The sequence below is a fragment of the Campylobacter magnus genome, from assembly GCF_028649595.1.
Lineage (GTDB): Bacteria > Campylobacterota > Campylobacteria > Campylobacterales > Campylobacteraceae > Campylobacter > Campylobacter magnus.
Genome location: NZ_JAQSLK010000001.1, coordinates 230,687 through 346,029 on the forward strand (window position 1 = coordinate 230,687; position 115,343 = coordinate 346,029).

Below are 115,343 nucleotides of genomic sequence, written 5' to 3' on the forward strand. Positions count from 1 at the left end.
GCACAAATCGGTATAGTTTTTGGCAGCCACTTTGGCAGAAACGAAACTGCTGGCGCAGCAAAATACGCAGCTGATTACATCGCTAGCAAAACTGGCGCTGATATCATCAACGCAACTGAGCTTACAGAAAACTTCATTGCTAGCCACGAAAAGCTAATCTTCGTAGCCAGCACACACAAAAAAGGCGAGCTTCAAGAAGATTTCCAAAACAAACTTGATGTAGTAAAAGCAGCTGATTTTAGCGGCAAAACATTAGCACTTGTTGGACTTGGCGGTACCGCAAATCACGCCGACACATTTTGCGATGGACTAGTGGAGTTTTTGCCACATATCCGTGGCGCAAAACTAGTTGGCGCATACGATGATGGCGGCTATGCTTACAAAAACAGCCTTGCTTTTATAAACGGTAAGTTCGTTGGACTTGTCCTAGATGTAAAAGCAGATGCTGACTGGAAAGCTCGCACTGATAAATGGCTAGAGAGCATTAGAGCTGATTTTGGCTTTACTTACTAAGCTTTTAGAGCTTTTTAAAAAGCACTAGAATTCCTAAGGGAATTCTAGAATTCTACTATTCTTTTTTATTATCAAAAATTCTCAAAAAACATAAGTTTAGGCTATAATTAGCTTCTTTAAAAAAGACTATTGCCAAGGTAAAAATATCAAAGTGATCATAGATTTTTATTCTTTTATCTACAAAATCTTTCAAATCACACTCAAAAGTAGTTTTTATATCTAATTCTAGAAGGAATTCTAGCTTAGGGAATTCCAGAATTCCTAGTGTAACTTTTCTAAAAAATCTAGAATTCCTAGGGAATTTGATATAAGAATTCTAGTTTAAAGAATTTTAGTTTTTTGGGAATTCTAGAATTTCAAGGAATTTTAGATAAGGAATTCTAGAATTCCTTGAAAACCAAAAACTTAACTTTGTGCTAAGAAATTATAATTTTGTTACTAAATAAAATATGAGCAAAAGTTCGTAAAATTCATCATATAAAAGGTAAAATGCTAGGTGTATTTTATATTTTGTATTGAAAACTATAATTTTCAAACTTTTATAAATATCCACTTTTGCCCCTGCTACTATATCATAGAAAGCTTATTATTTCATCTTTTACTTACTTTACCTTTTGAGCGATGAGACTTAACCGCAAAATAAAAAGTATAATTTAGCTAAAAATTTAACTCTTATTATATGTATTATTTTATGTTATATTTAACGCAGAATTATTTGTATGATTTTGGATATTTGACTTAAAAACAAAGAGATAAAAAATACCCCATAACCCCAAAAAAGTAAAATAAAAAATGTGAAATAAAAAGGCTAGGGAATTCTAGAATTCCTAGCTAAAAGAAAATAGGGAATTCTAGAATTCCCTAGCTAAAAGAAAAACCGCCCTATTCTTTTGGCGATTATTTGTAGATATTTTTAGCTCTCATCGCTTAGTTCGATGACCTGGGCGTCGTTACTTGGTTCATACTCTATGCCTACAAAGCGGCTGTAGTTTTTATCAAAGCGCATTTTTATAGACCCTGTAGGTCCATTGCGGTTTTTGCCGATGATTATTTCAGCGTCCTCTACGCTTTGTGCGCGAAAGCCAGCGTCTACTGCCTTGCCCTCGCTTGCACCTTTGGCTTCTTGTTCTTTGGCTTCTTGTTCTTTATAGTAGTCACTGCGGTAGACAAAAAGTATCATATCAGCATCTTGTTCGATTGCGCCTGATTCTCTTAGATCGCTTAGCTGCGGGCGTTTGTTTGCGCGGCTCTCCAAAGAGCGGTTTAGCTGTGAGAGCGCAATTATCGGTATTTCAAGCTCACGGGCAAGCAGTTTTAGCTGGCGTGAGATTTCAGCGATTTGAAGGTGGCGTTCGGCAAAATTGCTAGAGTTTGTCATAAGACCGATATAATCAATCACGCAAAGCCCTATATTTGGATTTTTCTCTTTTAGCTTGCGTAGTTCTGTGCGGACTTTGTGGACGGTCACATCGCCACTATCATAGATGTAAAAATCATAGCTTCCTATCTTTTCACAAGTGTCTTGAATACCCTCTATATCCTCATCGCTTAGACTCACGCCTTTTAGAATTTTGCCAAACTCCACGCTTGTTAGCGAGCTAAACATCCTAAACATTAGCTGTTCGCTAGGCATCTCAAGGCTGAAAAACACAGCGCCTATGCCATTATCAAGCACTTTTTCTACTATATTTAAAGCAAAAGTCGTCTTTCCCATACCAGGGCGAGCGGCAATGATGACAAAATCGCCATTTTTTAGCCCATTTGTGTAGCGGTCTAGCTCGCCAAAACCAGTGCTGATGCCAAGCAGTCCAGTGCCCTCATCCTTCCTGCGTAAAATCTCAGCTGCTGCTAAAGTGGCTGCTTCTAGGGCTGTTTTGCAGCTAGTGTTTTTCTCCCCACCGCTAATTGCATATAGTTTTGCGCTAAGCTCGTCTAGTGCGTCATTTAGCGGCTTTTCGCTGATGATTTGTGGCACGCTTTGAGCCACTGCTAGCAGTCTGCGCTTGGCGGCTAGTTCTTTTAGATGCCTTGCGTATTTGATGACATCGATCACACCAGAGCTTGAAAGAGCGTCATTTAGAGCATTTTGCGCCACGCCAGCGCCTAGCTCTTTTGTGATAAACTTATCATCGATCGGCTCGCCTTTGCTAGCCAAATCGCTCATCGCCTTAAAGATTTGTGAATTATCTCTTGAGTAAAAATCATCCTTGTTAATAATCTCAGCCACATCAGAAAGCACTAAAGGATTAAACAAAATCGCACCCAAAACTGATGATTCAAAATCTAGTGAATATAAAGTCTCGTTCATTTTCTGCCCTTTAAAAACTTAAAAAAATCTAGAATTCCTATGTTTTTTTAGGAATTCTAGATTTAGGAATTCTAGATTTGTAGAGATTTTCTAGGAATTCTAGATCAGGAATTCTAGATTTAGCGCTCAAAAGCTCGCCCTACTCGCCACTTATCGCTTTTAGCTCGGCTAAAAAGCGTGGCACAAGCTCAGCTTCTTTTAGCCTAGCGATGACCTCTCCTTGCTTAATTATCATACCATTTCCCTTACCAAAGGCGATTGCTAAATCAGCCCCTTTTGCCTCGCCAAGAGCATTTACAATGCAACCCATAACGCTTATATTTAGAGGCTTTGTGATACCTGCGCAGGCTGCTTCAACCTGCTTTATCGCTGCTACTAGATCGCTTTGAAGCCTGCCGCAAGTAGGACATGAGATGATATTTACACCACTTGGCTGCACGCCGCTGTCTTGCAAAATCGCCTTTGCTACCTTTATCTCTTCTTCTAGCTCACCAGTAATGCTCACTCTCATCGTATCGCCGATGCCCTCAAGCAGTAGTCCGCCAAGTGCCATTGCGCTTTTTATACTAGCATGAAAGCTAGTGCCAGCCTCAGTCACACCTAGATGAAAAGGATACTCGCACAGCGGTCTAAGAGCCCTATATGCAGCCATCGTAGTAGGCACATCGCTAGCTTTTAGGCTAATTGCGATGTCTTTAAAGCCAAACTCTTCAAGCAAGCTGATATTATATAGCGCACTTTCAACCATAGCCTTTGGCGTGCGGCCGTGAGCTTTTTCAAACTGCGCTTCTAGACTGCCAGAGTTTACGCCTATGCGTATAGGCAGATTTCTTGCACCACAAGCATCCACCACGGCTTTTATATGGTCTTTTCCGCCGATATTTCCAGGATTTATTCGCACAGCATCTACAAACTTTGCCACCTCTACTGCGTAAGTGAAGTTAAAGTGAATATCAGCGACAATTGGCAGTGGGCTTTGCTTTTTTATCTGCCTTAGCCCTTCAATGTCTTCTTTGTTAAAAACAGCGCAGCGCACAAGATCAGCACCAGCAAAATACAGCCTGTTAATCTGCTCTAGCGTAGCTTCTATCTCTCTAGTTTTGCTAAAAGTCATGCTTTGGACGCTGATTTTAGCATCGCCTCCGATTTTTACGCCACCTACATTTATTTGTCTAGTTTTATAGCGATTTATTTTTGTCATTTTTGCTCTTTTTGGGAATTTTGATGGTAGATTTTAGCAAATTTTGGCTTAGAAAATTAAATGAATTCAAGCGATAATAAAACATAAAAAGCCTTATTTGAAATTAAGCTTTTTATGTTTTTTAGCGTGTTAGTTCGCTTGGCAGCTCAAAAATCGCCCCAAAGTCTTTTGTAAGTGCTGCGCGAAATCTAAGCCCCAAAATCTCAGTCTCATAAGAGTGTAAAAACACTCTTTTTGCCGTGCTTTTAGCGTATTTGCTATCTCCATATACGCCGTATCCTGCGTGGGCTAGGTGAACTCTTATTTGATGAGTTCTACCAGTTTCAATCTCGATTTTTGCTAGGGTTTTTTTGCCCTCGCATAGCAAGGGCGAGACGTGAGTGATGGCTGTTTTGCCGTTTTTTAGATCGATTTTACTAAACGCCCCACTCTTGGTTTTTATGGTAGAAAGCGGCAAATCAATATCTAAATCCTCAGCCAAAATTCCCACTAAAATAGCATAATAAGTCTTTTTGACCCTACATGCTTTAAACTGGGCAATTGCCTTAGCTCTAAACTCTTCATTTTTAGCTAGTAGTAGCACGCCGCTTGTCTCTTTATCAAGGCGGTTTAAAAGCGTGATATTTTTATCACTTTTTGCTAGATTTTCTGCAATTTTTTCGCTTACAGCGAATGCTGGTTTATTTAGAGCGATTATATTATTATCTTCATAAATTATCTTTGGTTTTTCAATGCGGATTAGCTTAAACTCAGTTTTCTCGCTCATCAAAGCTCTAGCGATGACGATTTTTTCGCCCTTTGCGCTTACTACGCCAGCATCGATTAAAGCCTTTGCTTCATTGTTTGAGATGCCTTCTTGCTTGGCTAAGATTTTATAGGCTTGTAGCATTTTTATCCTTTTATTTGTTCTAAAATATCATTAAAATCGCAGCTTTGCGTGATTTGCGAGCTAAACTTTTCATGCGCCAAAAGAGCTGCCGATTTAAAATCACTAGCAATTTTGATGCCCTTTACTGCGCTATAAAGCACTTTTTGGTTATGAAAAAACGCACCTGAGATTATACCACAATTAAAACTCGCTGGCTCAAAGGGATTGTGTCCACCGATACCTGCGCTAAATGAGCCTGCTAAAATCACAGTATCAGCGATAGCATAGATATTTATTAGCTCACCAAGAGAGTCCATCACCACAACTTGCGCCTTTAAATCAGCGTTTTTTGAAAAGCACTGGGAGCTATAATTATTTTTCTCTGCCCAGTCGCGCACCAGCTCACAAACTGCGCTAAATCTTTGCGGATGTCGTGGGGCGATGATGAGCTGCTCGCCTTTTTTTAGCCTTAGGAATTCTAGAATTCCTTTTTCTTCTCCCTCGTGTGAACTAGCTAAAACGATGATATGCTTGTAATTTGAGCTAAGTTTTTTGCTAGGACGAGGTAGTAAGGCTGATTTTACATTTCCTAGCACTTTTATATTTTTTGCGCCTAGAGTTTCTAGCCTTTTAGCATCGCTTTCGCTTTGGGCTAGCACCAAATCACAATAGCTAAAAAGCGTTTTATAGTACCTTAGAAATCTGCGGTATTTTGGCAACGAACTTTGGCTAAGTCTAGCATTTAGCAAAATTACTTTTGCGCCTTGTTTTTTGGCGCAAGCAAAGAGATTTAGCCACAGCTCTGCTTCAAAAACCACTAGCGTCTTACACTCTTTTAGCCAAAAAGGCAAAAAACACTCAAAAGGCAAAAACGCCACTTCATCGCAAAACTCTCTTGCTCTAGCGTATCCTGTCGCTGTGCAAACTGTGATTCGCACGCTTTTAGCTTCTTTTTGTAGTGCTTTTACAAAGGGCTTTACCGTAGATACCTCGCCAAGCGAACAAGCATGAAAATGAAAATTACAAGGCTTTAATGCAGGATTGTTTAACAAAAAAAATCTAGCTAAAATGCTGTTTTTTGGCTGATTTTTACTAGGAATTCTAGAATTCTCGCTAGAAATTCTAGAATTCCCTAGCTCATCACTAAGCAAAACTTTATATTTGCGCCCAAAACTAAGTGCTAGCAAAAAAGGGCTTGCAAGCACTAGCAAAAAGGCGCAAATAGCGTTATACACGCTCTACTCTTCTACGCTCTCATCAGCGGTTTTTTTAGTAGGTTTTTTAGCAGCTGTCTTTGTAGTGGTTTTTTTAGCAGCTGTCTTTTTGGCTACTACTGGTTCGGTTATTATTTCTTCACCATTTATCTCGCTATATAGTATGCGACCACAATGCGGACAAGTAGTTATGCTCTCGCTATGCACCACTTCGCTAAAGGTCTTGTCATTTACACGCATAAAACAACCATAGCAAGCTTGCTTTTTCATAGGCACCACAGCTGTGTTTTTTGCCCATTTGCGGATTTTTTCGTAGAACTCAAGCACTTTTTGATTTATTTTTGCTAGCAAGGCATCTTTTTGTTTATATAGCTCTTTTTTGCTATCTTCGATTTCTTTTAGGCTACTAGCAGTCTCATTTTCAAGCTCTTTTAGCTGGGCATTAGCTTCATTTATTTTCTCATCAAGCTCTTTAAGGTCGGATTTTTTTACCTCTACTGCTTTTTCATTGCGCTCGATGTCTTCATTTAGGCTCTCTAACTGCTCTTTGCCTAGAGTTTCTTCTGTTTGAGTAGCTTCTATTTCTTTTTCTTTTTTTAGCGAACTTGAGCGAGCTGAGATTTTTTTCATTTTCTCGCCTTGTTCTGCTATTTGGCGATTTGTGTCGCTTATTAGTGCTTCTAAGCGAGTAATCGAACTTTCAATCTCGTGTTTTTTTTCTACAAGTGCATTTATTGAGCCTTTTTTGGCTTCTAGTTTTGCGTTTATTGCTTCTATTTTTGGGTTGTAGCTGTCGATTTGCGTATCAAGTTTGCTAAGATTTACTAACTGCTCTAAGCTTGAGTTCATTTTTTGTCCTTTTACATATAGCTAAATGGGTTTAAAGAATTTGCGATTTTAGCAGAAATTCCGTATTTTTTCAAGGCTTTTTCTAAACTTTGTGCGAAATATTTCTCACTTGCGTAGTGTTCGATGTCTATTAGGCTAAGTTTATCGTGCCTTGCTTCAAAGGCGGTGTGATATTTCAAATCGCCTGTTAAAAAGCAATCAGCTTTAAACGAGCCGATGAGATCAGCCCCTGAGCCTGTACAAAAGGCTACTTTTTCTACATGCTCGCTAGATTTTACCACTCGCAAATGCTTTATTTCAAAGGCGTTTTTAACCTTTTTTGCTAGCTCATCAAAGCTGGAGTTCCAAATAAACTCACAAATAAAGCCATTTTTTTCATACTCTTTTATGCCTAGAACTTCACTTAGCACAAAGTCATTTAGAGCGTGTTTATCGTAGTTTGTATGCGTGGCTATTAGCGAGCAGTTCTTCTTTGCTAGTTCAAAAATCAGCGAGCTTGGAAACTTTGTGCTACTAAGTGCTTTTAAACCTTTAAAAATCAGCGGATGATGAGTGATAAAAAGCGTGTTATTCTCGCTAGATTCTAGAATTTTCTCGTCTAAATCAAGCGTGAGAGTGATACTCTCAAAGTCTTTATTATCTACTAGCACTCCGCAATTATCCCAACTCTCAGCATCGCTAAAAGGCGCAATCTCATCTAAAATAGTGTAAATTTCAGCTGTTTTCACAAGGCACTCTTTTTACTTTTTTTACTTCTCTTGGCTTTTTGCGTAGGCTAGCGCGCAGCCTTTGGCAAGTTCGCGGATTTGAAGTATGTAGTCTTGGCGCTGGGTCGCTGATATCGCACCACGAGCATCAAGGACATTAAAAGTATGCGCAGCAAGCATGCAATAATCATACGCAGGCAAAGCTAACTCATGCTCTAATATAGCCTTACACTCAGCCTTTGCGTTATTAAACTGAGCAAAAAGCATATCAGTATTTGCAATTTCAAAGTTATATTTGCTAAACTCATACTCGCCTTGCTTATGAACATCGCCGTAGGTTACGATTTTGCCATCTTTATCGTCCCAAATGATGTCATAGACATTGTCTTTATCTTGTAAATACATCGCAAGTCGCTCAGTGCCGTAGGTGATCTCTGCGCTGATTAAATCACAAGCTATACCGCCAACTTGCTGAAAGTAAGTAAACTGCGTAACTTCCATGCCATCTAGCCAAACCTCCCAGCCTAGCCCCCACGCACCAAGGGTCGGGCTCTCCCAGTTATCTTCTACAAAGCGAATATCGTGTTTAGCTAGATCTAGTCCCAAATGCTCCAAGCTCTTTAAATACAGCTCTTGGATATTATCAGGGCTTGGTTTCATTATCACTTGAAATTGATAATACGCACCTAGGCGGTTTGGATTTTCGCCGTATCTGCCATCAGTTGGTCGTCTGCTAGGTGCGACATAGGCGACATTCCACGGCTTTTTGCCAAGGCTGCGCAAAAAAGTAGCTTGATGATAAGTGCCAGCACCAGCTGGCATATCATATGGTTGGACGATTAGACAGCCTTGTTCGTGCCAGTATTCTTGTAGTTTTAGTATTAATTGCGAAAAAGTAATCATTTCTTTTGCCTTTATTTTAAAAAAAATCTTGCGATTATAGCTAAGCTTTGCTTGATTTTTACTGATTTTTTGGCTTTTATTTATATGTGTGATTTTAGGAATTCTAGAATTTATTTTACTTTTTAAATTCTAGAATTTAGAGAAAATTTCAGCTCTAAATTCTAGAATTCCTAGAAAATTTCACCTAGGAATTCTAGATTTTAACACTAGGAATTCTAGAATTCCCTAAATAAAATCTAAAATTCCTTAGAATTTCACACAGGAATTCTAGATTAAAAATACCCCCGCACCCCTAAAAAAGCCAAGAAATTCTAGAATTCCCTAGATAAATTCTAGAATTCCTAAGTAAGAATTCTAGATTTCCTTAGCAAATAAAATATTTTAGCTCTCTTTTAGCAGTTTGCTAGCTAGGATTTGGACTTTGTCGTTGTCGTTGCCTTTTTTCATTGAGCTAAAGATTTTATTCATATAGATTTCGAAAAACTCTTGCGCGTTTATCCTGCGCTCGCCAGGGGCTACTGGCGTGTACTCACCATCACTGCCAAGCTCAAAGGCTAGCTCGTTATCGCCTAGCTGCATGCGAAGTATCTCGCCAAGCTTGTTTTGTAGCGTGCTATCATATATCGGCGTCATTAGCTCTAAGCGGCGCTCAAGGTTTCTTGGCATCCAATCAGCCGAGCTTATATAAAATGCTGGCTTAGAGTGCTTGAAGTATAGTATGCGTGCGTGCTCTAAGTATTTACCGATGATTGAGCGGACACGGATATTTTCGCTTTTGCCTGGCACACCAGGGCGCAGACAGCAGATACCTCGCACGATAAGATCGATTTGAACGCCAGCAGAGCTAGCCTCGCAAAGCTCTTTTATCATATCCTCATCTACAAGGGCGTTCATTTTGGCAATTATCCTGCCGTTTTTGCCTTGTGCGGCCTCTGCTTTTATCATATCTATAATGCGCTCTTTGATTTGCATAGGCGACATTGAGAGATTATTTAGGCGGCGGTTTTTGTTAAATCCTGATAAAATGTGAAAAAATGTAGTCGTATCACGCTCAAAATCACTGCGACAAGTAAAGTAGCTAATATCAGTATAGATTTTTGCGCTGCTGCCGTTGTAGTTGCCAGTGCCAAGGTGCGTGTAGAACTTCAGCTTGCCGCCGTCTTGGCGGATAACCTGACTTAGCTTAGCATGAACCTTAAAGCCAGCAATCCCATACACCACATGCGCGCCAGCATTTTCTAGTGCTTTTGCCCAGTGAAGGTTGTTTTCTTCATCAAATCTAGCTTTTAGCTCGACCATTGCAGTTACTTGCTTGCCATCGTTTGCTGCATCTATTAGAGCTTGGACGATATTTGAGTTTTTCTCCACGCGGTAAAGAGTCATGCGAATCGATATGACCTTTGGGTCTTTGCTAGCTTCTTTGATGAGCTGAGCAACTGGATCAAAGCTCTCATAAGGATGAAATAATAACACATCTCCCTTGTCAATAGCCTCAAACATAGAAGTATTGCTATCAAAAGGCGGCAGGGTCTTTGGTGTATAAGGGCTAAATAGTAGGTGGGAAAACTCCTTATCACCGATGATCTGCCAAAGAGCCCCAAGGGTGAGCGGGATATCATACTCATAGATATCTTTTGGGAAAATATGCATGTGAGAGTTAAGAAAATCTAGCAAGGCTGGATCGCCGTTTTGCTCAATTTGCAAGCGAACAAGAGCTCCCTTGCGGCGAGTTTTAAGCCCCTGCTCTAAAATCAGCATAAAATCATCTGCTTCTTCTTCTTCGATTACCATATCAGCGTTGCGAGTTACACGAAATGCGCACGAGCTAACAGGCTTGTAGCCAACAAAAATGTCTTCCATATGATTTCTAACAATGCTCTCAATAGGCACATAAACGCCGTCCTTGCCGTCCCAAAAGCGAGGGAGAACTCGGCTAATTCGCACCATGCCAAATTTATTTATCTCAGGATGCTCGCTATCAGCTAGCTTAACAGCTATGCCAAAGCTAAGGTTATTTAGGTGCGGAAAAGGATGCGTGCTATCAACAGCAATCGGCACTATCACAGGCCAAATGTAGTTTTTAAAATACTCATCAGCCCTAGCCTTCTCAGCATCGCTAAGATCCTCGTAGTTTTTGATATGAAGTCCAGCGGCACCCAAGCCTTTTACTATGCTTTTGTAGGCATTTTCTAGGTTTTCTTGCTCTTTTTTAAGGTAGCTGCGGATCTCGCGGAGCTGTTCTAGCGGACTCATCGTCCCCTCTACGCTCACACCAGCTGCATATAGACTTTTTAGCCCTGCTACACGGATCATATAAAACTCATCAAGATTCGTGCAATAAATCGCAATAAACTTCAAACGCTCTAAAAGCGGAAGGTCTTTATTGGCCTGCGCTAGCACACGAGTATTAAACCTAAGCCAGCTAAGCTCTCTATTTAAAATTACATTATTTTCATCCATTTTTACCCCTTTTTTAAGCTTTTGATTTTGGCATTTTAGCGAAATTTTAGTTTTGAATTCCATTAAATTTAAGTAGCATATAAAACTTCTTTTTCTAAAATCTCTTTAATACGATTAAAATTTTTGCCACGAAAATTTACTTCATTTCTATTTGCATACAAATCAAATACACGAAATTTACAAAACATATCAAACCTTTTTTTGTTTTACTTTTAAAATACATCATCGTATGGTGCCATAAAAGCTTTGTCTTTTTGTTTTTGTGTAAAATTCGGCGAATTTTTCTCATCTATATCACAGCCCGAAAACATAAAGCCCATACTAGTTACATTACTGACATTCCAAGAATTTAATGGTTGATTAAAATTTTCACAATTGCTAAACATACAGCCCATATCGGTTACATTACGTACATTCCAAGAATTTAATGGTTGATTAAAATTTTTACAGCCACAAAACATATAATTCATATTGCTTACATTACCGACATTCCAAAGCTCTATGCCATCAAAATTTTCTCTTTCATTTATTATAACTTCAAAATGTTCATAACCTTTAAAAAAATCACTCATATCAGTAATCGCGCCAGTATCAATATCTCCCAAATAAATATCTTCATTATCTACAAGTGCTTGCAACTCATCTTTTGTTTGTGGATGATATTTAAACTCTCTTTTTTGATTTGCTGTAGTATCGCTAGAATCATTAAAAAACAAGCTAGAATTCCAACTTATATTTATAGAATTATTATTGAGAATTCTAGTTACTTTTTCGCATACTCTAGGATTTTGGCACACTATACCAGCTATCATAGCACTTGGCACCATATCTGGCACCAAAACTTCTGCCATCATCTTAAATTTCTTTTCATTTTTTACATTTTCGTTAGCATCATTCCAAGAAGTAGCAAAGACTTCATCCCAGTTAATAAAGTTAGGATTAAGCAAATCTTTTATTTCATCAGCAAAGAAAAAATTACTTGCTTTAACGCTTTTATTGGTAAAAATTACATTATTTAAAAGTAAAACATCTTTTTTAATCTCTAAAATAACTATATCATCGCCATAAGTTTTTTGTCTTGAATAAAGCAGTGAATTTCTTGGATTAAAATAAAAGCAAATATATTCATCTAAAGGCTTATTATTTATAAGCTGAGCAAACTGTGTTTGTAATTTCTTTGGTGTGCGAAATCCATGTTCTAAAATACTTTTTATATTATGAATACTACTTATGCAATACACATAGCCATTTTTTAGTGGTATTTGGTTTATTGTATTATCAACTTGATATATAGCCATAATGTCCCCTTATTTTTATTATCATAGCACTACACCGCCAAAATAAAACTCATCAGCACTGATATCAAGGCTGGAATTCCAGCTTAAAGCATAAACCTTTTGGCTCTATTTTTACTTGTTCAAAAGCCCTTTATATGAAACATTTTAATTCTTTTTTAGCAAATCTGCTAGGGCCTGCCTTACATCTTTGCCGTTTATGACCTGAGATATTTGATTGGCAATTGGCGTATAAATGCCATTTTTGGCTGAAATATTAACCACCGCATGCGCTGTTGGTACACCCTCAGCTACCTCACCCAAATGCTCTAAAATAGTAGCAAGATCAGCTCCTTTTGCTAGCATTTTGCCAACTCTAAAATTGCGCGAAAGCTCACTTGAAGCTGAAAGAAAAAGATCTCCTGCGCCACTAAGTCCCAAAAAGCTCTCAATTTTCGCCCCAAAAGCCTGCCCAAAGCGTGCCATCTCAACTAGCCCACGAGCCATCAAGCTTGCCCTAGCGTTATTGCCAAGCCCCATACCATCGCAGATTCCACCTGCTATTGCGATTACATTTTTATACGCACCGCAAATTTCAGTGCCTATGACATCGCTACTCTCATAAGACTTCATAAAAGGCGGAAAAAACTCCGCCCACTGCCTAGAAAGACTCTCATCAAAGGCTGAAACCACCACCGCACAAGGCAGATTTTTCTCCACCTCGCTAGCAAAGCTAGGTCCGCTTAAAAAGGCTAGATTTTTGCTATCAAAAAACTCACTAAAAATCTCGTGCAAAAAAGCACCAGTGCTAGTTTCTATGCCTTTTTGTGCTACTAGAATTTTTGCGTTTTTGCTTATTTTAGAGCTATTTTTTTTAAGGAATTCTCTTGTGTTTTGTGTAGCTATAGCAAAGACGATATATTCGCTTTTTAGCGCATCATCTAAGCTTATTAGCTCGCTATTTTTTCGCCCAGTAGCTGAGGCGTTTGCGCTAGTATTTTTCACGCCAAGAGCATAATTTAGCGCAGACCCCCACGCCCCAGCACCGATAACTGCGATATTTGCCATATTTTACCTTTAAATTCTAGTTTGCAGCCGGTTTTTTCTTCTCAGCATTTAGCATCCATAATCCAAAAAAAGTAAGCACGATAGTGATACCAACCACCATCCAAGCTGCCAAATCCATCATTTCCCCTTATCGCTATTGTATGACAAACACGAGAGCCATACTAAAGTTTAAAAGCGAGTTTAAAATCAGTTCTTACCACTTTCTCATTCTATCGCACCTGTGAAGCCTCCTGTGAAGCCCCTGTGAAGTCATAGGAATTCTAAAATTCCCAAAGAAATTCTAAAATTCCCAAAGGAATTCTAGAATTCCCAAAGAAATCCAAAATTCCCTACCCCAGCTTGCCTTTTAGCAGTTCATTTACTTTTGCTGGGTTGAAGGCGCCTTTGCCCTCTTTCATCACCTGCCCTACAAAAAATCCAAAGAGCTTATCTTTGCCACTTTTATACTCAGCCACTTTTTCAGCATTTGCGCTTAGGACAGCATCTATGATAGCGATTATTGCGCCATCGTCGCTTACTTGTTTGAGTCCAAGCTTATCTATCACAGCCTCTACTTGTGCGTTTTCATTAGCCACAAGCTCATCAAGCACCTTTTTAGCAGCATTTGCGCTTATTGTGCCCTCTTCTATCGCTTTTAAAAGCTCAGCCATTTTAGCACTATTTACTGGGCTAGTTTCTATTGTCACGCCGTTTTTTAAGCGTCCCAAAAGCTCCACGCACAGCCAAGTTACGCAGAGTTTTGGTGAAATATTAGCAGCGATTAGATTCTCAAAGTATCTTGCCATCTCATAGCTAGATACGATCACACCAGCATCATAAGGCTTTAAGCCAAGCTCATTTACATATCTAGCCTTTTTCTCATCAGGTAGTTCTGGCAGGTTGCGAGCAGCTGCCATCATCTCATCGCTTAGCACCGCAGGTAGCAAGTCTGGATCTGGAAAATATCTATACTCAGCGGCCTCTTCTTTGCTACGCATAGGCTTAGTTATTAGCTTATTTGTATCAAAAAGCCTTGTTTCTTGGACTACTTCGCTCTCATACTTGCCATCCTCCCACGCTACTTTTTGACGCTCTACTTCGTATTCTATTGCTTTTTGGATAAAGCGAAATGAGTTAAGATTTTTTATCTCCACGCGTGTATAGAGCTTAGGATCACCTGCAGGGCGTATGCTTACATTCACATCGCAGCGAAAACTTCCTTCTTGCATGTTCGCATCGCTTATATTTAAAAAGCGCAAAATGCTATGAAGCTTTTTTAAATACGCCACCGCCTCATCGCTGCTGCGCATATCAGGCTCGCTTACGATTTCTAGCAGTGGAGTGCCGCAGCGGTTTAGATCCACAGCGCTTGAGCTTGCTAGGTGATTGTTTTTTCCAGCGTCTTCTTCAAGGTGAGCCCTAGTTATGCCTATGCGCTTTTCGCCACTTTCAGTGGTGATAAAAAGCTCGCCATTTTCTACCACAGGTGTCGTCCACTGCGAGATTTGATAGGCTTTTGGCAAATCTGGGTAAAAATAATTTTTTCTATCAAAATTTGACTTTTGATTTACCTTAGCATTTACAGCAAAGCCAAAACTAGCCGCCTTTGCTAGGGCTTCTTTATTTAGCACAGGCAAGGCACCTGGCAGAGCTAGGCAAACCGGGCAAGTATTGGCATTTGGCTCATCGCCAAACTTTGTAGAACAGCTGCAAAATATCTTAGTTTTGGTATTTAGCTGGCAATGGACTTCAAGTCCTATTATAGTCTCAAACATTTTTCAAGCCTTTTGATTAAAAATTAAAATTTGGCGATTATAGCGCATTTTGGCTTGATTTTTCTTTATTTTTTATTTTTTGTTTGGCAATTTAGAATTCCAAAGAGAATTCCAAACCAGAATTCCAAAGAGAATTCCTAGTAAATTTTGCCTAGGAATTCTAGTTTTTCATCTCATTTTTCACACTTTTTGCGATAAAAGCACCGATTTTTTTATATCCATCGTGGCTTAGGTGTAGGTTATCACGGCTAACAAGCTTGTTTTTGCGCCAGCTCTTCCAGCCACCGCTACTTTCTACAAAAGCTCTAGTATCCACAAAAATCGCATTTTCATCTCTGGCTAGGCGTTTTAGAGCACTTATTACCAAAGGCATTTTCTTTATTTTTGGGCTAGGTGGTGGGGTGACAAGGACGAGTTTAGCGTTTTTTGAAGCACTTTTTAGCTTAGCAATTAAACTTTTCATTGAGTTATAAAAGCCACTTTCGCTAAAGTCTTTATCTAGCGCATCGTTTGTGCCATATGCTAAAATAAAAAGCTCATAGTCAAAGCCAGCAAAGTCCCTGCTCCACGCCTCATCGCTCCACTTTGCGCTTATGCTTGAGTAAGCTCCATTTGCGGCGCAAAAATCCACAAAATCACCCTTTTGATAGATTTTATATCCGCCAAGTTCTGCGCCATTTTTAAGAGCTTTTATTTCAAGCGGAAAGCTAAGCGCAAAGGTGCTATACTCCCAGATATCAGGGCTTTTTTGTGTGATTTTATACTCTTTGGCGTTAGCATCTTTTAGAGCAAAAATTTCGCCACTTTGGCTAAATTTATGTAAAATCTCCACCCCAAAAAGCCCTTTTAGCTTTTTTAGTTTTAAAGACATTGTAGCGTTCTCATCAGCTTTTGCCACCACGCCACAAAGTGCGTAGTCATCGTATTTATCACGCCTTGAATTCAAAATCTCAAAGCCGTTACTCTCAAAGCTTAGCTCAGAGTGGGCATGATACTTGCTTACAGCAGCTGGCACAAAGCCTGCTGAGCCCACGCTAGCAGCAAAATACTCATCTCTAAACGCTGCTACCATCGCCCCACTTGCCACATGCGAATCGCCAAAAAACTTCACTCCACGACCATTTTGGCTAATATTTAGCCTTTTTAGCTCTTTTTTAGCTAGCATTTCATCGCTACTCTTATTTTCAGCTATGATTTTTTGCGTACAAGCTACTAGCAAAAGCGCGGCAAAAAGCCCCAAAAACGTATAAAAACTAGCTAAAATCTTATTCAATTTCTATCCTTTTTAGTATTTCATCAGCTAGGATTTGCGAGCCTATTTTGCTTATGTGAATTCCATCATCTTGGCGGATTTTAGAGCGTTTGCCATTTATGTTTAAATGAGTAAGAAAATTATCATTTTGGCAAAGATGCTCGCTAGTATTTATGAAAAACTGCCCATTTTGTTCGCTTACACTTTTGTAAATTTCATTTAAAAGCTCTATTTTTTTCGCATAGTCAGTTTTTTGCATACAAGGCAGGCTTAGCCACAGCACCTTTACATTACTAGCTTTGGCGATTTTATAGATTTCATCCACACGCCTAGCATAAAACTCCCTCCACTCACTCGAGTTTAGCTCATAAAACTTACCATTTATACTGCGTCCCCACGGATCATTTGCGCCTATTAGCATCACAAGTAGCTTTATATCTTTATTTTGAGCTAGAGTATCTTTTATAACCTGCGCCCAGTTATGAGATTTTTTATATAGTAGCCCTGTGCTTTGCTTGCTTAGATCAAGCACTTTTAGCCCTAGTTTTGGGTAGTTTTGGCTAGCTATCATGCCGATGTATTGCATCATGCTATCGCCTGTGATTAGCACGCTATCACCTTGTTTAAGCACTATTTTATCATCTGGACTTTGCTCTATAGTAGCAGTATCTGCGCTAATATTTTCATCGCTTATTTGGGCGCTAGCTCTTATATTTATTGTTATATTATCATCAAAAGGTATTATATCGTTAGTGATATTTGCTTCGCCATCATTTTGTTTATTTGTCTCAAAGACAGCGGTATCAGCGCTTTGGCTATTATTTTCAAAAATAACATTTGCGCTAGTATCAACAAACACACCAAAAGCCCTAAAAATCTCTGCTCCCTTGCTAAATTCCGTGCCCTTTAAAAGCTCATCAAGCCCAAAAGAGCTATGAAATCTTTGTTCTATATAAAAAATCAGCGAGTTTTGTGTGAAAAAAACTAGCACCACAAGCATTAAAATATTTACTAAAACAAACCTAAACATAACTTAAAAACTCGCATAAATAAAACTTGGAATTCCACTAGGCATAATAGCAATTATCACGCTAAAAACAAGCCCTAGCACAAGAGCTTTAAGTAGGATTGGCATGCATGAGAGCATATGAACACAAAAGTCAAAAAATCCAGCGCATTTGTGATATAAGCAAACGCCCACAAGCAGCAAAACCACTAGTGCTGTCTGCTGGCCAAAATTCCCAGCTGCTAGCGCTGCAAAAAGCCCTTTTAGTATGACTAAGCTATTATCAAAGTCATTGGCAAAAAATATCCACGCAAAACTAACAAAAATATAGGTTAAAATCAAAGATACATAGTAGTTTAGCTGCGGCAGGGCTAAGGCTTTATAAGCGTTAAAAATCACCAGCCCCACGCCATGAAGCAGCCCCCAGATGAGAAAATTCCACTCTGCTCCATGCCAAATTCCAGAAAGCCCAAAGGCAATAAGCACATTTATTTGCGTGCGAGTAAAGCCCTTAGCCGACCCACCAAGCGGAATATAAATATAACGCGTAATAAAAGTAGTTAGCGTGATATGCCAACGCTGCCAAAACTCCCTAATATTTCTAGCTGCATACGGCATAGCAAAGTTCTGCGCTAGCTCAAAGCCAAGGGCTAAGGCAAGCGCGCGGCTCATATCTATAAATCCACTAAAGTTCGCATATAGCACCACGCCATAAAGCAAAATCGCAAGCAGTATCTCGCTAGCAGAAGATGATGATGAATAAACCGAGCTAAAAATATTATTTACATAAGGGCTAAGTAGCGAGCTAATCACCAGTAGTTTCACACAAGCAAAAAGGGCAAGCGTGAAAATCTCATCACCACAAGAGAAATTCTTTGGCTCGTTAAACTGCGGCAAAAGCGCCCTAAGACCCTTCTCATCGCTAGCACGGCTAATAGGTCCCATCACAATACTAGGAAAAAACGCTAAAAAGCAAGCTAGAGAGATAAAATCATCACACCTCTCACACTGCCCCCTGTACATAGCCAGCAAATATGTAATACTCATAAATGTATAGTATGACACGCCCAGCGGAAACGCCACACTCTCAAAAAGACTAAGCCCAAAAAACTCAAAAAATCCAGCAAATACTCCATAAAAGAAATCATAATATTTAAAAAAGCACAAAAACAGCACACAAAAGCCAATAATCACGCCCAAAGCTAGATTTGAAGTAGGTGCGAACTTATTTTTATATGAAATAATCTCAGCACTTTGCGAATTATTTTGTGTATTATTTTTTGTATTATTTGCCAAATCTTTGCTGAATTTTTGGCTTTGTTCTAATAAGCGCACAAGCTTGCCGTGTTCTTGCAGATACTTGCCACACACAAAAACAGCGCAAGTAAAGCCAAAAAGCACCAGCGCAAAATACAAGCTATTTGCGCAAATAAAGGCATAAGAAGCAAATAAAATCAGCAATTTTTGCATGCTAACAAAGTTTTTAGCCGCCCAGTATATCACAAAAAACAGCAAAAAAAGTAGCACAAACTCAGGTGAGAAAAAAGTCATAAACTAGCCTTGAAAAATAAAAAAGTAATTTTATCTTATTTTTTGTGAATTTTGGCAAAATTTCAGCATTTTTTTAGGGGGTTAGGGGGATATTTTTTAGCAATTCTAGAATTCCTAAACTAGAATTCCCAATCTAGAATTCCCAAAATAAAATCTAGAATTCTAGAATTCCCAATCTAGAATTCCCAAGCCTTATGTCATCCCCCGACTTGATCGGGGGATCTCATCACAAAGAATTCTAGAATTCCTAAAAAATACCTCCTAACCCCCAACCAGCGGATGCGAAGCAAAAAAAGCCTAGGAATTCTAGAATTCCCAAAATAAATTCTAGAATTCTAGAATTCCCAAAATAAATTCTAGAATTCTAGAATTACTAAACTAGAATTCCTAAAATAAATTCTAGAATTCCCTAAACCTCCAAGCCCTTTTTAAGTTTTCTAATCAAAAACCTTGCGCTGTGAAACTCGCTAAAAAGACTATGGCTAATGCACAGCGGACGATTTAAAAGCAAATCAAGCATTATCTCAGAGCCTAAAACAGCCGTGCTAAGTGCGTGCGCACCGTGTGCGGTATTTACAAAAATGCCCTTTTTGTAGCGTGGCGGCGGCAAAATCTGGACTTTGTTTTTTTGCCACAAAAGAGCCTTGTAATCCTCGCAAAAGCCTTGATAATCGTGCATCTGCGAAATCAGCGCAAACCTATCGCCACTATAAGCTCTAAGCCCAGCATTTGCGCCTAAAACTTTAACATTTTTGCCAAGATACTGCGCTACTTTTGCGATATTTTCATCATTTTCGCTCTCTCTAATCTCACAGTCTAGATCTAGCCTATCAAAGCTAGAGCCAATCACCTGAACGCTGCTAAAAGGCGCACAAATGTAGCCCTTATGACTAAGCGGGACGCCATTGTAGCAAGGCTTTATATGCGTAGCTTGCCCACGAACCGCACTTAGCAAAATGTTTTTATCATAGCTTTTTATAAGCTCATTTGAGTGCGCACCACCAGCGATAATAAGCGCATCAAAGCTGATTTTTTGCCCACTTTTAAGGCGCAAATCGCTATCAAAAATCTTTTCAACCTCACAGCCAAAGCGCACATCAAGCCTGCTAGCTAAAAACTGCCTTAAAGCTAGCGGAGCGATTTGCATAGCGTGTTTTACCAAAATCTCATCGCCGTTTTTAGCAAAAAACGCAGGGTAAGCCAAAAAAGCCTCTTTAAAACGCTGTTTTTCATCCTCATTTTTAGCGATGTATTTTGCGCCGCAAAATTTCACAAATGGCGCAAGCTCGCTGTGCTTTTTATAAAAGCTTATAGCTGCCAAAAAAGCCCTGATATGCGCCTTTGCTAGTAGCGAACTAGGTTTATGAATAAGTGGCAAGCAAAGCCCAGCAAGATTAGAACTAGCTCCATTTTTTAAGCTATGATTTTTTTCTAAAACCACGCTAGAAATGCCAAGTTCTTTTAGTCTATAAGCTGTGAGTAGCCCTGTGATACCTGCGCCGATTATTACTACATTTTGGGGCTTTTTTGTCAACGCAGAATTCCCTCTGGCAAACCATGGATTTAAAGTGTGCTTTTTTGCCATAGGCTTAGCACAAAGTGCGTGGATAAACTCACGCTTTTTGCCCTGCCCTGCTCTTTTTTCATATATAAAGGCATTTTTGCTTAAAGCGTCCTTAAACACCCTAGCGCAAGAATACGAGCGCAAAATAGCATCCTTAGCGCAATGCTCTCTTACAAGAGCTAAAAAATCAGTGCTAAAAAGCTCAGTATTTTTGCTAGGGCTAAAGCCGTCAATATAGAAAATATCAGCCCTAAAATCGCTGTTTTCAAGCCAAGCAAAAGCAGCTCCAAAATAAAAGTCCAAAATCCCAAAATCGCCAAAATATATGCGCAAAATCTCATCTTTTATAGGATAATAAAAGCTTATAAACTCACAAAAAAGCTCTCTAAACTCGCTAAAATCAGCATAAAAACACTGCAAATCAGCCACGCTAATAGGCTCTATTTCACAGGCTATATAATGAAGTTTTTTGCCCAAAGCCTGCGCTTTTTTAAGGCTAACAAAAAAGTTTAGCCCAAAGCCAAAACCGCTCTCAGCGATGATAATTTCATCTTTTTTTACTTCATCAATAGCACTTGCATACACGCTTTGCCTCTCAGCCTTTGGGTCATTTGCGTCAAAATACACATCGCCAAAACGCTCATTATACGGCACTCCGTCTTTTAACAGCATTTTTTGCCTTTATTTTTTTATAAGCTTAAAGCAAAATTTATAAAATATTCCTTAAATTTACTATAATTTAAGAAAAAAAAATATAAGATTACACATTTTTTTCACAATCAAAAACTTAGGGAGACAAAATGAAAAAATCACTTCTAATCAGTGGCTTGCTAGCTACTGCACTTTTTACAGGCTGTGCTACTGGTGGCAGCTCACAACCTAGTTATAGTGGCGGCGCAGCAGCTGGCAAAAACTCTACTGCTAAAGGCATTGAGCGTTGCGCTAAACCTATGGGAACTCTTGCTATACATGAGGATCAAAGAAGTGACTGGTTTGCGTATCTTACTCGCAACTACAAGCTAACCTCTACAGTCCCAGTTATCAAAACCATACTTCAGCAAACAAACTGCTTTGTTATCGTAGAGCGTGGCAAAATGATGAATAACATGATGCAAGAACGCGCTTTACAACAAAGTGGCGAGATGAGAAAAGTAAATACCAAAAAAAGCAAGAAAAATCGCAATTGGAAAAACCAAATGGTCGCAGCTGACTTTGCTATAAATCCTGAGATTTTCTTTAGCGATGCAAATACTGGTGGCGCAGGAGCAGCGGTAGGTGCTGTCGGTGGCGGTCTGCTTGGTATTTTAGCAGGTGGCTTTAGCAAAAAAGAAACTCAAGTTTCTCTAACCATGATCGATAACCGCTCAGGTGTCCAAATCGCAAGTGCTATAGGTCATGCTAGTGCTACTGATTTCTTAGGTCTTGGTGGACTTGGCGGTGGCGGTGGCGGTGGTGCGCTTGGTATGTACTCACGCACACCAGAGGGTAAAACCCTAGTAAATGCCTTTGTAGATGCAATAAATCAAATGGTAGTAGCACTTAACAATTATGAAGCTCAAAGTGTAGAAGGCGGTCTAGGTCAAGGCGGCACACTAGAAATCGCTGACTAGAAGAATTTTTCTTTATACCTTTGTTTTAGAATTCTAGAATTCCCTAAGGAATTCTAGAATTCCTATCTTCAAAAACGGAACTCTCATGAAAAAAATATATTTTGCTCTTTTATTTTCTGCTTTTTTAACAAATCTTAGTGCTAAGATTATCGCTAGCGAGCGTGTAATTGATGGGCTTTGTGAGCTTTATTATGAGCAAAGCAGAGTCGGCAGAGACTACGGATACTCAAGTGCTAGAGCGATGAATAAACGCATACAAGAGTATAGAGCCAGATTTGGCTTACAAGAATTTGACGAAAGAGAATGTGGCGACTTTAACTCTTTTGGCAGAGGCTTTGATGAAAGCAGAGCCTATAATAGAGGTTACGAAGATGGCTATTACGACAGCTACGATGATAGAAGATACTACCGACATCCGCAAAGAAGATCCGCTGATCCATGGAATGATAGACCAAGAGCAAATGATCCGTGGAACGACAGATCAAGAGCCGCTGATCCGTGGAATGATAGATCAAGGGGTGGCGCACACAATCCACAAAATCCCTGGAATGATTAAAATATATTTATTTTGCTAGGGAATTCTAGAATTCCTAAAATAAATTCTAGAATTCCTAAGATAAATTCTAGAATTCCTAAAATAAATTCTAGAATTCCTAAAATAAAATCCAGAATTCCTTAGAGCTCATTTATTAGCTCTTTTATTTGCGTGCTAGCAAAGGCGATTTGATCCCTAGTTATAACATATGGCGGCATGAAGTATAGGCTCGCACCAAGCGGACGAAGCAATAAACCACGATTTAAAGCCAGATTTCTAAACTCTCTACTTTTTGCCCCAGCAAGACGCGACACATCAAAGGCTAGCACCATACCACGCTGACGGAAGTTTCGCACCTTTTCATGCTCACTAGCCCACTTAAATTGCTCCAAAATAAACGCACTTAAAGCCTTGTTTTTCTCAATCACATTTTCGCTCTCAAAGATATCTAAAGTAGCGTTTGCTGCAGCTGCTGCTAGGGCGTTTCCTGTGTAGCTGTGAGAATGAAGAAAAGCCCTGTCAAAATCCCCCAAAAACTCATTATACACGCTATCACTCGTAACTACTACTGAAAAAGGCAGATTTCCACCGCTTAGCCCCTTGCTAAGGCAGACAAAATCAGGCACAAAGCCCACCTGCTCCATCGCCCACATAGACCCACTCCGCCCAAAGCCCACCGCAATTTCATCAAAAATCACATCTATTTCGTAGCTTCGCACTAGCTCGCAGGCTTTTTTGGTATAAGCAGGGCTTGGCATATTCATATTGCCAGAGCATTGAATTAGTGGCTCTATTATAAAGGCACTGATGCGGTGAGCGTGTGTTTTTAGCACTTTTTCAAGGTCGCTTAGAGCCTCATCTTCGCTTACAATCTCGCCGCCCCACGCAGAAAAATCACAAGGCACTTTTGCGCTAATACAATCAATCAAAATCCCACCATAACTAGCTTTGTAAAGCTCCACATCTCCCACGCTAAGTGCGCCGATGGTCTCTCCGTGATAGCTATTTTTAAGGTTTAGAAAAAGCGGTTTTTCCTTGCCCCTAAGCTTATTTTTGTGATAGCTCATTTTTAGGGCGACCTCCACAGCTGCTGAGCCATTATCAGCGTAAAAGCATTTGTTTAAGGGACTTGGCAGTAATTTACAAAGCCTAGCACTAAGTCGCACCAAAGGCTCGTGCGTAAAGCCAGCTAGTATCACTTGGCTAAGGCTCTTTGCTTGTTCGGCAATTTTAGCGGCTATATAAGCATTGCCGTGTCCAAAAATATTTACCCACCAGCTAGAAATACAATCAATATAAGCCTTTTCATCGTAGCCATACAGCACAGCGCCATCGCCACGCTTGATAGCTAGCACGCTATCATACTCACTCATCTGTGAACAAGGATGCCAAATGTGCTCTAAATCAAGTTTTGAGAGTTCTTGGGCTGTATTATTCATTTTGTGCCTTTAAAAAATATATATAGGAATTCTAGAATTCCTAGGGTAAAATCTAGAATTCCTAGAATAAATTCTAAAATTCCTAAGCTAAACTTCTAGGAATTCTAGAATTCCCTAGAATTCCTAGAGATTGCTTCGCTTCGCTCGCAATGACGAATTTTAGGGAATTCCAAAATTTCTAAGATAAAAAATACCCCCTAACCCCCAAAAAGCCTAGGAATTCCAAAATTCCTTAGCCTTGTGTCATCCCCCGACTTGATCGGGGGATCTCATCACAAATAAATTTAGAATTCTAAAATTCCCAGGGCAAATACCCCCGCACCCCCAAAAACTAGAATTCTAAAATTCCATATAGAGATCCTCGGGTCAAGCCCGAGGATGACATAGTAGGGAATTCTAAAATTCCTAAGCTAAACTTCAAGGAATTCTAGAATTCATAGTCTATAAATTTTTAGCAAAATACTCATCTACACCATCAGCTATGCCTTTTGCTAGGCGGTCTTGGTATTTTGAGTTTGCGATTTTTTGGCTCTCGTCTGGGTGAGAGATGTAGCCGATTTCTATCAGCACCGCAGGCATGAGAGCGCCCACTAACACCCAAAATGGTGCCTCTCTAACCCCACCATCGCTTACTTTGTAGCTGGCTCGCACGCTTTTTAAAAGGGCTGCTTGCATATCAATTGCAAGCTTATTGCTAGCGATGATTTTTTCGCGGTTTAAAAAGTTTAGAAAGCTTACTTTCGTAAAATAATTCATCTCATCAGTATCTGCTTTGTTTTCTAGATTTGCAGCGTTCATTGAACGCTCAGAGCGTGACGGACTTAGAAAAAAGGTCTCAATTCCGTTCATACTCTTAGCTTTTTCTTTATTTGGCGCAGCGTTTGCGTGAATAGAGATAAAAAGGTGCGCACCTTTATCATTTGCAAAGCTCGTGCGAGATCTAAGCTTGATAAAGCGGTCGTTGCTGCGAGTAAAAAGCACCTTGTACCCACGCTCTTTTAGCAAGCTGGCGGTTTTTTTGCTTACATTTAGCACTATGTCTTTTTCACGCAGCTTTTTATTTTGGCTAAGCGCGCCAACATCATCTCCGCCATGCCCTGGGTCAAGCACTATAATTTTACTAGCTTTTTGCTTTTTACTTAGTTTATTGCTAGCAGCTGTGGCGGTATCAGCTGCGATTTTCATAGCTTTTTGATTTATATGTTCTGGCTTTTTAGCTATTTTTTTATCATTTTTAGTGTTTTGGGTTTTTACGGTTTTTTCTGCCTTATTTTCGCTAGTTTTTTCTGCACTAGCTACTTTTTTTGCGGTTTTTTTGGTATTTTGTTCTGTTTTTTGTTCTGCTTTTTGCGTATTTTGTGCTAGCTTTTTGCTAAAAGTTATTTCTTTTTCATCTATTTGAGAGTAAATTTGGCTTTTTTTAGCATCTTCAAAGACTATTCGCACGGTGCTTGGATCTTTTTGGGCTATACGGATTTTGGCTGAAATGCCGTTTTGTGGGACAGGGAATTTGCTAGGTAAAATACCAGTTATATCATATACATTGCGCCAGCTATCCTTTGAGTTAAGAGTGAAGTTTTTTAGCTCGTCTTCATTTATATTGCGGTTTAGCTTGATTTTTAGAGAGTTTTTATCGCTTAGCACTTCAAGCACTCTTAGGCTTTTTGGCTCTGCTTTTGCTTCTTTTTTTGCTTCTACTTTTGTTTTTGCTTCTGTTTTTTGCGATTTTTGATCTTTGGTTTGTGTTATTGTGGATTTAGTGTTTGTTTTTTGTTCTGTGTTTTTAATTTCTTTTTTAGATACTTTTTTAGCTTCTTGGGCGCTATCTTTATTTTGGCTTTTTGGAGTAGATTTTTTAGTGTTATTTTCATCAGCGTTTTTAGCATTAGCCTGACTTAGACTAGCTAGTTCTTTTTTTAGGGTTTTTGAGTTTACGCCAAAGACAGCATTTGCCTTTATTAGACGCTCCAAACTAGCTTTTTTACACTCCAAATCATCGTTTATAACTGATTTTATATAGGCGTTTTTGATTTCATTGTGTAGGCGCTGGCGTTCTTTTGCGCCTACTTCTATAAAGTTTTTGTCAAACTCGCTAAAATCACAAGCACCAAAAACCACACTTATAAAAAGCGTGATTAAGGCTAAAAATCTACTTATTTTCCCCATGAATTAGTTTGCCAATTAGCTCTTTTACACTTATTATTTCTTTTAGGCGGTAGCCATTTGCACCGCTAAAAAATAGCCCTGTCTCAAGGCGTCCCATCACGCCATCATATAGTCTATCTGCTATACAATATCCTACTTTTTTTGCACCCTCTCCACGGTTGCATGGAGCTACGCAGTTACTGATGCAGTTTATTTTTGGAGCCTCGCCTTTTTGCATTAGTTTAAAAAGATTTGTTTTTATACCACGGGCTGGGTAGCCAACTGGGCTTTTTATTAGCTCGATGTCTTCTTTTTTTGCTGAGATTAAAGTTTGCTTAAACTCAAGGCTTGCATCGCACTCATGCGTGCCTATAAAGCGAGTTCCCATTTGAACGCCACTTGCGCCTAGACTCATAGCGTTTTTGATATCATCATGATCCCAGATACCGCCGGCTGCAATTACTGGTATAGGCGAGCCTTTTTGCTTAGCCCACTCGTTTGCCTCAGCTACTACTGGGGCAATTAGCTTTTCAAGCTGGTAGTTTGGATCCATGCACTGCTCGTAGCTAAAGCCTTGGTGACCGCCTGAGAGTGGGCCTTCTAGCACCACAGCATCAGGCAGCACGCCATAGCGAGAAAGCCAGCGTTTGCAAATGATTTTTAGAGCTTGGACTGAGCTTACTATTGGCACCAAGGCTACTTCTTTGAAGTCTTTTGTAAACTCAGGCAAGCTAGTAGGCAAGCCTGCGCCGCTTATTATTATGTTTATGCCATGCTCGCAGGCGTCTTTTACTATCCTGGCATAGTCATTACAAGCACACATGATATTTGCAGCTAGTGGAGCATCGCCGCAGATTTTTCTAGCATTATCTATTATAGCTTTAAAGCCCTCTCTTGAGTAAAAGTTTATGCTATCAAGAGGCTTGTCTTTTAGCGTTTTAGCGGCGTATTTTAGGTGGTCGTAGTATCCTGTGCCAACAGAGCTGATCACGCCAAGGGCACCATTTGCGCTTACAGTGCCAGCTAGCTTATCCCAGCTTATGCCTAGTCCCATGCCACCTTGGACTATGGGATATTTTATCTCGTATTTACCTATTTTTAAGCTTTTAAATTCCATTTTTTACCTTTAGTTTTGCATAAGCTTTTTTGCCCACTTGTAGCACATACTCTCCAGATTCTAAGTGTAGCTGCTCGTCATTTATTTTGCTTTTATTTATGCTTACTGAGTTTGCCTTTATCGCGCGTCTTGCATCAGAGCTTGAGTTTACTAGGCCGCACAGCTTTAGAGCCTCTACTATCCAAATTTTACCCTCGCTTTCATACTCTTTCATATCGCTTGGCAGTGCGCCCTTGCTGTGAACGCTCTCCCACTCAGCTCTAGCAGATTTTGCGTTAGCTTCGTCATAAAAGCGCTCTACAAGCTCGCAGCCAAGGGCCTTTTTTACTTCCATAGGATGAACACTGCCATCTTCTACGCTAGCTTTTAGAGTTTCTATCTCATCTACGCTTTTGTTTGATAGTAATAAATACCACTCCCACATAAGCTCATCGCTTATACTCATAACCTTAGCAAATATCGTATTTGCTGGCTCTGAAATACCTATATAATTGCCTAGGCTTTTACTCATTTTGTTTGTGCCATCAAGCCCTACTAACAAAGGCATCATTAGCACTGCTTGTTCTTTGCCAACCTCATAAGTACGCTGCAAGGTGCGACCCATAAGCAAATTAAACTTTTGATCCGTGCCACCTAGTTCTATATCGCATTTCATCGCAACACTATCATAACCTTGTAGCAATGGATATAAAAACTCGCTAATTGCTATGCTTTGTTGTGCGTTATAACGCTTTGTAAAATCATCACGCTCAAGCATTCTAGTAACGCTAAAAGTGCCAGCTAGCGCAATTAGCCCACCAGCTCCTAGTTCATTTAGCCACTCTGAGTTAAACATAATCTGCGTTTTGGCAGGATCAAGGACTTTGAAAACTTGTTCTTTGTAGGTCTCAGCGTTTTTTTCTACTTCTTTTTGGCTAAGAACCTTTCTAGTTACGCTCTTGCCAGTAGGATCGCCTATGCGGGCTGTGAAATCACCGATCAAAAACTGCACCTTTGCGCCGTGTTTTTGTAAAAAAGCAAGCTTGTTTAAAATCACCGTATGCCCTAGGTGCAAATCAGCCGCAGTAGGATCCATACCGATTTTTACCAAAAACTCCTTGCCATTTTCATAATAATCTTTTATAAGCTTTTCAATGCGCTCAAAATCTATTATCTCAGCAGTGCCTTTTTTTAGTTCTTTTATGATTTCATTTATATTCAAAGTCTTTCCTTTTTTGCTTAGGAATTCTAGAATTCCTACTATTTAGATTCTACCAAGCTTAAACTCAAATCTAGAATTCCTAGCTAGAATAAGCATCAGCTAGCGAGCTAAACTCCACGATTTTATACTTATTTTTTAGGCTTTCCATTACCTTTTGGCTATCTACATTTTCTACTATTTGAACAACAAGCTCAAAGTACTCAGCACTATCTTCCTCGCCGCCATCAGCTAGATTTATGGTAACTAAGTCTATTTTTAGCTTAGCAAGGTCTGTTAAAAACTCAGCCAAAGACCCACGCTTATTCTCCAAGCTTAGTATGATTTTGTAGCGATCAGGTGCGACCTTTGTCCATTTTACAAAAATCATCTCTTCGCCACTTTCTACTAGCTTAGATGCGCGCTCGCAAAGCTTGTGGTGAACCACAGCTCTGTGTCCGTGGCGAAAGCCCATTATATCATCGCCACGCTTAGGGTTACAACAATAATCAAACTCGGCTGATGTTATTTTATAATTGCTATAAATAACAATATTATCGCATTTTTGTTTTTTGATTTCGTATTTTTTGCCAAGACCACCGATGCCAAGAATTTTATCTTTGCCGTATTTTTTAAGCGCATTTACCACATCTTGTAAAAACGCAGAATCAGTAGAAACCTTAAAGATTTTTTTGCTTAGATTTTCGCTTAATATCCAGCTTTCAATCACATCTACTGGGCGAGAGAAAATCGCTGAGATGATCTTTCTAGCGACTTTTTCGTTGATTTCACGCAGTTTTTGACGGCAGTAGTTGCGTATGGTTACCCTTGCTTTGCCAGTTTTTACGCTATTAAGCCAGCTGCAGCGCAACTTTGGCTCATCGCCAGTTATGATTCGCACGATATCGCCGTTTTTCAGCTCGGTTAGCAAAGGCACCTTGATTTTGTTTATATACGCTTCGCTTGCGTGAAGTCCTACCTCAGAGTGTATCTCATAAGCGTAGTCCAAAGCAGTAGCTCCCCTAGGCAGCGTAAAAATTCGCCCAGTTGGCGAGTAAACAGCGATATCTTCTACATACAAGCTATCTTTAGCAAACTCGTAGAGATCTTCTGGGGTTTTTTCATGCTCGTCGATTTGGCTGATGTCTTTTAGCCAGTCGGTTTTTACAGCTGCTGCACCGCTATGCTTATATTTCCAGTGAGCTGCTAGGCCGTATTCGGCGGTTTTATGCATATTAAAGGTACGGATTTGCGCCTCTATTATGCTTTGATCATCAAAAAGCGTAGTGTGCAAGGTGCGATATCCATTTTGCTTTGGCAGTGCGATATAGTCTTTAAACCTAGCGATAAGTGGATTAAAGTTCGTGTGTAAAATACCAAGCACCAAGTAGCAATCAAGCTCATCAGGCACGATGATACGCACAGCTAGCAAGTCTAAAATCTCCTCTAAGCTAATGCCTTTGCGCTGCATTTTTAGATAGATTGAGTAGTAGTGCTTGATGCGTTTTTGTATCTCAAAACTATCTTCGCTAAAGCCATTTGCTAGCAGCTGCTCGCTTACTTTTTGGCTAAACTCATTGATTTTTAGCTGCAGTTGTTGCTTGGCATCATTGATAAAATCATCGATTTTAGCATATTCTTCAGGCATAACATACTTGAAGGCTAGATCTTCAAGTATATTTTTTATAGCTGAAATTCCAAGTCTGTGGGCAATAGGCGCATACACTACAAGCGTTTCTTCTGCTATGCGCTTTTGCTTATCAGGGCGAAGAGCATCAAGTGTTAGCATATTGTGTAAGCGGTCGCACAGCTTAATAAATAGCACCCTAACATCCTCAATGCTAGCTAATAGCATTTTACGAAAGCTCATAGCCGAAGCAGTTAGCTTTTCGTTTGAGCTAGAGCTTACTAGCTCGTCTTTGCGAATTGCGACGATTTTGGTTAGTCCATTTACTAGCGAGCAGACATCCTTACCAAAGTCAAAGGTAAGCTGCTCCTCATCACACTCAGTATCCTCTACTACATCGTGTAAAAGTGCTGCTATTAGCATACTCTCATCGCCACCCATATGTGCGACAAATGAAGTTACCAAAATAGGATGTATGCTATAAGGCTCACCACTTTTTCTAGTTTGTCCATCGTGTGAGCTGATACAGTAGTCTACGGCTTTTAGCAAAATTCCAGTAGGTTTTGCTACGCTATATAAGATATCCTTTGCATCTTCAAGCGTGTGGCAAGCGCAAACTCTATCTATTAGCTCTTCTAGGCTATTATCACTGCGGTTCATTAGTCATCAATGCTTATTTTGCCCTCTGCGATTTCACGCAAAGCGATATCTACATTTTTTAGCTTAGCTGTATCATCTATGAGAGGCTCAGCACCATTTCCTAGTTGTTCTGCTCTTTTTGCTACGATTAAAGATAGCTTGTATCTATCATCGCCTACTTTTTCAAGGGCTTTTGTTATTATTTGTTCGCTTCTCATTTTCATCCTTTGTTTTAGTTTTGTGTTTTAGCCTCTTTGCTATATTTTGCTAGCAAAAACTAGCAAATAGTAACCACCACCGCAAGTATATTTTCTCATTTTACTATAGAACAGCCGCTTAGATCACCATCCACGATGATTTTAGCAAGGTTACCAGGCTCAAACATATTACACACCACAATCGGCAACTTATTATCCTTTGCTAGCGCAATTGATGTATCGTCCATTACCTTTATATCATCTCTTAAAGCATCATCGTAGCTTAGCGTGCTAAGCAGTTTTGCGCCTTCAAATTTATTTGGGTCTTTATCATACACGCCATTTACCTTTGTAGCCTTTATTATCATATCAGCCTCGATCTCCACAGCACGCAAAGTAGCCGCAGTATCAGTGGTAAAAAACGGATTTCCAGTCCCAGCTGCAAATATCACCGCACGACCTTTTTGAAGGTGGCGGATAGCCCTACCCATGATAAAAGTCTCGCAAATCGCTTCCATTTTGATAGCGCTTTGGACACGGACATTTAGCCCAAAATGCTCTAGGGCTTCTTTTAGCGCAATGGCGTTTATCACAGTAGCTAGCATACCCATGTGATCGCCGCTTGTGCGCTTTATGATGCCGCCTTGGCTAGCACTTACTCCACGGATGATGTTTCCACCGCCTATTACTATACCAGTCTCTACGCCTGCTATAGCTAGACTTTTTATCTCACCAGCGATATACTTGATAACCTCAGGTTCTATCCCAAAGCCAGAACTACCAGCTAGCGCCTCACCAGAAAACTTGACTAAAACTCGCTTAGGTTTCATTTTTATCCTTATACTCTACAAAAATTCGCAGATTTTAGCCAAAAAAGCCTTAAAAAGCGTTAAAAACTATCTATTAAATCGGTAAAAATCGCTTTTAGCTTTTTAACTTCATCTATGCTAACACGCTCGTTTATTTGATGAATTCTATCATTACACACGCCAAACTCCACCACACTCACGCCAAACTCGCTTAAATGTCTAGCATCGCTAGTACCACCTGTGGTGCTAAGATGCGGTATAGTCGTGCAGTGCTTTTCTATAGCCATTGAGATAGCACGCACGATTTTACTATTTTTATCACTTAGATAAGGCTTTGATGTCTGTGCGATATTTAGCTCAAAATCAAGCCCTGCAAACACGCTTTTAATGTAGTTTTCTACGCTCTCTAAGCTAGTTAGGTTTGAGTTTCGCACATTAAACATGATTTTAATATCGGCTGGAGTTACATTTACTACCTCCATACCACCTCTAATATCAGTTATCACGATTTTTGAAGGCTCAAAAAACTCGCTGCCCCCGTCCATATCATGCCCTGCTATTTTTGCTAGCAGTGGGGCTATTTGATGGACTGGATTTATACATTTGCTTGGATATGCTGCGTGACCTTGCTTGCCTCGCACTATGATTTTACCATTTATTGAGCCACGACGACCGATTTTGATAGTATCGCCAAACTGGACGCATGTAGGCTCAGCCACTAGAGCAAAATCAGGCAAAATTCCTTGTTTTTTCATATATTCTAGCACTTTTATTGTGCCGTATTTGCCATCGCCTTCTTCATCGCTAGTTATTATCATGCTAAGTGTGCCGTTAAATTTAGTCTTACTAGCATCTTTGCAGGCTGAAATAAACGCCGCCACGCCAGCTTTCATATCCTGCGCACCCCTTGCGTAGATAAAGCCATCTTTGCTAACAGGCTCAAAGGGATCACTATCCCAGCCCTGCCCAGGTGGCACCACATCTATATGCCCAGCAAAGCACAAATGCTCGCCACCTCCAAACTTACGCATCAAAAGCAGATTTTTCGTGCCGCCCTCGTCTATATTTGTGATAGTAAAATCATCCATAAGCATTGAAATATAATTCATCGCTCCATCGTCATTTGGCGTGATACTTTTAAAGCGCAAAAGCTCGGTTAAAATCTCTATTGTTTTCATCTAAATGTCCTTTAAAAATGTATTATAAATCAAAAACGCAGTAAAAAACAGCATCAGCACAGCCGAAACATACGAAAAAATTCTAGCCACTTTAGCGCTGATAATGCGCCTAGCAAGCGATGTTACAAGACTAAGCCCAAGCACCCAAGCAAAAAGCGCTAGTAGCACGCCAAAGGCTGCAATCATCCAGTTTGCGCTACTTGCGATCACGGATGAGAGCGAGAGCCAAAAGCCTATGATAAAAGGATTTATGCTATTTAGCCCAAGACCTTTTAAATAGCACGCAAGCAGGCTCTCGCCACGCTCTGTGCTAGTAATTTTAGCTAGCATTTTACTAGCGTTTTTGTAGCACGCCCATGTCATATAAAGCAAGAAAATCGCCCCAAAAATCGCAATGCTTTTAAAAATCCAAGGATTGTCAAATACTGCTAGCACGCCAAGGCTAAGTAGCACAAAGTAGAGTATGTCCGCACTCATCGCCCCCATCCCCAGAGCAAATCCACGCCCAAAAGAACTAAGCGAATAGTTCATTATAAGGATATTTAAAGGACCAATCGGTATAGCCACGCCAAGCCCTAGCAAAATGCCTGTGATAAAAGAATCCACAATTTACCTTATAATTTAAAATTGTGTAATTTTGCCTTTTTATTTTAAATTAAAGCTTAATTTTGCGCTTTTTTTTATTTGGTTTTCTTGTGGGTGCGGGGTTTTTTTAGGGAATTCTCTTTGTGAATTCTAGAATTCTAGTTTTGAATTCTAGGGAATTCTAATTTAAGGAATTCTAGAATTCCCTAGAATCACAAATATTATTTTCTTGCGTCCAAAGTTTTTATATCATATAAAAGTATATTTTCATCAGCTGTGATTAAACAAAGATTGTTTTCTAGTGCCTGAGCGATAAGTAGTCTATCAAAAGGGTCTTTATGAATATCAGCAAGATTTTTTAGTCTATCAATTTGCTTAGCATTTATTTCAAGCTTTAAAAAAGCACTTTTTATAAAAATGTTTTCAAGTTCGCTTATTTTGAGTTTTAAATCAATTTTATTTATACCTTGCTTTATCCCAAGCTCCCACAAAGTAGCAGTGCTATAAAAACAAAGGTTTTTCTCAATTGCATTCTTTGCTCTGCTACCTAGCTTTTCACTCCCCATAAAATACCAGAGCAAAACATGAGTATCAAGCAAATACATTACTCATAGTCCTTAAACTCATCAAGTGGCGCATCAAAATCATCGCTGATTTTTACGATTTTATCTTTTAGCAAGCCAAAGGCTGATTTTTGCTCATTTACAAACTCATCAAGCACAGTGATAATCACTTTTTGATTTTTCTGCGCTTTAAAGTTTTCAAAAGTCTTTATACTATCGCCATCAAAATATCCATTTGCCACTAGCATAACTTCTCCTTATTACAAATACCAAATTCTAGCATAATTTTTAGAATTTATAAATCTAAAATTCTAGAATTCCCTACTATGTCATCCTCGGGCTTGACCCGAGGATCTCTATAGGGAATTCTAAATTTATTTATAATGAGATCCCCCGATCAAGTCGGGGGATGACACAAGGCCAGGGAATTCTAGAATTCTAGATTGGGAATTCTAGAATTCCCTAGCTTTTACTTCTTTTTCGTAGCGAGTAAATAACTCTTTTACTATATCGCTTGGGGTGGCGGTTTTGTTTACGGCGTAGATTTTTAGCACGGCTTGGTCGTTTCTCTCGTGGGCTTTGCGCAAGTTTGCTGGCATTGTGAGTGGATTATACAAATCAGCCAAAGAACTATCACTAAACTCTGCCCTAGCATCTAGAATTCCTTGTGCTGCGGCTGTAAGTGTTTCTTTATCTTTTTCATCAAGACTAGCAAAAGGGAAGTTATTATAAACTATTGTATTGCTGTAACGATAGCGCGTTTCTAGTCTGCCTGCTACTGCTCTCATCCACTCCATATGAACCGAGCTTGTAAGAATAGCAAAATCAGCCAAAGTAGCATTTGGGATAAATTGTATAGCATCACTAGCGATAATATCACTTGATACAAAGCCGATAGGCACATAAATTCTATTTTCGCCCGAAACTCTTGGGATAACAATATAATTGCTTTTAGGTTGACGACATAGTTTAAAAATTGTAGGTTTATCAGCAAATTTTCTGGTGCCTTCCGATTTACTTTGTAATCTATTTTCTCTAACCGCTTTTATTCTATCCATAATAGGTGGAATTTTACTAAGTTCGCTAGGGTTAGCATTTACTAGCCAAAGACAATAGCGAAGTTTACCATTTATAAACTCTTCTGCTCCCATAAACTGCTTTATAAATTTATCAGCATTTGGATATTTAGCTAGAATTTCATCTTTTTCATCTTGGCTTAAAATCAAATTTCCGCCATCGTTTGGCTCTGAACCCCTAGTCATTTCTGGGACAAATTCACAAAGTGGCTTTGAGCGGCTTTCAATAGCAATATTTGGCGCATCTGCTAAATAGCCATTTATGTTACTAGCTGGAATTCTAGAATTCCCTGTAAAAATATATTTTTGGCTGCTGTTATTTAGGCTAAAACCTGCGATTATTACATAAACAGCTGCCATTTTTTTATCAGCTTTTTCTTTTTTGCCTGTGCCAAAATCTACGCTATTATCCCATTTAAAGCTAGTGTAGGCAAAGTCTATGCTAACTCCACTTTCAAATAGTGGTTTCCACAGCAATGCTACTTGCTCGCCTTGGCAAATGCTATTTGTAGCGACAAAGGCTGTGCGAGTTTTTGGGCTTTGTTTCATATACTCGCAAGCTTTGAAAAACCAAGCTGTAACATAGTCTAAATTGCCTTCGTTTTTGGCGTTATTGCTAGCTTTTATTAAATCTGCTTTTTGTGTTTCATTCATCATTCTTGCGCCGACAAAAGGCGGATTGCCGATGATAAAATCAGCCTTAGGGCAATGCTCATGCCACGAAACATCAAAAGCATTAGCACAAAGGATATTTTCAAAATCACGCAAAGGCAAATACTCTAAGTTTGTGTGAATTAGCTCGTTAGTGGCTTTGCGCATTTGCTTGTCTGCGATATGTAGGGCTGTTTTGGCTACTGCGGTGGCAAAAGAGTTTATTTCTATGCCATAAAAGTTATTTATATCCACGCAAATGCCACAGGTATCAAAGCCCTCTAAAACGCCTTGAAATGTGCCGCTTTTGTCTGTAAAACGCTCTTTTAGAGCTTTGTTTTCTAGCTCACGTAAGCATAAAAAGGTCTGAGTAAGAAAATTCCCGCTGCCGCAAGCTGGGTCAAAAAAGCAAAGCGAGCCAAGCTTTTTTTGGAATTCTATTAGCTTTTTATCTTTTGTGTCTTTTTGCTTGATAGCGATTATTTCATCTAGCTCGCTTTCTAGCTTATCTAAAAATAGCGGCTTTATGAGCTTTTCAATGTTTTCTATGCTAGTGTAGTGCATGCCGCCGCTGCGTCTGGTCTCTGGATTTAGCGTGCTTTCAAAAAGTCCGCCAAAAATCGTAGGACTAATAAGAGAAAAATCAAAGCCAAAAGTAGCTTCATTAATGATAAGCTCGGCTAATTTGTCGTTAAACTGCGGTATGTTTTCATCGTAAAACTCAAAAAGTCCGCCGTTTGTGTAAGGAAAGGCTAGAAGCTCTGGGTCTGCAAACTTGCTGCGCTTGTGCTCTGGTGTAGAGAGCATGCTAAAAACATCTAAAATCGCTTGACGCATGTTTGCTTTGTGCGTGGCAAGATATGCGCCAAACATATCGTGCCTTGTAAAAACGCCGCTATCATCGGCATAAAAGCAAAACACAAGGCGAGTTAAAAGCATATTTATACTAGCAAAATCCTGCTCGCTTGGCTCGCCGCTTGGCGTGGCGGCTGCGTAGAGTGCGATTAGCTCGTCTTGGATTTGTTTTATGAGCCTTGCTGCTTTAAAGCTTAGTTCGCTTTGCTTAGCAAGGGCAAGGGCTTTTAGCTCATCGTTTTTGCTCTCGTTTAAAAAGGTAAAGCGGTGGATTTGCTTTGTAAGGTCTGTGAAGTTTATTATCTGCGGTGGGTCTTTGGGGCTTTCCATATCGTGGATGTGAAACTCATCAAAGTTGCAAACGATGATATAGCGTGCTTTTTGGCTATAAGGTAGCTCGTCATTGTAGCGCCCCGCTTGCTCAAAAGGCGTTAGCTCGCTACCATCGCTTTGCTTTTTAGCTTTGTTTAAGTCTATGCCTGAGCTTTTTTGTTCTATCAAGGTCTTTGCGTGTGGGATATAAGCGTCAATAAAGCTTGTGTGGCCGAGTGGGACTGTTTTTTCAAAATTTATTTTTTGCGTTGGCTCATCTACAAAAATACCTAGAAAATCTATCCAAAAGCTCTGTGCGTCGCTTTTTTCATTACTTTTGTCTTTGTATTTTTGGATAAAATATTTTGCGGCTTGTTCTAGCTCTTTTGTACTTTTCATCTGCTTGCCTTTATTATAAAATCTAGAATTCCTAGGGCAAAAAAGCTAAGGAATTCTAGAATTCTAGGATAAAAATTCTAGGAATTCTAGAATTTCTAAAAATACCCCCTAACCCCCAAAAATCTAGAATTCCTAGAATAAAATCTAGAATTCCTAAGGCAAAATCTAGAATTCCTAAGCTAGTTTGTTAAAACTCAGCTCGTGGCTGCCCTAAATAAAAGCCTTGAAACTCATCTATACCAAGCTCTAAGCATTTATTATAGATTTGCTCGTTTGCTACATACTCAGCGATAGTTTTTGCCCCAAGGTGCTTAGCAAAGCCGATTATCGTCTCTGCCATTTTTCTAGCCTTTTCATCCTCGCAAATGCGCTTGATGATTTCTCCATCGATTTTGATATAATCAGGCACAATCTCTAAGAGCAAATTAAAGTTTGAAAAACCAGAGCCAAAGTCGTCTACTGCGATTTTGACGCCTCTTTCTCTTAGGGCTTGGATGTAGTATTTGACCTTTGATGAATTGCTTGCGCAAAGATTTTCGTTTTCTAAAATCTCTACTATCACACGATTGCCTATTTTGCGACGGTCGATTTCTTTGATGATTAGATCCCTAAGTGGGTTTGCTATCATATCAGAGATTGACATATTTATGCTTAAAGCTACCTCGGTATTGTCATTAATGCGAGAAAAGGCTTGTAAAATCAGCTTTTTAGATAGATCTACATAGCGTTTGATGTGGCGCGAATACTCCAAAAACACGCCAGGCAGTATCGCACGCCCATCGCTATCAACGATGCGAGCTAGCGTTTCATACTTGCTAATCTTGCCATCTCTATCAAAAATTGGCTGAAAATACGGCACAATCTTATCATCGCTCATCGCTTTTTCTATCAAATCATAGATAAACTTTTCGCGCTCAAGCTTGCTTGCTAAGCCCAAATCATCGCTATAAAGCACATAATCAAGCTTGTGAGTTTTAGCAAACTCTAGTGCCATGAGAGCCTCATTTAGCACATTTTTTTGCCCAAAAGCCCCGCCAATGCTAGTAGAAATGTGAATGCGGATGTCCTTGCAAGCAATCTCATAGCCCTTAAAAAACGAGCTAAGCTCGGCGCAGAGCTTTTCTATATCGCAGTATCTAGGGCAAAATAGCACAAAGCGCACATCGCCCAAGCGTCTAACCTCAAGTCCGCAAAAACTAGCAAAATCACGCAATTTTTTATCAAAAATATTTATAATATTTTCTATAGCTTTTTTGCTATAAGAGGTGATGATTCTATCGTAGTCATCGATTTTTATCGCTATCATTGACAAAAATCCTAGCTTTTTTAGCTCGCTTTCAAGCAAAAACTTTTTTTTGTAAAAATAATTCATTTTTTATCCTTTTAAAACTAAAATTTAGAATTCCTAGGAATTCTAAATTTAGGAATTCTAGAATTCCCAGGAATTCTAAATTTAGGAATTCTAGAATTCCCAGGAATTCTAAATTTAGGAATTCTAGAATTCCTAGGAATTCTAAATTTAGGAATTCTAGAATTCCCAGGAATTCTAAATTTAGGAATTCTAGAATTCCCAGGAATTCTAAATTTAGGAATTCTAGAATTCCCAGGAATTCTTAAATTTAGGAATTCTTAAATTTAGGAATTCTTAAATTTAGGAATTCTTAAATTTAGGAATTCTAGATTTAAGAATTCTAGAATTCCTAGAAATTTCACAAGCCCTGCCCTATAATTTCACAATCTTTGAGCCAAAGCCACCTTCGTTTGGGGCCCCATCTCTAAAGCCCTTTATGCTAGGATGAGCTTTTAAAAACTCCTTTACTGCGTAAGCTAGCTTGCCAGTGCCTATGCCGTGCTTTATAAGCACTTCATCAAGCCCAGCTAAAAGCGCATCAGAGATGAACTTATCAAGCCTCTCTACTGCCTCTTGGCTACGCAGTCCGTGCAAGTCTATCATCACGCTAGCAGAGCGCGCAGCCTCTACTTTTACCTGCGCTGTGGCTGGGGACTGCACTATCACGCCGCCTTTTTTTAGCGAGGTTAGCGGCACACGCATTTTTATGCCGTTTGCTTCTATGTTAGCATCATTTTTGCTTAGACTTAGCACCTTGGCTTTGATATTGCCATATTTTACGCTATCGCCGATTTTTAGCACAGGTGCTGGGGCAATTTGTGGTTTTTCTATGGCTTTTGCTAGCTCGTTTGCTTTGTTTATGCTGCGCTGCTTTTCTTTGGTATCTTTTAGATTTATAGCTTTTTTTGCCTCGCTAATTGCGTAGAAAAACTCTCTTTCAAGCTTGGCTCTAAGCGCTTTTAGCTCGTCATTTGCGGCGATTTTTTGCTCTTTTAGATTTTCTATTAGACTATCAAGCTTTGCGCTTTTTTCATCAGTGGCTTTTATTTTAGTTTTTAGCTCAAGCTCCAAGTTTATTGCTTTTGTGATCGCTTCATTAAAGCTCTCGCCCCCACCTAGCTTTCTAGCAGCTTCTACTATACTTGGCGGCACGCTGTAGCGCAAAGCTGTCTCAAAAGCATAAGATTTACCGATAATCCCAGCTAAAAACTCGTATTTTGGACGAGAGTTTTTCTCATCGTATAAAGCCGCTAGAAGCTCTACATTTTCGTTTTTAGATAGATTTAGCGCAAGCTGTTTGTGATGCGTGGTGATTATCATTTTGATACCATTTTTGATAAGCTCTTCAATCAATACGCTATATAGCGCAGCTGCCTCAGCAGCGTCAGTGCCTAGCTCTATCTCATCCACGCCTAAAAGTAGATTTTTTTTGCCAAAAAGCTTGCTCCAGCTTTGCATACGACCAGCGAAGGTTGATATATCGTCTTTTACATTTTGTGGATCTTCTATGATTGCATCAATTTCTTTAAAAGAGCTGATTTTGCTCTTGCTAGCATTTATTGAAAGAGGTAGCAAGTATTTTGCGCAAAATGCAGCACTTAGCACGCTTTTTAGCAGCATTGATTTACCGCCTGCGTTTACGCCAGTTACTAGTAGGACTGAGCGAGTAAAATCTATACTAATTCGCTTGGGATTTTTTAGCGCAGGGTGAGCAAACTCACAAAGCTTAATAACTCCGTCATTACTAGGCATAACAAAGCTATAATCACGACTTCTAGCAAAAAACACTCTAGCTAAAAGTGCGTCTATATAATCAAATGCGCCATCAATAAAGCGCAAAAACTTCACATTTTGGCTAAAAAGCGCAGAAATGCGCTTAGCGTGTTCGTAAATAATCTCTTCTTTGCGGTCCAGCAGTGCGCTTTGCTCGTTTTTTAGGGCTTCAATGCTACTAGGAAATACATAAAAATACCCAGCTTGCGTGCGTCCCATGACAGCACCTTTTATACTAGCATTAAAGCCACCTCTAAGTAGCAAGCACTCGCATCCGCTGATAAAATGCACATTAAAATCAACTAAATAGTTAGCAAGCGACTTTGAGCGCATGAGCGAGCGCAAGCTCTCATCAATCTGGCTTTTTAAACGCCTCATGGCCTCGTTAATGCTAATAAGCCTTTCATCAACGCTGTCTTTTAGCTCGCCATTTTCTGCAAAATAAGAACAAATTTCAGCAATTTTATCAGGAATTTCAATCTTGGCTAGATATTCATCAGTTTTTGTGCCGATTTGCTGATTTTTTAGGTAAATAAAATAGCTAATAATCTTGCTAAACTCGTATATTTCGCTAATATGAAGCACTGCCATGAGCCCTAGCCTTTCAATAGCATCACTTAGTGCTATTACTGGCTTTGGCGCACTTAGGTTTGCGCTACTAAGCTCACCAAGCCTAGCAAAGTTTAGGGCTAGATCACCATTTACAAAAAGCGGTTTTTGCCTAGCTAAAAAACTCTCAAAGCTAGAAATATACGCACTCAAATCAAGCTTAGCAATCAAATCTTTCATTGCTCTTTTATCTCGCAGTCTTTGATCGCTATGATTTGACCGGCAAAAGCTTTTGCGCCTTTTTTAGCCACAAAACTTTGCGTGCCATACTCAAAGTTAAAATTGCTCGCATTTACCTCCAAAGCACCGCATTTTAGGCTTTTGCCTTGTTCATAAGCTAGTAGTAGTTCTGTGCTTTCATTTTGTGAGTTTTGCGAACTTTGGCTGAAAAAATACACTCCACCAAAAATTAGCACAAGCACCACTAAAATCACGCCTTTACTCTTTTTACTGATGATTTCATCGCTTAAAGCTATGATTAAAAGCACTGCTAAAAGCAAAATTAAAAACAAAATTATGCGCATTTTTTATCCTAAATTTTTCTTTGATTTTAGCATAAAAATTGCTATTTTTGCTAGGGAATTCTAGTTTTTTGTTAGGATTTTTGGGGGTGCGGGGGTATTTTAGACGGAATTTTGAACGGAATTTTAGAATTCCATAAAATTCGTCATTGAGGGGTAAAGCGAAGCAATCTCATTTGTTAAGTTTTGAACGAGATTGCTTCGGTCGCTCTGCTCCCTCGCAATGACGGAATTTTCACAATGACGGAATTTTAGAATTCCTTAGCACTGGCAATTCTAGTACCCTGCGTCTAGTGTGGTTAATCGCCTTGGTGGCGGTGCAAGGATAGAACAGATAGTTCATCTGGGGCCACCACTTAAAGGCGATTAGTCAAAATAGATGTGCGAGACGATTTGCTAACACGAGTTTTCACATTTTTGGATGATATAATTCACAAACCCATCACTATCATTTGGTGCCTTTACCACAGCATATTTTGCTACGCCCACCTTGCTAGCGTGTTCTCTAAACATTATATCAAGCTCAAAATCACTCTCTGAACAATCTATACAAAAGCTAATAGGATAAACAAGCACATTTTGCCCTTTTAGCCCTTCTAAAACAGCAGAGATATTAGGCCCCAGCCACTCCACAGGCCCAAGGCGACTTTGATAAGCTAGATGAATGCCTTTAAAATCTAAGCTCTTGCTAAGCAAGCTAACATGCGCATTTATGTGCTTTTCGTATAAATCTCCAGCTTTTATAATGCTAACTGGCAGGCTGTGAGCTGAGAAAATCAAATGCGTATCATTTGGGCTAAATCCGTTCTCGGCGCAGGTTTTTTTAATATCATTTATCAAAATTTTATTAAAACTCTCATCTGCATAAAAAGGCTCTATTATTTTAATCCCACTGATTTCATGCATTTTAGCAGCTGCGGTGGCATCATCTAGGCTTGAGAGCACCGTAGTTTGCGAGTGGTGCGGATATAGTGGGAAAAAGGTGATTTTCTTAGCACCTTTGTAGCGAGCCAAAACATCCTTAGCAAAAGGCGGCGTGTAGTTCATAGCAAAGTCAAAATGAAAGCGATTTTGCGCTGCGTTTAGCTTTTCACACAGGCTTTTGCTAAGCCCTGCGATAGGCGATTTGCCACCAAGTGCCTTGTAGCTCTCACTGGCTTCTTTTTGTCTCATAGCGGTTATAAACCAGGCTAAAATACTGCGCAAAAACGCTGATTTTAGTGGCAAAATATATTTGTCATTAAACATATTTTTTAAAAAAACCTTAACCTCACTAAGGTTATTTGGCCCACCCATATTTAGTAAAATTACTATTTCTTTATCCATTTTTATCCATTAAAATAATGTATTTTCAATCACTTTAGCTGGCATTAGCATCTCTTTTAGCTCGTTATAGTCGCAAAATACTAGCGCAAAACGCCTAAAACTAAGAGCTTTTAGCTCGCTAAGGCTATGAAATTCTATCAATTTTGCGTTAACAAAGTTTTTATTTTTTTTCATATTTTTTGGCAAAGCTAGCACAAAATCACCTTCAATTTTTTTGTTAAAATAGCTAAAAACAAGCTCCAAAATCTCCTCATCATTTACGCAGATAAAAGCCCTGTTTGAGGGGCTAAAAGGTTCGTTATTTACCCCCACAAAAAGTGGCTTAAAATACTCAAAATCTCTAAAATCTTTTAGAACAAACTCGCTAAAATTAACACTAGCAAAAAAATCTAGAATTCCTAAAAACTCAGGCAAAAAAACAGGACTTAAAGGCAAATCATAATGCCTGCTAGCAAAGACAAAATCGCTATAAAAAAGCGACTGCGACCTGCTTTTTACGCTATTTATCACCCCAAGTTCGCAGCCATCAAAGCTAAGATTTTTTAGCCCCTTATCATTTGGCGCAAAAATCATCTCGCCCTGCTTAGATTTTTTTAGCGCAAAATACGCCTCAGCAAGACTTTTTGGCAATAAAGAAAAATCTCCGCTTAGGCAATTTAAGAGAGCGATTTGTATTTTGCTAGCAAAGATGATTTTAATATTTTTTTGGCTGATTTCATAGCGCAACAGCCGCAAAATCGCAGTATCTACATCATTGCAGTGCAAAAAAGCCACCTCGCTATCAAAAGGCTCAATATCGCCTACAATAGCGTAAGCACCATTATTTACAGCGATTTTTGCGCTCTTTAAATTAGGGGCAAAAAAGCACTCGCCAGCTCTAATTTTTCTCTCATCAAAGCAAAAGCCACAAATCTCGCTGATAATAGGCTCGCTAAGCAGTTTTGCGCCTAAGATTCCGGCTAAGTTTTGTATATTCAAAATCACCCTTTTGCTTTTAAAATCTAGCTAGAGGAATTCTAGAATTCCTAAGAATAGTTCTAGAATTCCCTAAGTCTTGTGTCATCCCCCGACTTGACTTTCTTTGTCATCCCCCGACTTGATCGGGGGATCTCATCACAATAAATCTAGAATTCCCTATAGAGATCCTCGGGTCAAGCCCGAGGATGACATAGTAGGGAATTCTAGAATTCCTAGATAAATTCTATAATTCCTAGAGATTGCTTCAGTCGCTTTGCTCCATTGCAATGACGCAGAGAATTCTAGAATTCTCTATAGAGATCACCCAAAGGGGCTGGGGGATGACAAGAAATTCTAGAATTCCTAAGACTAAAAATACCCCCTAACCCCCAACCAGCGGATGCGAAGCAAAAAACGCAGATAAGGCAAGAGAATTCTAGAATTCCTAGCTTCGGTCGCTTTGCTCCCTCGCAATGACGCAGAGAATTCTAGATTTCCCTATAGAGATCCCCCAAATGGGCTGGGGATGACATAGTAAGGAATTCTAAATAGAGATTGCTTCAGTTGCTTTGCTCCCCCCTCAATGACGCAGAGAATTCTAGAATTCCCTAGCAAAACAGCAATTCTACTGCGCCGAACTAAACTCACGCAAGATGTTTAGCCTACAATTGCGCCGTTTTTGACTGGGGCGTGCGCGCCAAGTAGCACTAGCTTGCGGCCGCCATCTTCACTTTCAGCACTTAGTATCATTCCCTGAGATTCTAGCCCCATGATTTTTGCTGGTTTTAGGTTTGCTAGAACGCAGACTTGCTTGCCTACAAGCTCGCTAGCATTATAAAACTTCGCAATACCACTCAATATCTGCCTAGGCGCACTCTCGCCCAAATCCACCTTAAACTTCAAAAGCTTCGAGCTGCCCTCTACATTTTCACACTCAAGCACAGTGCCGACTTTGATCTCGCATTTAGCAAAATCATCGATTTTGATCTGCTCACTTTGTGGTTCATTTTGCGCCTCAGGCGGCGTCATAAGCTCGTTTTCTACCTTATTAAATAGTGAATCACAGGCTTTTGTAGTAAAGTCTTTTGTAGAATTTTGTGTAATAAAATGTGTAAAATTCTCTGTATTTATCTCAAAGCCCATGGTATCAGCGATTTTAGCAGCTGTTTTTGGCAAGGCTGGGCTTAGCAAAATAGCTGCTTTTGCTAGCAGGTTCGCACACAGTGCCACCACAGCATTTGCGCCATCTCTGTCTCCGTTTTTTACCAGCGTCCATGGCTCATACTTTGCTACAGCGGCGTTTGCGATGTTTAGCACACGCCAGATTTCTTCAAGGTAGCGGCTCATATTTGCTTCATCTATTTCTTTTAGCGCAGTATTTATATGCCCCTTAGCAGCGTCCAGCTCTTCTTTGTGCTTAGCTTCTAGCTTGCTAGCATCTATTTTATACTCTGAGTACTTTGAGCTCATGCCTACGATGCGAGATAGCAGATTGCCAAGGTCGTTACAAAGCTCGCTATTTATGCGGTCAATAAGTGCTCTTTGGCTAAAATCGCCATCTTGTCCAAAAGGCACTTCACGCAGCAAAAAGTATCTAAACTGCTCTATTCCATACGCAGCGGCTACTTCTTTTGGATTTACGATATTGCCTTTGCTTTTGCTCATTTTTTGCCCATCTCTTGTCCACCAGCCATGCGCAGCTACCATTTTTGGCAAAGGCAGACCAAGACTTAGCAAAAACGCCGGCCAAAAAACAGCATGAAAGCGCAAAATATCCTTACCGATGATGTGAACTCCACAATCATTGAAATGTGCCATATTGCCCTGCCCTGCTAGATTTAGCGTGCCGTTCTGCTCTAGTCCAAGTGGCGAGAGATAAGCAAACAAAGCATCTAGCCATACATAAACCACATGCTTTGGCTCATTTAAAATACTTGGCAGACTAATACCCCAGCTAAAGCTCGTGCGAGTTATTGAAAGGTCTTTTAAACCACTTTTAACAAAGTTTATAACCTCATTTTTCTTGCCTCTTGGCAGTATGCATTTATCGCTTTCATACCACTCAAGTAGCTTTTTTTCGTATTTGCTAAGGGCAAAAAAGTAGCTTTCTTCTTTGATAATGCTAGTTTTTTTGCCACAATCTGGGCAAAACTCGCCATCAATTAGCTGATTTGCTGGAAAATAGCTCTCACAGCTTACGCAGTAGTTACCCTCATACTCACCTTTATATATATCGCCACTTTCATACATACGCGCAAAGACAGCCTTGACAGCCCTTTCGTGGCTCTCATCAGTAGTTCGCACGAAGTGATCATAGCTGATATCAAAGCTATCCCAAAGCGCTCTAAACTCAGCACTTATCTTATCAGACATTTGTTTTGGTTTTAGGTTGTTTTTAGCAGCAGCCCCCTCAATTTTTTGTCCGTGTTCATCTGTGCCAGTGATGAAAAAAACATCATCGCCCTTTAAGCGGTAAAAGCGTGCTAAAGTATCGCAAATAATAGTAGTATAAGCATGCCCGATATGCGGTATGTCATTTACATAGTAAATCGGGCTAGTTATTAGTCTTTTCATTTTTATCCTTTGTTTTGGAATTCAAAAAAGTTCTTAAAACTCTTTGGAATTACAAAATATCATTTTTTATCCTTTTTTTATTCTAGAATTCCCTAGGGAATTCTAGAATTCCAAATTCTAAATTCTGGAATTCCAAATTCTAGAATTCCAAACCTAGCTTTTAAGCAAGTATCGTGCGCCAGATGTGGCTAAACTAAGCGAAGTGCGAATGAGACGGGCTTATTGCCCGTCGCAGTGTAGCACAAGCGAAGTTTAGTCGCAGATGGTGTGCGAGACGCAGCTTAAAAAGCAAAGCCCTTGTCTTCACCATCACACATTTTATCATACGCCGCCTTAACATAGCTATGACGCAAATCACAGCTAAAAAAACTCTCGCAGCCAAAGCAACTTTCTTTGCCTTGCTTTGCGATTTGACACTCTTTTAAAGCCTTGGTTTTATTTTCAAGCTGGGCTATAAAAGCACTACTTTCTACGCTAGACATGCTTTAACCTTGTCTATTTCATACTTTGAGCCAAAGTAGCATGGGCTAGTTTGATGGACTTTTTCTAGGCTGATTTCAAGCAGTCTTTTACCATCATTATCCACAGCATATCCCCCTGCAAGCTCGTAAATAAAAGCAAAAGGCAAAACTTCAAAACTAAGTCTTAACTTACCTTTTGGCGCATCGCTAGTGGCTGGATAACTAAAAAGCCCACCGCCTTTTAGCAAAATTTGATGTAAATCACTTACCATAGCCCCAGAATATCTTAGGCGATAACCCTCATCAAATAGCGATTTTATAAGCTCTTTATGCTTTTCATCCCAGCCTTTTTGAGACCCACCTGTAGCATTTAACTTGCCTTTTTCTTTTAATCTTAGCTCGCTAGCAAAAGCAAAATCGCCATTTTTATCAAGCCTAAAAAGCTCTACTTTGTCTTTGGCAATCACCAGCTCTGTTCGTGGACCATAAACGCTATATACGCTAGCAACTAGATTTGCTGGATTTAATGAGCCTTTATAAATACCAAAAATTGATCCCACAGCGAAATTCACATCCACAAGCGAACTACCATCAAGTGGGTCGTAGGCTACGATATACTCGCCATCTCCGCTTACTTTTAGAGCCTCTTCTTTTTCTTCGCTTACTAGTTCTTTTACTAAGTTTATTTTGCTTAGCGTTTTTGTGATTATTTCATCGCTTAGCACATCTAGTTTTAGCTGGGTATCACCGGTGGCGTTTTGATTAGCCGTGTAGCCAAAATCGCTGTATTTTAAAGCCTGTGCTATGTCCTTTACAGCTGTTTTTATACCATCAAAAATTTCTTTCATTTTCACACCTTTTTTGCGTTTTTATCTATCCAAGCAATTATATTTTCTATATCATCAAGCCCAAATCTAGGGCTTAATCTCTCATCATCTAAATTTGTAACAAAAGCATCGCTGATGCCCAAATACTCATCATTTATCTCATCTCGCAGCACAGATATCCTAGGCAGCGGCAGGTTTTTAAAGCCCTCTATTAGCAAATAATCAAACTCACTAAAAAGTCCCAAAATATCGCTAAGTCCAGTATTATCAGCCCTTTTAAAAATGCTAGTTCGCTTAGGGCTTAGCACAGCGACATCTGCGCCACTCTCAAAAAACTTCGCGCTGTCCTTTGGCTCACCAAATTCATTTAAAGCAGTATCAAAAACAGCCTTATCCTTTGGGTCGTGCTTGATGATAGCAACCTTAAAGCCACGCTTTTTTAATGCCTTTGAAATCTTACAAATTAGCGTAGTTTTACCACTATTTGAAGCGCCAGTGAAGCAAAGAGCAAGCTGTTTCATCAAAATCCTTATAAAAAACTAGAATTCTAGCCTAAACTTGCTTAAAAAATAAAATTTTTAGCTAAAATTGCGCTTAAAAAATTTAAAAGTAAAAACATTGATAAAACATTTTTTCTCAAACTCAGCTGGTATTTTTGTCTCTCGCATTTTGGGCTTTTTGCGTGATTTGCTCATCGCTAGTCACCTTGGAGCTAGCGTATGGAGCGATATTTTTGTGATTGCCTTTAAACTGCCAAATCTTTTTCGCAGACTTTTTGGTGAGGGAGCTTTTACTCAAGCTTTTTTGCCCCACCTTGTAAAAGCACGCAAAAAAGGACTTTTTATAGCTAGCACACTTGTTAGTTTTACTCTTATTATGCTAGTGCTTACAGCTCTTGTTATGCTCTTTGCGCCGCTATTTACTATGCTTTTAGCAGGTGGCTTTGATGAGGCAAGCATAGCACTTGCTGTGCCGCTGGTGCGGATAAACTTTTGGTATCTTATTCTTATATTTTTAGTTACGCTTTTTGCCTCGCTTTTACAGTATAAAGGCCACTTTGCCACATCTGCTTTTTCTACCGCTTTGCTTAATATTTCAATGATAGCAGCTCTACTTCTAGCGCAGGATAAAAAAGCAAATGAGGCTGTGTATTACCTTAGCTACGGCGTGGTAGCAGGCGGTGCGCTGCAGGTTATTTTGCATATTTTTATGCTTTATAGACTACATTTGCTGCCTTTAATAGCCCTTGGCTTAAAGGCTTTGGCAAAAGGCAAAAGAAGCGAGCACAAAGGCTTTTGGGGCTCTTTTGGTGCTGGCGTGCTAGGTAGTTCATCAGCGCAGTTAAGCGATTTTATAAGCTCTTTTATTGCTAGCTTTTTGATGGCTGGTTCTATTAGCTATTTATACTACGCAAACCGCATTTTTCAGCTCCCACTTGCCCTTTTTGCCATTGCGCTTAGCACGGCAATTTTCCCAAAAATCTCTAGGCAAATCAAAGCCCAAAACGAACAAGGCGCAAAAATCTTGCTTAGCAAGGGTTTTTATTTTTTGCTTGCTTTGTTATTAGCAGCTAGCGTGGGCGGCATTATACTAGCAAAGCCTATTATTTTTATTCTTTTTGAGCGTGGGGAGTTTGGCAGGGCAAACACGCTTGAGTGCGCATTTGCTTTACAAATGACTTTAGTTGGACTACTGCCTTTTGGGCTATATAAGCTCTTTTCGCTGTGGCTATATGCTAAAATGAAGCAAAAACTAGCCGCAAAAATCTCTATTATTTCGCTGATTTTAAATGTGATTTTAAGCCTTGTTCTATTTAGACTGGGTGCTGCTGGGCTTGCGCTAGCTGGTTCGCTTAGCGGATATTTCATATTTTTTGCTGCTATTTACTACTTTGGAGTGCTAGAATTCGCTAAAATCTTAAAAAACTTTAAGCTTATTTTGGTTTTAGGCGCAAATGCTCTTTTTGCCGTGCTTTTATGGCTAGCTTTACCATATATTGAGAGTTTTTTAGGAATTTAAGCAAAATTTGCTAAAATCACGCAAAAATTAAAAAAGGATAAAAAATGAAAATCTACGACTCAGCTCACAAAGAAAAGCTTGATTTTATCCCTGCAAACGAGCCAAACACCGTTAATATCTATGTTTGCGGGCCTACTGTCTATGATGATGCGCATTTGGGACACGCTAGAAGCTCTATTAGCTTTGATTTGCTGCGGCGCGTGCTTTGCGAGCTTGGATTTAGCGTGAGGTTTGCTAGAAACTACACTGATATAGATGATAAAATTTTACACAAAATGACCACCACAGGTAAAAGCTTAGAGCAGATCACCGAGCATTATATAGCAAGCTTTGAGGCCGATATGAAAGCTATGAATGTGCTTGAGCCTGATTTTAAGCCAAAGGCTACTGAGAGCATTGCTGATATTATCGCTTATATCAAAAAGCTTGAAGCAAACGGCGCAGCGTATATAGTTGAAGGTGATGGTGTGTATTTTGATACTAGCTTGGATGATGAGTATTTAAGCCTCTCAGGCCGCAAGGATGAAAACTTACAAGCCAGAGTCGAGCGAGAGGCGCATAAAAAAAATGAAAAAGACTTTGCTTTGTGGAAGTTTGATGAGAACTACTACGACGCGCCTTTTGGCAAAGGCAGACCTGGCTGGCACAGCGAGTGCGTGGCGATGATATATAGGATTTTTAAGCCAAAAGAAGGACAAAAGTATCAAATAGACATCCACTGCGGCGGCTCTGATCTGATTTTTCCCCATCACGAAAACGAGGCCGCACAGTGCCGCTGTGCTTGTAAGCAAAATCTAGCCAAATACTGGATGCATAATGGTTTTGTGCAAATTAACAATGAAAAAATGAGCAAAAGCCTAGGCAATTCATTTTTCATAAAAGACGCTCTTAAAATCGCCCCTGGCGAGGCTTTGCGCTTTTATCTTTTAAGCACGCATTATAGGGCAAACTTTAATTATAGCATTGATGATCTAAGTGCGAGCAAAAAGCGCCTTGATAAAATCTACCGCCTAAAAAAGCGCCTTAGTGGCGTAGCAGCTAGCGAGGTAAATGCTAGCTTTAAGCAGGGAATTCTAGATTTTCTAAGCGATGATCTAAACATCTCAGGCGCTTTGGCTACGCTTGATGAGATGGTAAATGACGCAAACGCAGCCCTAGATAACTCGCCAAAAGACAAGGCGCTAAAGGCGCAAACCGTGGCAAACTTAGATTTTGTTAGGCATGTTTTTGGCATACTAGAAAATGACGAGAATGAGTGGTTTCAGTGGGGTGTGAGCGATACGCTAAAAGAGCGCATAAACTCTCTTATCGCTGCTCGCCAGACTGCTAAAAAAGACAAAAACTTCGAGCTAGCTGATAGCATTAGAAGTGAGCTTGGCGAGCTTGGTGTGGAGCTTATGGACACCCCAGCTGGCACTGTGTGGGAGAAAATCTAGGCTTTTTAGGAATTCTAGAATTCCTACAATAAAATCTAGAATTCCCTAGAATAAAACCACTAAAAACGCAGATAAAGCAAGAGAATTCTAGATTTTAGCGGGGTTTTAGGGGCAACAGCCCCTAAGGGTTTAGGGCGTAGCCCTTATAAAATTTGCGAGCTGGGCTAGATTTATCTAGCTGGGAAGCGAGCTAAAAAAATTCTAAAATTCCTAAGGCTATCTCACCCCCCCCCCCAGCTTGACTGGGGGATCTCATCACAGAGAATTTCAAAATTCCGTCATTGCGGAAATTCCGTCATTGCGAGGGAACAAAGCGACCGAAGCAATCTCTAGGAATTCTAGAATTTCTAAGACTAAATCTAGAATTCCAAAAATAAAATTCTAGAATTCCCTAGATTTTTATTTTCTTTTATCTATCGGCTGGCTCAGCCCTGCGAGACGCTAAAATCACCAGCAGTATTTAATATAAGCTTATATGTGATTTTTTCTCCTTTTTCTAGCTCATTTATTTTTCACACATCATTCATTAACGCCAAAGAACTAACCGCAAAATTAGCTTTTGTTAATACATCTGGTTTTACTCCTTTTGCTAAATAATAAATTTCAACAGAACTCAAACCAACCTTAGCCGTATCAATAGCTAAACTAATTGTATCATTAGTTTTACCAAAATAATTTTCCCAAAAAGAATTATAATTATTGCTATTTGAAATAACAGCAATTAAGTCATCTAAAATTTTACTCATAGGTTATTCCTTATTTTTTTTGTTTTTACTTTTTACCAAATCATAGAACACAAGCTCAGATAATATAAAACCTAAAATTAAAGCCATAGAAATAATTCCACCAAAAAAGAAGCCTGTAAATGTGTCTTTAAAGCTTTTTAATGAACTTAAATAATCATATTTTTTTAACACTTCTGCTTTTTCATTTTGTAATTGTTCAACCCTTTTCATGCTTGAAAGAAAATATTTTGAGGCATAAATTTTTACCCATTTTCCCATTACACTATTATAAATTTTTTCATCTCTTTTGTGTATTTCAAAATGTTTTACATCTCCATTAATCTGTTCTAGCTTTAAAGTCCCAACGCCATTTTTTGTGCTATAACCAGTATATATAACTTTACCACTAAATTTATCCATTTTTTCAAGCGGTGTTCCATCAGGACTAGCTAGCCATAACAAAAAAAGGCTACTAATACATAATCCAGAACAAAAAAAACTGCATAAACGAAATAATTCTCTTCTATTAGCCAAAAATTTTTGATAAATACTTTCGTTAATTTCAGCCAACTTTTCTTTTATTTTCATTTTAACTCTTTTAAATATTAAATTTTGGTAAAAATCATTGAATTTCAAACCAAAAACACAGATAAAACAAGAGAATTCTAGAATTCCCTAGTTTTTTTCAGCCACTACCGCGAAGTTTAAAGGACAGCGCAAATCTAAAATTCCTAAACAAAATTCTAGAATTTCAAAAGAGAATTCCTTAAACTTGAATTCCCAGAATTTAGAATTCCCACAAACTAGAATTCCTTAATCTAAAATTCCCAAGCTAAATTCTAGAATTCCTAAGCATAAAACTAAAATTCCTAAGCTAAAATCTAGAATTCCTTAAAGATTGCTTCGGCTTTTTTAAAGCCTCGCAATGACAAGAGCTCTAGAATTCGCTAGCAGAAATCCCCCAAAGGGGCTGGGGGATGACACAAAAAGCAAAGCCCTAGGATGACAAGTTTAAAGAATTCTAGAATTTCTAGGGAATTCTAAACTTGCGCTGTCCTTTGGGCTTTGCACCAGCGGTAGTAAAAAATAGCCGAAATTAAAAACCAGCCGATAAAAGTTAGAGAATTCTAGAATTCCCTAGCCCTTGCTAAAAAATCATTTATCAAAACAAGCTGCTTTTCTACACTCTCATTGCTAGTGCCGCCACTGCTTTTTCTGGCTTCTTTGCTAGCTTCTAGGCTAAGAGCAGACAAGGCCCCTTCATCAAAGCGCGGATCAACGCTTTTTAGCTCTTCTAAGCTAAGCTCGCTAAGGTCTTTGCCCCTGCTCTCAGCCAAAGCCACTAAGCGCCCTGTGATATTATGCGCTAGGCGAAAGGGCTCGTTATAAGTGCTGACTAAATAATCAGCAAGGTCAGTGGCGCTAAGATGCCCCATTTTACACGCTTTTAGCATATTTTCTTTGCGCCAAGTCGTGGTTTTTAGCATTTCACACAGTATCACAAGGCTGGTGCTAGCTGTGCGGACGCTATCAAAGACGCCTTCTTTATCTTCTTGCATATCTTTATTATACGCCATCGGCAGGCCCTTCATCACAGTTAGCAGGGCGATTAGATTGCCATAAACTCTGCCCGTTTTGCCACGAATCAGCTCGGCTACATCTGGGTTTTTTTTCTGCGGCATGATGGAGCTTCCGGTGCTAAAAGCATCACTAATGCTGATATAGCTAAACTCTTGGCTAGACCATAAAATCAGCTCTTCGCACAGCCTAGAAGCGTGAGTGAAAATTAAAGAAATGTTAAAAAGCAGCTCCAAAGCAAAATCTCTATCGCTTACGCTATCCATCGCATTTGGCGTAATGCCGCTAAATCCTAGCTCGCTAGCTACTAGCTCACGCCTTGTAGGATACGGCGTGCCAGCAAGTGCTGCGCTGCCAAGCGGACTAAGGTTGTTTCGCTCGTAGCTAGAAAGCAGCCTTTCATAATCACGCTTAAAGGCAAATGCGTAAGCCAAAAGATGAAAAGCAAGGCTGATAGGCTGGGCGTGCTGTAAGTGTGTAAAGCCCGGCATCAGCGTATCTTTGTGCTCACTTGCTATGCTAGCAAGGACAGAGATTAGCTCACGCACAAGGGCGGCTAGCTCTTTTGTGCGGTTTTGGCAATAAGCCCTAAAATCTAGTGCCACTTGGTCGTTGCGAGAACGAGCGGTGTGAAGGCGGCCGCCAAGCTCTTTGCCGATAATCTGGCTAAGCCTGCCTTCAACTGCCATATGAATGTCTTCTTGGCTCACGCTAAATGCAAACTCACCACGCTCAATCTCGCCTAAGACCTGATCTAAGCCAGCTCTTATCTTGGCTACATCATTAGCATCTAGAATTCCACACTCGCCAAGCATTTTTGCGTGTGCTTTTGAACCAGCGATGTCTTCTTTAAAGAGTTCTTTATCAAAGAAAATCGAAGCATTAAACTCCTCAAGTAGCTCGCTGCTAGCCTCGTTAAATCTGCCATCCCACATTTTTTTCATATTTTTGCCCTTTTTGCGATAAAAATAAATAAAATAATAGCTAAAATTAGCGCAAAAATCACTTTAAAATCTAGATTTTTTTCGCTTTTTATGAGAATTTTTATATTATGTGTTGTGCTTTTAAACTCTATCACATCGCCATAAGCCCCACTAGCACGCATTTTTAGCATGTTTATTCCAGTATCTTTTAGCTGCAAACTTGAGCCAAAAGGCAGGGTATAGCTATACTGGCTAAAGCTGTCATTACAATGCTTTGGCGCAAAAAATACTTCGTATTCTCTACCATCTTCAAGCTCAATTATATCGCCGTCATTTACTATGAAGTACGGAATTTGTGGCTCTTTGGTAGCAAAACTCCACGAAAGGCTTTTATTCTCGCCACCTTGCGTGTAAGTAGCTAGCACCTCATAACTAGCGCCAAAATCAAAAGGACTTAGCGAAAAAAGCGCAAACTGATTGCTAGTAAACCTTAGGTCGTTATCCCTGCTTAGTAAAAGCGTGTTTTCTAGCTCTTTTCCATTTTTAAAAAGTTTAAAACTTTTTAAAAAAATCTCTAAGTTTGGATTAAACTCCAAGCTAACAGGCGCAGATGTGATTTTACACTGGGGCAAGGGGTCAGGGTCTTCATCGCCAAAAACAGCCACGCTAGCAAAACTTTCATTTGGAAACATTAAAAAATCAGGCTTGCTAGGCTTGGTGGCTAGGTTGAAAGAAGTAGGACTTAGTGGCATTTTTGGATTTGCGCAAGCCCCTAGCACATACTGCTTGCCTATGCTCTCTCCACGCTCGCAAAGCTTTAAAAGAGCTGAGTTTGACATCTCATAAGTGTAAATATCGCCATCATCATAATAGCCAATCTCATCAAAGCTGTAATTTAAAAAGTTAAATCTATGATAAATTGCGCTTAAAAGCCCATCAATGCTGTCATTAAAGCTAGCGTGCTTAGCTGAGATATTCTCACTAACAAAGCTAGAATTAAGCCCAGCAAAAATCGCTCGCTCGCTAGGGTTTGCGCCTGTAAAATACTTGTTTTCTTTGCTTTCATCGTGGCTGATGATACCAAGGTTTGAAAGATACAAAGTGTGATTTTTAGCAGCTTCGCTAAGAATGGAGTTTTCTTTAAAAGGCACTAAGCCCACGCTCTTTCTAGCAAGGTTTAGATAATCAAGCCCAAAAGAGGTATAAAGCTCGATAGGAATTCTAGAATTTTGGCTAGGAATTCTAGAATTCCCAGCCAAATCTGTATCAAGAAAATTAGCTAAATTATTTGGGTCTTTTGGAAACTTTGTAGGCTCCAAGCTCTCTTTGCCAAGCTTAAAAAAAGCAAGGGTAAAAAGAGCTAAAATTATACTAAGACCTAGGACCAGCCGCAGCAATTTGCTCGCCCTCTGCTCCGTATCGTTTGAAGTTTTCTACGAACATTTTAGCTAGTTTGCTTCTAGCTTCTTTATACTCACTAGCATTTGCCCAAGTGTTAATTGGGTTTAAAAGCTTGGTTTCTACGCCTTCAAGGGCTTTTGGGATAGCTAGATTAAACTCATCAAAGTTCTCAAACTCGCATTTTGTAATTGAGCCATCAAGTATAGCATTAACACAAGCCCTAGTGGCCTTTATACTCATGCGTTTGCCCACGCCATAAGCACCGCCACTCCAGCCAGTATTTACTAGATATACATGCACGCCGTGTTTGTCGATTTTCTCACCTAGAAGTTTAGCATACACAGTTGGGTGCATAGGCATAAATGGCTCGCCAAAACAAGCTGAAAAAGTTGCTTCTGGCTCTTTTACTCCACGCTCTGTGCCAGCTACTTTTGCTGTGTAGCCGCTTAGAAAATAATACATTGCTTGTTCTTTGCTTAGCTTGCTAACTGGTGGCAATACACCAAAGGCATCTGCTGTTAAGAAAATGATATTTTTTGGATGACCTGCTTTTAGGCTTTTTTCGTGGTTTTCTATGTGTTCGATCGGATAGCTTACGCGGGTATTTTCAGTCTTGCTAGCATCGTTATAGTCTACTTTACCAGAGCCGTCAATTACTACATTTTCTAGCAAAGCATTTTTGCGAATTGCAGCGTAGATCTCAGGCTCGTTTTCTGCGCTTAGATTTATACATTTTGCGTAGCAGCCACCCTCAAAGTTAAACACGCCTTCATCGTCCCAGCCGTGCTCATCATCGCCGATTAAGGCGCGGTGTGGGTCAGTTGAGAGTGTAGTTTTTCCTGTGCCACTAAGTCCAAAAAACAGCGCAGTATCGCCGTCTTTGCCTACATTTGCTGAGCAGTGCATAGGAAGCTTGTTTTCAAGTGGCAGCCAGTAGTTCATCATAGAAAAAATTCCTTTTTTCATTTCGCCACCATACCAAGTGCCACCTATCACGCCTACATTTTCTTCTATATTAAATATTACGAAAACTTCGCTATTTAGCCCATCTTTTTGCCACTCATCATTTACGCATTTACAAGCGTTGTAGACAGTAAAATCAGGCTTGAAGTTTTCTAGTTCGCTCTCGCTTGGGCGGATAAACATATTTTTTACAAAATGCGCTTGCCAAGCAACTTCTGTGATAAAGCGAACAGCTCTTCTTGAGCTTTGAGAGCTACCAGCATAAGCGTCTTGGACATAAATATCTTTACCACTTAATTGTGCTTTTGCTTTTTTTAGAAGTTTGTCAAAAAGTTCTTTTGAGATTGGAAGATTGATTTTACCCCAAGCGATGTATTTTTTGCTTGGGTCTTGGTCTACGAAATATTTATCTTTTGGGCTACGACCTGTAAAAATGCCAGTATCTACGCTAAAAGTGCCATTTTCAGTGACCGTGCCTTCATTATTTGCTTTTTCGTGTTCAAAAAGCTCATCATAGCTAAGATTATGAAAAACCTTGCCAACGCCGTCAAGTCCTAAGCTTGCCGTATCTTTCATTTTTCTCACCTCTTTTTAAAATTTTTTTTGAAAGTGTAGTTAAATTTAAATGATTTTTAGCTTAAAAATTCGCAAAATTTTATTTTTTGCGAATTTTTTCTAAATCTTTTGCCACTAACTCGCTTGAAACCGCACCTAGATAATAAAGCGCCTCTTTACCGCCTCTCTCACCTAGATTGTCGCTTAAAAGCTCGTATTTACCGCCTTTTAGCACTACTTTAAAAGGCAGCGAGAGCGCACTATCATAGCCGATGTCAGCCAAAACTTGCGAGATTAAACGCTCGTTTTTCTCACCCTCGTTTGCGATGAAATAATAAGCATTAAAAGGCTTTATAAACTTTTCAATCACATCTTTATCGCTGATTTGCTCAAAGGTTATAAGCCCAATTAGCATGAAATCATCGTGATTTAGCTGATAATCCATAAGATGTGGTGCTTCTGCTTTACAAGGCGCACAAAAAGTGCCAAAGATATCTAGCATAACGATTTTATCGCTACCCTTTAACACAAAGCCTGTGCTAGTTCGCACCAAGCTTATGCTTGCGCCACTTACGCTTTTTAGGCTGATTTCCTCTCCGTCTTTAAAAGGTGCGTACTCGCCAAGGTTGTAGCTTTCGCTCTCATTTTTATCACAGCCTAAAAACACTAGCGCAAAAGCGCAAAGCAGTACTAAAAGCAGTTTTTTCATTTTTATCCTTTCTTAAAATTTAGAATTCCTAGGAATTCTTTCATTCTTTCTTAAAATCTAGAATTCCTAGGAATTCTAGATTCTCTTAAACTCAGCCAAAGCACGCTTAGCATCCATATTTGCTTGCTTTTCTTTTAGGGCTTCACGCTTATCATGTAGGTTTTTACCCTTTGCCAAAGCGATTTTTGCTTTTAGGCGGTTTTTTGAGTTTAAATACAGGCTAAGCACGACTAGCGTGTATCCATCGGTGCTTACAGAGCCTAAGAGCTTATCTATTTCTTTGCGGTGCATAAGCAGCTTTCTTGGTGCTTTTTCATCTGGGCGAAAGTGCGGATTTGTCGTATTTAATAGGCTTATATGACAGCCTAGCAAAAACAGCTCGCCTTTTATAATCCTCACAAAAGAATCTTTTAGATTGCCTCTGCCCATGCGTAGGCTTTTTATCTCAGAGCCTTTTAGCACCACGCCTGCTTCGTAGTCTTTGATGATAGTAAAGTCGTGATAGGCTTTTTTGTTTTGGACTAGAATTTTCATGCTATTACCTTAAACTTCGCTGAGCCAGACCCACTCAAAAACTCAGATTCTTTTATACTAAATCCTGCATAAATTGCTACAACAGGTGTTAGCAAATCATTTAGCTCAAAGTTTTCATAAGAGCTTAAAATCTCTTTGCTACTCATACTCTCAAGCCTTTTTGCTAGCTTTGTATCTTTGATAAAGCTTCCTTTTGCGTAGGCTTTATACACCTCAGGTGTGGAGCAAAAAATATTGCTTAGCACTATACCAAGGCGTGGCAAATCATCATCAAAGCTCTCTACAATCTGCCCAAAGCCACGCACATTAGCTGAACTTGCCTTGCTAGCAAAAAAGCTCACATCAGAGCCGATTTTTGCTGAAATACTCATCAAAAGCTCATCCTCAAAGCCTAAAATCTCTTGCATAAAAAGCAAAAAGCTAGCCACATCGCTGCTGCCCCCACCTAGTCCAGCACCACTTGGAATGCCTTTTAGCAAATGTATTTGCTTATCGCTAAAAAACCTAGCTAAAGCCTCTTTAAATCCAGCATTTTCAAGCTCTTTGTAAGCTTTAAAAATCAAATTATCAGCAATATCATTTGCATACATTAGCCCGCTAGCATCAATACGCTCTATTATGCTAAGTTCATCATAAAGTCCATGAAATCGCACAAAACGAGAGCTAAGCTCGTGGTAGCCGTCATTTGCTCCACCTTTTATACGATTTAATATTTTTAGAAAAATATTTAATTTTGCCGGTGCTTTAAAACTTGCGATTATATTCATTTTGACTCTGTTAGTTTTTTTATCATTTTTTTGATTATATTTGTGTTTTGGTGTGTGGCTTGTTCGTTTGATACCTTTATATCTTTTGTCAGCTCTGAGCGCAAAATTCGCACAAAACTAGGCGCAGATATGCCTATTTTAACATTTGCGCCATCTATTTCTAGTATGGTTACTTCTATATTTTCGTTAATTCTAATGCTTTGCTCTTTTTTTCTAGTTAAAATTAGCATTTTTTATACCATTTAGTTTATATGTTACTTGCCCGTTTAAAATCTCTATTATACTAAAAAATTTTTCAAATTTGATGAAATATTCGCCATTTTCTTTAATCTTAAAATCATCTACGCAAAGTTTTTTGCCAAGTTCAATATCACTTTGGCTTTTTTCATACCAGTTTTGCGCTATTTTTAGGTGTTTTAAAGGATCTAAGGCTTTTTCATTTTCATAAAAAAACTCTCCTTCGCTCTTTCGCTCCAAAGCACTCAAAGTCGCATTTATACCAAGTTTTTTGGCTAATAGCTCAGCCCAGCTTCTAGCATAAGAGCCTTTACTAAGTTCAAGTCGCACTAGCAAAAAAGGATGAGTATAGTGTAAAATCTCCGCACTAAAAACCTCCATTTGTTCAGCTTTTAGCTCAAAATCCACGCCACGCCTTGCTAGTTCATAGGCTCGCACGCCACCAACATGCTTTGCGCTGTATTTTGGCGGAGTGTAATCTAGAATTCCTTGTAGATTTTCTACATTTTTACTTAGAATTTCTAGCTCAAAAGGCTTTATAATATCAACTTTACTTATATTTTCATTATCCCCACTAGGACTAAAAGCCCCTAGCCAAATACAAGCCTCATAAACCTTAGGTTCCACCTCTAAATACTGAAATAGCCTTGTATAGCTGCCAAAAGCTACTAGCAAAACCCCACTAGCAAAGGGATCAAGCGTGCCTGAAAATCCGGCTTTTTTAACGCCGTATTTGCGCTTTAAGCGAGCTAAGAAATGATTGCTAGAAATGCCTGAGGGTTTTTTTGCTGCAAATAATTTATCTATTTTTCATCCTTTATTTTAAATTCAGCTGCGAAAACTAGAATTCCTAAAACTGGAATTCCTTAAACTAGAATTCCTTAAACTAGAATTCCCAAGCTGCTGTCACAAAGTCCAAAGGACAGCGCAAATCTAGAATTCCTAAAGCTAAAATCTAGAATTCCCTAGAGAAAGTTCTAGAATTCCCCCTAGACCTTTTCTACAAAGCCTGACATTATTTCCTTTACATTTCCGCCAAAGTTTATTTTTAGCTTAAAATCGCTTTTTATCTGCGTTACTTCTAGCACCCTGCCGATGCCAAAAATTTTATGCTTGATTAGATCGCCTCTGCGAAACTCTTTTGTGCTCTCTATGCGAAGTTTACCGCTTATTAGCCCAGCTTCGCTTAAAAAGCGTGAACGCTCTAAGTTTGATTTTTTACCTCTGTAAATGCGAAAGTTTGAGCTACTTAGCACCAGATCGCTTTTAGCTCTAGTGATTGCCACATAGCCTAGGCGGCGTTCTTCTTCTATGTCGCACTCATCGCTAATAAGTGGGAAAAATCCCTCTTCAAGCCCTATTATAAAAACATGTTCAAACTCTAATCCCTTGCTAGCATGCACACTCATAATGCTAATAGCATCCTCGCTTATGCGGTCTTGGTCGCTTTGAAGTGTGATGTCGTTTAAAAACTCTTCTAAGCTAAAATCAGGATTATTTTCTATTTTTTGGTTAATTGAGCCATAAAACTCATCAATGTTTAGCAGTCTATCATCGCCCTCTGGGCTTTGTTTGTAAAACTCTTTTAAGCCAAATTTATTTTCTAGTTCAAAAACAAGGTCTTTTGGCTCTACCTCTCTAAGCTCAGCTATATCACGTGCAAGCTCATTTAGCGCAGTAAAGACCTTTTTGCCAAGCAGCCCCTCATCCATGCGCAAAATCGCCTCATAAAGCGAGATTTTATTATTAAAAGCAAACTCGCTAAGCTTGTTAAATCCTACCTTGCCAAGCCCACGCTTAGGGCGGTTTATAATTCGCTCTAAGCTAAAATCATCATGCGGATTTAAAATTAAACGCAAATAGCTTATGATATCTTTTATCTCAGCTCTTTCGTAGAATTTTATTCCACCTACGATTTTATAAGGCACACCGTTTGCGATAAGTCCTTCTTCAAGCGCGCGGCTAAGGGCGTTTATGCGGTATAAAATCGCTATTTGCGTAGGGTGTTCTCCATCATTTATAAGCTTTGCTATGCGAGCTGAGATTATCTTTGCTTCGCTTTCTTCGTCGCTGTTTTGTAGGATTTCTATATCTTTATTATCTTTTTTTGTGCTTATTAGCTTTTTGCCTAGGCGGTTGCGGTTGTGGTCTATTAGCTCGTTTGCGGCATTTAGGATATTTGAGCTTGAGCGGTAGTTTTCTTCTAGACGCACTACCTTTACAGAGCTAAACTGGTCTTTGAAGTTTAGTATATTTTCTATTTTTGCGCCTCTCCAGCCATAGATGCTTTGGTCATCATCGCCTACTACTACTACATTTTCATGCGCCGCACAAAGTTTGCGAAGTAGTTTGTATTGAAGTTCGTTTGTGTCTTGATACTCATCTATTGTTATGTATTTGTAGCGGTTTGAGATTTGATTGCATAGACTAGGGTTTGAGTCTAGAATTCTATATGTTAAGCAAAGCAAATCATCAAAATCAACTAGATTATTTGCTACTAAATACTCTTCGTAGCTTTTGTAGGCTTTGGCGATTTTTTCGTAGTTTGCCCTGCCACCGATAAAAGCTGGTATGACAGAGCTAGAAATAATCTCTTCTGGGCTTAAAAGCATATTTTTATAGCGCGAGATTTCATTACTAACGATATTTGTAGCAATGCTACCTTCAAACTCTTTTATGATTTTTTTCTTATCGTCGATATCGATTATGACAAAGTTATTTGCCCTATTTAACTCTCTCATATATAGCTTTAAAAACAGCAGTCCAAACTTGTGAAAAGTACAAAGCAAAGGATTTGCTGATGGCTGCGAACTTCTAATTAGATTTAAAGCCCTTAGCTTCATCTCAGTAGCAGCTTTGTTTGTAAAAGTAAGCGTTAGCGTATTTAGTGGGTCTATACCAACCTCGCCGATAAGATAAGCAAGGCGAGTTGTGATAGTAAGCGTCTTGCCAGACCCTGCGCCTGCTAGGATCAGCATTGCGCCATCTATGTGCCTAGCAGCCTCACGCTGGGCGTCATTTAAGCTAGATAATATATCCATTTTCTACTTCTTAAAAAAATCTTTATTTTTTGGGTTTGCTTTGAAAATATTTTTGCTTTTTTCAGTCTCGCTGGGCTCTTCTGGCAAGGCAAAACTCACAAAAAACACAGCATTCCCAGAGCTTATTCGCATGATAGCACAAAGCGGGATTAGCACCATGCTCTCAAAATCATTTTCGCCAAAAGCAGCGTGAAAATGCAGCCCACTCTCACTTACATAAGCAGAACTAAGCGTATAACCCTCAAGCCCAAAAAGCACGGCATTTTTCTCAGGCAAAAGTCCCTTTGGCAAGGCTGGTTTAAACTCTATTTGCTCCACATCTGCTAGGATATCAAACTTTTGATTTTTAGCAATTAGCAAATGCAAAACTTCTTTTGCGTGCTTTTTCATTAAAGCATTAAAATCACCACTGGCTAAGAACTTTTGCATTTTTTCTCCTTTTAATATTTAGGAATTCTAGAATTCCATCTAGAATTCCCTAGAAAATTCTAGAATTCCATAGAAAATTCTAGAATTCCTTACAAAATTCTAAAATTCCATCTAGAATTCCCTAGAAAATTCTAGAATTCCCTATAAACTCTCAAACTCATCAACTAGCTTTTTAACCTCATTTATACCGATTTGCCAAAACTCGCTACTTTCAATATCAAAGCCAAACATAGCCACCATTTCTTTTGGGCTTTTGCTGCCACCAAGGCTTAGAAACTGCGTATAAATCTCTACAAAATTCTCGCATTTGCCACTTTTATAAAGTCCAAAAATCGCCAAAACCAAAAGCTGAGCGTAGCTATAAGCATAGCAATAAAACGGCGTATGAATAAAATGCGGTATATAACTCCACCAAAGCTCGTAATAATCATTTAGCTTTAAGCTATCGCCAAACATTTTTTCGCTCTCATTCATCCAAAGTTTGCTTATACTATCGCAGCTTAGCTCATCAGGTTCAGCATGTACAGCACGCTCAAAGGTAGTAAAGTTAATCTGTCTAAAGAGCGTAGCAAAAATATCTTCTATTTTAGCACCTAAAATCGCACGCTTTTCTTCATTAGAGCTAGCTGCATTTTTAATGCATTCAAAAACTAGCATTTCACAAAAAACCGATGCTGTCTCAGCCATCGTTAGTGGCGTGTGAGAGCCAAAATATCCAGCCTTATAGCTTAAAAACTGATGTATAGCATGACCAAACTCATGGGCTAGCGTGTAGACATCACGGCGTTTGTTTGTGAAATTTAGCAGCACAAAAGGATGTGTATCAGCAGAGGCACTATGACTAAAAGCCCCGCCCATTTTAAAATCAGCTGGCATAGCATCGCACCAGCCGTTATTTAGCCCAGTCTCAGCGATAGTAGCAAACTGCGGGTTAAAGTCTCTAAACGCAGCAAGCACAAGCTCTTTTGCCTCATCAAAGCTAAACTCGCCATCATCACTGCCAAGTGGCGCATAGCGGTCATAATCATACAGCTCTGAATATCCTAGAATTTCACGCTTTTTAGCATAGTAGCGGTGACTTAGCTCAAAGTTACTCTCACAAGCTTTAATTAGCGCATCCACGCTTTCTTTACTTACAGCATTGCTTATGTGTCTAGGACTCTCAGCACTCTCATAGCCACGAAGCTCGCAGTCATTTTTAAGATCAGTTTTTATGATATTAAAAATAAAACTTAGCAAATGCGAGTTTGCCTTTAGCCCTTCGCTTAGGCTAAGGGCTGCTGCTTTTCGCACTAGGCGGTCTTTATCACTTAGTTTTGAAAGTAGCTCTTCCTCTCCGATTTTTTCGCCCTTAAAATCAAACTTAATGCGTGCCATACTCTCATCAAATAGCCTAGAAAATGCGCTTGCTCCAGTATTTGCTGTGCGAAGTAGCACACGCTCTTCTGCTAGGCTTAGTTCGTATTTTTTACTCTCTATGCTACGCTCTAAAAAATATCTATACTGCTCACAATGCTCACAAAAGCTCTCTTGCTTTTGCCTTGGCAAAGCATTAAACTCAAGCATAAAAAATAGCAGTTTTTCATCTATTTTGGTATAAAACTCTTCAAACTTTGCTTGCAGGGCACCTTTTCTAGTATCTTTAGCAAAGCTTAAATGCGCCCAGCTCATCGCCTTTGAAGCACGCTCACTTATACTCTCATACTTTCTAAGAGCTTCTTCAAAATCATTATCGCTTAGAGCAAAAAGGTTATTTTTATACTCTTTTTCAAACCCCTCTGCCTCAGCTAATAAATTCACACAAAACTCGCTAGCTTGGCTTTCATTTTCAAAAAACTCAGTTAAATTCCATGTCATTTTCTAATCCTTTTTAATACTTTCATTTACAGCAGCTGTAAATAACACATCAGTAGAGCTATTTAGCGCGGTCTCAAAGCTATCTTGTATAACGCCGATGATATAGCCTATAGCCACCACTTGCATAGCAATGTCATTTGAGATACCAAAAAGCGAACAAGCAAGTGGAATAAGCATAAGCGAACCTCCAGCAATGCCACTAGCCCCACAAGCTGCAATTGCAGATACAAAGCAAAGCAAAAGCGCAGTACCAAAATCTACGCTAATGCCAAGAGTATGAACAGCAGCTAGTGAGAGCACTGCTATTGTGATAGCAGCTCCAGCCATATTCACAGTAGCACCAAGCGGTATGCTAACAGAATATAGCTTTTCATCTATATTAAGTTTTTTAGCAAGAGCGATATTTACAGGGATATTCGCAGCCGATGAGCGAGTAAAAAATGCTGTAATTGCGCTATTTTTGATACAAGAAAAAATCAGCGGATAAGGATTTTTCTTTATCATCACAAAGACAATAACCGCATTTACCACAAAAGCGACAAAAAGCATAGAAAGTACAAGCACTAAAATCAGCTTCAAATACCCGCCAAGAGTCTCAAAACCAGTCTGCGCCACGCTAGTAGCAACAAGACCGCAGATACCAAACGGAGCTAGGCGGATGACTAAATAAACTACTTTATTTATAGCCTCAGCAAGGTCTACTAGGACTGCTTTTGAGCTATTTGATGCGTGACGAAGTGCTATGCCAAGTCCCACTGCCCAAACTATAAGAGCGATGAAATTACCAGTAGCAAGAGCATTTACTGGGTTATCTACGGCTTTTTTGGCTAGATTTATTAGCACAGCCCCCACGCTAGCTGGCGCACTAGCGTTTGTTGCGGCGCCCTCAAGCACCAAGCTAGTAGGAAAAGCAAAACTAGCAAGAACCGCGCAAACACTTGCTAGCAAGGTGCCAACGATATATAAAACAATGATTTTTTTAAGCCCAGTAGAACTAGTAGAAGTAAAGTGCTTTGTAGCAATAGACTCACAAATCAGCACAAAAACCATAATAGGCGCAATAGCCTTTAAAGCTCCAACAAACAAGCTACCAAGCAGCTCTAAAATCACAGCAATGCTATCTATATGATAAAGATATAAAAAATACCCAAGCACTGCGCCTATAAGCACGCCTATAGCAATCTGGGCTACCAAGCTTCCATCGCCACTGCGAGATATCGCATTTGAGATTTTCATCTAGGATCCTTAAAATAAAAAAAAATTAGCAGATTATAGCAAAAAGGGCTAAAAGTAACTTTAAATGAAATCTTAATAATAAATATGCTCTAGAATATCGCTAAATGCCGGAATTCTAGAATTCCCAAGAAAAACCCTAGAATTCCTAAAATAAATTCTAGAATTCCCAAGATAAATTCTAGAATTCCTAGGCAAATTCACTTAGGAATTCTAGAATTTAAAAAACTTTACTCGCCTATACCTGCTTTTAGCGCTGATGCAGGATTTGTAGGGTCGTAGACATCAGCATAAAACTTCTGCGCCACTTCTTTGTGAGAGCGAAGGCGGTGTTTTAGATAGTTCCAGCCGATTGTTGGGATTAGTGGGTTGTGCGGGTCACGCTCCACGCCTCTCATTTTTTCTTTTAGCTGTGGTGGTAGCTCGTAGACTTCTAGCTTGTGATCTAGCTTTGAGCCCAAAAAAATCACGCAAGAAATACGCTCTTGCCCTTTTAGTGGGCTTTTTACCCTGTGGTTTGTCGCACGCAAATACCCATCAGTAGCAATCTCCAAAAACTCGCCTATATTTATCACAAAGGCAGCTTTTTTATACCCTACATCTATCCACTCGCCTTTTTTGGCCTCTACTTGAAGTCCGGCTATCTCATCTATCATTAAAAGTGTAAGAAAGCCATCGTCTTTATGCGCGCCTACGCCTTGTGTATCTGCGCTATACTCATCTCCAGCCTCGGCTCTGCCTGGATAGTGAATAAGCTTGCCATGCTCATAAAAATCATCACCAAAAAGCTCATCAAAAACCCCAGAACGCCCATAAAGCGCATTAGAAAAAGCATCAAGCAAAGTAAAGCCCATTTCATTTACCTTGCTTTGCCACTCATCAAAGGTTTTTTTAAGCTCTGCTGTTTCATCACTCCATTGATTTGGCCCATAAAGTCTCATAAATGCTGGCTCATCGCCTCTTGGCGGTTGGTCAAGCCCTAAATCAATCTCTTCTCGCCAGTCCTTTTGCCCTAGTGTGTACTCACCGCCCACTGCTGTATAGCCACGAAAATGCTTTGAGTTTTCAAGGGCGATTTTTTGTTTTACTTCAAGTGGCAAGCGGAAAAACTCTTTGCTTTGCGCTCTTAGTTTATCGCAAAGCTCCTCACTTATGCCATGTCCTACTAGATAAAAAAATCCTACCTCATGCGCTGCGTGAAGTAGCTTTTCATAAAATGCCGCCTTTGCCTCAGGCGTGCTAGCGTTTTTGTATTCGCTTAGATCTATTGCTGGTATTTCTTTCATTATTATCCTTTTGTGATGCGAGCTTGGAGCCTATTTTTAACTACCGCTAACGCAATTCTAGAATTCCCTAGGAATTCTAGAATTTCATAGAGAATTCCAAATTTTTGGGAATTCTAGAATTCCCTAGAGTTTTCTAGAATTCCCTAGAGAATTCTAGATTTTTAGGAATTCTAGAATTCCTTAAAAACGGCAATTCTAGTATCGTGGTGCTAGTATGACAAAAGGCAGCAAGCGCGCCGCAGGGATAGAATACGAAATTCATCTGGGGGCGCGCGTGGCTGGCTTTTTTTATAATAGTGCTGCGAGACGAATTGCCACACAAAATCTACTCAAAAATTCCTGTTGAGAAGTATCTAGTCCCAGTATCTGGCAGCACAGTTACTACTACCTTGCCCTGATTTTCATTTGCTATTTTACTAGCTACAAATACATTTGCCCCAGCTGAAATGCCTACTAATGCGCCCTCTGCGCTAGCTAGTTTTCTTGTAGTTGCGATAGCATCGTCGTTTGAGACTGTGCGAATCTCATCAATCACACCTCTATCAAGGTTTGCTGGGATGAAGTTTGCCCCTATTCCTTGTATAGCATGAGGTCCGGCTTTGCCTTGTGTTAGAAGCGGGCTAGCCTCAGGCTCGACTGCTATGATTTTTACATTTGGGTTATGCTCTTTTAGCGCTTTGCCCACACCAGATATCGTCCCACCAGTGCCAAAGCCAGCTACGAAAAAGTCTATTTTGCCATCAGTTTGCTCTAAAATTTCCTTTGCTGTTGTCTCATAATGAACCTTAGGGTTTGAAGCATTATCAAACTGGCTTGGAATAAAGCTATTTGCTAGGTTTTTAGCCAGTTCATTTGCTTTATCCACAGCACCTTTCATACCTAGACTTGGCTCAGTTAGTTCAAGCTGCGCACCATATGCTTTTAATATAAGTTGCCTTTCTTTACTCATAGAAGCCGGCATGGTAAAAATCGCTTTTAGCCCCAAAGCTGCGCAAACCATAGCAAGTCCCACGCCAGTATTTCCGCTAGTTGGTTCGATAATTACGCTTTGGTTAGTGATTTTGCCACTATCAAAGGCGTCTTTTATCATCGCATAAGCAATGCGGTCTTTTACTGAGTGACCTGGATTTACAAACTCAGCCTTTGCTAGTATTTCTCCACCAAAACTATTGATTTTAAGCAGCGGCGTGCCACCTATCATCTCAGTTATATTTTTTGCTATTTTCATTTTTTTCCTTTGTATTAAATTTTAGAATTTAGCCTAAAAATTTCTTTTAAATTCTAGAATTTATCTTTTTTAAATTCTAGAATTTATTCAAAAAGCCTTTTGCTTTGCTAGCCAACTCTAAATTGAAACTTGTTTGACATTTAGTCTCCTTTTATTAAATTTTGTTTTTAAAAATAAAAATATAAATAAAGAAAAAATATAAGAAAACATTATATAATAAACACTGATTTGTTCTAAGAAAATAAAAGGCGAAAACAAAAACAAACTAACAAAGAAATAATAAATCGCGCTTAAAAATATATAAAAAATATTTTCTGCCACATAATCAAGGCTAAAAAGAGTATAAGCATTAAAAAAAGATATTATAAAATAAAAGATAATTAAATAAATTACAATATTTTTAACAGTAGTATTTAGTTTTTTATCATAAAATCTAATGCTAAATAAAAAGAAAAATATAAATAATAAAATAACTATTAAAGCCGCACTAATAACAACACCGCCAGTAGCTACAAAAGGCTCATTTTTAGTAAAAAATAAAAAATCAGTAATTTTACCAACAAATAAGAACCAAATTCCTACTTTTTGAGCAAAAATAAAACTGAAAGAATTTACAAAAGAACAAAACGCAAAAAATATAATAAAAGCAAAGATTATAATATTAATTTTGTTTAAAATTAGCATTATTTTCCTTTTTTTAAATTCCAATTTTATTTAAAAATTTTAGAATTCTAAAACAATCTAGAATTCTAAAATTTCACTTAAACGCTCTTAAATTGTGTAATTTAAATATTTATCTGCGTTTTTGTTAAACTCGCTTAAAGGCTTAGAAAAAAGCTTTTTAAGCTCTTTATCAAGCGTGCCAAAAAGCTCTTTATACTCACCCTCAATGTCTTTGGCAAAAAAGCCAAAGTCATTTTCAAGCGTATCTAAAACCTCGCCAAAGCTGATTTCGCTCAGGCTTTTGCTTAGATAGTATCCGCCTTTCATACCTTTTACCGCGCTTATTATCTCTGCTTTTTTTAAAGCGTTTAAAATCTGCTCTAAATAATTACGAGAAACGCCGATATTTGCTGAAATCGCATTTATAGATACAGGATGCTCACTAGTGCCTTTTGAGACCTCAAAAACAGCCATCAGCCCATAAGCACCCTTTGTGGTAATCAAACTCACGCAAGTGCCTTTTTTAGATCTTCTATCAAATCATCTGCGTTTTCTAGTCCCACGCTTAGGCGGATTAGCCCAGCGCTAATACCTGCTTTTAGCTGCTCATCTTTGCTTAGCTGAGCGTGAGTAGTAGAGGCTGGGTGTGTGATGATGCTCTTGCTATCGCCTATATTTACCATTACTCTAAAAATCTTCGTGCCATTTGCTACTTTTAGCGCAGTCTGCTCATCAGCCACTTCAAAAGCCAAAAGTCCACTAGCAAGCCCTTCGGTAAAATTTGCTTTAACTCGCTCGTAGTTTGGCGAGCTTTTTAGCCCTGGGTAGTTTACACTTTTTACCTTTGGATGACTTTCTAAAAACTGCGCTATTTTTAGAGCACTTGCGCTTATTGCTCTCATACGCACATTTAGGGTTTCTAGCCCTGCTATTAGCTGCCAAGCATTAAAGGCTGAAAGAGCTGCACCGATATCACGGAGCAAAATAGTCTTAATGCGAAGCGTGAATAAATCAAAATCATCAGGCAAAGAAGCATATACAAGTCCGTGGTAGTTTGCCTCTGGTTCGTTAAAATAAGCATATCTAGAATTCCCTCTTAGCTTAGCATTTAGCTTAGCATTTGTTGCAATTAGGCCGCCTAGCACGCTACCATTGCCACTTATATACTTTGTTGCACTATGCACGCTCACATCTGCGCCATGCTTTAAAGGCTGATAAAGAGCTGGGCTAGCAACTGTGTTATCTACTATGCTCACAACGCCGTGTTTGTCAGCGATTTTTGCGATTTTATCAGTATCGGCTACGGCAATTTGTGGATTTGAGAGACTCTCAAAAAATATAGCCTTTGTCTTATCATCTATTAAGCCTTCTAAATCATCGGCATTATCGCTATCAAAGGTCTTTGTGCTTATGCCAAAGTTTTTTAGAGTATTATGTAATAAAGCAGCTGAGCCGCCGTAGATTTTTTTAGCTACGATTATATTATCGCCTGCGCCTGCTAGGTTTGCGATAGCATTAAAAATAGCAGCCGAGCCAGAAGCAGCGCTAATGCCGCCCTTGCCTCCCTCAACGGCTGCTATTCTAGCTTCTAGCACATCAACAGTAGGGTTTGTAATGCGAGAGTAAATCGCACCTAGTTCTTGTAAGGCAAAGAGCCTAGCACCACGCTCGCTAGTTCCAAAGTCATAAGCGTTTGTAAGGTATAATGGGACATTAACTGAACCATAGGTCTCTTTTGACGAGTCATAGCCGTAGTGAGTGGCTAGAGTTTCTTGATGAAGATTATTTGACATTTTTTACTCCTTTTTTGTTTTCGCCCAGAATTGTAGCAAAAAATTTTATAATTGTCAAGTATTTTGCTATAATTTTTTAATTATTATATATTCGTGTTTTTATTAAATATATATATTATAACTATATATTATTTGCTAAATTTTTTCTAAGGAATTCTAGAATTTTTGTGCTTTGTTTTTAAAAACAGCTCAATTTTTGCTAAAATTATGCCATGCAAAATGAGAAATTTATACGAGTTCGCTATTTGCGCTGTCTAGAAAAGTTTGCTACAAATGTGATAAAAGCATTAAAGCGTGATGATTTTGACGCGCAAAAATTTAGCGCAATGGTAGCAAAAAACGAGGAACTACTAAATCGCTGCGAGAAAGCCACGCTCTATGATAGCTACCCAAGGGCCTTGCAAACTTTTGTAGAGCAGTGCATGGCGCAAAAGGGCGCTAGTAGCGCAAAAAACGAGCTTTTGCGCTTAGCAAATGCGCTTGAAAAGTTTAAAAAAGCAAGAGAGTATAAAAGGAATAAAAATGATAAAAATTTTGATGATTGAAGATGATTTAGAATTAGCTGAGATTTTAAGCGAGTTTTTAGAGCAGTTTGAGATGAGCGTAAAGACCTGCGCTGAGCCTTTTTTGGGGCTTAGCGAACTTGAGATAAATAAATACGACTTGGTGATTTTAGACCTTTCTTTGCCAGGCCTAGATGGGCTTGAGGTCTGTAAAGAAATCCGCAAAAAGCACGATGTGCCAATCATCATCTCAAGCGCACGCCACGATTTAAATGATAAGGTAAATGCTTTTGAGCTTGGGGCTGATGATTATTTGCCAAAGCCTTATGAGCCAAAAGAGCTAGTAGTTCGCATAAAAAGCCATTTGCGCCGCACAAATGCTAGCTTTGCGTCTAGTGCGCAAGAGAGCAAAACTACTAGCACAGATACCCAAAAAGACATAGTCTGCGATGATTTTGCCCATCAAATTACCTTTAAAGGCGAGCCACTAAATCTCACCATCGCCGAGTATGATATCCTGCGCTACATGCTAAAAAAACAGGGCGGAGCCATAAGCAGAGAAGAGTTCATCTGGGGTTGTGAGAGCATAAACGATACTAGCACAAACAAAAGCATAGATGTGATTATTGGTCGCATTCGTGCTAAGCTTGGCGAAGACCCCAAAAACCCACGCTACATCCACGCAATCCGTGGCGTAGGCTACAAGTTAGAGCAATAAAGAAATCTAGAATTCCCTAGCTAAAATCACTCTAGAATTCCCTAGAAATAACAAGTTCTAGAATTCTTATAAAAAGTTAAAATATTTATGCTAAAATCTGCGCCAAAAATCATAAGAAAATAAAATGAGTATTTTTAGTCTAATCAAAGAAGATCTATCCCAACCAAAGCTTAAAGACCCTGCTTACAATGGCTTTTGCGATGTGATTTTTAACTACCCTGGCACCTGGGCTGTGGCAAACCACCGCATAGCTCACGCCCTGTGGAACAAAGGCTTTAAGTGCCTAGCACGCATAATAGCTGGCATCTCAAACGCTCTTACTAGAGTAGATCTGCACCCAGCAGCCCAGCTTGGCAGGCGAGTTTTTATAGACCACGCGACAGGCGTGGTTATCGGCGAGACTGCTATTATCGGCGATGATTGTCTTATTTATCAAGGCGTGACTCTTGGTGGTGTGAGCCTAGAGAAAACCAAACGCCACCCTACTTTGCGTGAGGGCGTGGTCGTGGGTGCTGGTGCAAAGATACTAGGCAACATCACCATCGGCAAAGGCTGTAAAATCGGCGCAAACGCCGTGGTAACAAAGCCTATGGATGATTTTTGTACCGCTGTGGGAAACCCAGCTCGCATCATCAGCAAATGCGATGCTCCACTAAACAAACTGCCTGATATAGAAAAAAAGCTGTTTTTATATCTCTTGCAGCGGCTAAACAAGCTTGAAAACGGACTTTGCGGACTAGGCGCAAAAACCGAACGCACAGAGCTTGAAAAAGAATTTGAAAACTTTTTAAAATCACTAGAAAAAGAGTAGGAATTCTAGATTTTAGCTCTAGGAATTCTAGAATTTTTGGTTTAGGAATTCTAGTTTTGCTTAGGAATTCTAGAATTCTTGGTTTTGGAATTCTAGATTTCAGTTCTAGGAATTCTAGATTTTTATTATAGGAATTCTAGATTTTCTTTGGGGTGCGGGGTATTCCTTTTTTTAGGAATTCTAGTTTTTAGTTCTAGAATTCTAGAATTCTTAGTTTAGGAATTCTAGATTTTTTTGGGAATTCTAGAATTCCTAGCTTTTTGCTTATGAGCGGTAATCAGCATTTATGCTTACATACTCATGACCCAAATCACAGCCATAAGCACTGTAAGCACCATCACCAAGCCCAAGGTCGCAGATGATGCGGTAGCTATCTTTTTTCATCACAGCATGCGCTGCGCTCTCTCTTGCATCATCTAACTCTCTATGGTCTTTGTCGTAAAGCAGCACTTCATCGCAGTAGATCGTAAGCGAGTTTTCATCGCACATGGCGCCACTTGCGCCTATGGTGCTAGCGATTCGCCCCCAGTTTGGGTCGCAGCCAAAAAGAGCGGTTTTTACCAAAAGTGAGTTTGAAAGAGCCTTTGCGGCATGCTCGGCGTCTTTGTCATTTGCCGCCCCACGCACTTCAAAGGCTACTACTTTCGTGCTTCCCTCGCCATCTTTCACTAGATTTAGAGCCATTTCTAGCGTGATTTTATTTAACGCAAAGGCAAAGGCCTCTTTATCATACGCCCCACTTGCGCCTGAGCTTAGCAACATTACAGTATCGTTCGTGCTAGTATCGCCGTCTACGCTAATAGCATTAAAGCTTGCATTTATGGCGCTATCAAGTAGCTCATGAGCATCGCTTGCTGGCACATCAGCATCTGTTAGGATAAAGCAAAGCATGGTGGCTAGGCTTGGATTTATCATGCCAGCACCTTTACAAATACACGCTATATTAAAGCTCCCCCTGTTTTCTAGCTCCACTTTTAGCGCAATTTCTTTTTTAAAGCGGTCTGTGGTCATGATTGAGTGCGCTACATCATCGCTATTTCTAGCATTTAGATCAAAGTTTGCAGCAGCTTTTAAAATCTTTTCTTTTGGCAGGCGGTAGCCAATCACGCCTGTGCTACTCATCAAAGGATTTACTAGCTCAAAATTAGCAAAGTTTGGTAGGCTTTTTAAGCTAGCAAAAATCTCATTTATATCGCTTATACCAGCCTCGCCAGTCATTGCGTTAGCGTTTTTTGAGTTTAGTAAGATAAAGTTTGTTTTAAGCTCTTTGCCTTTTAGTTCTGCGCTTGTTAAGTTTTTGCCGTTTTTAGCATTTTCATCAAAGCCAAAGGTGCGGTAAAAATGCCTTAAAGGTGCTGCTTTAAAGCGGTTTGAGGTAAAGCGAGCAAAAAGACTAGCTGGCTTATGAGCTTTTATAAAGCCAAGGTCGTTGCTGCCGTCTTTTTTTAGCCCCATACTAACGCCGCCAAAGCTAAATCCAGCCACATTTTCTAAGCCATTTTTAAGGCTAAGAACATTAAACATATCTATACTCCTCAGGTTTGTGTTTGCTATAAATTAGGCGTTTTGCCGCTCGTATGCTCTCAGCCGTGCCGATTACAAGCAGACGAGAGCCAGTGCCAATTAGCGTATCGCCATTTGGCATAGGTAAGAATTTATTATTTTGGTCTCTAAGCCCTACTATATCAGTATTTACGATGGTTCGCAAATGTGTTTCTTTTATACGTTTAAAGCGCAGCCAGCTGTAATCAGGCACCTTAATCTCCTCAATATCAAGGGCTGTATTTTTATCATATACAAACTTTTCAAGCATATTTTCCATATCAGGTCTAGCTGAAATCGCATTTAGGCGTTGGGCTACTAGCTTTGTGGCGCTTACGATGCTGTTTGCGCCTAGCTTGATGAGCTTTTCTGCCTCTCCATCGCTATTTGCGCTAGTCGTGATGAAATACGGCACCCTGCCAAGCTCTTTTTCAAAAAGCCTAGCAGATGTTACCATTGCGATATTATCTGCTATATTATCGCTTAGGCTGATTAAACCTTTTGCGCTTGAGAGATGGCTTTTTAGCATAGCTGTTTGCGTGTGAGGTTCTGCGATTATGTAGTATGGATATTTGTGCTTTGCAGCTAACTCGCCAAGCTGTGGGTTAGCATCAACTACTACAAAAGGCACATGATTTTCTCTAAATTGCTTTGCTAATTCTATTGTATAGACATTGTGATAGCAGATTATAAAGTGATTTTTAAGACTTGCGATTTTATAAAGCATACTTCGCTCCTCTAGAATTCTAGTTAAAGTGCCTTTTTTTAGCACCTCGATAACAAGACCCATAGAAAAGGTAAAAACCAAAAATCCAGTAAAAATGAAAAGAATAGTAAAAAGTCTGCCAAAGGTGGAGATTTTGTTTACTTCAGTAAAACCAACCGTGGTAAAGGTCATACCTGCTTGATAAAGAGCATCAATAAGGGAGAAGTTATCAATAAGCATATAGCCTAATGTACCTACAATGGTCATCAGGACTATAAAAATAAGCGGCAAGCGAAAAGGCTTTAGCTGCTCGTAAAGCTCACCGCTAAGGTCGTATTCAGGGCTGCTGATATGCCATTTTAAAAATTTTGCAAGTTTTGCAAACATATCAGGCTCTTTGGGTGAAGATTGTTATTTCGCGTTTTGAAGCTTTTTCATAGTGCGAAGTGTGCTAGCAGCTACACGGATTCTTCTTGTAGTGCCATCTTCTAGTGTTACGCGAACTGAGCGTAGATTTGGCATAAAGCGACGTTTTGTGCGGTTGTTAGCGTGGCTTACATTATTTCCTACCATTGGGCCTTTGCCTGTGATTGCGCATACTTTTGACATCGTAAAATCCTTGAAATAAAATAAAGCTGTGATTTTAGCAAAAATTGCTTAAAAATCGCTAAAAATCTAGGGAATTCTAGAATTTTTTATAAATTTAAATCTAGAATTTCTATATCAGCTTTGGGATATTAAAATAATGATCGATTGCGCCGCAGCCCTGCCCTATTTGCTCGCTCCAGCCAATAGCTTTTGAGATAAAGTCTTTTGCGTGAGCTACTGAGCTTTTTAGCCCCAGCCCAGCAGCCAAAGCACAAGCAAGAGCCGCACTTAGCGTACATCCCGTGCCATGAGTGTTTTTTGTAGCAATTAGCTCGCCTTTAAACTCGCTAAAGCTCTGCCCATCCCACAAAATATCAGTAGCATTTAAATGACCACCTTTTACTAGCACAGCAGTCCCGCAACGCTCATATATAGCCTTTGCAGCGTCTTTTTGCGTAGCGATATCTCGCACCTGAAATCCAGATAAAACACTAGCCTCAGCAGCATTTGGCGTAATAACACTACTTAGCTCAAAAAGCCCCCAAAGCGCAGCAATAGCGTCATCTTCAAGTAGTTTTGCCCCACTTGTAGCTATCATAACTGTATCGCAAACTACATTTTTTGCATTATTTTCTAGCAGAGCCTTTCTCACCGCTTCTATGATCCCAGCGTTAAAAAGCATGCCGATTTTAAGAGCGTCTGGGACAATATCATCAAAAACAGCCTTTATCTGCGCAAAAACAAAATCCCCACTTACAGCACTCACAGCGCTTACGCCTTTTGTATTTTGCGCTGTTAGGGCTGTAATTGCGCTCATAGCATACATTTTGTGAGCTGTGATGGTCTTTATATCAGCTTGTACTCCAGCCCCACCACTGCTATCTGATCCTGCGATTGTAAGTATTTTTTTCATTTTTTTAGCCTTTTATAAGCAAAGTCGCCTAGCATCTGTATAAGCTGAACCATGACAATGAGAATAATCACCGTATAAATCATAATATCAGGACGAAAACGCTGATAGCCATACCTAACCGCCACATCGCCAAGCCCGCCGCCGCCAACTGTGCCAGCCATAGCCGAAAAGCCGATGATGACGATGAGCGTAAGCGTAAGAGCGTTTATGATAGCAGGCAGGGCTTCTGGGATTAGCACACGAAAGACGATTTGCGTCCTACTAGCCCCAAAGCTTCTGGCTGCTTCGATCACGCTTTTATCTACCTCTAGCATGGCTGCTTCAAGCAATCTTGCGATGAAGGGAGCTGAGCCTATGGTAAGTGGCACAATAGCAGCTGTGGTGCCTATGCTAGTGCCTACGATGAGCTTTGTTAGCGGAAAAAGCACTATCATAAGGATAATAAAAGGAAAAGAGCGAAAGGCATTTACAATAGCGCCAAGCACTCTGTAAAACTGCGGCATAGGCGCAAGCCCACCGCTTCTAGTAAGCACTAGCAAAATCGCTAGAGCCATACCAAAAATAAGTGCCAAAAAAGTAGAAAGCAAACTCATATAAAGCGTTTCTAAAGTAGCCTTTATTAGCAAATCTCTTATCATTTATTTTCCTATTTTCTTTTCTTTTATGTATTCTTTGATTTCTTCATCATCTAAAATTTTATCAAACTACGCCTTATAAGCTCGTATTTAAACGCATTATAGCTTGTTTTTTATTTTCAAGCACTATTTTTGTGGCTTCAAAGCTCAGATCTCTGCTAGATTTGCTCACTTTTGCACCTTTGGAGCGCTAGATTTTTGGCTAGATTTGCCTGCTGCTTCTTTGTTAGCTTCCTCGCTTTTAGCTAGTCTTGGGCAAATACTTTTGATATAGAGCTCAGTATCTAAAAAATCTTGCCTGCTTAGGGTTTTGATTTTTTCTTGCATTATTTCTGTCATATTGTAGCGGTTGCGAGTACCTTTTTTGTAGTGCCAAGCATAATCAGCAATAGTATCTACATCACATAGATTTGGCACGACGCCTGCGTATTTGACATCAGCCTTTGAGCCGTGGCAGGCAGCGCAGATATTGTTATATAGCTCTTTGCCGTTACTTAGCCCTACTTCATTTGAGTGTGCTTTCAAAAGCCCTATATACTCTGATTGTATCAAGTTAGCCATGATTTTTGCTGAGTTTTCATCAAATTTCACTCTTTTTGAATACGGCATATGAGTGCCGATAAAATTAGTTTTATGCGCTTTTAGAGCGTTTATTACTTTCTTGCGGGCTTCGATTGCATCTGCTTTATTGTGATCCCAGACAACGGCAACTACTGGCGCTGCTGCTTGAAGCTCATAAGCGTGAAAAATATCAGCCACGAACAAAAACTTCGCACTAGCAAAAAGCTCAGCCTCGTTAGTCCCACTAGCACCAAAGGCTATCACGCTATGACCTGGAGTGTGTCCATAAGCTGCGATAGCATAAATCCCAGAGCCATTTATAAGCTCAGTATTTGGCGCAAAGGTTTTGATATTTAGCCCCTCTGTGCTACTTTTTTCTTCCCAAAAGCTAAGTTCTTTTTCATTTACTAGGATTTGCGCGTTTGGTAGGGCTTTTACTCCGCCGATGTGATCTTGGTGAGCGTGCGTGATGATGACATGGGTGATTTGCTCTGGTGTTAGTGCTCTTGCGTTTAGGGCTGTTTTTAGCTCATCTATTGTCTTTTCATAGCCAGTATCGATAAGTGCTACAAAGTCCTTGCCGCTAGCTAAGATGATATTGTGCTCGTTGATTGCCTCTTTTTGGCCATATAAAGTGAGTGCGGCTAGCTCGTTTGGCGTGCTTTGGGGGATTATATTTTTTAAATTTACTTTATTTTGTTTCAGGCTTATAATGTCGATTTTTACAGGGTTTGTGGCATTTAGCTCAAAGCTCTCATCACCAAAAAGCACTGAGATTAACAAGGCAGCGCAAAAAAATAGTTTTTTCATTTTTCATCCTTTTTTGTAAAAATTTTAGAATTCTTGCAAGATTTTAAAACAAATTTTTAAATAAAAGTCTTTTTGCTGAAAATCTAGAATTCCTAAAATAAAGAATTCTAGAATTCCTAAGAAATTTTGCTAGGAATTCTAGATTTTGGAATTCTAGAATTCTTACGAAATTTGTATTAGTAATTCTAGATTTTAGGAATTCTAGAATTCCTAGGAATTCACAGCAAAGATTTTAGCAACTCATCTTGCTTGTTCTCCGCTTTGTTTTGCGTAGCGTTTTTAGTATCCAAAAAAGCAAAAGCTCTCATCACATCCACCTTTGCGCTAGGGCTTTTTTGCACCTGCTTTTCATCTTCTAGTTCTTTTGCTGCTTGCATTTGTTCTAAAAGCTGCTTTTTATATGCTTCTAGCATTTCTTCTATGCTAGCAATTGTCCTAGCTTTTTCATCGCCACTTAGTTTAGCCACTTCAAAAATCTGGACAAGCTCGGCTCTTTTTTCTTCTATTTTTTCTTTTATTTTATCCATATTTAGCTTAAAGGCAAGGCGCAAGGGACCTAGTTCTTCAAGGTCTTTTTTAAACTGCTCTACTTTGGCTAGGGTTTTACTAAACTCGCTATTTTTGCCACTTATTTTTTGCTCACTGCTAGTAAGCAGCATAGTATTTTGCCCTATTTTTATCATTTTAGCCCCTTTTTAGGGCTTTTTCAAGCAAATTTTATTCCTTTATTAGCTCGGCTATCACGCCATGAGATTTAGCAAAGTCTAGCACGCTTTTTGCGTCATTTTCTTTTAGGCAGATGATTAGCGAGCCTAGCACATGCTCGCCAAGCCTCTCTAACCTGCCCCACACTATGCTAAACTCTATATCTAAGTGCCTTGCCATATCAGCAATAAATCCTTTTGAAGCTACATTTTCTGGGAAGCTTAAGCGGATATTTATCCCATCGCCAAGCACCTCTGCCTCGCCCAAAAAACCTCTCATCACTTCACTAGGACACAAAAACAGCTCTTCAATGCTGCCTTGTTCTACGATTTTGCCACCATCCATGAGCACAGCACGGCTTGCGGTGCTTTTTATTGCGTCCATTTCGTGCGTTACAAGCACTATTGTGATGCCTAGTTCACGGTTTATACGCTTTAAAAGCTCTAAAATCTGCCTAGTCGTATTTGGATCAAGCGCACTTGTAGCCTCATCACTTAGCAGTATTTTTGGACTTAGCGCAAGGGCTCTAGCTATTGCTATGCGCTGTTTTTGTCCACCGCTTAGCTGGTTTGGGAAAGAACTTGCCTTATCTCTTAGCCCCACAAGCTCCAAAAGCTCATAAACACGAGCTTTAATAGCATTTTCATCATAGCCCCACACACGAAGTGGCAAGGCGATATTTTCAAAGGCGTTTTTTTGCGCTAGCAAGGCAAAATGCTGAAAAATCATACCTATATCACGGCGCAGTTCTTTTAGCTCACGCTCTTTAAGCTCTTTTATCTCTTTACCAAAGACTTTTAAAAAGCCACCTTGATAGCTCTCAAGCCCATTTATACAGCGCAAAAGCGTGCTTTTGCCAGCCCCGCTATGACCCAAAAAGGCAAAAATTTCACCTTTTTTGATATGAGCCGAAATTCCGTGTAAGACCTCGTGCTTGCCATAACTTTTGCTTAAGTTTTCTATTTTTATCACTTAAAAACCTTTAATCCAAGCTTTAAAAGCTCTTTTTTGTAAAAAATCTTCTAAATTTTTTATATTTTTATCATCGATTTCAATGAGATTTAGGGCGTGTTTTTTGTAAAGTGCGATTTTTTCTTTTTTGCGTTTTTCGTATTTTTTACGCTCGGCTTCGTCGCTTTGAACTCCCCAGTACTCGATATATGCCGAGCATGCTGGCACATAAAAATCACACCTTGCCTCAGTCTCTATTGGCAAGCGTTTTTCATAGGCAAAGCAGATCTCTTCGCCGTAGAGATAATCAGCGATTATAACCTCGCTTTTTGAGCGTACTAAATGTCCGCTTTTTGTGCGAAATAGCTCTTTTTGTACTTCTACTTTGTTTTTTGGCTCGGCTTTGCTGGCTGTTTTTGTGGTAGTTTTGCTTTTTGACTCGGCTTTTTTTGTGCTAGTTTTTTGGGGGGTGCGGGGGGTATTTTTTTTCTCGTTTTGAGCTTTAGGAATTCCAGAATTCTTAGTGCTTTTTTGCTCGTTTTCATCCTTGGGAATTCTAGAATTTTTAGTAGTTTTTGGCTCATTTTGAGCCTTAGGAATTCTAGAATTCTTAGGACTTTTTAGCTCGGTTTTATCCTTAGGAATTCTAGAATTCTTAGGGCTTTTTGGCTCATTTTCATCCTTAGGAATTCTAGAATTCTTAGTGCTTTTTGGCTCGATTTTATTTAATCCGTCTTTGGCTGATTTTTTAGCAATAGGCTTTGAGACTACAGCAGCTGTCTTGCTTTTGCTAGCTGTTTTTGCAGCTGTCTTTTGCTCTACTTTGCTTTTCTCACTCATTTTTGCCCTTTACTTTGGGAATTCTAGAATTCCTATATATTTTCCAAGCTTTCAATTTCATTATTTACTTTTTCTAGCTTAGAGGCGGCGATTTGCAAGGCTTCTTTGTTTGTAGCCAAAACATCAGCTGGGGCGTTTGCTACGAATTTTTCGTTACTTAGCATAGCACCAAGCTTTGCTACTTCTTTTTCTAGCTTTGTTTTTTGCGCATTAAGACGCTTTAAAATAGGCGCTGTATCAATGCCAGCAAGCTCAATAAAGCTTTCTAAATTCTCGCTTACATCTCTTACGCAGCCAGCCTTTATCTCGCTTATAAACTCTATATTTTCACATTTTGCTAGCAGTTTGATAAAGTGGCTAAACTCGCTCAAATCAGTATCCCCACGCAAAAACGCCTTAGCAATCTTAGCATTGCCAAGATCAACTACTGCCTTAGCCCTACGAATGCTAACGATGCTCTCTATTACTAGATTAAAGAGCTTTTCAATACTCTCATTTTGCCCTCCAGCCACAGGATAGCGCATTATCATCACGCTTTTTGCACCAGATTCTAGGCTCGTGCCACTCATCTCGTGCCACAAATGCTCGCTAATAAAAGGCATAAATGGATGCAGTAGTTTCATGCTCTCTTTAAAAATAGAGCCAAGCTCGGCTACTGCGCTTTTATCAGCTTTGCTAAGCTCAATTCCCCAGTCGCAAAACTCATTCCACAAAAATCTATAAATCGCGCTAGCTGCGTCATTAAATCTATACTCATCAATGTTTTTTCTCACCTCAGCCACGCAAGCATTAAAACGGCTTAGCAAATAAGCCCCAAGCGGTGTTTTTATCTCGCTTTGCTCTAAATTAGCAAAAGAACTAGCATTCATTAGCAAAAATCTACTAGCATTGTAGATTTTATTTGTAAAATTCCGTGAGATTACCATAGCTTCATCGCTCATGCGTATATCACGGCCTTGGACGCAAAGCATCGTTAGAGTAAAGCGCAAGATATCGGCTGAAAACTCATCAATTTTTTCTAGAGGGTCAACGACATTTCCGCTTGATTTACTCATTTTTTTGCCATCTTTGTCTTTTACAAGAGCATGAAGATAAATATCCTTAAACGGCAGTTCGCCCACAGCCTGCGAGCTTTGAAACATCATTCTAGCCACCCAGAAAAATAGTATATCAAAGCCAGTTATTAGCATAGAGTTTGGATAAAACTCTTTTAAGTCCGTATCAAACCATTTTGAGCCTTTTAAAGCAGCACCATTACCCCAGCCAAGCGTAGAGATCGGCCACAAACCACTAGAAAACCAAGTATCAAGTACATCAGGATCTTGAGTAAAATTATTTCCGCCACATTTTGGGCATTTGCTAGGCTTTTCGGCACGATCTGCCCACTCATGCCCACACTCGCAGTAAAATACGGGAATTTGATGTCCCCACCACAGCTGACGGCTGATACACCAGTCTTTTAGCTCTCTCATCCATGCATTAAAGCTATTTATCCAGTGGCTTGGATAAAACTCGCTTTGCCCCTTATTTACACGCTCTATTGCATCTTTTGCGATTTTGGATTTTACAAACCATTGCTTGCTGATATAAGGCTCTACCACATTTTTACAGCGGTAGCAGTAGCCTACTTGATTTTCGTAGTCTTCGATTTTTTCTACAAAGCCCTTGCTTTCTAGCTTTTTAATGATTTCATCTCTGGCTTCAAGCCTTTCTAAGCCTTGAAATTCCCCACAATGCTCATTTAAAATTCCTTTTTCATCAAAAATTGTGATAAACTCTAAATTATGCCTATTTCCTACTTCATAGTCGTTTGTATCGTGCGCAGGGGTGACTTTCACGCAACCTGTTCCAAAGCTCATATCCACATGCTCATCAGCGATGATTTTTATTTTTCGCCCAAGCAAAGGCAACTCAATAAACTTGCCTATTAAATCTTTATATCTTTCATCGTTTGGATTTACCATGACAGCAGTGTCGCCAAAGTAAGTCTCAGGGCGTGTAGTAGCCACCACGATATAGGGACGCTTGCTCGCATCTTTAGCGGAGCTTGAATTTTGCTCGCTTGATGAATTACTCATTCTATCTGCGCTAGCAAAATTCTGCGCAACCCCCAAATCTGCTTCGCAATCGCCGCCTATCTCGCTATGGTTTGAAGAGCTATTTTCACATAAAAAATATCTCAAATGATATAGCTTACCCTTATTTGCCTTATGTTCTACCTCTACATCGCTTAGTGCGCCATCGTGAGTACACCAGTTTACCATGTAGTTTCCACGCACGATAAGCCCTGCTTCATAAAGATTACAAAAAGCCTCTCTTACAGCATTTTTAAGCCCCTCATCCATAGTAAAGCGCTCTCTACTCCACGCAGGACTAATTCCAAGGCGGCGCATTTGATAGACGATTTGTCCGCCGCTTTTTTCCTTCCACTCCCAAACACGCTCTAAAAACTTCTCTCTGCCTAACTCTTCTTTTTTAATCCCCTGCGCTAAAAGCTGTTTTTCAACCACATTTTGAGTAGCGATTCCTGCGTGATCTAGGCCCGGTTGCCACAGCGTTTTATAGCCATTCATTCTTTTATATCTTGTCATTATATCTTGTAAAGTAAATGTAAGTGCGTGACCGATGTGCAAAACGCCAGTTACATTAGGTGGCGGCATCATTATACAAAAGCTTTTGCCGTTTGCTATATCGGCATTTGCATCTGTTTCAAAATGCCCTCTCTCTTCCCAAATTTTATAGTATTTACTCTCTATCTGCCCTGCTTCATAAGCCATAAATAGTCCTTTAAATAATGATTAAAAATCAGCAATTCTAGCTAAATTTAGCTTAAAGTTTTGGGGGTTAGGGGGTATTTTTATTTGTAATTTATATTTTCTATAATTATAAATATTAGCCTAGAATTCTAGAATTCCCTAGAAAAATTCTAGAATTTCTTAGAATTCTAGAATTCCTAAAAAATCCAAAATTCCTTGGAATTCCTTAGAATTCTAGAATTCCTAGAACTAAAATCTAGAATTCCCTAGAATTGCTTAGAATTCCTTAGAATTCTAGAATTCCCTAGAAAAATTCTAGAATTCCTAGGACTTGCTTTTGCTACCCAAAAAGACTATTTCGTATTTTGCGCTTTTAACCAAAGCATTTTTGCTTGGTTTTTCTTTTAATAGGCTTTCATAGTAGCTAACCTTGCTTTGAAGTTCTAAAATCAGCTTTGCGCCAGCTAGATTAACTCCCATTTGGCGAGTAAGGCGTAGCACCTCACGCACACGCTCAATATCCTCTGCGCTATATAGACGCATTTTGCCATCGCTGCGAGATGGCTCTACTAGCCCTTCTTTCTCGTATTGGCGCAGAGTTTGGGGATGGATATCAAGCATTTTTGCTACTGCGCTGATTAGATATGCTACTTTTTGGCTCATTTTTGCCTCTTAAAGCTCTTTTTTAAGCAGCTCTACAAGCTCTGGGCTAAGCGTGCTAATTTCAGGTAAAATCACACTTACTTCAAGATACAAATCGCCTATTATTCCACTTTTGCGATTTGGGACGCCATAGCCTTTTAGGCGGATTTTTTGTCCGTTTTTTGTGCCAGCAGCGATTTTTAGGCTTACTTCTTTTTTATGCGTTTTAAAGCTAACCGAACCGCCAAAAAGCGCAGTTTTTAAAGGTACTTCAAGCCTAGCTTTTAAATCATCTCCATCACGCTCAAAAACTTCATCACTAGCGATATTCACACTTAGTATGATGTCTGCGCCTCTTGCTGCTTTGCCTTTTAGGCGTAGTTTTTCGCCATTTTGTATGCCAGAGGGAATTTTAAAGTTTACTTCGCCGCCACTACCTCTTATGGTTTTGCTAGCACCATTTATCGCATCAGCTAAGCTTATTGTGATGCTCATGTGCTCGTCATTTGAGCCGTAGCTAGAGCTATCAAAGCCGCTAGCCCCTTGCCCAAAAAAGTCAAATCCACCAAAGCTAGCCCTAGAGCTACCACCTTTAAAACCACTGCTTTTAAAGCCGCCCAAACCACCAAAAAGGCTATTTAAAATGTCATTTATATCGCTGCCACCGCCTTTGTAAAAGTCGCTAAAATCCTGTCCGCCAAACATAGAATCACCGTATTTATCATACTGCTCGCGCTTTTTTTCATCACTTAAAATCTCATAAGCTGCGTTTATTTCTTTAAACTTCTCTTCAGCTTCTGGGCTTTTGTTTATGTCTGGGTGATATTCTTTTGCTAGCTTGCGGTAAGCTTTTTTTATCTCATCGTTACTTGCGCCTTTTGCTACGCCAAGTGTTTCATAAAGTGAATTTGCCATTGTTATCCTTATAAAAATTTTTAAGCCAAAATTATAGCACAAAGTTTAGCCACTTGCACTCAAGTTTGCGCAAAAAAATCAAAAAAATATCTAGAATTCCTTAATAAATTCGCAGTTAAGATTTTATTTATAGCGTATTAAAATCTATTTTTTTATAATTTCGCAACTTACAAAAAAGGACAATGATGAAAAAAATTATGCTAAGCGCAGTTTTAGCAGGCTCGCTAATCTCAAGCGTGGCTGCTGCCTCAATAAGCTTTAAAGACGCAGCAGGCGACTACACAAGAAAAAACCCAGATCAAAGCACCATACTTTCATACTCAAATGTAGTCCTAAGTGCGAAAAAATCAGTGGTAAATATCTCTACAACTCGCACTATAACCAGTGATTTTTCTGTTATGAATCCATTTAATGATCCGTTTTTTGAAGAGTTTTTTGGCTTTAAGTTCAAAAACCCTCACGGCGAACAACAAAAGCAAAAAAGCTCAGCCCTAGGCTCTGGTGTAATCATCTCAAATGACGGCTATATCGTAACAAACAACCATGTAGTAGAAGGCAGTGATGAAATAGTAGTAAGCATGCTAGATAGCCAAAAAGAATACAAAGCCAAAATCGTAGGACTTGATCCAAAAACCGACCTAGCAATCATCAAAATAGAAGCAAACGGACTTGAAGCAATCAGCTTTGGCGATAGCTCAAAGCTACTTGAGGGCGATGTGGTCTTTGCTATAGGCAATCCTTTTGGCGTGGGTGGGTCTGTAAGCTCAGGCATAATCTCAGGACTAAATAAAGACAACATCGGCCTAAATCAATACGAGGATTTCATCCAAACTGATGCTAGCATAAATCCTGGCAACTCAGGTGGCGCGCTAGTTGATAGCCGTGGTGCGCTAGTTGGTATAAACTCAGCCATTTTAAGCCGCAGCGGCGGAAATAACGGCATAGGCTTTGCCATACCTTCAAATATGGTAAAAGAAATCGCTAGCAAGCTCATAAAAGACGGCAAAATCACTCGTGGCTACATAGGTGTGAGCATCGGCAATCTAACAGCTGATATAAAAGAAGCCTACACAAGCCAAAAAGGCGCACTAATCATGGGCGTGGGCGAGGACAGCCCAGCAGCTAAAGCAGGACTAAAAAGAGGCGATCTAATCACAAAAGTAGATGGTAAAGAAATAGAAAACGCTAATGCGCTAAAAAATCTCATCGGCAGCTTCGAGCCAAATAGCGAAGTAGCCGTAGAATACGAGCGTGGCGGCAAGATAAATAAAGTAAAAATCCGCCTAGCAAATATGGACGCACCAAGCGAGCAAAGCACTAATAGTTCTAGTATAAATGGGCTAGAAATCTCAAATCTAAGCAACGAAATCATGCGCAAATACAAACTGCCAGCAAACACAAAAGGCGTGCTAGTAACTGATGTAAAAGAAAACAGCAGTGCTGGCAAACTAGGCTTTGCTAAGGGGGATTTGATAGTTCAAATCAACGAGCGCAGCGTAGAAAATATAGATGCCGTAAAAGACGAAATAGCAAAATCTAAAAAGCAAAACCGCAAAGTAATAGTATGGCTAGTGCGTGGCGGTATGACTATGGCAATAGTGCTAAAATAATCCTTACTTTACTAAAATCTAGAATTCCCAAAGTATTTTGCTAGGAATTCTAGTTTGCAGGAATTTTAGAATTTATTCTAGGAATTCTAGATTTTGAGAATTTTAAATTATAGGAATTCTAGATTATAGAAATTCTAGAATTCCTAAGACTAAAAATACCCCCTAACCCCCAACCAGCGGATGCGAAGCAAAAAAAACACAGATAAAACAAGAGAATTTTAGATTATGGGAATTCTAGATTATCTTGCCCCTAGAATTTTTAGATAAAAATCTAGAATTCCTAGGGACTTTTTGCGTTTATATCATTCGTCATTGCGAGGAAGCAAAGCGACCGAAGCAATCTCTGGGAATTCTAGAATTCTTTATAGAGATCCTCGGGTCAAGCTGGGGGATGACATAGTAGGGAATTCTAAAATTCCCTAAAAATACCCCCTAACCCCCAAAAACGCAGATAAAGCAAGAGAATTGTGTGGTCTTAGGGCGTAGCCCTTATAAAAAGTAGTGGGACAAACCCCACTAAAGCGAGCAAAAATTTAGAATTCCTAAGAATAAATTTAGAATTCCCTAAGTATAAATTTAGAATTTCTGGAGATTGCTTCGCTTCGCTCGCAATGACGAGAATTCTAGAATTCCTAGAATTAAGATTTTAAAAAATTATAGCTGAGTTCTGGCTACTTCTTTGTATGCGCTGATTGCTTTGTTGCGGATTTCTAGCATGAGTTTCATGCTGGTTTCTGCCTTGCCAATAGCAATAGCTGCTTGGTGAAGGTCTGTTATCTCCCCAGTTGCTAGCTCTGCTACTGCCTTATCAGCTGCTACTTGACTTTCATTTAGCTCGCTTAGAGTTTTGTTTAAGATAGTGCTAAACTCGCCACTTTTTTGCGCTGGGGCTGGCTGGCTACTACTAAGCCTACCGATAGAGCCAACACCAGAGCTTATAGAGCCAACACCAGAGCTTATAGAGCCTATGCCCCCCGCACCTGCGCCCACTGCGCCGTTTATTATATCACTCATTTATTATCCTTGTCTTAACATATCTATTGCGCTAGTTGCGATGTTTTTGGCACTTTGAAAGGCAGCCACATTCGCTTGATACGCCCTTGTTGCTTCTATCATATCGGCCATTTCTATTACTGGATTTACATTTGGCATCATCACGTAGCCACGCTCATTGGCATCTGGATGCTGTGGGTCGTATTTCATGATAAAATCACTATCATCACGCACGACTTTATCTACAACAACGCTCATCATCGCAGGGCGAGGAAACTGCGGCGCTGCTGGGTCATCAAGGGGATTTTCATACCCTAGATAATCAATACCATTTGGCCCACGCAAAATCTTATTTCCAAGGGCTTTTTGCATTTCTTCTTCTACTATATTTGTAGTATTTAGCACATTTTTGCCCTCAGTAAAACCTTGTATATCACTGGTTTTTTCTTTTAGCTTAGCATTTAGCTGGGCGCCAAAATCAACAGCCTTAAACACTACCTCACGCCTGCGGTAAGGCCCACCTTCTGCTGTGCGAGAGGTGTTTGCGTTTGCGATGTTTGAGCTGATGAGATTCATACGAAATCTCTGAGCACTTAGACCATATCCGCTTATATCAAAATCACTTAAAAATGCCATTTTTTAACCTTATCCAGACACTCTGCCACTAGCGTCAATAACGCTTGTAAAGATACCGCCAAGCTTCTTGCTAGCGCTATCTAGGGCTTGTATCATTATGCTATTTTTGCTTAGTTCGCTGGTTTCTATATCAAGGTCCACTGTGTTCGCATCATTTCTTGCCATGTGTCCATCACGCAAGAAAATAGTAGGATTTATCGCCTTTGGAAAAAGCTCAAGCGCGTCAAAATGCTTTTCGTTTGTTTTGGCTAGTTCTAGCTTTGGCTCGTTTTTCTCAGATCCAAGCTTGTAAATCTCACGCTTTTGCTGTGCTAGGGCTGTCTCAAAATCCACATCGCGCGCTTTGTAAAATGGAGTATCGATGTTTGCGATATTTCCAGCGATGAGATTTTGGCGAAGCACACGAGACTCGGTAGCGGCGACTACTAGGGCTTTTGACTTGTTTGGACTAAATCCTGCGAACATTTTTTTCCTTTATTTTTGATACGCTTGTATAAGCAAATTTCGTTCCAAAATTGCCTATTTTTTGCTCTTTTTTATGGTATGTTTAAACTTCAACATAGCAAAATTTAGCTCTATTGTAGTTTCTGATTCATTAGTAACTAAATCATCATCTAAAATTTCAGCAATAATTTCTCCACTTTTTGCCATAATTCCTGCTTGTTCTTTTTTGTTCGTAGTGGTTGAAATTGCTTTTATGTTTTTTGAAAGCTCTTTAATTTTAGCGAAAGTTTCTATAATATTTATTGTAGTTTCTACAGCTTTAGGGCTAGTTAATATAGTGGCTAACATATATAAACCTTTTTCGCTAAAAGCCTTTGGCTTCGCACTTGAGTGCTTTAAGTGCTAAACCGGTCGAAATTTTCGACCAGTTTATCTTTTTGATTTTTGTCTATTTCTATTATATAGCCTTTAGGAAATCTAGCAGGGTTGTTTTTGGCAGCTTCATTGATACGCTTTGTGCTTACTCCATATAGATTAGCCACATCGCGATCTAGTAAGTATTTACCGCCATTTATATCTAAAATCAAATCTTCAATATTAGAATGTTTTACAATATTCATCGCTATCCTTTTGATGCGTTATAAGTCACTAAATCCATCTAGAATTCCCTGCGCTTTTGCCCACATATAAAGCATATATAAAATCGTACTAAGCGCAATGCTAAGCAAAAAGTTTTTACGCCACAGCTGCAAGACAATAGCCAAAATAGCGCAAAACACAGCCACCCCAAGCCCTAGCCCACTTACATTAAGAGAGTTTATGGCATAAACTAGCAAGATTGCCATTATCACAATGCCGCTGTTTTTTTGTAAATACAGCAGATTTTCGTTGTTAGTGTTTTTTTTAAAGACAAAATACGCCAAAAAACGAGTAAGCGCAGTCGCCACGCCAGCTACAATAGTGTAGGCTAAAAGCTCCATTTGCGCTCCTTTTTAAAGGCTAGCAATAAAATAAGTGCGCTCATAATCGTGCCAAAAAGATAGTATTTTGCAGGAAATACAAAAAGCCCCACAAAGGCACAAATAAAGGCAAAAGCTAGGATTTTGGCATTTGGGTTTTGGCGAAAAATCTCAAAGCCGAGCACCGCAAAGAGTGCTACAAGGCTAAACTCCACCCCAGCATAGCTGAATCTTAGCTCGCTAGCTGTGATCGCCCCAGCCACAGTGGCAATAAACCAATAAAACTGATTTAAAAAAGCTGTGAGCGCAAAAATGCGAGTTTTATCACCTGTAACCTGCCCTTTTGAACGCAGCAGCGCAAAGGTCTCATCAGTAAGCGCAAACATAAAATAATACCGCCACGGAGCTTTTATTAAGCGAATTTCAGGCAGCAAGCTAAGAGTGTAGAAAATATGCCTGAAATTTAGCAAAAATGAAGCAACAAAAACCTCGATCAAAGTCGCATTGCCAACGATCAGCGCTACTAGCAAAAACTGCCCGCTACCAGCATAAACAATAAGCGAAGCCAAAGCCACCCAAACTGGCGCAATCCCGCTACTACTAGCATAAAGCCCAACAGCAAAACCCAAGGCCCCATAACCAAACATCACTGGCAAAGAGCTTTTAAAAATCTCAAAATTACTCATAAAAACCTGATTTTGATAAAAAGTTTAGTAAAAATAAATTGTGAATAATAGCATAAAATCTAGAATTCTTTTGCTATATTTATATAAATTAAAACATTGATTAATTATATTTATAGACTTAGCAATGCGAGCATCAATTAACTAATAGAATATTTAGGATCATTGTTTTAAAAGATTAAAACTAACTAAGACATAATATATCATAATAAATATATTACCTAATTATATATTTGATAGTTTATTAAATTATCACACAAATTAACATTAAAAAATAAAGATTATTTAGGTTTATGCAAGCCAAAATATTAAGTAAATTTAAAGGAATAAAAATATAAAATTACCCAAATAATTAAAAACCATAAATTTATATTTAATAATAAAGCTAAAAATAGATAGAGTTTTATTAAACCAACAAGAAAATTCTCTATCACTTAATTAACTATTGTTTTAAATAGTGATTACAATTTATACAAAGAGATGTTGAAAGAGATATTGTAAGATATCAAGGAAAATTATGAATATCGCAGTTTTGCTAGCAGGTGGTATTGGGGCTAGGCTTGGTGCTGATAAACCAAAGCAGTTTGTAGAAATCTTAGGCAAACCTATGATTTTATATGCTATGGAAATATATAATAAATCAACTCAAATTGATGCTTTAGAGGTGGTTTGTTTAAAAGAATATATTGATTTTGTTTGGAATCTTAAAAAAAACATAATATTACAAAATTAAAATGGGTTGTTGAAAGCGGTTCAACTTGTCAAGAATCTACCAGAAATGGAATTTTTGCCTTAGAAGGTCTAGTAAAAGACGATGATATGCTTTGTATCAATATGAGTTCAAGTCTATTTGTAAGTGATGAAATATTAAAAGATTCTTTTAGGGTTGCTAAAAAATATGGAAATGCATTTGCAGCTTTACAATGTGTATATAATAGTGCTGAAAGCTACGATGGCATTTCGTCAACAAAAATAAATTTTAAAGAAAAAAACAAAACTCTCAATATGCCTTGGACTGCTTCTTTTGGAAAGTTAAATGCTGTATACAAAAAAGCCTATAGAGAAAATATTGAAATAGGCGAGGCTTCTTATATGCCAACATTATTTTTAGCTTTAGGGGAGAAATTATATTTTTCTTTAGATGATGGACTTAATTTGATTCACATACAAAGACCAGCAGATATGCAAATAGCTGAGGCTATAATAGAGTATAGACAAAAGAAGGGGTTGATTCAATGAAATATTTAATGGGTGTGGATGAAGGAACTACTGGTTGTAAGGCTATTTTGTTTAATGCAAAAGGAGAACAGATTGCCATTACTTCAAAAGAATACTTATCGTATTATCCTCATCCAGGCTGGGTTGAACAAAATATAGAAGAGATTAAAAATGCTGTTTTTGAGTGTATAAAAGAGACAATCGTTAAATCAAAAGTAGATCCTAGTGACATTGTAGGTATTAGTCATTCTAATCAAGGTATTACGATGGTGCTTTTAGATGAAAATGAAAAACCTGTTTTTGATAACACTATAGGTTGGCAAGATTTGCGATATGTAGATATGTTGCCTGAGCTAATAAAAGAAGTTAATGTAGAAGAGTATTTAAATATTGCTGGAATGCAATTTGGCACTTATAATATTCCAGTTTTAAGATGGCTTTCAAAACACGAGTCAGAAAAATGGAACAAAGTAAGGAGGATTTGTTCTCATCAAGATTATTTTTTGAGACAGTATGGAGCTGATGGGTATTATATAGACGAAGGAAATGCAAATTTTCTTTCGATGGCTAGAATGGCGGATAATGAGTGGGATGAACGACTTATGAAATATTACAATGTAACTATTGATATGCTTCCTAAAATAATACACAATCCAGGTGCTGTACTCGGCAATGTTAGCAAAGAAACTTCATTGCTTACTGGTTTGCCAACTACTTGCAAGGTTTGCTTGGGAAATCTTGATACAAATTGTTGTGCAATTGGAGCAGGAGCTGCGAAGACCGGAACTCAGCTTTTAATAATGGGTACAGCTGGAGTATCTATATTTGTAACAGATAAAAATAAACTTGACCCAAATGGTAGACTTACAGTTAGATCAAATCCTGGTTTTGGAAACTGGCAAAATTATATTATGACAAATACTGGCGCATCTGCTTTTAGATGGTTTAGGGATGCTATATGTTCTATGGAAGTAGCTACTTCAAGCTTGATGAAGATGGATCCTTATGATATCATTACAGCAATAGCATCTCACTCAAAACCTGGAGCAAACGGAGTGATTGCTCTAACTTGCATCCAAGGTTCTCATACAAGGATGAAAAATGAAAATGCAAGAGGAAGTATTTTTGGCATAAATCTTGGTACTAGCAAATCAGATTTAGCTCAAGCAATATTAGAAGGTATTTGCTATGAAATGAAGGATATAATGTCTATGAACGAGGAATTATCTGGCGAAGTTAAGTATGTCAGGCTTTGTGGAGGCGTAGCTAAAAGCCCTATGTGGTCTCAAATGTTTGCCGATGTTTTGCAAAAACCAGTAGAGTTAACAGAAGTATCAGAATTGGGCGCGCTTGGTGCAGCCATGTGTGCTGGCATAGGAGCTGGGCTTTTTGAAGATTGCAAAGATGCTATTTTAAAATGTGTAAAAATTAAAAAAAAATATAATCCAGATGAAAATAAAATTGCAGATTATAGTAAAACTTTTAAAAAATGGCAAGATTATTATAAGATAGCAAATGAACAGATTTATTGATATTTAATCTTAAATTTTATCCAGCAACAATAAAAGTATGGAAATGTTAACTCGCATAAAATATTTTTATTATTGCTTGGTATAAAGTGATAATAAAATCAAATCAGTAATAAACTATATACTTACTTTTAAATTAATAAAATTTTATTTATTCTCATAGAACTTTACAGTTTTTAAAGTCTACCAAGTTTAACATTGTTTTAACAAACTTCTTAAAAATATCAATAACTAATGCTTTAATATTATAAAATCAAGAAAATTATTTAAATTTGATAAAATTATATATAAGTTAATTGACTATGATATAGTTATTAATTTAATAAATTAACTATTTTTATTGAAAATTTATTTTAAATTTTATATAATGTTAAAATTTAAAGATTCTAAAATAATGGAAGGTATATTTTATGAAAAAAGCAATAATTTTTAGTGTAGGTTTTGCTGGCAGGGCAATATATAGAAAAGCAAAGGATGAATATCAGATCATTGGTTTTATAGATAGCAATAAAGAAATATCTGGTTCAAAATATGAAGGAATAACTATATATTGTGTAGATGAAATCAATAATTTAGATTTTGATGTTATTTTATTTGGAGGAATTTGGTATGAAGAAATGGAAAAACAATTATTATCTCTTGGTATAGATAAAAATAAAATTATTTTAGTTCCAGAGTCAGAGATTCCATACTCTACAAATAAGAGGGAAGAAGCTACAGATGAAGCAATAAAAAAACTTGATATTTTCTTTAATTCTAAAAATATAAAATATATAGTCTATGGTTCAAGCTTGATAACTATTCTTAGAAAAAAATCACTTAGTTGTGTAACTGATGTAGATCTCATACTTGCAGATTACAAAAATTTGGAATTTTTAGCAAATAATTTAGCCAATTCATTCCCAGAATATAATATATCTATAAAATATTTTGAAAAAGATACTTTTACTAGAAAAAAAGGAGATATCAGGCAAATTGTAATAAATGATAATTCAGATGAAAAAATATCTTTTGATATTATATCAATGTTCACTTGTGGGAATTTTTTAGTTCATACTTATGTAAATAAATTTATTTATTATCCAAAACATATGTTTGATAATATTATTAGATATCCTTATAAAGATTTTGATTTACCAATTCCGAAACATTACGATGAAATTCTTACAGCTTTGTATGGCAAGGATTACATAATACCGCCAAAAAAGTGGTCGAACAATGATTATGGCAATATTATAACAAAAGAAGAGCTAGAAAAATTAGTAAACAAAAAATAGAATTTATTAGATACAAAACGCAATGAGTTCGTAATAGTACCGTTTATGTACAAAGTAATTTTGTTATATAATAAATGCTTTAAATAAACTATACTAAACATTTAATTTGGAGTATAAAATGACAAAAATAGAAAAATCGTTAGCAAATATGCAAGAAATATCAAAAGCTGGTTTTTTACGCTATCCAGATGAATTTGTTGTAGGTTATTTTGCTAGAAATTCTTGGAATAGAGTATTGGATTTTGGCTGTTCTACAGGAAGGCATACAAAAGTTTTGTGCGAATTAGCCAGTGAAAGAGAGACTGGAATATGTGACATTGGGGGGGGGCAGCAAGTAAAATTAAAAAATCATACCATTTATGCTCTTGATCTTGATATTGAAGTTTTGGCTTTAGCTAAAAAACGAGCACCTTATTCTGTCACTATTACTCCAGAACAAATAAACATAATACCAGAAACATCATTGGATAGTGTTCTTACATGGAATTGTTTGCATATGAACAGCATAACAGAACAAGAAAAAATAATAAAAACTTTCAATCGCTTGCTAAAACAAGGAGGAACAATAGTATCAAATCATATAAGCACAAAAGATAGCAAACATACAACAAACAGTATTGAAAATATCGTAGAATATAAGAGTAAAAATCGTAGCTATGAAATTATATTATACTTTTATAATTTAGAAAAAATAAAGGAAATATATACAAAGAATGGTTTTGATATTATAGAAATTTACAAAAGAACGAAGGAAAACCTATTAAACAATCACATAGTGGAATATTATTTAATTGTTGCACAGAAAAAATAATTTTAAAATAACAATATAGATCATTTTTAACCATATAAATAATCTATTTTATTATTTTATTTTACTATATTTATTGTAATTAAAGAAAGAAAAAGGAATAATTCTTACAATAAATAAATAGGTGCAAAAATAATGAAAACAGTATATCTTGGAATGACTGGAGATATTATTCATCCTGGTCTAATATCTATCATTCAAAAAGGTGTAGAATACGGTGAGCTTACAATAGGATTACTCACAGACAAAGCAATAGCTACTCATAAACGCTTGCCGTATCTTACTTATTCTCAACGCAAACAAATTGTAGAAAATATAAAAGGTGTAAGCAAAGTTATCCCTCAAGATGAATGGAGTTATATACCAAATTTAAGACTTTTAAAACCTGATTACATAATCCATGGGGATGATTGGAAGGAAGGTAAAAACTCTAAGCTAAGAGCTGAAGTTTTTGAAGTGATGAAAGAATGGGGTGGAGAGGTCATAGAAATCCCATATACAAAAGGCATAGATCAAACAGCCCTAGATAGTGATAGCAAAATTATAGCAAGCACACCAGAGGTTCGTCTGCGTTCTTTGCGCCGCTTGCTTGATGCAAAGGACTTTTTGCGCTTTATGGAGGCACATTCTGGACTTAGTGGGCTTATAGTAGAGCATGCTAAAGTGGAATGTAAAAATATCACAAAACGCTTTGATGGTATGTGGTCATCAAGCCTGACTGATTCAGCCACAAAAGGCAAGCCAGATATCGAAGCAGTAGACCTTACAAGCCGCTTACAAGGGCTTAGTGATATTTTAGAATGTACTACAAAGCCAATCATTTTTGATGGAGATACTGGAGGAATTGCAGAGCACTTTGTTTTTATGGTAAGAACTTTGGAGAGAAATGGTGTTTCAGCTGTGATTATAGAAGATAAAATGGGGCTTAAAAAGAACTCACTTTTTGGTACAGCTGTCAAACAAGAACTAGCTAGCACAGAAGAGTTTTGCAATAAAATTGCTATGGGAAAAAAAGCTCAGCTTACTGATGAGTTTATGATAATAGCGCGAATTGAAGAGCTAATCGCTGGCAAAAGCGTAAGTGATGCACTAACAAGAGCTTTTGCTAGTGTAGAAGCTGGTGCCGATGGTATAATGATACACAGTAAAAAAAAGAGTGGTGAAGACATAAAAGAGTTTTGTCTAGAATTTCGCAAAAAATACTCTAGAATTCCTTTGGTTCTAGTTCCTACTTCATATAATCACATAAAAGAAGCTGAGCTAGCAAACTGGGGGGCAAATATAATAATCTACGCAAATCACTTGTTGCGTGCATCATATCCTGCTATGCAAAAGTGTGCTAAAAGTATATTGCAAAACGAACGCTCATTAGAGGCTGATGAGTTATGTATGTCTATAAAAAATGTAATAGAGCTAATACCACAAGGTGTATAAGGTAACAAAATGATAGATATAAAAGAGTTTTTTGCTGAGCTTAGTGTAAATGGCATTGAGTTTTTTAGCGGTGTACCCGACTCTTTGCTAAAAAGCTTTTGTGCTTATGCTGGCAAAAATGCAAAAAAACACATAATAGCACAAAATGAAGGTGGAGCAGTAGCGCTAGGTGCTGGATATCATCTAGCCACTGGTAAGATTCCACTTATATATATGCAAAACTCAGGTATAGGCAATGCTATAAATCCGCTTTTATCTTTATGCGATGAGCTTGTGTATGCTTTGCCTTGTTTGCTTTTAATCGGTTGGCGTGGAGAACCTGGCATAAAAGACGAGCCACAACACATAAGGCAAGGTGAAGTAACATGCGAGCTTTTAAATTCATCTAGAATTCCCTATGAGATTTTGGACCCAGATTGCTACAAAGAGCAATTAAATAAAGCATTTAAGTATATGATAACAAAATCTGCACCCTTTGCTTTGGTAGCAAGAAAAGGAACTTTTAGTGAGTTTAAAGCTGAAGACTCTACTTTTTTTAGCACTGCTTTAAGTAGAGAAAAAGCTATAGAAATTTGTATAAAAGAGTTAAAAAACTCGGTCTTTATCTCTACTACTGGCATGGCAAGTAGAGAGCTTTTTGAGCTTAGAGAAAGTTTAAACCAAAGTCATACGAGTGATTTTCTTTGTGTGGGAAACATGGGACATGCTAGTTCTATAGCCCTTTCTATCGCTAATGAGAAAAAAAATAGTCATATAGTCTGTATAGATGGTGATGGAGCAACCCTTATGCACATGGGTGCAATGGCGATAATCGGCTCTCAAAAGCCAAAAAATCTACTTCATATCGTGCTAAATAATGCTGCTCACGACTCAGTGGGAGCTCAGCCAACTTGTGCCAATAAGATTGATTTATGTGCTATTGCTAAGGCCTGTGGCTATGATAAGGCGATATGTGCAAATGATGAAATTAGTCTACAAAATGCTCTTAATGGTATAAAAAATGAACTCACATTTTTAGAAATAAAAGTAAAAATCGGCGCAAGAAGCGACCTAGGCAGACCAACAACTACGCCTGCACAAAATAAAAAGAATTTTATGGAATTTTTAAAATGAAAATAGCTATATTATCTGATATACATGGCAATCTAGAAGCATTTGATTCGGTTCTAAAATATATAGATACTCAAAAAGATATAAATGCTTTTTTATTTTTAGGTGATTTAATAGACTATGGCCCACATTCAAATGAAGTTATAGAGATGATAAAAAATATAAAATTGCCGATTTTATGTAACATATGGGGGAATCATGAGTATGCAATTATAAATAAAAATTATGAAAAATTTTCTTCTGCAAGAGCAATAGAATCGGCAAAATATACTTTTTCCAAATTAAGCAAAAAAAGTATAGATTACATAAAATTTAATATGAAAAATGAAGCAATGCTAGAACTTAATATTTCTCAGCTCAAGTGCTTATGCATCCATGGTAATATTGAAGATAATTATTGGGGAAAATTATCTTTAAGTGATAATTTAAATGAGTATTTCGAGTATGATTTTGTATTTTCCGGACATTCTCACGAACCACATTTTTTTGAAAAATATTATAAAATTAACAATAAAGCAAAAAGAAATAGAAAAAAAACTATTTTTATCAATCCTGGCTCAGTCGGTCAACCTAGAAATCAAAATTCTATGGCACAGTTTGCAATAGTTGATATTATAACGCAAGAAGTAATTTTTAAAAAAATTAAATACAATATAGAAAAAGAAATGTATTGTTTTAGTAATAATGTAGATATATTTTATAAAAATAGATTGAAATACGGAGTTTAAGAATGGCAGATTTATATGTAATAAGTGGTGTTAGTGGCATGACTGGCAACGAATTAGCTAGGCAACTTCTAAAAGAAGATAATTATGTAATTGGATTTGATAATTTTTTTGCTTCTAGTATTAAAACAATAGATGACATACTATCAATAAAAAATTTTGAGTTTTATGAATATGATTTAAATAATATAGGCAGCATGGAAGAAATTGAGCAAATCGTAAAAAATAAAAAAGAAAACTTTTCTCGTTTGATATATATAAATTGTGCTGCTGTTGTCCATACAGAATATTTCTATGAAGTAAATAGTACTTTTAATACTAATGTACTTGGCATGAAAAACTTTTTAGAACAGGCAATAAGGCAAAAGGCTGATATTTTTATAAATTGTTCAACTTCAGAAGTGTATTCTATGCAATCATGTAAAGATGATAATGCAGGCATGAAAGAGAGCGATTTTATAACAATGTCAAACGCAGAGCATAGCCAAAGAACTAGTTACGCTACCGGCAAACTTCTAACTGAATTTTTCATGAAAGATGCTGTTGATAAAAATAAAATAAAAGGTTGTTCTATACGCTTTGCAAATGTGTATAGTAAAAATGAGTTATATCCTAAGCATATAATACCTCATATATTAACTTCTTTATTTAGAAATAAGGAGGTAATATTATTAGAAAATTCTAAAGAAAACAAAAGAACATTTTTAAATAACATTGACAGCTGCTCAGCTATAATAGCTTTAATAAACTCTCAAGATGCGCTAGATGGTTCTATTTACAATGTAGCAACCGATGAAGAAATATCTATCTTAGACCTTGTTTCGCTTTGTGCTAAAAAACTCAATATAGACAATCCGAAAATAGTTTTTAGTGGATATCGAAAATCTGATCCTAAACGAAGAATTTTAGATATTTCAAAAATTAAAAGCAAAACCAAGTGGATTCCAAAAATAAACTTAGAAAAAGGAATCGAAATGTGTATAAAAGAACTAATATGAAAATTCTAATTTTAAGCACTGCCGGAATTTCTTCTAGATTTAATACTTCTTTAAAAAGTAAAAAACCAGTGTTAAAATCTATTTTTTATAAAAACACTCCAAAACACTCTTTGCTTGGAAGATTTTTAGAATTTCATAAATATTTTGATAAAATTATTATAGTAGGTGGATTTTTATTTAATGAATTAGAAGCAACTCTGAAATATTTTAATACAAACAATATAGATTTAATTTATAATGATAAATATAACAGTTTAGGAAGTGGTTACAGTCTATACCTTGGATTAAAAAAAACATTAGAATATAATTTTAGTGAAATCATATTTTCCGAGGGGGATCTATTTGTAGATAAAGATAATTTTTTAAAAATTATAAAATCTCCAAAAGATACTATAAGTATAAATAATCATGATATATATGCAAATAAGTCGGTATCTCTATACATAAACACTAAAAATCATATAAAGTATATTTATGATAAATCGCACAACTCATTAGAGATTTTAGAACCTTTTACTGCTATTTTCAATTCTGCACAAATATGGAAATTTTCAAACACCAAAAAAATAAGAAATATAATCAATAAATGTCAAGAAAGTATATTTAAAGATACAAATTTAGAATTTATACAAAAATATTTTAGTGATGTGGATATAAATAATTGTGCTATAATAAAGTTTAAGAAATGGATAAATTGTAACACAATAGATGATTTTGAAAAAATAAATTTTAGAGGATAGATTATGTTGGAACAAAAACTCCAAAATATCAAAAAACAAATATTACAAAAACAAAAAATACGAATAATGATAATAGGGTTAGGAAGTGTTGGTAATTATTTATTAAATTATCTATTATCTAGCAGTGATGAATATATAGAGATTTGTGTTTGCGGTAGAGATAAAGAAAAAATGAGTTTAGATGTAAACATAGCTACTATATCATCTGCTATAAGACAACAAAATAAAACAAAAGTATCCATAATTGGCGATATAGATCTTTCAAGTATACAACAAATCACTGATGCAATAAACACTTTTAAGCCAAATATAATAGTAAATAGCAGTAGAGCATACACAGGATTAAAATATGGCAGTATATCATGGCACAACCTAAGAGCTTATGGAATTTGGTCGCCACTTGCTATGCGCTTTACAAAAAATATCATGCAGGCATATGATAATGCTAATTCCGATGCAATAGTGATAAACACATCATACTCAGACGCAACAATACCATGGTTAAAAAGTGCAAACAAATCATATCCTGACTTTGGTAGTGGAAATATAAACCACCTTATACCGCGCATTAAACTTGCTGTATCAAGTGCACTAGATATAAAAGATTGGTGGAATATAGACATAACATTTGCTGTATCGCACTTTCATGATGTAGTAATAAGCAAAGAAGGTCATAGCGAAGGTATAGATATGCTAATAGACATAAGATATAATAACAAAAAAATAAACATAAATATAAATGATGTTTTAGCAAAATGCAATATATCAATGCCAACGAATGCTACAAGAAATCAAATGAATGCTTCTAGTAACTACGAAATTATTAAAGCTATCTTGAATGCTACAAGATTCAAAAAAATTATTAAGTTACACTGCCCTGGTGTTTTTGGTGAGATAGGCGGATATCCGGTGATAATTAATGGTAAAAGATTAAGTGCTTATTTTTGTGAAGATTATTTTACCATAGAACAAATGCGATTAAAAAATAAGGAATCGATATATTTGGATGGCATAGAAGATATTCAAAATGGCACTCTAATTTACACAGATGAGCTAATACAAAAAACAAAAAAAGCTTTCAATGTAGAACTACCAAAATATGTACAACTAAACGAAATAGAACAAGTAAGTGATTTCATAATAAAAAATATCATATTAAGAAATATAGAAAGTAAATAGAAACATGAAAAAAATAGTAATCTTTGGCACTGGTAATGCCGGCAGAGCTATATATAGAACATTCAAAGACAATAAAGAATATAAAATAGTGGCTTTTATAGATAATAATAAAGACATGGTTGGTAAGGATTACAAAGGAATTTCTATATTTTCTCCAAATGAGTATGACAAACTAGAATTTGATTATATTGCATATGGCGGGGTTTGGCATAAACAGATGAAAACTCAGCTAAAAAACCTTGGAATTCTAGATGAAAAAATAAAACTAATAAGCGAAGATGAGCTAATATATACAAGTGATGAGAGAGAAAAATCGGTAGATAATATAGTAAAAAAACTTGATGAGTATTTACAAAGCAAAAATATAGAATATTATTTAGAAGGTAGTAGTGGACTATATCTATTAAGAGGAAAGTCCCTAAGTTATGGATCTGATGTGGATATTTTTGTATTAAAATACGATGAATTACTTATTCTAGCGCAAGAATTGCCTAAAATTTTTAGCGATTTAAATATAGAAATAGTAAAGTTTCAAAAAGATGATTTGGTTCGTAAAAAAAACCAAATCGACCGTATATGCATAACAGATAATAGCGAAGAAAAAGTCATCATAGATATAGGTATGCCAGATGAATATGGTGAATATTTAGTGACAAACTATAATAATAATAAATTTTTTTATATACCAAAATGGGTGTACGAGGGTGGCTTTGTAAGAATGCCATATAAAAATTTTTATGTAAGCATGTTAGCAAAATACGATGATTTTTTTACTATTACTTATGGCAAAAACTACATTGAAGTGCCAAAAAGTTGGAGCGAAAGTGATTATGGTAATCTAGTAAGTATTGATGAGCTAAAACAAATGTGTAAGAAAAAATAAATTATGCTATAAAAAATATATTTTATTTGATAATAAATCTATTTTTTCTTTTATTTTTTTATTTTTGATTTGTAAATCAGCCTTTTTTAGCTCTAAATGAAAAAAATCACTATCCTCAGCTTTAATCTTAAAGCCAAAAAATTGATTTAATTCTAGTGCTTTTACATTTGTTTTTCTTATATCTGCTCGTAAAAGCTCCCTACTCTCCAAGCATTTTTGCAAAAATCTATAAGCACAAGCAAACTTTAAAAATGGATTTATCTCAGGGGCAAAAAACACTCCCCAAAAATCATTATTTACATTTACCCCACCTAGCAAAATATCATTTTCATAAATAGCAAAGTATCTGCCACTCTTTAAATTCTCGCACCACGCAAGGTGATTTTCTAGCAAAATCGCGCTAGTATCATTAGAGCTAAACCTTACTTCATCGCTGTTTCTAAGCTCTAAAAGCCTTTTATGCTCACTTAAACTTAAAAGTTTATAATCTTTAAAAACTATCAAGCTCGCACCTTTTTAAACCTATTTGTAAAAGCGATTTTTTCTACCACATTTATCTTGCTAGGGATTTTATAGCGTTCTAGTTTGCTAGCGCAAGTGCTTCTTATTAGTTTTTTTAGCTCATCTTTAGCCATAGTATTTTTTAGCACTACATCGCAGCTTACACTCTGCCCTGTAATAGCGTTTTTCTCTCCATACACTACGCAATCAGCGATATTTTCTAGCTCCATTATCACGCTTTCTATCTCGCTTGGCAGAGCTTTTTTACCACCTATATTTATTAGCTCTTTTACGCGGCCAACGATTTTTAGATATTCCACGTCACGCAAGACTAGATCGCCTGTTTTAAACCAACCATCTTTAAAAGCGCTCATATCAGCATTTAAATAGCCTAAAATCTGCGTTTTGCTCTTTATCCACAGCTCGCCATTTACGATTTTATATTCTGCGTCATTTAGTTTTATATAAGTAGAGCTTGATGACTTTGAGCTAGTATTTAGTATGCCAGTCTCACTAGTGCCAAAGGTTTGTAAGAACTTTACTTTTTTAAAAGTAGCTTTTAGGCGAGCAAGCAGGCTCTCACTCATAGCCTCTGTGCCGTAAGTTATCATTTTTAGGCTACTTAGGTCGTATTTTTTATGAGCATTGCTCATTAAAATTAGATTTAAAAAAGTAGGATTTGAGGGCAAAACTGAGATTTTATATTTTTCTATTAAAGCGCAGATTTCATCGCTATTTCTCTCTCTTGGTATGATTGCTGTGCTTAAAGTAGCTAGGATGTTTAAAAGCGTATTTATTCCACCGATGTGATCAAAAAGCAAAAAAAGTAGCATATTTAGTTTGCGTGGCTTTTTGGCTTCAAAGCTAGAAATAAGCGTATTAAGGTCGTGGACCATAGCCTTTGGTTTGCCTGTGCTTCCTGAGCTAAATAGCACTAGACCAGCATGGTTTTGCCTAAAAAGATTTTCTATAATAGCGTGTTTTTTATCATTTGTTTCTAGGAATTCTAGATTGGGGAATTCTAGTTTATGGAATTTAGAATTAGGGAATTCTAGTTTAGGGAATTCTAGAATTCCTGCATTTATTTTTATATCTGCCATGCTTTCTTTTAGCGCAGTTTCATTACACTCTACAAGTGGGACTATGATATTTTTATTTTCATAAAGAGCTAAAAACAAAGCAATATTATAAAAACTATATCCACCGATTATAGCTACTACTTTGTTCCCAATGCCTTTTAGCGTAGTGCTAGATAAATCTAGAATTCCCTCTAAAAGCTCGCCATAAGTATAGCTTTTGCCATCATCTATTATAGCGATTTTATCAGCATTATCTCTAAATCTTTCAAGCAAAAAACTCATCTTAAAACCCCACCAAGCGTGATAATCTGCCCTGTGATAAAATCACTTTTTTGGCTTATAAAAAAATCAATCACATTTATAATATCGCCAAATTCGCCAAATCTTTTTATAGCTTGCTGTTCTAAAAGTGCCTTTATTTTATCCTTTGGCACGGCTTTTATAAGATCAGTTTGCACAGGCGTGAGAGCGATAGCATTTACCCTTATAGAGTAGCTTGCTAGCTCTTTTGCCATGGTTTTAGTTAGACTCTCGCAAGCAGCCTTGCTAGCAGCATATATCGCCTCGCCCTCCAAGCAAAGCGGGGCTGCAACAGAGCTAAAGTTTATTATCACACCACTTTTAGCACTATTTTTATTACTTATCATGACCTTTGCCACCTCACGGCTCAGCAAAAAAGCACCTAGAAAATTCACATCAACTAATCTTTTTGCGCTCTCATAGCTAGTGGTTAGGATATGATTCATGGACGCCATGCCAGCGTTATTTAGACAAATGTCAATTTTGCCAAACTCTTTTTTAGCAGCCCTCACCATAGAGACCACGGCTTTTTCATCATTTATATCTAGGATAAAGTGGCGGTAGTTTTTATGCGCTATATCGCTAGGGCTTCTAGCACAGCCTACTACTATATCGCCGCATTTTAGGTAGTGCTCGCTTAAAGCCTTGCCGATACCACGACTAGAGCCTGAGATGATAAAAACTCTACACATGCTTTGAGATATACTCACAAAGCGAGCCTACATCACGAAATGGTGAGTCAAAAGCACTCATTGCCTTCTCATCAGCTAGCACTACATTTTTGCCTAGCTCGCTTTCAATTTTTTCTTCTATATCAACCACAAGTGTAACCAAGTCTATGCTAGAAATGCTAGAGTTTTTGCCATATAGTCTTGTTGTCTCATCAGCATTTTTTAGACTCTCATCGCCTAGCTCATCGCCAAGGGTTTTTAGAGCTTCTAAAACGATTTGTTTGATTTTTTCCATAATTTTTCCTAAAAAACTACAATTTTACAACATTTAAAATAAAACTTTAATAAAATATTTTTAAGGAATTCTAGAATTCCTACAAACAAAAACCATCATCAACTACGATATTTTGTCCATTGACACAAGCACTAGCATCGCTTAACAAAAACAACGCTGCGCCACAAATATCGCTAGGATCTAGCATTCCTTTATTTAAGCAAACATTTTTGTACTGCTGTAAAAAAATAGGATTTTGCCCATCTAAAATTCCACCTGGGCTAATGCAATTTACTCTAATATTAGAGCCTTTTAAGTATTTTGCTAGATATTTTACCATGTGAATTAGCCCAGCTTTTATAGCACTGTATGCTATAGGCGAGCTCATCGGCGTGTCTTTATAGGTCTCAAACTTTGGTGCTACAACGCCTTGGATGGATGAGAGCATTATGATATTTCCAGCATTTTTAGTTTTAAAAAATCTAGCGAATTCTTGCATAAACAAAAACGCGCCGCCAAGCTGCATATTTGTATTTTTACAAAAATCCTCATAACTAGCATCAAAAAAATATGCCCCAAAATCCTTAGTGCGTGGATATGCCGCATTTATAGCGGCATCAATCTTGCCAAAGTTACTAAGCGTAAAATCAATACATTTTAAAATCAAATCTTTATCACAAAGATCAAATTTCACAAACTCTACATTGCTAGAAAACTTAGTTTTTAGCTCATCACAATACTTCTTGCCCTCTGCTTCGTTTATATCAGCAATTACTGCTTTTGCGCCATTTTCAAGGACTGATTTTACAAAGCTTTTTCCTATGAGCCCTGCTCCGCCAGCTATCACTACTACTTTGTCTTTTAACATTTTTGCTTCCTTATTATAAACTCTACAAACTCAAAATCAAGCTCGCTATCAATGTCAATAGAGCGAATTTCTGGCATCACATAAAGCCCAGTTCGCTCTGTAAATACACTATCACACTCCAAAATCGCCCTTTTTTTCCAAATGTAAATAGAGGCATTCATATCATAAGTTTTTGGCGCATCTTGGCGCCTTAAAATAGACTTAGCTAGTGGCTTGCTAAGCCCCACTTTGCCACGCTCATCAAACTCAATTAGATTAAAATACGGACTTCTGCGACTTGGCATAGCTGTTATTAAAATATCATTTTCATCTTTTAAAAACTGCTCAAAAGCCGCTGTTATATCGCTAGGCAAACGCAAAGGCGAAGTAGCATCAAGGTCTACTAAATACTTAAATTCCTTGCCAAAATATTTTTCGCTACGCAAAAATGCATCCCTTATAGCTGGAATTTTGCCAGCCGTATCGCTAGCAAGCTCTGCTTCCCTTTTAAAAAACACCTCAGCACCATACTTTATAGCAACGCTTGCTATTTCATCGCTATCTGTGCTAAGCACAACATGCTCAAAAAGCCCACAAGCCCTAGCTTGTTCTATGCTATAAGCGATAAGCGGCTTGCCACAAAGCTCTTTTATGTTTTTGTTTTTTACGCCTTTGCTGCCACCTCTAGCGCAAATTGTGCATAGTGCCTCACTCATTTATCCCCCTTTTGAACTGCATTTATAATCTCCATTGTCTTTAGACCAAACTCATAATCGCAAGCAAACTCTTTTTTACCTAAAATATCTTCATGCATAGCTTTAAAACTAGAATTCCTTTCTATTTTTACTAGGAATTCTAGAATTTCTCCATTTTTATCAGCGATTTTTAGGCATCCAGCGATAAAATCAAGCAAAAAAGTTTTATTTAAAGTTTCTATTAAAAGCGTTCTTTGCGTGATTTTACTTATATAATCTAAGCTAACGCTAATAATTTCTCCATTTTTGCCTTTAGCAAAAAAGGCACAAAAATCATGGCTTGAAATCTCTAAATCAGAGATTTTCTCATCCATACTAAAACTTAGCTCAAAATCGCCCAAAAGCCACAGTAAATAATCAATCTCATGACTAAGGTCTAGCAAAACTCCACCACCACGCTCTTTGTCACTGCTATAAGAGGCTCTATAATCAGTATTTGGCCTCCAAGTAGGCAAATACGAAGAGCATTTTGCCTGCGCGAAAATTATTTTTTCATTTTTTAGCTCGTTTTTTAGCTTTAAAAGCAAGGGATGATAGCGCAAAACATAGCCTACAAAAACTGAGTTTTCTAGCTTTAAATGCGCTTTTTTACTCTCAAAAAGCGGTTTTTCACAAAATATAATTTTATTTTTAACATTTTTATTTAGGAATTCTAGATTTTCAAAATGCTTATTTGTAGGCGTAGCAATCACAAAATAATCAAACTCGCTAAGCGGAATTTCGTCAAAACTCTTATAGCTTTTAAACTCTTTTAAATCCTTGCTTGTAAGCACCTCTACTTCGTGTCCTAAGCTGCTTAAAACCTCACAATGCCTGCTGCCAATAGAGCCATAGCCTACAACCAAAACTCTCATAACCCAAAAACTCCCTCATACTCATCATTTGCCCTTCTATACTCGTCCATTCTGCCAATATCAAGCCAATACTCACGGATAGGAAAAGGATGAATTGGAAAATCGTGCTTTAAAAGCTCACTAAAAAGCGTTGGCATATCGTAAAAAACGCCATTTGGGATAAAATCAAGCACAATAGGGCTAAACATATAAATCCCAGCACTTACAAAAAAGCTCTGCGTAGGCTTTTCTTCTATTGAAGTTACTTTATTTGCCCTTACATTTACCACGCCATAAGGCACTTGCATTTCATATTTGCGGATACAAATGCTAGCTAGGGCATTGCTATCTTTATGATATTCGTGTAAATACTCAAAATTTACATTTGTTAGCAAATCGCCGTTCATTACAAAAAAATCATCTTTTGGTCTTTCTTTAAGCAAGCTGAGTGCCCCAGCTGTCCCCATGCGCTTACTTTCTAAAACATACTCTATTTTTACGCCAAACTTATCTCCATTTCCAAAATACTCTTTTATTATCTCAGATTTATAGTTTACACACATTATTATATCTGTGTAGCCATACTTTGCGAAGTTTTCTACTATGGTGTGTAAAATCGGCTTGTTTCCTACATCTAGCATTGGTTTTGGCACATCATTTGTAAGAGGTCTAAGCCTAGTGCCAAGTCCCCCAACCATCAAAATCACTTTATTTGGCTTATTTTTTGGAGCCAAAAACTCCCTTATATCTTGAATTCCTATTAGCTTGCCATTAGATATAATAGGTATTTGATGAAGCTTTTTTTCATTTGCTAACTCCAGAATTCGCTCTTTTGTATCATTTATATTTGCTACTACTGGATGCTTGTTTATTATGCCGGCTATACTATCACCTAGGCTCATGCCTTTTAAAAGTGCTCGCCTTATATCGCCATCGTTTAACATACCAAGTAGCAAGCCATCATCACTTAGCACCACAGCTACTTTTATAGCACCTTTATCTATTACTTCTAGGGCCTCCTTTATACTTGCGTTTTGATTTATTTTTATCTCATCTATTTTATACATTTTGCATCCAAATCATAAAATTTCTTTTTTAAAATACCATTTAATTTTATATTTTCTAGCACTTTGATTATTTTTTTACTAGCAAAACCTGAGCCATAAGGATTTTTAACACTTTTTAACTTTGCTTGAAAATCCTTTGAATACGCCTTTTTAATAGCCTTTAAAATAGCTGATTTATCGCATTTTGCATCAATTATGCTAGGTGCTTTTATCCTGCCTTTTTGGCGATTGCCTATATTTATGGTGGCTTTTTTTAGACTTGGGGCTTCACTAATGCCACTTGAGCTATTGCCAAGTACTATATCAGCGTGCTTTATCGCACTTAGGTATCGCAACTGCCCAAGACTCATTACAAAAATAGCCTTTTTTGGGTTTTTAAGGCAGTAGCTTTGAGCCATTTCATTTATGATTTTTCCACCATTATCAGCGTTTGCGCCTGTAAAGATAAAATGCGTATCTTTAAGGCTATCAAGTGCGTTTAAAATCTGCGAAAATTGCTTGCTAGCAGATTTTTTCTCTATCGTTTGTGGATGAAAAGTTACTAAAATATTTTTCTTGCCAAGCTTAAAGCCTAGCGAGTTTTCAAAATCTTTTTTGCCCAAAAGCTCTAAACGCTTAATGTTTTCAACCCCAAGACCGCCTACATTATACACCCTAGCAGGATTTTCGCCTAGCTGGATAATGCGCCTTTTATAAAGACTTGTGGCACAAAAATGAATATGACTCATTTTTGTTAAAGCATGGCGAATACCCTCATCAATCGCACCTTGCGTGCTCTCTCCGCCGTGGATATGCGCTAGTGGGATAGCCCTTAGCATGCCAGCGATACCAGCACTTAGCATTTCGTATCTATCGCCTAAAAGCATCATTATATCAGGCCTAACCTGCTCTAAAACCTTGCTAAATCCAGCCACACCTGCGCTAAAAGCCAAACAAAGCGCAGTTTCATCATCGTTTTCTAGCCCCAAAGGAACTTTATAAAAATGCTTAAAATCACGCTCTATTTCTTTATAAGTTAACCCCAAACGCTCTTCTAAATGTGAGCCAGATAGCACCAAGCTAAGCTCTAAAAATCTGCTTTTTTCTATTTCTTTAAGCAGCCAAAAAAGCAAGCCATAATCAGCCCGACTCGTGCTTACAACGCAGATTTTTCGCTTCATTTTTACCTCAATTTTCTAAATTTATTCTAAAATTCTGTCTAAAATTCCCTCTAAAATTCTCTAAATCTCTATTAGCTCATCAGCACTAAAATCACGGCTTGCCGCCCTGCCTAGCACCTCGCCTAAGCGCATAGGACTTATGCCAGAACCTGGTCTTTTGATAGCTAGATTATCTTTGCTAAAAATCTCGCCTTTTTTGATAGCACGATTAGCCACTATTGATTTGCGGGCTATGTTTATGTTTTTACTCTCGCTCTTGCTTGGCGTTTTTATGCCTGAGCCAAGTGCTAGCTCTATATTTCTTATAGCACTTACCATCGCTATAAGCTCATCAGGCTCTAGGCTGGCTTTGTGATCTGGGCCACTCATGTTACGATCAAGCGTAAAGTGCTTTTCTATCACACTAGCACCCAGTGCCACAGCTGCGATTGGCACCTCAATGCCCTTTGTGTGATCGCTATATCCAACTTTTACTTTAAAGGCTTTTTTTATGGTTCTCATCGCTTTTAGATTTACATCAGCAAGAGGCGTTGGATACTCTGTATTTGCGTGAAGCACTGTTATATCATCTTTTTTTGTGCCTGAGAATTCTAGAATTTCTAGTGCTTTTTCTATCTCGCCAAGCTTTGCCATGCCAGTTGAAAGAATGATTTTTAGTCCCAAAGCACCGATTTTTTCTAAATAAGGCAGATTTGTTATCTCTCCGCTTGGGATTTTTATGATTTTTAGTCCCTTTTTTACTAGCAGATCCACACTAGGCAAATCAAAAGGCGTAGATAAAAACTCTATATTTTTGCTTTTTGCATAAGCGATTAGCTCGTCGTGAGCTTTTTCATCAAGTTCTAGTTTTTTTACCATTTCAAGCTGGCTCTCGCTCTCATCACCAGTGTTTTGCACTTGATACTGGGCCTTTTTAGCATTTTTGCTGATTACTAGCTCAGCCTTAAAGCTCTGAAACTTCACCGCATCCGCCCCAGCCTTTGCTGCTGTCTCAATCAGCCTTTTTGCTATATTTATATCGCCATTGTGATTGACCCCAGCTTCTGCTATGATAAAGACTTTTTTCATTTTAGACCTCTTTGCAAAGTTTAAATAACCAAGAAAAATATTTAAAATTTTAATATCATATTTAAAAATTATATCACATTTAATTAAATTAAATATCAGCTTACTTATCTATAAAAATACGAAACCAAAGTTCTAGATTTAGTATAGTCCAAAGACTTCTACTATTATCTTGTAAGTTCTCTTTATGGTTTTTTATCAAATTTTCTATATAAGCAAAATTATAAAAGCCTCTTTCTTTTGCTTTTTTACTTCTTAGAAACTCCCAAAAAATTTCAGCTTTTTTACTAGCAAAATATTCTTTTATTGGCATTGGAAATCCGATTTTTTTCTGATAAATAATTTTATTATTTATATAAGGCTCAGCAAGCCTTTTTAATATAAATTTTGCGTTACGAAAATTATCAGTTTTAGCTTTTATGGAATATTTATTTAAAGCTTTTAATAAAGCAATATCTAGATAAGGAACTCTAATTTCAAGCGAATTTTGCATGCCTGAGCGATCTTGTCTTCTTAACCATTTATCTAAATATATTCTTTGACCTAAATAAACCATAACTTGATTATTTGGAATTTTAGAAATATCACTTAGTATTTCTGGATTTAATTCTTTTTGATGTAAATTTACAGAATTTTTTAAATTCTCAAATGGGCAATAACTTAATTTATTTATGGCTTCATCTAATTTTGACATTTGAAATTCCCTTAAATGCCAATTATAACCGCAAAAGACTTCATCAGCTCCATCTCCACTAAGTAAAACTTTGTTTGCTTTGCATTCAGCTAGCATATTTATTTCGTTTGAAGCTAAAATATTTGGATGATGAAGTGGAAAATCTTCAAAATAAATTGCTTGGTTTAATTTATCAATATTAAAAAAATTATCATAAACAATAAAATTACTCTGTATTTGTAGCTCATCTGTTAATAATTTTTGAAATTTTGTCTCATCTAAATCTTTATTTGTAAAACGAACACTAAAAGTTTCCATATCTTTACTATATTTATGAGCCAAAGCCGTTATTAAGCTAGAATCCAAGCCTCCACTTAATTGGGAGCCATATTTTACATCACAATCGCAATGAAGTCTTACACTTTCATCTAATAAAACTTTGATTTGAGAAAAATCTATATCTTCATCATCCCCAAATGTATCTACTAAACTAAAGAATTTACTTGTTTTTATATCCAAATTAACATCTATACTTAATATTTGAGCAGGTTTTAACTGATAAATACCTTTAAAAATAGTACTTTTCCCAAGGTTTGTTCCAAATTTTAAAAATTCAAACAAATTATCATAGTTAGGACTAAATGAAATAAAAGGCTTAAAAGCCTTAATTTCGCTAGCAAAATATACATTTTGCTCTTTGATAGTATAGTATAAAGTTTTAATACCCAAAGCATCTCTTGCTAGAAACATTTGCTTTTTTTCTATATCAAAAACACAAATAGCAAACATCCCTCTAAATTTTTCAAAGCAGCTTAAGCCCCAATAATCAAAAGCCAAATATACAAGCTCAGTGTCGCTATCGCTTTGAAAAATATATGATTTTTTTATTAGAATGTCTTTTAGCTCTTTATAATTATAAATTTCTCCATTAAAACACAAAACAAAATTATAACCATCTTTTTTATATGGTTGCTTAGAACTTTCATTTAAATCCTTAATTGCCAGTCTAGAAAAAGCAGCAGAAAAATTATCATCATAACAAAGCTTTGGTTTTGATTTCTTATCTCCCCTATGCCTTAAAAATTGCCCAGCTAAAAGTACTTTATCTTTTAAATCTTTACTTGCACCAAAACACCCCACAAAACCACACATTAACGAACCTTTATAATATTTTTTACATTATTAAAGACAAAACTATTTTCTTGCAATCCCTTCTTAATAAAAGTATTAGCACTAACTACACAATTAGCACCAACTTTTGTGTTAGGTGCTATTATGCTTCCTGATGAAAAAAATACATTTTCTCCTATATATGAGCCACCACCAATCATCGTATATGGAGAAAAAATAGAACTTTTAGAAATTATAGTATCATGTCCTATATTTACAAACTTATTTATGAAAACATTATTTGAAATTTTTACATTATCACCAATAACACAAAATGGCATTATTATAACACCATTACCAATCTCACAAGTATCAAAAACAATAGATTGCGGATGAATAAATGTATAGAATTTTGCACCATTTTTAGCAAAATCATCGTATATTTGAAATTTGCTTGGATGAGCTCCAAAAGCTATAATAAAATAATCATTTTCTTTAACTTTATAATCATAAATTTTTCCGAGATAAGGAAAATTTAATTTACTACTTTTATATTTTTTTTCATCATCAGCTAAAATACCTTTTATTCTTACATCAGAATTCATAGAAGCATAAAAACATATTTCTCTTGCTAAGCCACCACAGCCTATAATTATGAGATCTTTTTTCATGCTACATCCCCTATAGCAAAAAAAATTTTTGGGACTTCTTGAAATTCTAGAATTCTACTTTTTAGCGCTCCCCCCCCCATTTTACACTACTTGCCATAGGTATTAGTGAGTTTTGCTCTATTATCACGCCATTTTTTGCTGTGGCGTTTGAGCCAAAAAATACTCCATCTCCCACGACTGCGTCTCCATTTATCACACTTGCGGTGCTTATGTGACAGTTATCTCCCACCACAGCATCGTGTTCTATGAGTGCTTTTGTGTTTATGATACAGTTTTCACCCACTTTTGCTCCTGCGTTTATAAAGGCGTAGTGCATCACAGCTGTGCCTACGCCTATGCTAGCGTGCTTTGAGACATAAGCAAGCGGCGAGATAATCACAGGTAGGTTAAATCCCAGCTCTTTTAGCTTGTTAAAAAGGGAAATTCTAATTTTAGCTGATTTTATCTGTCCTACAGCGACTATCGCATTAGCACACTCGCTTTTGATTTCTTTTAAAATTTCATCGCCACCAAGTATCTTGTATCCTAGCACATCGCCTTTTTTAGCGTTGTCAATAAGACCTAGAATTCTAAATCTATTTTCTAGCTCAATTACATCTATTAGGCTTTTTGCGTGTCCGCCAGCTCCTACAAGCACGATTTTTTCAGACATTATAAATTCCTGCTTTATATTTTGCTAGATTTTCAGCCTTGCTAAACCACGAAATAGTCTCTTTTAGGCCTTGCTCTAAGCTATATTTTGGCTTGAAACCGCAAAGTTTTTTTATCTTAGAGTTATCGCAGCAAAGGCGAAAAACCTCGCTAGTACTAGGGCGAATTCTAGAATTCTCTAGAACAAACTCCACATCGCTACTCATAAGCTCTTTTATCAGTTTTAGCGTATCTCCCACACTTATTTCAAAGCCACTGCCTATATTGATAACCTGCCCAGCGATATTTTTAGCACTAGCAAGCAGCGCAAAGCCCCTAACTGTATCTAAAACATAGTTAAAGTCCCTTGTCGGCGTGGTATCACCTAATTTGATTTGCTTTGCGCCACTTGCGATTTGCGTGATTATAGTAGGTATCACAGCCCTAGCACTTTGGCGAGGACCATAGGTGTTAAAAGGACGTGCCACCACTACTTCAAGATTAAAAGCATTATAAAAACTTAGAGCCATCATATCAGCTGCGATTTTGCTCGCACTATATGGACTTTGTGGCTGTAAGGGGTGATTTTCATCAATCGGCACATATTTTGCCGTGCCATAAACCTCGCTAGTGCTAGTGTGAATCACACGCTTTACGCCATTTTCAAGGGCTGCCTGGCAGATATTTAGCGTGCCTTTTGCAT

General features: G+C 37.9%; 109 protein-coding genes (2 of these 109 running past the window's edge). 21 read left to right on the forward strand and 88 right to left on the reverse strand.

Annotated elements, in window-relative coordinates; genetic code table 11:
- On the forward strand, positions 1-513 hold the 3' portion of the coding sequence (locus tag PTQ34_RS01045; RefSeq protein ID WP_273930860.1) for a flavodoxin domain-containing protein. Its footprint begins 3 nt before the window's first position; the window shows 513 of its 516 coding nt (coding positions 4-516); its start codon lies beyond the left edge, outside the window; the stop codon is at positions 511-513.
- A 913-nt stretch (positions 514-1,426) separates the two neighbouring features.
- Here PTQ34_RS01045 and dnaB read toward each other — a convergent pair.
- The 15 genes from dnaB to mnmC form a co-directional block, all read right to left on the reverse strand.
- On the reverse strand, positions 1,427-2,821 hold the full coding sequence (gene dnaB, locus PTQ34_RS01050; protein WP_273931622.1) for a replicative DNA helicase: 1,395 nt from the start codon (positions 2,819-2,821) through the stop codon (positions 1,427-1,429).
- A gap of 139 nt (positions 2,822-2,960) precedes the next feature.
- Complete coding sequence (gene ispG / locus PTQ34_RS01055) at positions 2,961-4,022, reverse strand: flavodoxin-dependent (E)-4-hydroxy-3-methylbut-2-enyl-diphosphate synthase (RefSeq protein WP_273931623.1); 1,062 nt, start codon at positions 4,020-4,022, stop codon at positions 2,961-2,963.
- Between the two features lie 121 nt (positions 4,023-4,143).
- Positions 4,144-4,911, reverse strand: coding sequence for a pseudouridine synthase family protein (locus PTQ34_RS01060; protein ID WP_273931624.1), 768 nt, complete (start codon positions 4,909-4,911; stop codon positions 4,144-4,146).
- A gap of 2 nt (positions 4,912-4,913) precedes the next feature.
- A complete protein-coding gene (waaA, locus tag PTQ34_RS01065; protein ID WP_273931625.1) occupies positions 4,914-6,125 on the reverse strand; it encodes a lipid IV(A) 3-deoxy-D-manno-octulosonic acid transferase in 1,212 nt (403 codons plus the stop codon).
- 3 nt (positions 6,126-6,128) lie between these two features.
- Complete coding sequence (locus tag PTQ34_RS01070) at positions 6,129-6,953, reverse strand: zinc ribbon domain-containing protein (RefSeq protein WP_273931626.1); 825 nt, start codon at positions 6,951-6,953, stop codon at positions 6,129-6,131.
- 11 nt (positions 6,954-6,964) lie between these two features.
- Positions 6,965-7,681, reverse strand: coding sequence for a Nif3-like dinuclear metal center hexameric protein (locus tag PTQ34_RS01075; RefSeq protein ID WP_273931627.1), 717 nt, complete (start codon positions 7,679-7,681; stop codon positions 6,965-6,967).
- A gap of 21 nt (positions 7,682-7,702) precedes the next feature.
- Positions 7,703-8,560 (reverse strand): glycine--tRNA ligase subunit alpha, encoded by an 858-nt coding sequence (gene glyQ, locus PTQ34_RS01080; protein ID WP_273931870.1) that lies wholly within the window; start codon positions 8,558-8,560, stop codon positions 7,703-7,705.
- A gap of 384 nt (positions 8,561-8,944) precedes the next feature.
- Complete coding sequence (locus tag PTQ34_RS01085; RefSeq protein ID WP_404814885.1) at positions 8,945-11,023, reverse strand: RNA degradosome polyphosphate kinase; 2,079 nt, start codon at positions 11,021-11,023, stop codon at positions 8,945-8,947.
- Positions 11,024-11,235: 212 nt separating this feature from the next.
- Positions 11,236-12,321 carry a DarT ssDNA thymidine ADP-ribosyltransferase family protein gene (locus PTQ34_RS01090; protein ID WP_273931629.1) on the reverse strand — a complete coding sequence of 362 codons (1,086 nt, stop codon included), beginning with the start codon at positions 12,319-12,321 and terminating at the stop codon, positions 11,236-11,238.
- 144 nt (positions 12,322-12,465) lie between these two features.
- The gene (locus PTQ34_RS01095; RefSeq protein ID WP_273931630.1) at positions 12,466-13,365 is read right to left on the reverse strand and encodes an NAD(P)H-dependent glycerol-3-phosphate dehydrogenase; all 900 of its coding nucleotides are present in this window, start codon (positions 13,363-13,365) and stop codon (positions 12,466-12,468) included.
- A gap of 329 nt (positions 13,366-13,694) precedes the next feature.
- Positions 13,695-15,119, reverse strand: coding sequence for an Asp-tRNA(Asn)/Glu-tRNA(Gln) amidotransferase subunit GatB (gene gatB / locus PTQ34_RS01100; RefSeq protein WP_273931631.1), 1,425 nt, complete (start codon positions 15,117-15,119; stop codon positions 13,695-13,697).
- Positions 15,120-15,279: 160 nt separating this feature from the next.
- The gene (locus PTQ34_RS01105) at positions 15,280-16,392 is read right to left on the reverse strand and encodes a GDSL-type esterase/lipase family protein (RefSeq protein ID WP_273931632.1); all 1,113 of its coding nucleotides are present in this window, start codon (positions 16,390-16,392) and stop codon (positions 15,280-15,282) included.
- The gene (locus tag PTQ34_RS01110; protein WP_273931633.1) at positions 16,385-17,401 is read right to left on the reverse strand and encodes an SGNH/GDSL hydrolase family protein; all 1,017 of its coding nucleotides are present in this window, start codon (positions 17,399-17,401) and stop codon (positions 16,385-16,387) included. Before PTQ34_RS01110 ends, PTQ34_RS01105 begins: the two co-directional genes overlap by 8 nt.
- A 3-nt stretch (positions 17,402-17,404) precedes the next feature.
- Complete coding sequence (locus PTQ34_RS01115) at positions 17,405-18,928, reverse strand: MBOAT family O-acyltransferase (protein ID WP_273931634.1); 1,524 nt, start codon at positions 18,926-18,928, stop codon at positions 17,405-17,407.
- Positions 18,929-19,337: 409 nt separating this feature from the next.
- Positions 19,338-21,164 carry a bifunctional tRNA (5-methylaminomethyl-2-thiouridine)(34)-methyltransferase MnmD/FAD-dependent 5-carboxymethylaminomethyl-2-thiouridine(34) oxidoreductase MnmC gene (gene mnmC, locus PTQ34_RS01120; protein WP_273931635.1) on the reverse strand — a complete coding sequence of 609 codons (1,827 nt, stop codon included), beginning with the start codon at positions 21,162-21,164 and terminating at the stop codon, positions 19,338-19,340.
- Positions 21,165-21,292: 128 nt separating this feature from the next.
- Here mnmC and PTQ34_RS01125 point away from each other — a divergent pair, with 128 nt between their 5' ends.
- A complete protein-coding gene (locus PTQ34_RS01125) occupies positions 21,293-22,102 on the forward strand; it encodes a CsgG/HfaB family protein (RefSeq protein ID WP_273931636.1) in 810 nt (269 codons plus the stop codon).
- Positions 22,103-22,187: 85 nt separating this feature from the next.
- On the forward strand, positions 22,188-22,658 hold the full coding sequence (locus tag PTQ34_RS01130; RefSeq protein WP_273931637.1) for a hypothetical protein: 471 nt from the start codon (positions 22,188-22,190) through the stop codon (positions 22,656-22,658).
- Positions 22,659-22,777: 119 nt separating this feature from the next.
- Here the strand turns inward: PTQ34_RS01130 and PTQ34_RS01135 are convergent, their stop codons facing one another.
- From PTQ34_RS01135 to mobB, 21 genes are all read right to left on the reverse strand, one after another.
- Entirely contained in the window at positions 22,778-24,076 is a 1,299-nt protein-coding gene (locus PTQ34_RS01135) for an adenosylmethionine--8-amino-7-oxononanoate transaminase (protein WP_273931638.1), read from the reverse strand.
- A gap of 441 nt (positions 24,077-24,517) precedes the next feature.
- Positions 24,518-26,242 (reverse strand): N-acetylmuramoyl-L-alanine amidase, encoded by a 1,725-nt coding sequence (locus tag PTQ34_RS01140; protein WP_273931639.1) that lies wholly within the window; start codon positions 26,240-26,242, stop codon positions 24,518-24,520.
- Entirely contained in the window at positions 26,226-27,338 is a 1,113-nt protein-coding gene (locus PTQ34_RS01145) for a nitronate monooxygenase (protein ID WP_273931640.1), read from the reverse strand. The genes PTQ34_RS01140 and PTQ34_RS01145 overlap by 17 nt, the downstream gene beginning before the upstream one ends.
- Complete coding sequence (tyrS, locus tag PTQ34_RS01150) at positions 27,328-28,539, reverse strand: tyrosine--tRNA ligase (RefSeq protein WP_273931641.1); 1,212 nt, start codon at positions 28,537-28,539, stop codon at positions 27,328-27,330. The genes PTQ34_RS01145 and tyrS overlap by 11 nt, the downstream gene beginning before the upstream one ends.
- Positions 28,540-28,618: 79 nt before the next feature.
- A complete protein-coding gene (locus PTQ34_RS01155) occupies positions 28,619-30,802 on the reverse strand; it encodes a RelA/SpoT family protein (protein WP_273931642.1) in 2,184 nt (727 codons plus the stop codon).
- The gene (locus PTQ34_RS01160; protein ID WP_273930889.1) at positions 30,802-30,999 is read right to left on the reverse strand and encodes a DNA-directed RNA polymerase subunit omega; all 198 of its coding nucleotides are present in this window, start codon (positions 30,997-30,999) and stop codon (positions 30,802-30,804) included. The genes PTQ34_RS01155 and PTQ34_RS01160 overlap by 1 nt, the downstream gene beginning before the upstream one ends.
- A gap of 95 nt (positions 31,000-31,094) precedes the next feature.
- Positions 31,095-31,808: a UMP kinase gene (gene pyrH / locus PTQ34_RS01165; RefSeq protein WP_273930892.1), complete on the reverse strand. Its 714-nt coding sequence runs from the start codon at positions 31,806-31,808 to the stop codon at positions 31,095-31,097.
- A 59-nt stretch (positions 31,809-31,867) separates the two neighbouring features.
- A complete protein-coding gene (dapE, locus tag PTQ34_RS01170) occupies positions 31,868-32,965 on the reverse strand; it encodes a succinyl-diaminopimelate desuccinylase (protein ID WP_273931643.1) in 1,098 nt (365 codons plus the stop codon).
- Entirely contained in the window at positions 32,966-33,571 is a 606-nt protein-coding gene (locus PTQ34_RS01175) for a LysE family translocator (protein WP_273931644.1), read from the reverse strand. It abuts the gene before it with no gap.
- A 200-nt stretch (positions 33,572-33,771) separates the two neighbouring features.
- On the reverse strand, positions 33,772-34,155 hold the full coding sequence (locus PTQ34_RS01180; protein WP_273931645.1) for a type II toxin-antitoxin system VapC family toxin: 384 nt from the start codon (positions 34,153-34,155) through the stop codon (positions 33,772-33,774).
- Complete coding sequence (locus PTQ34_RS01185; RefSeq protein ID WP_273930896.1) at positions 34,155-34,361, reverse strand: DUF2281 domain-containing protein; 207 nt, start codon at positions 34,359-34,361, stop codon at positions 34,155-34,157. The genes PTQ34_RS01180 and PTQ34_RS01185 overlap by 1 nt, the downstream gene beginning before the upstream one ends.
- A gap of 204 nt (positions 34,362-34,565) precedes the next feature.
- Complete coding sequence (locus PTQ34_RS01190) at positions 34,566-37,406, reverse strand: class I SAM-dependent DNA methyltransferase (RefSeq protein ID WP_273931646.1); 2,841 nt, start codon at positions 37,404-37,406, stop codon at positions 34,566-34,568.
- A gap of 187 nt (positions 37,407-37,593) precedes the next feature.
- The gene (locus PTQ34_RS01195) at positions 37,594-38,778 is read right to left on the reverse strand and encodes an EAL domain-containing protein (protein WP_273931647.1); all 1,185 of its coding nucleotides are present in this window, start codon (positions 38,776-38,778) and stop codon (positions 37,594-37,596) included.
- Between the two features lie 351 nt (positions 38,779-39,129).
- Positions 39,130-41,319 carry an endonuclease MutS2 gene (locus tag PTQ34_RS01200; protein ID WP_273931648.1) on the reverse strand — a complete coding sequence of 730 codons (2,190 nt, stop codon included), beginning with the start codon at positions 41,317-41,319 and terminating at the stop codon, positions 39,130-39,132.
- Positions 41,316-41,663: a hypothetical protein gene (locus PTQ34_RS01205; protein ID WP_273931649.1), complete on the reverse strand. Its 348-nt coding sequence runs from the start codon at positions 41,661-41,663 to the stop codon at positions 41,316-41,318. The genes PTQ34_RS01200 and PTQ34_RS01205 overlap by 4 nt, the downstream gene beginning before the upstream one ends.
- Positions 41,664-42,056: 393 nt before the next feature.
- Positions 42,057-42,986 carry a ferrochelatase gene (gene hemH / locus PTQ34_RS01210; protein WP_273931650.1) on the reverse strand — a complete coding sequence of 310 codons (930 nt, stop codon included), beginning with the start codon at positions 42,984-42,986 and terminating at the stop codon, positions 42,057-42,059.
- Positions 42,987-42,995: 9 nt separating this feature from the next.
- Positions 42,996-43,964: a UDP-N-acetylmuramoyl-tripeptide--D-alanyl-D-alanine ligase gene (locus PTQ34_RS01215; RefSeq protein ID WP_273931651.1), complete on the reverse strand. Its 969-nt coding sequence runs from the start codon at positions 43,962-43,964 to the stop codon at positions 42,996-42,998.
- 636 nt (positions 43,965-44,600) lie between these two features.
- Entirely contained in the window at positions 44,601-46,517 is a 1,917-nt protein-coding gene (gene metG / locus PTQ34_RS01220) for a methionine--tRNA ligase (RefSeq protein WP_273931652.1), read from the reverse strand.
- A 281-nt stretch (positions 46,518-46,798) separates the two neighbouring features.
- A complete protein-coding gene (locus tag PTQ34_RS01225; protein WP_273931653.1) occupies positions 46,799-46,999 on the reverse strand; it encodes a hypothetical protein in 201 nt (66 codons plus the stop codon).
- Positions 46,987-47,826 (reverse strand): class 1 fructose-bisphosphatase, encoded by an 840-nt coding sequence (locus PTQ34_RS01230; protein ID WP_273931654.1) that lies wholly within the window; start codon positions 47,824-47,826, stop codon positions 46,987-46,989. Before PTQ34_RS01230 ends, PTQ34_RS01225 begins: the two co-directional genes overlap by 13 nt.
- Positions 47,827-47,828: 2 nt before the next feature.
- A complete protein-coding gene (mobB, locus tag PTQ34_RS01235; protein WP_273931655.1) occupies positions 47,829-48,326 on the reverse strand; it encodes a molybdopterin-guanine dinucleotide biosynthesis protein B in 498 nt (165 codons plus the stop codon).
- 97 nt (positions 48,327-48,423) lie between these two features.
- Here mobB and murJ point away from each other — a divergent pair, with 97 nt between their 5' ends.
- A complete protein-coding gene (murJ, locus tag PTQ34_RS01240) occupies positions 48,424-49,824 on the forward strand; it encodes a murein biosynthesis integral membrane protein MurJ (RefSeq protein WP_273931656.1) in 1,401 nt (466 codons plus the stop codon).
- Between the two features lie 44 nt (positions 49,825-49,868).
- Complete coding sequence (cysS, locus tag PTQ34_RS01245) at positions 49,869-51,260, forward strand: cysteine--tRNA ligase (protein WP_273931657.1); 1,392 nt, start codon at positions 49,869-49,871, stop codon at positions 51,258-51,260.
- Between the two features lie 512 nt (positions 51,261-51,772).
- Here the strand turns inward: cysS and PTQ34_RS01250 are convergent.
- The 19 genes from PTQ34_RS01250 to PTQ34_RS01340 all read right to left on the reverse strand — a co-directional run bounded on the left by PTQ34_RS01250 (position 51,773) and on the right by PTQ34_RS01340 (position 71,182).
- Entirely contained in the window at positions 51,773-52,006 is a 234-nt protein-coding gene (locus tag PTQ34_RS01250; RefSeq protein WP_273931658.1) for a hypothetical protein, read from the reverse strand.
- Positions 52,007-52,009: 3 nt separating this feature from the next.
- Positions 52,010-52,573 carry a hypothetical protein gene (locus tag PTQ34_RS01255; protein WP_273931659.1) on the reverse strand — a complete coding sequence of 188 codons (564 nt, stop codon included), beginning with the start codon at positions 52,571-52,573 and terminating at the stop codon, positions 52,010-52,012.
- A gap of 539 nt (positions 52,574-53,112) precedes the next feature.
- A complete protein-coding gene (gene argH, locus PTQ34_RS01260; RefSeq protein ID WP_273931660.1) occupies positions 53,113-54,507 on the reverse strand; it encodes an argininosuccinate lyase in 1,395 nt (464 codons plus the stop codon).
- Entirely contained in the window at positions 54,504-55,883 is a 1,380-nt protein-coding gene (locus PTQ34_RS01265) for a CAP domain-containing protein (RefSeq protein ID WP_273931661.1), read from the reverse strand. Before PTQ34_RS01265 ends, argH begins: the two co-directional genes overlap by 4 nt.
- Positions 55,858-57,426, reverse strand: a complete 1,569-nt coding sequence (gene pckA / locus PTQ34_RS01270) for a phosphoenolpyruvate carboxykinase (ATP) (protein WP_273930917.1) — start codon at positions 57,424-57,426, stop codon at positions 55,858-55,860. Before pckA ends, PTQ34_RS01265 begins: the two co-directional genes overlap by 26 nt.
- A 79-nt stretch (positions 57,427-57,505) precedes the next feature.
- Positions 57,506-58,114 carry a TlpA family protein disulfide reductase gene (locus tag PTQ34_RS01275; RefSeq protein ID WP_273931662.1) on the reverse strand — a complete coding sequence of 203 codons (609 nt, stop codon included), beginning with the start codon at positions 58,112-58,114 and terminating at the stop codon, positions 57,506-57,508.
- A gap of 75 nt (positions 58,115-58,189) precedes the next feature.
- Positions 58,190-58,648: an SsrA-binding protein SmpB gene (gene smpB, locus PTQ34_RS01280; RefSeq protein WP_273931663.1), complete on the reverse strand. Its 459-nt coding sequence runs from the start codon at positions 58,646-58,648 to the stop codon at positions 58,190-58,192.
- Positions 58,645-59,415, reverse strand: coding sequence for a 4-(cytidine 5'-diphospho)-2-C-methyl-D-erythritol kinase (locus PTQ34_RS01285; protein WP_273931665.1), 771 nt, complete (start codon positions 59,413-59,415; stop codon positions 58,645-58,647). Before PTQ34_RS01285 ends, smpB begins: the two co-directional genes overlap by 4 nt.
- Entirely contained in the window at positions 59,412-59,645 is a 234-nt protein-coding gene (gene csrA / locus PTQ34_RS01290; protein WP_273930921.1) for a carbon storage regulator CsrA, read from the reverse strand. Before csrA ends, PTQ34_RS01285 begins: the two co-directional genes overlap by 4 nt.
- Positions 59,629-60,459: a pseudouridine synthase family protein gene (gene truB, locus PTQ34_RS01295; RefSeq protein WP_273931871.1), complete on the reverse strand. Its 831-nt coding sequence runs from the start codon at positions 60,457-60,459 to the stop codon at positions 59,629-59,631. The genes csrA and truB overlap by 17 nt, the downstream gene beginning before the upstream one ends.
- Positions 60,460-60,641: 182 nt before the next feature.
- Positions 60,642-62,693, reverse strand: a complete 2,052-nt coding sequence (locus PTQ34_RS01300; protein ID WP_273931666.1) for an ATP-dependent helicase — start codon at positions 62,691-62,693, stop codon at positions 60,642-60,644.
- Positions 62,694-62,696: 3 nt separating this feature from the next.
- A complete protein-coding gene (locus PTQ34_RS01305) occupies positions 62,697-63,122 on the reverse strand; it encodes a hypothetical protein (RefSeq protein ID WP_273930923.1) in 426 nt (141 codons plus the stop codon).
- Between the two features lie 141 nt (positions 63,123-63,263).
- On the reverse strand, positions 63,264-64,979 hold the full coding sequence (locus PTQ34_RS01310; RefSeq protein ID WP_273931667.1) for a M3 family oligoendopeptidase: 1,716 nt from the start codon (positions 64,977-64,979) through the stop codon (positions 63,264-63,266).
- A 3-nt stretch (positions 64,980-64,982) separates the two neighbouring features.
- Positions 64,983-66,215 carry a serine/threonine transporter SstT gene (sstT, locus tag PTQ34_RS01315; RefSeq protein WP_273931668.1) on the reverse strand — a complete coding sequence of 411 codons (1,233 nt, stop codon included), beginning with the start codon at positions 66,213-66,215 and terminating at the stop codon, positions 64,983-64,985.
- Between the two features lie 227 nt (positions 66,216-66,442).
- Entirely contained in the window at positions 66,443-67,498 is a 1,056-nt protein-coding gene (locus PTQ34_RS01320; protein WP_273931669.1) for an isopenicillin N synthase family dioxygenase, read from the reverse strand.
- A 325-nt stretch (positions 67,499-67,823) separates the two neighbouring features.
- On the reverse strand, positions 67,824-68,726 hold the full coding sequence (gene cysK, locus PTQ34_RS01325) for a cysteine synthase A (protein ID WP_273931670.1): 903 nt from the start codon (positions 68,724-68,726) through the stop codon (positions 67,824-67,826).
- Between the two features lie 117 nt (positions 68,727-68,843).
- Entirely contained in the window at positions 68,844-69,410 is a 567-nt protein-coding gene (locus PTQ34_RS01330; protein ID WP_273931671.1) for a hypothetical protein, read from the reverse strand.
- 87 nt (positions 69,411-69,497) lie between these two features.
- Positions 69,498-69,899, reverse strand: a complete 402-nt coding sequence (locus PTQ34_RS01335) for an RrF2 family transcriptional regulator (RefSeq protein WP_273931672.1) — start codon at positions 69,897-69,899, stop codon at positions 69,498-69,500.
- A complete protein-coding gene (locus PTQ34_RS01340) occupies positions 69,896-71,182 on the reverse strand; it encodes an O-acetylhomoserine aminocarboxypropyltransferase/cysteine synthase family protein (RefSeq protein WP_273931673.1) in 1,287 nt (428 codons plus the stop codon). Before PTQ34_RS01340 ends, PTQ34_RS01335 begins: the two co-directional genes overlap by 4 nt.
- A 212-nt stretch (positions 71,183-71,394) precedes the next feature.
- On the opposite strand from PTQ34_RS01340, the gene PTQ34_RS01345 reads away from it, so the two are divergent.
- From PTQ34_RS01345 to cysE, 3 genes are all read left to right on the forward strand, one after another.
- Positions 71,395-71,727, forward strand: coding sequence for a hypothetical protein (locus tag PTQ34_RS01345; protein WP_273931674.1), 333 nt, complete (start codon positions 71,395-71,397; stop codon positions 71,725-71,727).
- Positions 71,705-72,403, forward strand: a complete 699-nt coding sequence (locus PTQ34_RS01350) for a response regulator transcription factor (protein ID WP_273931675.1) — start codon at positions 71,705-71,707, stop codon at positions 72,401-72,403. Before PTQ34_RS01345 ends, PTQ34_RS01350 begins: the two co-directional genes overlap by 23 nt.
- Before the next feature lie 124 nt (positions 72,404-72,527).
- A complete protein-coding gene (cysE, locus tag PTQ34_RS01355) occupies positions 72,528-73,214 on the forward strand; it encodes a serine O-acetyltransferase (protein ID WP_273931677.1) in 687 nt (228 codons plus the stop codon).
- A gap of 264 nt (positions 73,215-73,478) precedes the next feature.
- Here cysE and argJ read toward each other — a convergent pair whose 3' ends face one another.
- The 12 genes from argJ to PTQ34_RS01415 all read right to left on the reverse strand — a co-directional run bounded on the left by argJ (position 73,479) and on the right by PTQ34_RS01415 (position 85,778).
- Positions 73,479-74,738, reverse strand: a complete 1,260-nt coding sequence (gene argJ, locus PTQ34_RS01360) for a bifunctional glutamate N-acetyltransferase/amino-acid acetyltransferase ArgJ (protein WP_273931678.1) — start codon at positions 74,736-74,738, stop codon at positions 73,479-73,481.
- Positions 74,731-75,849, reverse strand: coding sequence for a potassium channel family protein (locus PTQ34_RS01365; protein ID WP_273930935.1), 1,119 nt, complete (start codon positions 75,847-75,849; stop codon positions 74,731-74,733). Before PTQ34_RS01365 ends, argJ begins: the two co-directional genes overlap by 8 nt.
- A 24-nt stretch (positions 75,850-75,873) precedes the next feature.
- Positions 75,874-76,071: a 50S ribosomal protein L28 gene (gene rpmB, locus PTQ34_RS01370; protein WP_273930936.1), complete on the reverse strand. Its 198-nt coding sequence runs from the start codon at positions 76,069-76,071 to the stop codon at positions 75,874-75,876.
- 109 nt (positions 76,072-76,180) lie between these two features.
- Complete coding sequence (gene thiD, locus PTQ34_RS01375; protein WP_273931679.1) at positions 76,181-76,963, reverse strand: bifunctional hydroxymethylpyrimidine kinase/phosphomethylpyrimidine kinase; 783 nt, start codon at positions 76,961-76,963, stop codon at positions 76,181-76,183.
- A complete protein-coding gene (locus tag PTQ34_RS01380) occupies positions 76,960-77,601 on the reverse strand; it encodes a methionine ABC transporter permease (protein WP_273931680.1) in 642 nt (213 codons plus the stop codon). The genes thiD and PTQ34_RS01380 overlap by 4 nt, the downstream gene beginning before the upstream one ends.
- A gap of 165 nt (positions 77,602-77,766) precedes the next feature.
- On the reverse strand, positions 77,767-78,969 hold the full coding sequence (locus tag PTQ34_RS01385; RefSeq protein WP_273931681.1) for an MBL fold metallo-hydrolase: 1,203 nt from the start codon (positions 78,967-78,969) through the stop codon (positions 77,767-77,769).
- A 218-nt stretch (positions 78,970-79,187) separates the two neighbouring features.
- Complete coding sequence (locus PTQ34_RS01390; protein ID WP_273931682.1) at positions 79,188-79,652, reverse strand: hypothetical protein; 465 nt, start codon at positions 79,650-79,652, stop codon at positions 79,188-79,190.
- 34 nt (positions 79,653-79,686) lie between these two features.
- The gene (locus PTQ34_RS01395; protein WP_273931683.1) at positions 79,687-80,646 is read right to left on the reverse strand and encodes a methionine ABC transporter ATP-binding protein; all 960 of its coding nucleotides are present in this window, start codon (positions 80,644-80,646) and stop codon (positions 79,687-79,689) included.
- A complete protein-coding gene (locus PTQ34_RS01400) occupies positions 80,647-81,465 on the reverse strand; it encodes a hypothetical protein (RefSeq protein ID WP_273931684.1) in 819 nt (272 codons plus the stop codon).
- A gap of 32 nt (positions 81,466-81,497) precedes the next feature.
- Complete coding sequence (locus PTQ34_RS01405) at positions 81,498-84,242, reverse strand: valine--tRNA ligase (protein ID WP_273931685.1); 2,745 nt, start codon at positions 84,240-84,242, stop codon at positions 81,498-81,500.
- A gap of 303 nt (positions 84,243-84,545) precedes the next feature.
- Positions 84,546-84,884 carry a heat shock protein transcriptional repressor HspR gene (locus tag PTQ34_RS01410; RefSeq protein ID WP_273931686.1) on the reverse strand — a complete coding sequence of 113 codons (339 nt, stop codon included), beginning with the start codon at positions 84,882-84,884 and terminating at the stop codon, positions 84,546-84,548.
- Positions 84,885-84,893: 9 nt separating this feature from the next.
- On the reverse strand, positions 84,894-85,778 hold the full coding sequence (locus PTQ34_RS01415; protein WP_273931687.1) for a DnaJ C-terminal domain-containing protein: 885 nt from the start codon (positions 85,776-85,778) through the stop codon (positions 84,894-84,896).
- A 185-nt stretch (positions 85,779-85,963) separates the two neighbouring features.
- Here PTQ34_RS01415 and PTQ34_RS01420 point away from each other — a divergent pair, with 185 nt between their 5' ends.
- On the forward strand, positions 85,964-87,388 hold the full coding sequence (locus PTQ34_RS01420; protein ID WP_273931688.1) for a Do family serine endopeptidase: 1,425 nt from the start codon (positions 85,964-85,966) through the stop codon (positions 87,386-87,388).
- 654 nt (positions 87,389-88,042) lie between these two features.
- On the opposite strand, the gene fliE is transcribed toward PTQ34_RS01420, so the two are convergent.
- The 7 genes from fliE to PTQ34_RS01455 are packed head-to-tail and all read right to left on the reverse strand — an operon-like array spanning position 88,043 to position 91,106.
- Positions 88,043-88,357 (reverse strand): flagellar hook-basal body complex protein FliE, encoded by a 315-nt coding sequence (fliE, locus tag PTQ34_RS01425; protein ID WP_404814895.1) that lies wholly within the window; start codon positions 88,355-88,357, stop codon positions 88,043-88,045.
- A gap of 48 nt (positions 88,358-88,405) precedes the next feature.
- Positions 88,406-89,017: a flagellar basal body rod protein FlgC gene (flgC, locus tag PTQ34_RS01430; RefSeq protein WP_273931690.1), complete on the reverse strand. Its 612-nt coding sequence runs from the start codon at positions 89,015-89,017 to the stop codon at positions 88,406-88,408.
- A gap of 9 nt (positions 89,018-89,026) precedes the next feature.
- A complete protein-coding gene (flgB, locus tag PTQ34_RS01435; RefSeq protein WP_273931691.1) occupies positions 89,027-89,482 on the reverse strand; it encodes a flagellar basal body rod protein FlgB in 456 nt (151 codons plus the stop codon).
- A gap of 54 nt (positions 89,483-89,536) precedes the next feature.
- Positions 89,537-89,809 (reverse strand): hypothetical protein, encoded by a 273-nt coding sequence (locus PTQ34_RS01440; protein WP_273931692.1) that lies wholly within the window; start codon positions 89,807-89,809, stop codon positions 89,537-89,539.
- 47 nt (positions 89,810-89,856) lie between these two features.
- The gene (locus PTQ34_RS01445; protein ID WP_273931693.1) at positions 89,857-90,081 is read right to left on the reverse strand and encodes an ORF6N domain-containing protein; all 225 of its coding nucleotides are present in this window, start codon (positions 90,079-90,081) and stop codon (positions 89,857-89,859) included.
- An 18-nt stretch (positions 90,082-90,099) separates the two neighbouring features.
- Positions 90,100-90,441 (reverse strand): AzlD domain-containing protein, encoded by a 342-nt coding sequence (locus tag PTQ34_RS01450; protein WP_273931694.1) that lies wholly within the window; start codon positions 90,439-90,441, stop codon positions 90,100-90,102.
- On the reverse strand, positions 90,429-91,106 hold the full coding sequence (locus PTQ34_RS01455; protein ID WP_273931317.1) for an AzlC family ABC transporter permease: 678 nt from the start codon (positions 91,104-91,106) through the stop codon (positions 90,429-90,431). The genes PTQ34_RS01450 and PTQ34_RS01455 overlap by 13 nt, the downstream gene beginning before the upstream one ends.
- 514 nt (positions 91,107-91,620) lie before the next feature.
- Here PTQ34_RS01455 and PTQ34_RS01460 point away from each other — a divergent pair.
- The 12 genes from PTQ34_RS01460 (at position 91,621) to PTQ34_RS01515 (ending at position 103,004) form a co-directional block, all read left to right on the forward strand.
- Positions 91,621-91,836, forward strand: a complete 216-nt coding sequence (locus tag PTQ34_RS01460; RefSeq protein WP_273931695.1) for a 2-C-methyl-D-erythritol 4-phosphate cytidylyltransferase — start codon at positions 91,621-91,623, stop codon at positions 91,834-91,836.
- A gap of 86 nt (positions 91,837-91,922) precedes the next feature.
- The gene (locus tag PTQ34_RS01465; RefSeq protein WP_273931696.1) at positions 91,923-92,342 is read left to right on the forward strand and encodes a hypothetical protein; all 420 of its coding nucleotides are present in this window, start codon (positions 91,923-91,925) and stop codon (positions 92,340-92,342) included.
- Positions 92,339-93,853, forward strand: a complete 1,515-nt coding sequence (locus PTQ34_RS01470) for an FGGY-family carbohydrate kinase (protein ID WP_273931697.1) — start codon at positions 92,339-92,341, stop codon at positions 93,851-93,853. The genes PTQ34_RS01465 and PTQ34_RS01470 overlap by 4 nt, the downstream gene beginning before the upstream one ends.
- Positions 93,854-94,260: 407 nt before the next feature.
- A complete protein-coding gene (locus PTQ34_RS01475) occupies positions 94,261-95,127 on the forward strand; it encodes a hypothetical protein (protein ID WP_273931698.1) in 867 nt (288 codons plus the stop codon).
- A 118-nt stretch (positions 95,128-95,245) separates the two neighbouring features.
- Positions 95,246-95,938 carry a class I SAM-dependent methyltransferase gene (locus PTQ34_RS01480; protein WP_273931699.1) on the forward strand — a complete coding sequence of 231 codons (693 nt, stop codon included), beginning with the start codon at positions 95,246-95,248 and terminating at the stop codon, positions 95,936-95,938.
- A 132-nt stretch (positions 95,939-96,070) separates the two neighbouring features.
- Positions 96,071-97,369: a phosphoenolpyruvate mutase gene (gene aepX / locus PTQ34_RS01485; RefSeq protein WP_273931700.1), complete on the forward strand. Its 1,299-nt coding sequence runs from the start codon at positions 96,071-96,073 to the stop codon at positions 97,367-97,369.
- A gap of 9 nt (positions 97,370-97,378) precedes the next feature.
- Entirely contained in the window at positions 97,379-98,482 is a 1,104-nt protein-coding gene (gene aepY, locus PTQ34_RS01490; protein WP_273931701.1) for a phosphonopyruvate decarboxylase, read from the forward strand.
- On the forward strand, positions 98,479-99,207 hold the full coding sequence (locus PTQ34_RS01495) for a metallophosphoesterase family protein (protein WP_273931702.1): 729 nt from the start codon (positions 98,479-98,481) through the stop codon (positions 99,205-99,207). The genes aepY and PTQ34_RS01495 overlap by 4 nt, the downstream gene beginning before the upstream one ends.
- Before the next feature lie 2 nt (positions 99,208-99,209).
- The gene (locus PTQ34_RS01500) at positions 99,210-100,202 is read left to right on the forward strand and encodes an NAD-dependent epimerase/dehydratase family protein (RefSeq protein ID WP_273931704.1); all 993 of its coding nucleotides are present in this window, start codon (positions 99,210-99,212) and stop codon (positions 100,200-100,202) included.
- On the forward strand, positions 100,199-100,942 hold the full coding sequence (locus tag PTQ34_RS01505; RefSeq protein ID WP_273931705.1) for a DUF6564 domain-containing protein: 744 nt from the start codon (positions 100,199-100,201) through the stop codon (positions 100,940-100,942). Before PTQ34_RS01500 ends, PTQ34_RS01505 begins: the two co-directional genes overlap by 4 nt.
- A 66-nt stretch (positions 100,943-101,008) precedes the next feature.
- A complete protein-coding gene (locus PTQ34_RS01510; RefSeq protein ID WP_273931706.1) occupies positions 101,009-102,121 on the forward strand; it encodes a hypothetical protein in 1,113 nt (370 codons plus the stop codon).
- Between the two features lie 4 nt (positions 102,122-102,125).
- The gene (locus PTQ34_RS01515; protein ID WP_273931707.1) at positions 102,126-103,004 is read left to right on the forward strand and encodes a nucleoside-diphosphate sugar epimerase/dehydratase; all 879 of its coding nucleotides are present in this window, start codon (positions 102,126-102,128) and stop codon (positions 103,002-103,004) included.
- Positions 103,005-103,010: 6 nt separating this feature from the next.
- Here the strand turns inward: PTQ34_RS01515 and PTQ34_RS01520 are convergent, their stop codons facing one another.
- The 14 genes from PTQ34_RS01520 to PTQ34_RS01585 form a co-directional block, all read right to left on the reverse strand.
- On the reverse strand, positions 103,011-103,508 hold the full coding sequence (locus tag PTQ34_RS01520; protein WP_273931708.1) for a hypothetical protein: 498 nt from the start codon (positions 103,506-103,508) through the stop codon (positions 103,011-103,013).
- Entirely contained in the window at positions 103,505-104,866 is a 1,362-nt protein-coding gene (locus PTQ34_RS01525; RefSeq protein WP_273931709.1) for an ANL family adenylate-forming protein, read from the reverse strand. Before PTQ34_RS01525 ends, PTQ34_RS01520 begins: the two co-directional genes overlap by 4 nt.
- On the reverse strand, positions 104,863-105,576 hold the full coding sequence (locus tag PTQ34_RS01530; protein WP_273931872.1) for an SDR family NAD(P)-dependent oxidoreductase: 714 nt from the start codon (positions 105,574-105,576) through the stop codon (positions 104,863-104,865). The genes PTQ34_RS01525 and PTQ34_RS01530 overlap by 4 nt, the downstream gene beginning before the upstream one ends.
- Positions 105,569-105,850: a hypothetical protein gene (locus tag PTQ34_RS01535; protein WP_273931710.1), complete on the reverse strand. Its 282-nt coding sequence runs from the start codon at positions 105,848-105,850 to the stop codon at positions 105,569-105,571. Before PTQ34_RS01535 ends, PTQ34_RS01530 begins: the two co-directional genes overlap by 8 nt.
- Before the next feature lie 79 nt (positions 105,851-105,929).
- On the reverse strand, positions 105,930-106,697 hold the full coding sequence (locus PTQ34_RS01540; RefSeq protein WP_273931711.1) for an oxidoreductase: 768 nt from the start codon (positions 106,695-106,697) through the stop codon (positions 105,930-105,932).
- Positions 106,691-107,392 (reverse strand): acylneuraminate cytidylyltransferase family protein, encoded by a 702-nt coding sequence (locus PTQ34_RS01545; protein WP_273931712.1) that lies wholly within the window; start codon positions 107,390-107,392, stop codon positions 106,691-106,693. Before PTQ34_RS01545 ends, PTQ34_RS01540 begins: the two co-directional genes overlap by 7 nt.
- Positions 107,389-108,285 (reverse strand): Gfo/Idh/MocA family protein, encoded by an 897-nt coding sequence (locus tag PTQ34_RS01550; protein WP_273931713.1) that lies wholly within the window; start codon positions 108,283-108,285, stop codon positions 107,389-107,391. Before PTQ34_RS01550 ends, PTQ34_RS01545 begins: the two co-directional genes overlap by 4 nt.
- Positions 108,282-109,331, reverse strand: coding sequence for a nucleotidyltransferase family protein (locus tag PTQ34_RS01555; RefSeq protein WP_273931714.1), 1,050 nt, complete (start codon positions 109,329-109,331; stop codon positions 108,282-108,284). Before PTQ34_RS01555 ends, PTQ34_RS01550 begins: the two co-directional genes overlap by 4 nt.
- Positions 109,319-110,491, reverse strand: a complete 1,173-nt coding sequence (gene neuC, locus PTQ34_RS01560; protein ID WP_273931715.1) for a UDP-N-acetylglucosamine 2-epimerase — start codon at positions 110,489-110,491, stop codon at positions 109,319-109,321. The genes PTQ34_RS01555 and neuC overlap by 13 nt, the downstream gene beginning before the upstream one ends.
- A gap of 60 nt (positions 110,492-110,551) precedes the next feature.
- Complete coding sequence (gene neuB, locus PTQ34_RS01565; protein ID WP_273931716.1) at positions 110,552-111,559, reverse strand: N-acetylneuraminate synthase; 1,008 nt, start codon at positions 111,557-111,559, stop codon at positions 110,552-110,554.
- A 100-nt stretch (positions 111,560-111,659) separates the two neighbouring features.
- Entirely contained in the window at positions 111,660-113,381 is a 1,722-nt protein-coding gene (gene asnB, locus PTQ34_RS01570) for an asparagine synthase (glutamine-hydrolyzing) (protein WP_273931717.1), read from the reverse strand.
- Positions 113,381-114,010 (reverse strand): acetyltransferase, encoded by a 630-nt coding sequence (locus PTQ34_RS01575; protein WP_273931718.1) that lies wholly within the window; start codon positions 114,008-114,010, stop codon positions 113,381-113,383. The genes asnB and PTQ34_RS01575 overlap by 1 nt, the downstream gene beginning before the upstream one ends.
- A gap of 61 nt (positions 114,011-114,071) precedes the next feature.
- On the reverse strand, positions 114,072-114,662 hold the full coding sequence (locus tag PTQ34_RS01580; RefSeq protein WP_273931719.1) for a NeuD/PglB/VioB family sugar acetyltransferase: 591 nt from the start codon (positions 114,660-114,662) through the stop codon (positions 114,072-114,074).
- Positions 114,655-115,343: the 3' portion of an NAD-dependent 4,6-dehydratase LegB gene (locus PTQ34_RS01585; protein WP_273931720.1), read on the reverse strand. The gene runs 325 nt beyond the window's last position; the window shows 689 of its 1,014 coding nt (coding positions 326-1,014); its start codon lies beyond the right edge, outside the window — the gene reads right to left on this strand; its stop codon occupies positions 114,655-114,657. Before PTQ34_RS01585 ends, PTQ34_RS01580 begins: the two co-directional genes overlap by 8 nt.

Excerpts from the sequence above, each read along its gene's own strand:
- cysS (WP_273931657.1), top strand. The coding sequence starts at position 49,869 with ATGAAAATCTACGACTCAGCTCACAAAGAAAAGCTTGATTTTATCCCT.
- PTQ34_RS01230 (WP_273931654.1), bottom strand. The coding sequence starts at position 47,826 with ATGAAAGAAATTTTTGATGGTATAAAAACAGCTGTAAAGGACATAGCA.
- gatB (WP_273931631.1), bottom strand. The coding sequence starts at position 15,119 with ATGTTTGAGACTATAATAGGACTTGAAGTCCATTGCCAGCTAAATACC.
- PTQ34_RS01385 (WP_273931681.1), bottom strand. The coding sequence starts at position 78,969 with ATGAAAAAACTATTTTTTTGCGCTGCCTTGTTAATCTCAGTGCTTTTT.
- PTQ34_RS01500 (WP_273931704.1), top strand. The coding sequence starts at position 99,210 with ATGGCAGATTTATATGTAATAAGTGGTGTTAGTGGCATGACTGGCAAC.
- PTQ34_RS01130 (WP_273931637.1), top strand. The coding sequence starts at position 22,188 with ATGAAAAAAATATATTTTGCTCTTTTATTTTCTGCTTTTTTAACAAAT.
- PTQ34_RS01380 (WP_273931680.1), bottom strand. The coding sequence starts at position 77,601 with ATGATAAGAGATTTGCTAATAAAGGCTACTTTAGAAACGCTTTATATG.
- cysE (WP_273931677.1), top strand. The coding sequence starts at position 72,528 with ATGAGTATTTTTAGTCTAATCAAAGAAGATCTATCCCAACCAAAGCTT.
- PTQ34_RS01545 (WP_273931712.1), bottom strand. The coding sequence starts at position 107,392 with ATGAGTGAGGCACTATGCACAATTTGCGCTAGAGGTGGCAGCAAAGGC.
- smpB (WP_273931663.1), bottom strand. The coding sequence starts at position 58,648 with ATGAAAATTCTAGTCCAAAACAAAAAAGCCTATCACGACTTTACTATC.
- PTQ34_RS01550 (WP_273931713.1), bottom strand. The coding sequence starts at position 108,285 with ATGAGAGTTTTGGTTGTAGGCTATGGCTCTATTGGCAGCAGGCATTGT.
- ispG (WP_273931623.1), bottom strand. The coding sequence starts at position 4,022 with ATGACAAAAATAAATCGCTATAAAACTAGACAAATAAATGTAGGTGGC.
- PTQ34_RS01410 (WP_273931686.1), bottom strand. The coding sequence starts at position 84,884 with ATGAGCCAAAAAGTAGCATATCTAATCAGCGCAGTAGCAAAAATGCTT.
- dnaB (WP_273931622.1), bottom strand. The coding sequence starts at position 2,821 with ATGAACGAGACTTTATATTCACTAGATTTTGAATCATCAGTTTTGGGT.
- PTQ34_RS01330 (WP_273931671.1), bottom strand. The coding sequence starts at position 69,410 with ATGCTAATTTTAAACAAAATTAATATTATAATCTTTGCTTTTATTATA.
- PTQ34_RS01340 (WP_273931673.1), bottom strand. The coding sequence starts at position 71,182 with ATGTCAAATAATCTTCATCAAGAAACTCTAGCCACTCACTACGGCTAT.
- PTQ34_RS01250 (WP_273931658.1), bottom strand. The coding sequence starts at position 52,006 with ATGAGTAAAATTTTAGATGACTTAATTGCTGTTATTTCAAATAGCAAT.
- csrA (WP_273930921.1), bottom strand. The coding sequence starts at position 59,645 with ATGCTAATTTTAACTAGAAAAAAAGAGCAAAGCATTAGAATTAACGAA.
- PTQ34_RS01530 (WP_273931872.1), bottom strand. The coding sequence starts at position 105,576 with ATGTGTAGAGTTTTTATCATCTCAGGCTCTAGTCGTGGTATCGGCAAG.
- PTQ34_RS01135 (WP_273931638.1), bottom strand. The coding sequence starts at position 24,076 with ATGAATAATACAGCCCAAGAACTCTCAAAACTTGATTTAGAGCACATT.
- PTQ34_RS01195 (WP_273931647.1), bottom strand. The coding sequence starts at position 38,778 with ATGAATTATTTTTACAAAAAAAAGTTTTTGCTTGAAAGCGAGCTAAAA.
- PTQ34_RS01475 (WP_273931698.1), top strand. The coding sequence starts at position 94,261 with ATGAAAAAAGCAATAATTTTTAGTGTAGGTTTTGCTGGCAGGGCAATA.
- PTQ34_RS01320 (WP_273931669.1), bottom strand. The coding sequence starts at position 67,498 with ATGAAAGAAATACCAGCAATAGATCTAAGCGAATACAAAAACGCTAGC.
- PTQ34_RS01420 (WP_273931688.1), top strand. The coding sequence starts at position 85,964 with ATGAAAAAAATTATGCTAAGCGCAGTTTTAGCAGGCTCGCTAATCTCA.
- dapE (WP_273931643.1), bottom strand. The coding sequence starts at position 32,965 with ATGAAAACAATAGAGATTTTAACCGAGCTTTTGCGCTTTAAAAGTATC.
- PTQ34_RS01190 (WP_273931646.1), bottom strand. The coding sequence starts at position 37,406 with ATGAAAAGTACAAAAGAGCTAGAACAAGCCGCAAAATATTTTATCCAA.
- PTQ34_RS01580 (WP_273931719.1), bottom strand. The coding sequence starts at position 114,662 with ATGTCTGAAAAAATCGTGCTTGTAGGAGCTGGCGGACACGCAAAAAGC.
- PTQ34_RS01185 (WP_273930896.1), bottom strand. The coding sequence starts at position 34,361 with ATGCTAGTGGCAAATGGATATTTTGATGGCGATAGTATAAAGACTTTT.
- PTQ34_RS01110 (WP_273931633.1), bottom strand. The coding sequence starts at position 17,401 with ATGTTTAGGTTTGTTTTAGTAAATATTTTAATGCTTGTGGTGCTAGTT.
- rpmB (WP_273930936.1), bottom strand. The coding sequence starts at position 76,071 with ATGTCAAAAGTATGCGCAATCACAGGCAAAGGCCCAATGGTAGGAAAT.
- PTQ34_RS01415 (WP_273931687.1), bottom strand. The coding sequence starts at position 85,778 with ATGGCAAATTCACTTTATGAAACACTTGGCGTAGCAAAAGGCGCAAGT.
- aepX (WP_273931700.1), top strand. The coding sequence starts at position 96,071 with ATGAAAACAGTATATCTTGGAATGACTGGAGATATTATTCATCCTGGT.
- asnB (WP_273931717.1), bottom strand. The coding sequence starts at position 113,381 with ATGTGTGGTTTTGTGGGGTGTTTTGGTGCAAGTAAAGATTTAAAAGAT.
- mnmC (WP_273931635.1), bottom strand. The coding sequence starts at position 21,164 with ATGCTGTTAAAAGACGGAGTGCCGTATAATGAGCGTTTTGGCGATGTG.
- neuC (WP_273931715.1), bottom strand. The coding sequence starts at position 110,491 with ATGAAGCGAAAAATCTGCGTTGTAAGCACGAGTCGGGCTGATTATGGC.
- PTQ34_RS01310 (WP_273931667.1), bottom strand. The coding sequence starts at position 64,979 with ATGACATGGAATTTAACTGAGTTTTTTGAAAATGAAAGCCAAGCTAGC.
- flgC (WP_273931690.1), bottom strand. The coding sequence starts at position 89,017 with ATGGCATTTTTAAGTGATTTTGATATAAGCGGATATGGTCTAAGTGCT.
- PTQ34_RS01390 (WP_273931682.1), bottom strand. The coding sequence starts at position 79,652 with ATGATAAAAATAGGGCAAAATACTATGCTGCTTACTAGCAGTGAGCAA.
- sstT (WP_273931668.1), bottom strand. The coding sequence starts at position 66,215 with ATGAAAATCTCAAATGCGATATCTCGCAGTGGCGATGGAAGCTTGGTA.
- PTQ34_RS01115 (WP_273931634.1), bottom strand. The coding sequence starts at position 18,928 with ATGACTTTTTTCTCACCTGAGTTTGTGCTACTTTTTTTGCTGTTTTTT.
- PTQ34_RS01510 (WP_273931706.1), top strand. The coding sequence starts at position 101,009 with ATGATAATAGGGTTAGGAAGTGTTGGTAATTATTTATTAAATTATCTA.
- PTQ34_RS01440 (WP_273931692.1), bottom strand. The coding sequence starts at position 89,809 with ATGTTAGCCACTATATTAACTAGCCCTAAAGCTGTAGAAACTACAATA.
- PTQ34_RS01095 (WP_273931630.1), bottom strand. The coding sequence starts at position 13,365 with ATGGCAAATATCGCAGTTATCGGTGCTGGGGCGTGGGGGTCTGCGCTA.
- PTQ34_RS01525 (WP_273931709.1), bottom strand. The coding sequence starts at position 104,866 with ATGAGTTTTTTGCTTGAAAGATTTAGAGATAATGCTGATAAAATCGCT.
- PTQ34_RS01465 (WP_273931696.1), top strand. The coding sequence starts at position 91,923 with ATGCTTTGTATCAATATGAGTTCAAGTCTATTTGTAAGTGATGAAATA.
- PTQ34_RS01275 (WP_273931662.1), bottom strand. The coding sequence starts at position 58,114 with ATGAAAAAACTGCTTTTAGTACTGCTTTGCGCTTTTGCGCTAGTGTTT.
- PTQ34_RS01200 (WP_273931648.1), bottom strand. The coding sequence starts at position 41,319 with ATGAAAGATTTGATTGCTAAGCTTGATTTGAGTGCGTATATTTCTAGC.
- PTQ34_RS01155 (WP_273931642.1), bottom strand. The coding sequence starts at position 30,802 with ATGAACCGCAGTGATAATAGCCTAGAAGAGCTAATAGATAGAGTTTGC.
- hemH (WP_273931650.1), bottom strand. The coding sequence starts at position 42,986 with ATGGATAAAGAAATAGTAATTTTACTAAATATGGGTGGGCCAAATAAC.
- PTQ34_RS01180 (WP_273931645.1), bottom strand. The coding sequence starts at position 34,155 with ATGTATTTGCTTGATACTCATGTTTTGCTCTGGTATTTTATGGGGAGT.
- flgB (WP_273931691.1), bottom strand. The coding sequence starts at position 89,482 with ATGTTCGCAGGATTTAGTCCAAACAAGTCAAAAGCCCTAGTAGTCGCC.
- PTQ34_RS01060 (WP_273931624.1), bottom strand. The coding sequence starts at position 4,911 with ATGCTACAAGCCTATAAAATCTTAGCCAAGCAAGAAGGCATCTCAAAC.
- PTQ34_RS01205 (WP_273931649.1), bottom strand. The coding sequence starts at position 41,663 with ATGCGCATAATTTTGTTTTTAATTTTGCTTTTAGCAGTGCTTTTAATC.
- neuB (WP_273931716.1), bottom strand. The coding sequence starts at position 111,559 with ATGAAAAAAGTCTTTATCATAGCAGAAGCTGGGGTCAATCACAATGGC.
- PTQ34_RS01285 (WP_273931665.1), bottom strand. The coding sequence starts at position 59,415 with ATGAATATAATCGCAAGTTTTAAAGCACCGGCAAAATTAAATATTTTT.
- PTQ34_RS01455 (WP_273931317.1), bottom strand. The coding sequence starts at position 91,106 with ATGAGTAATTTTGAGATTTTTAAAAGCTCTTTGCCAGTGATGTTTGGT.
- PTQ34_RS01495 (WP_273931702.1), top strand. The coding sequence starts at position 98,479 with ATGAAAATAGCTATATTATCTGATATACATGGCAATCTAGAAGCATTT.
- aepY (WP_273931701.1), top strand. The coding sequence starts at position 97,379 with ATGATAGATATAAAAGAGTTTTTTGCTGAGCTTAGTGTAAATGGCATT.
- PTQ34_RS01460 (WP_273931695.1), top strand. The coding sequence starts at position 91,621 with ATGAATATCGCAGTTTTGCTAGCAGGTGGTATTGGGGCTAGGCTTGGT.
- PTQ34_RS01300 (WP_273931666.1), bottom strand. The coding sequence starts at position 62,693 with ATGGATATATTATCTAGCTTAAATGACGCCCAGCGTGAGGCTGCTAGG.
- metG (WP_273931652.1), bottom strand. The coding sequence starts at position 46,517 with ATGAAAAGACTAATAACTAGCCCGATTTACTATGTAAATGACATACCG.
- cysK (WP_273931670.1), bottom strand. The coding sequence starts at position 68,726 with ATGAAAATAGCAAAAAATATAACTGAGATGATAGGTGGCACGCCGCTG.
- mobB (WP_273931655.1), bottom strand. The coding sequence starts at position 48,326 with ATGAAACAGCTTGCTCTTTGCTTCACTGGCGCTTCAAATAGTGGTAAA.
- PTQ34_RS01140 (WP_273931639.1), bottom strand. The coding sequence starts at position 26,242 with ATGGGGAAAATAAGTAGATTTTTAGCCTTAATCACGCTTTTTATAAGT.
- PTQ34_RS01225 (WP_273931653.1), bottom strand. The coding sequence starts at position 46,999 with ATGTCTAGCGTAGAAAGTAGTGCTTTTATAGCCCAGCTTGAAAATAAA.
- PTQ34_RS01445 (WP_273931693.1), bottom strand. The coding sequence starts at position 90,081 with ATGAATATTGTAAAACATTCTAATATTGAAGATTTGATTTTAGATATA.
- PTQ34_RS01450 (WP_273931694.1), bottom strand. The coding sequence starts at position 90,441 with ATGGAGCTTTTAGCCTACACTATTGTAGCTGGCGTGGCGACTGCGCTT.
- pckA (WP_273930917.1), bottom strand. The coding sequence starts at position 57,426 with ATGAAAGATACGGCAAGCTTAGGACTTGACGGCGTTGGCAAGGTTTTT.
- argH (WP_273931660.1), bottom strand. The coding sequence starts at position 54,507 with ATGAAAAAAATGTGGGATGGCAGATTTAACGAGGCTAGCAGCGAGCTA.
- PTQ34_RS01305 (WP_273930923.1), bottom strand. The coding sequence starts at position 63,122 with ATGCAAAAGTTCTTAGCCAGTGGTGATTTTAATGCTTTAATGAAAAAG.
- PTQ34_RS01405 (WP_273931685.1), bottom strand. The coding sequence starts at position 84,242 with ATGGCTTATGAAGCAGGGCAGATAGAGAGTAAATACTATAAAATTTGG.
- PTQ34_RS01555 (WP_273931714.1), bottom strand. The coding sequence starts at position 109,331 with ATGTATAAAATAGATGAGATAAAAATAAATCAAAACGCAAGTATAAAG.
- PTQ34_RS01345 (WP_273931674.1), top strand. The coding sequence starts at position 71,395 with ATGCAAAATGAGAAATTTATACGAGTTCGCTATTTGCGCTGTCTAGAA.
- PTQ34_RS01160 (WP_273930889.1), bottom strand. The coding sequence starts at position 30,999 with ATGAGAAGCGAACAAATAATAACAAAAGCCCTTGAAAAAGTAGGCGAT.
- PTQ34_RS01540 (WP_273931711.1), bottom strand. The coding sequence starts at position 106,697 with ATGTTAAAAGACAAAGTAGTAGTGATAGCTGGCGGAGCAGGGCTCATA.
- PTQ34_RS01145 (WP_273931640.1), bottom strand. The coding sequence starts at position 27,338 with ATGGAATTTAAAAGCTTAAAAATAGGTAAATACGAGATAAAATATCCC.
- PTQ34_RS01470 (WP_273931697.1), top strand. The coding sequence starts at position 92,339 with ATGAAATATTTAATGGGTGTGGATGAAGGAACTACTGGTTGTAAGGCT.
- PTQ34_RS01535 (WP_273931710.1), bottom strand. The coding sequence starts at position 105,850 with ATGGAAAAAATCAAACAAATCGTTTTAGAAGCTCTAAAAACCCTTGGC.
- PTQ34_RS01070 (WP_273931626.1), bottom strand. The coding sequence starts at position 6,953 with ATGAACTCAAGCTTAGAGCAGTTAGTAAATCTTAGCAAACTTGATACG.
- PTQ34_RS01400 (WP_273931684.1), bottom strand. The coding sequence starts at position 81,465 with ATGAGTGAGAAAAGCAAAGTAGAGCAAAAGACAGCTGCAAAAACAGCT.
- PTQ34_RS01125 (WP_273931636.1), top strand. The coding sequence starts at position 21,293 with ATGAAAAAATCACTTCTAATCAGTGGCTTGCTAGCTACTGCACTTTTT.
- argJ (WP_273931678.1), bottom strand. The coding sequence starts at position 74,738 with ATGTTTAATGTTCTTAGCCTTAAAAATGGCTTAGAAAATGTGGCTGGA.
- thiD (WP_273931679.1), bottom strand. The coding sequence starts at position 76,963 with ATGAAAAAAATACTTACAATCGCAGGATCAGATAGCAGTGGTGGGGCT.
- PTQ34_RS01480 (WP_273931699.1), top strand. The coding sequence starts at position 95,246 with ATGACAAAAATAGAAAAATCGTTAGCAAATATGCAAGAAATATCAAAA.
- PTQ34_RS01515 (WP_273931707.1), top strand. The coding sequence starts at position 102,126 with ATGAAAAAAATAGTAATCTTTGGCACTGGTAATGCCGGCAGAGCTATA.
- PTQ34_RS01085 (WP_404814885.1), bottom strand. The coding sequence starts at position 11,023 with ATGGATGAAAATAATGTAATTTTAAATAGAGAGCTTAGCTGGCTTAGG.
- PTQ34_RS01575 (WP_273931718.1), bottom strand. The coding sequence starts at position 114,010 with ATGAAAAAAGATCTCATAATTATAGGCTGTGGTGGCTTAGCAAGAGAA.
- pyrH (WP_273930892.1), bottom strand. The coding sequence starts at position 31,808 with ATGAAACCTAAGCGAGTTTTAGTCAAGTTTTCTGGTGAGGCGCTAGCT.
- PTQ34_RS01365 (WP_273930935.1), bottom strand. The coding sequence starts at position 75,849 with ATGTTTGCAAAACTTGCAAAATTTTTAAAATGGCATATCAGCAGCCCT.
- PTQ34_RS01350 (WP_273931675.1), top strand. The coding sequence starts at position 71,705 with ATGATAAAAATTTTGATGATTGAAGATGATTTAGAATTAGCTGAGATT.
- PTQ34_RS01255 (WP_273931659.1), bottom strand. The coding sequence starts at position 52,573 with ATGAAAATAAAAGAAAAGTTGGCTGAAATTAACGAAAGTATTTATCAA.
- PTQ34_RS01090 (WP_273931629.1), bottom strand. The coding sequence starts at position 12,321 with ATGGCTATATATCAAGTTGATAATACAATAAACCAAATACCACTAAAA.
- PTQ34_RS01505 (WP_273931705.1), top strand. The coding sequence starts at position 100,199 with ATGAAAATTCTAATTTTAAGCACTGCCGGAATTTCTTCTAGATTTAAT.